The following is a 115,343-nucleotide window of genomic DNA, read 5'->3' on the forward strand; positions in this document are numbered from 1 at the left end:
CGACGTTTTCTATCTGCACAGCCGCTTGCTGGAGCGCGCCGCTAAAATCAACGCTTCGGACGAGATTGCGCGCAACATGAACGACCTACCCGAAAGCTTGAAGCCGCTGGTGAAGGGTGGTGGGTCGCTGACGGCTCTGCCGCTCATTGAAACGCAAGCTGGTGACGTGTCGGCTTATATCCCGACCAACGTAATTTCGATTACGGACGGCCAGATATTCCTCGAAACCAACCTCTTCAACTCCGGCGTACGTCCCGCTATCAACGTGGGTATCTCGGTGAGCCGCGTAGGTGGCAACGCCCAGATTAAGTCGATGAAGAAGGTGTCGGGTACGCTGAAGCTTGACCAGGCGCAATTCCGCGAGCTAGAAGCTTTTGCTAAGTTTGGCTCGGACCTTGACGCTTCGACCAAGCTCACCATCGAGCGTGGCCGTCGTAACCTAGAAATTCTGAAGCAGCCCCAGTTCTCGCCGGTAAAGGTGGAGGACCAAGTAGCCATCATTTATGCTGCTACCAACGGTCTGCTAGACACGGTGCCCGTTAACCGCGTGCGCGAGTTCGAGAAAGAATTTACGCAAGTGCTCAACGCTCGCCATCCCGACGCGCTGAAAGCGCTGAAAGCTGGTAAGCTCGACGACGCAGTAACCGGCGCCCTGCGCCAGACTGCTAAGGACGTAGCCGCGGGTTTTGCCGCTTAGATTGTTGAATTGTCAGGATTGCTGGATGGTTGAATTGGGGTACGCTACCCCATTCAATCGTCCAGCAATCTAACAATCCAGCAGTTCCAACAATCTGACAATTTAACAAATGGCCTCTTTAAAAGAAGTTCGCTCGCGCATCCAGTCGGTTTCGAGCACGCAGCAGATTACCAAAGCCATGAAAATGGTGGCGGCGGCCAAGCTGCGTCGGGCTCAGGATAACATCATCCGGATGCGCCCCTATGCCCAGCGCCTCACCAGCATCTTGGCTAACCTGACGCGCACGACCACCGACGAGATGGTGAGCGAGTACGGCGAGGTGCGCGACGTGCGCCGGGTGCTGATTATCGCCATTACCTCAGACCGGGGCTTGGCTGGCGCTTTCAATGCCAATATATTTAAGGGGGTAAACGCGCTGATTGCTGCGCGCTATGCTAGCCTGCCGGTTGGTAATATTTCGGTGATGGCCATCGGCAAGAAGGCGCACGACTACTATGGCCGTCGCAATATGCTGGTGGGTAACTACACCCACGTATTCACCAAGCTCTCGTTTGATACGGTGCGCGTTGCCGCCGAAGAAGCTATGCGGGGCTTCGCGGAAGGTACCTACGATGAGGTAGTGATGGTATACAATGAGTTTAAGAATGTGGCTACGCAAGTAGTGCAGGCTGAGCAATTGTTGCCCTTAGTACCTACTGAAGTACCCGCCGGGACACCTAGTGCCAATGAGCCCGCCAATAGCGTCGACTACATCTTTGAGCCGAGCAAAGAGGAGATAATCAAAACCCTCATTCCGCAGAGCCTGAAAATTCAGCTGTACAAAGCTGTATTGGAAAGCAATGCCTCGGAGCACGGTGCGCGCATGACAGCAATGGACAAGGCTACTGATAACGCCGGTGAATTGCTGAAATCCCTGAAGTTGACGTATAACCGCACGCGTCAAGCAGCTATTACTACTGAGATTCTTGAAATCGTGGGTGGGGCCGAGGCCCTGGCCGCTGGTCGATAGACATTCTAAGTTTCATCAAAAAGGCGCCTTAGCTTCCGAGCTAGGGCGCCTTTTTTGATGGGGCTGGATAAGGGACGATAACAAAGCCGAAGGCGTCACTATTATTCTAGAAGCACAAAAGACGAGTGCCAAGCCAACCTTTGTGTAACTATTCTGGGCCGCATTGTGAGCTAGCCTAGGGCTGGAATTTCAGTATCTTATGGTATAAGCAGCGTCTGGTGCCTCTAAAGCTACCTGTTGACCTAAGTACCTACCTAGGACATGTGCTACCGGTATATGTAACCTTTTCAGGGATAGGTACCGTATGGGAGAACAGTGCTTGCTAAATAATATAGGTGTAAAACTGTATAGATGAGGTTTGGCTCTTGGTAGGTCGCGATGCTGCCATTACTTTTGTCCAACCTGCTCTTCTTACTATGAAATCTAAACTTTCCCAACGCCCTGCTATTCTAACTAATACCCTGGCCGCACGCCGGCGCGAAGTAGAAAACGCTTTGCTGGTACAGGCGCTGTGCGGACGTAAACCCAGCCCAGCAGTGCAAGCTCAGCTACGGCGCTATGAAGCGGGTGAATTGCCCCGTGAGCTAGCCTTCGCTGGCCTGTATGCAGGCCACCAGCAGGCTCTCGGCCAATAGGTCAGATGCAGGATTAACCCGAGCCTATCGGGATGGGTAGCGCGCTTTACGCTGTGCAAAGCGGTACTTTTGCAGGTAATGCGCTATTTTATTCACTTTGCCTACGATGGCACGGCTTATTGCGGCTGGCAGGTGCAGCCGGGCGTGCCCACGGTACAAGCTGCGCTCGACAAAGCGCTGAGCCAGGTGCTGCGCCAGCCTATACACACCATTGGGAGCGGGCGCACCGACACTGGGGTGCATGCAAGCCACCAGGTAGCCCATTTTGAGGCTAGCTTGCCCGAAGGAATGACCTTCGATTTATTGCGCTATCGCCTCAACCGAGCCTTGCCGCCCGATGTGCAGGCTTTTGAGGTGCATGAGGTAGGGCCACAAGACCACGCGAGGTTTTCGGCAGAAGCGCGAACTTACGAGTATTTTGTAAGCCTGCGTCCTAACCCGTTTCGGCGTGACCAGGCATTGTACCTAGACCGGGCACCTGATATCACGGCCATGAACGAAGCTGCTAGCTACTTAGTGGGGCAATTCGATTTCACCGCTTTCTCTAAGGTGAAGGGCGGCGAAAACCACTACATCTGCTACCTCTACGAGGCTGGCTGGCACACTGACCCGCACCATGCCGATGGGTTAGTCTTCCGCATTCGTGCCAACCGTTTTGTGCGGGGTATGGTGCGGCTGGTAGTAGGGACGCTGCTCGATGTGGGACGCGGCAAGTTAACCCCCGCTGAGTTTCAGCAGGTGCTGCATCGGCAGCAACGGATTGCGGCTAGTGGCGCCGCGCCTGCTAAAGGTCTATATTTAAGCAAGGTAGAGTACGCAACTGGTATTGTACCTAGCTATGTTGCCTAAGTAATTATCTCGGTTTTAGTATAAAAAAGCTTATTAGTTCCACTCACTTTAGCTTGATCAGTATATAACGGTTCAAGGAAGAGGGCATTGTTGTCAGCCACCTAGGGAAGTTTGCGGCGGCCAAACGAACCGTGCCGACCTTTGTTAGTAGAGCTACTGACTATGGACCCAACTTCTGCTACCAAGACCGGCCAGGTATTCGACTGGCAGGTGCTGCGCCGCCTGCTCACTTATGTGCAGCCCTACCGGGGGGTATTTATCGGCCTTATTTTTCTGACCGTGGCCGCCGCGGTGCTCGGCACCGTGCGCCCGGCGCTGATTCAGCGCATGGTCGATGTAGACATCAGCAACAACGACTGGGCGGGCCTCAACCGCTCGACGCTGTGGCTGCTGGCGCTGCTAGTGGTAAATACCCTGGTGAGCTACCTACAGACCTACTATGGCGGCTGGCTAGGCCAATACATTGTGCGGGACATCCGCACCGACCTCTACCGGCACCTGCTTAGCCTTAAGCTTAGTTTCTTCGACCGCACGCCCATTGGCGTGCTCGTGACGCGCAACATCTCCGATGTCGAAACGCTGGCCGACGTGTTTAGCGAGGGCTTGGCCGCGATGGTGGGCGACCTGCTCCAAATCGTGTTCCTGATGATTTTCATGTTCTGGACCAACTGGCAGCTAGCGCTCATCAGCCTCTCCGTTATTCCGCCGCTGCTCTTCAGCACCTACGTGTTTAAGGAAAAGGTGAAGGGTAGCTTTCAGGAAGTGCGTAACGCCGTGGCCAAGCTCAATAGTTTTGTGCAGGAGCACCTGACGGGCATGAATGTGGTGCAGATTTTTAATAACGAAGACCGCGAGTTTCGGAAGTTCGAGGCCATCAACCAAGAACACACCAAGGCTAACATCAAGTCGGTGCTGTACTACAGCATCTATTTTCCGGTGGCCGAGGTCCTAGGTGCCATTGGGGTGGGCCTGCTGGTGTGGTACGCTGCCCAGGGGCAGATTGAGGGCACTATCTCGAAGGGCGCCCTCATTGCCTTCATCATGTACAACTCGCTATTCTTCCGGCCCATCCGGCAGATTGCTGACCGGTTCAACACGCTGCAGCTGGGTTTGGTGAGTACTGAGCGTTTGCTCAAATTACTTGATAACAAGGACCTAGTAGCTACCTCGGGCACCGCGCCCGTGCCGCAGCTGCGGGGTGATGTGCAATTTGACCACGTGTGGTTTGCCTACAACCAGCAAGACGGTGAAGCTGCTGAGCCCGAATGGGTGCTCAAAGACATCAGCTTTCATGTGCAGCCAGGCCAGACTATTGCCTTTGTGGGAGCCACGGGCGCGGGCAAAACCAGTATCATCAACCTGCTATCGCGCTTTTATGATATCCAGCGGGGCCATATCCGCGTCGATGGTCAAGACCTACGCGAGTATGACCTCAGCCAACTGCGCCGCCAGATTGGGGTGGTGCTACAGGATGTTTTTCTCTTCGCCGGCTCTATCCGCGATAATATTACCCTAGGCAACCGCACTATCAGCGACGCCCAGATAATGGAGGCCGCTGCCCTAGTGGGCGCCCAGCGCTTTATTGAGCGCTTGCCGGGCGGCCTCGACTATCCCGTGATGGAGCGCGGCGCCACGCTCTCGGTAGGGCAGCGCCAGCTCATCAGCTTTGTGCGGGCGCTGGTGTACGAGCCCCGCGTTATTGTGCTTGACGAGGCTACCTCGTCGGTCGATTCGGAAACGGAAGAGCTCATTCAGGAGGCCATTGACAAGCTCATGGAAGGCCGCACGGCGTTGGTTATCGCCCACCGACTCAGCACCATTCAAAAGGCCGACCGCATTATTGTGCTCGACCGCGGTGAGATTAAAGAAACGGGTACCCACGACGAGCTGCTGCGCCAAAACGGCTATTATGCCCAGCTCTACCGCATGCAGTATGCTAGCCACGAGCAGGTTGCCAGCCAGCAGGCATCGATTATCAATGGCCAGGCAAATGGCGACGCGTAGAAGCGGGGCAGCCGGCTATTGATAACTTTTATGTTAATTGATTAATTAAAAATGCGTTACCTGTTTCCCCTCGTCCTAATCGTCACGGCGGTCGCCATTAGCTTCTATGCTTACCTAGGGGGGCTACGCAAGCCCACGGTCGCCCTCGAAACCACCAGTGCGCCTACGTTGCTGGCGGGGCAGGTATATGCGGGCAAGGTGCAGGGGCAGCGCTTTGGCGAGCTATTTAGGGAGGCCAAAACCATGCAGGAAAGCGGGCGCCTAGGGCAGGCCTTGGCGCTAGCCAATGTGTATAATAATAACCCCGAGGCGGCCCACGACACCATCCGGGCGTTCATTGGGCTGGCCGTGGGCGATACGGCTCGCCCGCTGCCCGCTGGCTGGCGCTACCGCGTGGTACCGGCGGGCCAGCGCATTATGCGGGCGCAAATTAAGGGGGTTAGCTTTTTGCTGGCGCCAGACAAGCTGTATCCCGCGGCTACCGAGGCTATCAAGGCTCAGAAGCTGACGCAGCGCGGCGATTTTTACTTAGAGCGCTTCGGTGCCGACGAAATTTCGGAAATGTGGATAGGCGTCAAATAGGCTGGGCTGCTCGAGCGTGAGTGTGCCAGAGCGTGAGGGCGATACTGGTGAGAGAAAGCATGGAAGAAGCTGCGCCGTATACTTCCTAAAATAAGGGTATTGCTTTACTTATTAGCTAGTTAGCCAACCTTTGCAGGACTGAGCAAGTACAAAACGGAGGCATTGCGTGCTGCTTTGGGGCTTACCTCAAAGCAGCACGCAATGCCTCCGTACTGCTCTAACTATAAAAGAACATTCGCATGCTAGCAATGGAATATCGCGGCCCCAAACGCATCCGGGCCACTCAAAAACCGATGCCCGAAATCCTGCATCCTGAGGATGCGATTGTACGGGTAACGCGTTCGTGCATATGCGGCTCCGACCTGCACTTATATAATGGTAATGTGCCCGATACGCGCGTAGGCCAGACCTTCGGACACGAGTTTACGGGCGTGGTCGAAGAAATTGGCTCTGAGGTAACCAAGCTCAAAGTGGGGGATAATGTGTTGGTGCCGTTTAACATTGCGTGCGGTAAGTGCATTTTCTGCAAGCAAGGCTTATTTGGCAATTGCCACGAAGGCAGCCCCCAGGCTACGGCAGCGGGCGGCTTCTTTGGCTACTCGCACATTACGGGTGGCTACGATGGTGGGCAGGCCGAGTATGTACGCGTGCCCTACGCCAACGTGAGCCCTACCGTCATTCCGCCCGGTATGGACATTGAAGATGCCGTGCTACTAACCGACGTAGTGCCTACGGGCTACCAAGCTGCCGAAATGGGCGGTATCCAGACCGGCGACACCGTCGTGGTATTTGGCGCCGGTCCCGTAGGCATTATGGCCGCGCGTTGCGCCTGGCTATTTGGCGCCGGCCGCGTCATCATCATTGATAAAGAGGATTACCGCCTAGAGTTTGCCCGCAACTATTCGAAGTGCGAGGCATACAATTTCCAGGAAATTGGCGACCCAGTGGTATTCATTAAAAAGCAAACCGACTGGATAGGCGCTGATGTTTGCATCGACGCCGTAGGGGCTGAGGCTGCGGGTAACGCACTGCAAACCATCACTGGCCGCAAAACGCTGCTGCAAGCTGGCTCGGCCACGGCCGTGCACTGGGCTATTAATTCGGTGCGTAAGGGCGGCGTAGTGTCCATTGTGGGCGTGTATGGCCCCACCGATAACCTCGTGCCCATTGGCAACGTGCTGAACAAAGGCATTACCATCCGAGCTAACCAAACGGCCGTGAAGCGCCATCTGCCGCGCCTCATCGAGCACGTGCAGAATGGTGTGCTTAATCCCAAAGGCCTCATCACCCACCGCTTGGCACTGGAAGACGTGGCCGATGGCTACCGCATGTTCTCAGCCAAGCTCGACAACTGCATCAAAACTGTCTTGATTCCTTCCACTGCCGGAATGTAACGCATTGCTATCATGGAACCTATCACTCACAATCCGTCGCAGCTGCCTGGCTGGAACATCGACAACGACCCCGACAACGACCCCACGTACCCGATGCGCACGCGCACCCCGGACGACCACAAGGGATATAGCTGGGAGCGTCCCACGCAGCAGCCCATCAATATTGAGGTACTGCACTCCATCGAGCGCCCTAATATTACGGCCGTATTTGGTACCTCAGTGCCTCCTAGCGGCCTGAGTGGCGTCATTAGGCGTTTCGCCTTCAAGTACAGCGAAAACAGCTACTTGCACTGGCTCCCCTTGCTAGTAGCCGACCGCGTGAATGTAGTAGAGGGCATTATAGATGATTTAGCACACGGTCATGTACCCAATATTTTTGCTGAGAAAGGCTATAAGACCGAATGGAAGCATGACCGCACTGGCCTGATAATCAAGCTGGCTACTGCCGCAGCCCTCGTTGGTGGGGCAGTGGTGTTGCTTTCTAGCAAAGGCAACAAGAAAGATAAGATTCGCTCGGCTAGCCGGTAATTAGCCCACGCACAAAAAGACCTAGGGCCGTTGAGTAGCTACTCAACGGCCCTAGGTCTTTTTGTGCGTAAATAGTAGGTTAAGCTATTTGCCAAAGTAGTAAGCGGCCCCAAGCTGGATATTCTGCAGGCTGAAGCCGAAATCGAAGCTGTGCGTATTATTGAAATTGCTGCTGTAAGATAAGCCACGTAACGAAGCTTCGAGCCCAAAGCGAGGGATAGGAAAGAAAGCCAGCCCAGGGGTAATGCTTGCGTAGCCCAGGTTAGTGCCACCGCTATAATGAGTATACCCTAAGCTGCCTTGCCCATACAGCGCAAACTTGTCGCTACCCCCCACAAACCGGTAGTACCGGGCGAAAGGCCCTACCGAATAAGAGCTCTGGCTAGAGTAATTAGCGTTGCCACCCACTATCTGTAGGTTGCCATTAAGGCCGAGTGCTAGGTTATCAGCCACGAAGTAGCCAATCGTTGGGGTAAAGTTGAAGAGGTCTTGGCTTGCCTCTCCGATATACTTGTCTGAGTGGTAGCCAATGCTGCCCGAAAGCAGCCCACGACCTTTCGTAAGCGGTGTGGTTTGGGCGTGGGCAATACTGCTGGTTAGACCTAGGCAGGCCAAGGCAAAAAGCTTGTTCATGAAAAGGAAAGGAAGTTTCTCCCAATAGCGGGCGCGCTTTCCTGCGAAATTTCATGCCAATAAATAATGAAATGGAACTTTTTTACCACTCACTATTTGAAGCTCAACCATGAGCTAAGGGCAAGCTGATGACCACAAACAAGAAAGCCGCTTGTCACAAAGACAAGCGGCTTTTTACAAAATCAGTCGGGGTGGCAGGATTCGAACCTACGGCCTCGTCGTCCCGAACGACGCGCGCTACCGGGCTGCGCTACACCCCGAAAACTAGCAGCATCGATGGGGCGACGCCGCGTCGGGAGTTCCAATTCTTTCACAAGATTGCCTAAAAAAGCCCCCGACCCGAAGGTCGGGGGCTTTTTCGTGGGGCAACTTGTCCCTTGGTCGGAGTGGCAGGATTCGAACCTACGACCTCCAGCACCCCATGCTGGCGCGATACCAGGCTACGCTACACCCCGAGGGAATTGGAGGCACAAAGGTAGGAGAAAAATTGAGATTTACACAAGTCAAGCAAGATTTTTTTCAATTAATAACAACCTAGGTAGGGCAACTGGCAAGATTTTCGCGTGCTAAACCGGTCAATCTCAATCCGAAAAAAAGCTACCGGTCGTACCTTTAGCCCACTGAAAAAACCTTTATCCCTGAGTGTCATGAAAGTATTTCTTACCTGCGCCGGGGCGCTGCTGCTGGCGTCGCTCGCGGGCCATGCCCAAACCACGCCGGCCCCAGCTACCACGCCGGCGCCAGCTACGGCGGCCACCGACCCCGCTGCCCCCACCACGCCAACGCCCATCGCGCTGGCCCCCGTGACACCGGCCGCTGACCCTAACGCACTAAAAATCAAAACCGAAATTAACCCCATCGCGCACAAGCTGACCGTGCGTTGCGATGCCGCTGGACCTACCCGCGTTGAAATCAATGATAAGGAAGGCCGCCCGGTGCTGACCAAAACGATGATGGCTGGCACTACGCCAGTGGTGCTCAACACGGCCAAGCTGCCCGCTGGCCCCTACGTAGTACGCTGCACAGCCGGCGAAAAAACCGGTATGCGCCGCGTAATGCTGGGCGAGTAAAGGCAACCGCTCCCAAAAAATAGGCGGGCGAGCAAGAAGGATGCATTTTCTTCTTGCTCGCCCGCCTATTTTTTGTCACCTACTTGCTTAGTCGCTTACTGCTTCGGTCTGCAACTGGCGCTCGTAGAGTGCCCGGTAGAGGCCATCGGTTTCGGCCATGAGAGCGGCGTGGGTACCGTGCTGCACAATTTGGCCATCGTCGAGCACCAGGATTTCATCGGCCAGCTTCACCGATGATACGCGGTGCGAGATGATGAGGCTGGTGCGGTTCTTCATCACGCGCTGGAGGCTGTCTAGGATGGCGTTCTCGGTCTTGGTATCAACGGCCGAGAGCGAGTCGTCTAGAATCAAAATCTTAGGCTCTTTTACCAGCGCGCGGGCCATGCTCACGCGCTGCTTCTGGCCACCCGAGAGCGTGATGCCGCGCTCACCCACTTTAGTGTCAAAGCCTTCGGGGAAGCGGATGATGTTTTCGTACACATCGGCATCGCGGGCGGCCTGGGCCATGCGCTCCTCGTGGGGCTCATTCAGGCCGAAATTGATGTTGTTGCGAATGCTATCCGAAAACAGAAACACGTCCTGCGGCACATAGCCAATCTGCTCGCGCAACGACGTGAGCGAATAGTCGCGTACGTCCACGTCATCGACCTTGATATCGCCACTCGTTACGTCGTAGAGGCGGCAGAGCAGGGCGGCTACCGTGCTTTTGCCCGAGCCCGTATTGCCAATGATGGCCAGCGTGTGGCCGGGCTGAATGCGGAAGCTCACGTCGCGCAAGGCCTTAATGCCAGTGTCGGGGTAGGTGAAGCTTACGTGGTCGAACACAATAGCGCCCTTGATGTCCTGGCTCACGTCGCGGCGCGATACGATATCGGTTTTCTCGTCCAAAAACTCGTTGATGCGGGCTTGTGAGGCCTCCGCCCGCTGCACTAGCGACGAAGTCCACCCTAGGGCCGTTACGGGCCAGGTTAGCAAGTTTACGTAGATGATGAACTCGGCAATGGTGCCCGTGGTGATGGTGCCATTGATGACTTCCTGGCCGCCAATCCAGACCGTGACGACCGTACTGATGCCCACCAAAAACATGATGAGGGGAAAAAATAACGAATTGACAAAGTTGAGGCTGAGCGACTTGTCTTTATACTCGTTGGTAGCCAGCGTAAACTGCTCTAGCGAGTCTTGCTGCCGCACGAAGGATTTGAGTACTCGAATACCTGAAAAAGCCTCCTGCGTGAAGGTGGTCATGCTGGCCAGTGCCTTTTGAATATCATCCGACTTCTTCTCAATCAAGTTATTGATGTAGAAGATAGTAACTGATAAAATCGGCAGCGGCAGAATAGTCAGCAGCGTAAGCCGCACGTTGACCATGAGCATGAGCGGCACCACCAGAATAAAAAGCACCACTAGCTGCAAAAAATACATGATACCCGGCCCTAGGTACATGCGCACGCGGCCCACATCTTCGGAGATGCGCGACATAAGGTCGCCGGTGCTGTGGCGGCGGTAAAAGCTGAGCGGCAGCGACTGGTAATGCTGAAATATCTGGTTTTTCTGGTCGTTCTCAATCAGGCGCGACATCACGATGAGCGTCTGGCGCATAAAGAACAGAAAGATGCCTCGCAGCAGGGCCAGGCCGATAATCAACATGCCGTAAAACAGCACGTTGCGCCCAAATAGCTGGTACACGCCGGCTTGTGCCTGGGTACCCGCGAAGAGGTGATAGAGGTCAATGCCTTCGTTTACCAAATCGAAGGAGTAGCGTACCAGCTGCGCCGGAAAAATAGTCAGCAAGGTGCTAAGTATCACAAAGAGTACGCCACCTAGGAAGTGCCACTTGTAGCGAAGGATGTGGACGTTGACGGCGGCGAGCGAGCGGGTTGGCATAGCAGCGGGGTAGGAGCGGGAAGCGGGACCAGAACCAGAAAAAAACGGGTACTTTTGCAGTCCCAAACGGCCGGCTGGCCGGCCTGGGAAGCCGGCCGCGTAGCCACTTAACAAAGTTACGGCTTACTCTTCCCGGCGACTGCCGTGCGGAATAAGCAAAACCGGCCGAATTAATTGTGCCCCATTAACTGTTAGCGGTCAGTTCCTTTCTTACCGCCTCGCCGCTCGCTGCGGCGCCATCCTAACCGATACGTATTCGAAATGCTAAACCGCCGCTTACTCAGAATCAAGGTCATGCAGGCCCTCTACGCCTACCAGCAGGCAGTAGCCGCCGACTTGCAACTGGCCCAAGACCGCATCGCGGCGGCGTTTGAGCCTGACCTCACCGCCGACGTAGCCCCCGACCGCCGCCTGCTCGAAGGCCAGCGCAAGCTGGGCGAGGCGCAACTACGCGAGTGGCACCGCACCGGTGAGCTGCCCGAAACCGGCTCCGATGATAAAGAAGTAGCTGCCGCCCTCAACGCGGCCATCGACTATTACCAGAAGCTGGTGCAAAAGGAAAGCTCGTTCTACGGCGGGCAGCTGCTGCACGGCGCCGAAAGCATTCACGACCAGTACCTGCACCTGCTGAACTTGCCGCAGGCGCTGCTTGAGATTATCACCGAAGACAACGAGCGTGAGGCACGCCGCTTCACCGGCCCTAGGTTCGAGGCTGAGGCTACGGCGCGGCTGTTCGGCAACGCGGCCTTTGCCAAGCTTAAGGAAAACGAGCAGCTGCTGCAAACCACCATCAAGCGCAAGTTGCAGTGGACCGATTCGGAAGAAATCGAGGCTCTGCGCGAGGCGTGGCAGAAGGAGATAAAGCCCGACGAAGCCGTGCAGGCCTACCTAGGGGGCAAAAACACCGGCTTAGCCGAAACGGACTACGAAACCGATATGGAGCTGGTGCGCCACCTCTACAAGGATTTCGTATTCAAAGGTGAAGCGCTGCCACGCTGGCTTGAAGCAAACGACCTGAACTGGGAGGAAAACCGCCCCATCGTGCGCAACCTAGTGCTGAAGACCCTGAAGATGCTGCCCTACCAGGCCGACGAAAAGCAGGAGCTGATGAACTTGAGCGCCAACTGGCAGGACGACCGCGACTTTGCCGAGACCCTCTACAACCAAACGCTGCAAGACGATGCCAAGTCCGAAAAGCTCATCGCCGAGTCGGTGCAGAACTGGGACGTGGAGCGTGTGGCCCTGCTCGATAAGATTATCTTGAAGATGGCGCTCTGCGAAATGCAGCTCTTCCGGGGCATTCCGGTGAAGGTGACCATCAACGAATACATCGAAATCAGTAAGCTCTACAGTACCCCGAAGAGCAAGCAGTTCGTAAACGGTATTCTGGATAAGTTGGCGCAGGACCTGGCCGCGAGCGGCGAGATTCGCAAATCGGGCCGTGGTCTGCTAGACAACCAGTAAGTAGTGCCTAGTTGTTAGTGCTTAGTGCATATGTTCTACCAACTAAGCACTAACAACTAAGCACCGCCTTTCCTTCTTCCCACCATCCTTTCCCACCTGGTTAAACAAGTAGCGGCTAAAGACTCTAGGTCCTTATCCATTAGCAATTAACCACTAACCATTAAAAACAATCATGGCTAGTAAAACCACCACCGGCCTGCTTTGCTTCACGGGCGGCGCCCTTGCCGGGGCCGCCATTGGCTTGCTGTATGCGCCCGAAACCGGCCGCGAAACCCGCTCGTTTCTCAGCTACCAACTCGAGAAATACCGCTCGGTGCTGGCTGACCTCACCGAGAGCCTCGTGACCAGCCGCGACAATACGCCGTCCTTGGCCAAGAGCGAAGGGCAGCGCGTGATTCAGGATGCCAAGACCAAAGCTGAGCAACTGCTCGGCGATGTAGACCAGCTCATTAGCCAGATTAATTCGCGCCGCGCCACCAACTAAGTGTTGGGTGAGGTAGGGGACTTGGCAATTCAGGGGCGTAGTTTGTACTGGCGTATCTGGCTGGCTAAGCCCTTGCTTTGCCCCTTACTTGTGCCACCCACTTACCCTACCTCACCACCACTTTTATGCATCTCGTAACGCTTATTCCCGGCGACGGCATTGGGCCCGAAATCACCCAATCTGTTGTCGATATCTTTGCCGCCGCCAAAGTTCCTGTGCAGTGGGAAACCCACAATGCCGGTGAAACGGCCCTGGCCGAGAGCGGCAGCTTGCTGCCCCAGCCGCTGTACGACTCGCTGGAGCGCACCAAAGTAGGCCTCAAAGGTCCCGTTACGACGCCCGTAGGCAAGGGCTTTAAGAGCGTGAACATCACGTTGCGCCAGAAGTACGACCTGTACCAGAACGTGCGCCCGGCCAAAACTACGCCCGGCATCAACACCCGCTTCGAGGGCATCGACCTGGTGCTATTCCGCGAGAACACCGAAGGGCTGTACGCTGGCCTCGAAGTGTACGACGAGCGCCTAGGTATTGCCGACTCCATCAGCCGCGTGACGGTGGAGGGCTGCCGCAAAATCTGCCAGGCTGCCTTCGCCTACGCCTCCAAGCACGGCCGCAAGCACGTGACGATGGCCCACAAGGGCAACATCCTCAAGAACGCTGGCAAGCTGATGCTGGAAGCCGCTCGCGAGGCTGCTGCCCAGTACCCCGAGGTAACGTTCTACGACGACCGCATCATTGATAACATGTGCATGCAGTTGGTAGGAAAGCCCGAGCAGTTCGACGTGATTGTGACCACCAACCTGTTTGGCGACATCCTGTCGGACCTCTGCGCCGGCCTGGTGGGCGGCCTAGGAGTAGTGAGCGGCGCTAACATCGGCGACAACATGGCCATCTTCGAAGCCGTGCACGGCTCGGCCCCCGACATTGCGGGCCAGGGCAAAGCCAACCCCACCGCCCTGCTACGCTCGGCCCTTATGATGCTGGAGCACCTAGGCGAGAAAGAGCACGCCGTTCGCATCGAAAAGGCCCTCAACGAGACCTTCCTGCACAAAGAGCAGTGCACCGGCGACTTAGGCGGCAAAGCCTCGACCAAAGAATTTACGCAGTTTATTATTGACAAGCTGTAGGTCAATAGTCAGCAATTAATAATGAGCAATGAGCAGACTGAATAATCGGTCTGCTCATTGCTCATTATTAATTGCTGACGGACCTAGGTGTACTTTTACCTTATGAAAAAAGTTAGTGTACTGCTAGCGCTCAGCCTGCTGGCGGCCAGCTGCAACCGCGACAAGGCTGCTGATGCCGGCACGCAGGGCATGAATGCCACCGCCGCCGCGGCCGACGACAACTCGAAGGCCAACCCGACCATCGACAACCCGAACGTAGCCAGCGATACCGAGGCCCCGAACCCCGACGCCCCAGTGATGACCTTTGCCGAGTCGCAGTTTGACTTTGGCGACATCAAGCCGGATAGCAAGGTGCAGCACACCTTCACCTTCACCAACACGGGTAAGACGCCGCTGCTCATTGCCGATGCTACTGCCTCATGCGGCTGCACCACCCCCAACTGGACCAAGGAGCCCGTGGCGCCCGGCGCCAAAGGCACGCTCGACGTGCAGTTTGATAGCCGCGGCAAGCAAGGCCTTATCAGCAAGCAGGTGAGCGTGCGGGCTAATACCCAGCCCAGCACCACCGTTATTTACATCAAAGGCAACGTACTCACCAAGTAGTGCGTGGGCAGTGAAGCGAGCGGGCAAAAAGCAGTCGCGTAGTGGCTGTAAGTTTGCCCGCTTACTTCTTCTTTCCTTTCTCAACCCATGACCTTCCTTACCCTCCTCCTCCAAACTGCGCCCGGCGGCGGCATCATGCAGCTGATATTTCCGGTGGCTATTGGCCTGGTGCTGTACTTCTTCATGATTCGGCCGCAGCAGCGCAAAACGGCTGATGCCAAGTCCTTCCGCGAGTCGCTGGTGAAGGGCACCCGCGTGGTAACTATTGGTGGCTTGCACGGCCTGCTGGTGGAAGTAGGCCCCGAAACTGTGCTGCTCGAAGTAGAGCGCGGCCAGCGCTTGCGCTTCGACCGCTCGGCCATTGCCCGCCTGGCCGGCAGCACCACCGCTACCGAAACCGTAGCAACAACCGCCTAGCATGGCAGCCCTGGCGCCCCGCCTCCTCGCGCGCCTGCTGCGCCCGTTGGCTGGGCACCAGTCCAGCTTCTACCAGGCCGTGCTGGCGTGCTTTGTCATCGCCAGCACGCTCTGGATGCTGCGGGCGCTCAACGGCAGCCATGTGGCGGCTCTCGATTACCCCGTGGTTTGGCGTTACAATGCCCAGCGCTACCACCCGGCCCGGGCCCTGCCTACCACTGTGCGGGTAGAGGTGCGCGGCAACGGGTGGCGCCTGCTCAGCCGAGCCCTGCATTTTCATGTGCCACCTGCTGAGGTGCGCCTGCGCCTGGCGGGTACCCCGCCGCCACGTTCGCCCCTACGCCCGCCGCTGCGCCGGGCCCTAGGTACGGTGCGGCTAGTGTCGCTGCCCACCGACTCGGCCACGTTTTACCTGGTGCCGGGCGCCGACTCTACTAGAATAAAGTAGCTTGCTGTTCGCCGGCAATGGCCGCCGCAATTTTTAACTCACAGCTTTTAACTCAACAGTAGGAATGCGGCGCATTGGCATCACGGGTGGTATCGGCTCGGGCAAAAGCATCGTGGCGCGCTTATTTGCCGCCCTAGGGGTGCCCGTGTACGACTCCGACAGCCGAGCCAAGGGCATCATGGCTACCGACCTAGGGCTGCGCGAGCAACTGCTCGCGGCCTTTGGCGCTGAAACCTACACCCCCGAGGGCCTGCTCAACCGCACGCACCTGGCGCAGCGGGTGTTTGGCGATGCCGCGCAGGTGGCGTTGCTCAACTCGCTGGTGCACCCGCGGGTAGGCGCCGATTTTGAGGCGTGGGTAGCGACGCAGGCGGCGGCTGGCCAGCCCTACATTCTGAAGGAAGCCGCGTTGCTCTACGAATCGGGTGCCTACCGGCAGCTCGACCGCATTATTACCGTGTTTGCGCCGCCGGCCGTGCGCCACGCTCGCGTGCTGCACCGCGATGCCCACCGCTCCGCTGCCGATGTAGAGGCCATTATGCGCCAGCAGCTTAGCGATGAGGAAAAGCTAGCGCGGGCCGATTATGTAGTATACAACGATGATTCGCAGCTAGTGCTGCCCCAGGTGTTGGCCCTAGACGAGACGTTTAGACAAGGTTAGGCTGAAACGACAAGAGCTAGGCATATGCCTAGCTCTTGTCGTTTCAGCCCGATAATTGCCTCACCGAATAATGGGGTAGCGCTCGAAGGGGCGGTCTACGAACAGCTTGCGGTAGGTGGCATGGGTCTTGATGATTTTGGACCCGATGCTACGCGTGACTACGAGCATCCTAGGGTTAAAATCGCCAATCCAGTTCATCTCGATGTCGGTGTAGCCAGCGCGCAGAAATGCGTTCTGGGTCGACATAATGAGTGCATTTTCAACCCCTTTGCCTTGGTGCTCAGGCACTACGCCGTAGATGATACCTAGGATTTTCTTATCTGAGCGCTGCGCGTAGCGCCACTGCTCCCACACAAAGCGCAGCTTACCCACGAGGTCGAGCCGCTTGCCTACGTGCTTGAAAATCTGATTCAGCTCGGGGATATTAATGAAAAACGCCACCGGTTCGTCTTGGTAGTAGGCGAAGGCCAGTACGCGCTCGTCGAGCACGGGCTTCATTTCCTGCACAATGGTGCGGGCCTGGTCAAGGGTCATGGGCTGCACGCCCGCGTGCTTGCCCCAAGCCAGGTTGTAGACGTGGTGGAAGTCTTGGGCCAGCTTCTCGGGCTCAGCCTTGCGGGCGTGGGTAAAGAGGTAGCCCGCCGCCGTGAGCTCGGTCAGCTTCTTATTAAAGCTAGGGTGCAGCACCTGCGCTACCGGGCGATAGCAGGTGTACTGCTTGAAATAGAGCTGAAAGCCGTAGCCTTCGAGCAGGCGCTGGTAGTAAGCGGGGTGCCAGAACATGCCATAGTTGGGCTCGTGCTCGAAGCCATCGATGAGCACACCCCAAAACCGGTCGCGGTCGCCAAAGTTGATAGGCCCATCCACGGCCAGCATGCCGCGGGCTTGCAGCCACTGGCACGCCACGTCGAAAAGCTGGTTGGCCGCCGCCTGGTCGTCGATGCACTCAAAAAAGCCCATGCCGCCGGCGGGCAGGGTGGGGTCGGTAGCCGTGGCCGTGAGCGGATTGACGAATGCCGCGATGCGCCCAACCACTAAGCCACTGGCGTCGGTGAGCAGCCAGCGGCAGGCCGTGCCGCCCGCCCCAAACAGCTTGTTTTTGGCCGGGTCAAACACGGCCTCCAGCTCGTTGTCGAGTGGGTTGATAAAGGCGGGCGCGGCCTGGTGCAGGCGGCGCGGCAGGTCGCAAAATTGCTGCTGCTGAGCGGCGGAGAGAACTTCGAGAAGAGGCATTTCCACAAAGATAAGTTGGTCCCGGCGGGGCGGGCCGGCCCTAGGTCCTGCCTAGGGCGCTAAGCTCGGCCACGGCCAACTATTGCTAATCTGCTGATCACTAGCGACTTTACTCTTCGTCTCCTGGGGGCAGCTGGCGCTGGAAGTGCTGCTGCAAAATGGCATCTACCTTGGCTCGGGTGAGGGGCTTGCTCACCCAGTCGGCTACGGGCAGCTTGGCCATGCGGGCCTGGTCGCGCGCGTGCACCGAGGTCGTGAGTACGATGACGACGGGCGGCGGACTAGGTGGCTGCACGTAGGCTTCCAAAAACTCGATGCCGTCCATCACGGGCATGTGCACATCGAGCAGTACCAGGGCCGGGCACTGGTCGTTGGGCGGTAAGTTTTCGGCCAGTAGGGCCAGGGCGTCGGCGCCGTTTTCGGCCACCAGGCAGTGGTCGGTCACGCCCAAGCTCAGCAGTAGTTGCTCATGTAGGAAGTTTGTCGTCGGGTCGTCGTCAACCAACAAAACGCTTGATAGCTTTTGCATAGTTTTACGGGGCGAAGAGCTAGAGTGGTCTTAGGTGGGAAAGGTAACTGTGAATGTAGAGCCTATCTCGGGTTCGCTCTGCACCGTGATGCTGCCGCCGGCGTTTTCTATCATGCGCTTAACCATGTAGAGGCCCACACCTGAGCCAGCTACGTGGTCGTGCAGGCGCCGAAACATCGCGAAAAGCTTGCTCTGCTGGTCGGGCGTGAGGCCCAGGCCGTTGTCCTTTACTTCGAGCACCGCGGCCGGGCCCTGGCGGTAGCAGCGCAGCTGCACCACGGGCGGCCGGGCCGGGTGGCGGTACTTAAGCGCGTTGCTAAGCAAATTATACACGATGCTGCGCAAATGCTGCGGCGCAAACGACACCGTGATGCAGCCATCTAGGTTCACCACTAGCTCGGCATGTACTTCTTCGAGCAGTGGGGCTAGGTCGAGGCGCACTGCCTCGACTACGGCAGGTAGGTCTACCTCTTCGGCGGGCTGGGTGTAGGCGTGCTGCAGCTTGGCTAGGTCGGTGAGCTGCGCAATGGTGAGCTGGAAGCGCTCGATGGCGCCCTGCATCATGGTCAGCACGCGAGGCACCAGGCCCGCCTGCCGGGCCTCGGGGGGGAGCTGCTTGCGCAGCAGCAGCAGTAGGCCCTCTATGTTGGCAATAGGCGCCTTAAGGTCGTGCGAGGCTGTGTAAATGAAGTTGTCTAGGTCGGTATTCGTGCGAGTAAGCTGCTCATTGGCAATGAGTAAGCTGTGGGCCAGGGCCTGGGCTTGCTGCGCGCTCGCTAACACGGCTTGCCGGGCGCTCACCTGCTCGGTCACATCGTAGGCAAAAACTGAGATGCCGCGCGGCTGGCCTTCTTCTAGGTAGGCCTGGTAGGTGAAATTGAAATATACCCTCTTACGCGAGTGGCCATCGGGCTCGATGATGCTGAACGGCAGTTCGGTGCCGTGGTAGGGCTCGCCAGTGCTGTACACGCGGTCGAGCAGGGCCGGTATGCCTTGGGTTACTAGCTCGGGCAGGGCCTCGGCCAGGGGGCGGTGGTGCAAGTGCCGCCCGGCAAAGAGCCGCTGAAACGAGTGGTTGACGTACTCGAAGCGGTGCTCGGGTCCCCACATTAGGGCCACCAGGGCCGAGGTTTGCTCGAACACCTGGTAGAAGGTTTCGTGCTCCTGGGCCCGGCGCTGGATGGTGGCCAGTATTTCGGCCTGCAGCTTTTCGGCGCGCCGGTCGGCCAGTATCTGCTCCGTGATGTTAAGCATAAACATCAGCACGCCATCGATGCGGCCCCGCTCGTCGTAGCGCGCTTGCTGCACATAGTGCAGGTAAAAATCTTCTAGCGGACCGCCCTCCTGGCGTGCCAGTGGCACGCGCAGGCCTATCTCCTCGTGGGGTTCGCCGGTTTGGTACACCCGCTGCAAGGTTTGCCAAATGAGGCTGTCGGCTAGCTCGGGCAGGGCCTCTAGCAGGGGGCGACCCAGCATTTTGCGGCCGGGCAGCAGCCGCTGGTAGTCGGTGTTTACGAGCTCATAGACCATGTTGGGCCCGTCGAGCACGCATATAGCGGCCGGCACCTGCTGAAAGAAGTTGGCCAGCCGCCGGCGCTGGCGCTCGGCCTCATCGCGCGCTGTGCGCGCCGCTTGCACGCCTTCTAGCACCCGGGTTTCTAGGTCGCGGTTCAGCTGCCACAGCTGCCCTTGCGCCCTTTCCAGCTCGGTGTTGTTGGCGTGTAGCTCCTCATTAGTAACCAAAAGCTTATTATTCAGCGTGCTGAGCTCCGCATTCAATTCCTGCACTTGGTGGCGGTCGCGGAGCTGCGCGCTAATGTCAAGGGCCACCACGGCAATGCCCGTAACCTGGCCTTTGGGCTCGCGCAGGGGGTAGTACCCAAAGCTCCAGTAGCCTTTGTCGGCCTGCGTGGCCTTGAGCGGACCTAGGCGCTCGTGGGTGGTGCGTGCCTTGCCGGTGGCCAGCACGTCGGTAAGCAGCGCCTTGGTGCGCGGCTCATCGGTTTCGGGTAGCGCCTCAAATAAAGGCAGCTCTAGTACTTGCTCGGCCGAGCGGTCCCAGAGGGCGCACATGGCCGGGTTGGCCAGCTCGATGAGGTGCTGCGGCCCCCGCAGCACGGCCATCGCCACCGGGGCCTGCTCAAACAGCCGCTGCCACTCGGCCCGCTGCTGCTCGCGCTGCTGGCGGGCCAGCACCTGTCGGGTCACGTCGTGAGCCGAGATAGAGATGTAGCTGGGCTGCCCGCTGGTCTGGTAGGCCTGGTATCTGAAATTAAAATAGCCCCACGGCACGGGCTGGCCGGCGGTGGGCGGCAGGTCCAGGCGCACATCGGGCCCGACAAAGGAGCCGCCCGTGCGCCCTAGGTGCTGCAGCAGCACCGCCAGGTCGGGTTGTGGTACCTGGGGCAGCGCCTCGGCTACCGTGCTGCCCACGAGCGGGCGCCCCGGAAAAAGCTTCTCAAAGGCCTGGTTGGTGTAGCTGAGGCGGTACTCGGGGCCCTGCAGCACGCACACGGCCGTAACGGTTTGCTCTAATATCTGCTGAGCCAGGGCGGGGGGCAGCGCCGCAGGGCCAGCGGCCGGCGCTGCCTCTGCCATGAGGCTGGCTACCAGCAGGTCGCCCTCGCGCTGGGCCACCACGCGCAGCCGCCCTCCGGGGGGGGGCGGGTCGTAGTTATAGTGCCCGGCCTGGCCCGACTCGAAGGCTGCCCGGTAAAACGCGACGAGCGCGGTAGCCTGCGGGGCCAGCGTAAGCAGGGTATCGGTAGCGGCGGGGTACTCGGGTAGGCCTAGCAAGCGCTGCGCGGCCGGGTTAAGGCGCACGTAGGCCAGGTCGGCCACCTCGGCCGGCCGCTCGGGGGCGTACAGGGGCCGTAGGTGCACGATGCCGGTCGGCGAAGCATCCAACAGCGTTTGCAAGAGCGCGTTGGGAGCAGGCCGCTCGGTCACTGGCTGAGTAGGGGCATGCATGGAGTATTCTTCCTGAACACTCTACATACTGCGATAAGGCAGAGAAAGTTGGCTTATTTATCTCAGCTGCTGCCGGCTACTGGTAGGCCGGGCCCCACTCTTGGCCCTAGGGCTATTTCACCGACACTTCAAGCGGCGAAGCGAGGCGCTGGGCAAAGGCCGCCAAGTAAGCGTCCCAGTCGGCGGCCGAGGCAAACTGCCCACTCTTCTGCCACCCAAAGCCGGCGTAAAACACCACATTGGGCTTGGCCACCATGTACAGCTGGCTTTGGTCTTTGGCGGCGCTGCGGTGGTCTTGGTAATCGAGCAGGTACTTAGGGGCTACCACTACGCCGGTGCCCAGGTATGAATCGTCGATTTTTTCCCAGTAGCGGCACCAGCCGGCTGGCCGGTCGGCTTTCACCTCGCCTTTGGCCTCGTGCAGCGTCAGGCCGATAGTGCAGTTGGACAGGGGCTTGTCGGCGCTCAGCTGCTCTTCGTAGCGCGTTAGGTTCGAGCCCAGGTCGAGGCTAATGATTTTCTTCTCCGTCACCTGGCGCCCGTTGGCGTCCCAGGGTGCGTAGGTAAGCTCAAATACCGTGCGGATGGGCCCGGTCGCCAGTACCTTATAAGAAGCGAAGTTCTTGGAAACGTAGAGCTTGTTGCCGTCGAGCACACCGGTACCGCCCACGCCGCGGCTGGTGCCCACGTGGTAGGGGTCGTAGCCCTCGCCAATGTCGGTGTGGTAGGCAAAGGGCTTTTCGTGCACGTGCCGCCCATACCATTTGTCGATGATGGGGTAGGATACCCGCTTCAGCCAGCAGTCCATGCCGCTGCTGAGCGTGCCGTTGGGGTCTTTCTTGTCGAAAAGCTGCTCGGCATTGGGGCCGTAAGTGCGGAAGGCTACGCGCTCATTTTCCCAGGCAAAGTCGTCGGTACGCTCGGGTACGAAGCGCGCAAACGTGGTAGGCCCGCCCGCTGGCACTGGGACCGGCGCGCCGGCCGCCAGCACAAACTGCCGGGTGCCATTGGCCGGCAGCGCTGCCTGAAATAGCAGCTCGTCGGGCTGCCCATCGGCGTTGCTGTCCAGCAGCTGGCTCGTGAGCACGGCCTTGGTTTGGGCGTCTTTCACCACCACGCCGCGCAGGCTGGCCGCCGGACCTAGGGCCCGTAATTGGCTAAGGGGAACGCTCACCGTTTCGGCCGGCCGGGCCACATTGAGGCGGTTGCGCACCGTCACGACTGGGGCGGCGGGGGCGGGTTTGTGGGCAGTCAGGCCACCTACCAGGGGCAAGGCAGCGGCGAGAAGCAGTGTTTTCTTCATAAGTAGGTTAGGCAAAGGCACCGCTACCTAGGTAGCTGGGCCAGCTCTTTTTTGGTGATGCGCAGCACAGTGCCATGGCGGGTGCCCGCCGGAAACTGCACCCGGTCCGACTCGTCGGTCCAGTGTGTGAGGTCGGTCGAGGAAACCATGCCGTATTTGTGCTCGGTGTATTTGTCGAAGTACACCAGCCACTTATCGCCCAATTGAATGGCCGTCGGCCCCTCGGCCCAGTACTTACCCGTGATGGGCGCCGAGGGTGGCCCGTAGGGCCCCGCCGCCTGGTCGGCAAAGGCTACGCGCAGGTTTTTCTGCACCGGCTCCTTGGTTTCGTCTTTCAAAAACATGACGAAGCGCTTGCCGTCGGGCTGTATGGTGGCGTCGATGGCGTTGAAGCCCTGGTCGTAGAGCACCTCGGCGGGCGTGTAGGTCTTAAAGTCCTTGGTCGTGACGTAGTAGATGCGGTGGTTATTACCGCCTTCCAGTGTCGTTTCGCCCGCCGCAAAGCGGCCCGGAATGGTAGTGGCCCAGTAAATGAGGTACTGACCGTTTGGGGCGTCGTAGGTGATTTCAGGGGCCCAGCAGTTCTTGGCGGTGGGCTCATGGGCCATTACAGGTATTTCCTGCTGCGGGCTCCAGTGCACGAGGTCCTTCGACGACGCGTAGCCAATGCTGCGGTCGTGCCAGCTTGTGGTCCAGACCATGTGAAACTGCCCATCCTTACCCCGAATGATGCAGGGGTCGCGCATGAGCTTGTCGGCGCTCACGGTAGGCGCCAGCAAGGACTTGCCCTGGTTGAGGGCCGTCCACTGCAAGCCGTCGGGGCTAGTGGCCAGGTGCAGCCCATCCTCACCATTGCCCTTGAAATAAGCAAAGAGTAGCACCTCGTCCTTCTTCAGCGGCTTTTGCGCGTGGCTGGCGAGGGTAGTGAGGGCTAAAGCGCTGGCGTAGAGTAGGCGGTTGAATAGCATATTGATTTTGATTATCAAAATTTTGTCATTGCGAGTGCAGCGAAGCAATCGCACCTGAGTAGTGCTCGAACGGCTCGTCTTGGTGCGATTGCTTCGCTGCGCTCGCAATGACAAACGTTCTTACAGCGCGTGGTCCAGCTTTACATCCTGGCCCGACCAGATTTTGCGGGCGGTCCAGTCCTGCGCGGGGCTGCTCCAAAAGGCATGCGTGGGGGCCAGCCCTAGGGGCAGGAAAGCTGTGGTGCAGAGGTAGAGGCTGCCCGTCGAGATGTACCCCTCGCCAATGCCCGGCTGGTGGCCGCACAGTCCGATTTGAAGCCAGCCCTGCGCGTCGAAGGTGCCCTTGGGCTCCATGGTGCGCCGGATAACGGCTGTGAGGGCGCTGCGCACTTGGCCGGGCCCTAGGTCCTCGGGTAGCAGCCCTTGCAAGCTGCACTGCGCCAAGTGCTGAAAGGCGCCGCACCGATACGCCAGCGAGCGCCCAAACGCCGCAAACGAGCCATCGGGCCCGATAAGGCGCTCCTGCACCGCGGCGTAGCGCCGGGCGCGGGTGCGTAAGGTTTCGAGCAGGTCGGGGCGCTCTTTGCCGGCGGTTACCAGTGTGCCCACCACGTCGAGCAGCATGGGCTGAATGACGTAGCTGTTGTAGTAGTCCCAATGATAATCGGGCCCATCGCCATAGGTGCCATCGCCTTTGTACCAGGTTTGGTGCTCCTTGATGGCGTAGTCCATCCGCATAAGGTCGCCGCTACCCGTAAACTTGAGCAGCGCCGCTTCAATAATGCCGCTGAACAGCAGCCAGTTGCTGTACACCGGCTTGATGACGCGGGAGCTTTGCAGCGCCTGTACCACTTGCGCCTGGGTGGTAGCGGGCAGCTTGCCCCACAGCTGAGTAGGCGCCCGCAGCAGCGCGTGGGCCAAAAAGGCGGCATCTACCACCGGCTGCCCACCCCGGGTAAAATTCAGAAAATCGGGCGATTGAGGATTTACGCCTTGAGCAATAGCCTGGCGGGCTAGCTCGGCATAACGGGTTTGGCGGGCCTGCTCGGTGGGCGGGACATCGGGCAGCTCGAGCCACGGCGCCAGGCCGGCGAGGGCGCGGCCCAGGGCCTCCAGGTGCGTTACCTGGCGGCGGCCCTCTTGCTGGCCAGATGCCGCCTCTACGGGCATAGCAGCTTTGAGCCGGCCCTGGGCCGCGGCGGCCAGCAGCGGGTCTACGATGCGCAACAGCGTAGCCAGCCAATAGTCGCGGTCGGTGCCGCGCGCGGTGGCCGGCGCGGCTCCTAGGTCGTGCCCAGCGGCAGGCAGAGCGGCCAGCGCGGCCAAGCCCGACAGACCAGCCGCGGCTTGGCCCACAAACGAACGTCTTTTCATACTACTTACTTAAGCTTCATTACCTCGGAGCCGGCCAGTAGAAAGGCACCGGTGCCGTACACTTCCCAGCTATCGGCCGAAAAATCGCGCCTAGGGTCGGCCCCAATGGGCTGCACCCAGCCCACCCGGCCTTCTGGCGATACCACTTTAGTAAGGGCTGCCCAAGCCTTCTGCACCGGACCTAGGAAGGTGGCGCGGTCCAGAATGCCTTGGTTGATGCCCCAAGCCATAGCGTAACAGTCGAAGCCCGAACCCGAAGTTTCGCCGCCGGGGTAGGCAGCGGGGTCGAGCAGGCTCGAGCGCCACAGGCCATCGGCTTGCTGCAGCTGCACCAGCCGGGCGCTCATTTCCTTAAACAGGCTGAGGTAGAACGGCCGGCTGGGGTGGTTGGCGGGCAGCTCTTGCAGCAGCTGCACCAAGCCACCCATCACCCAGCCATTACCCCGGCTCCAGAAAATGCGCTGGCCGTTGCTTTCCTTTTTGCCCTGGCCTGCGGCGTCGAGTAGGTACGAGGCATCGCGCGCAAACAAATGCTCCTCGTGGTTGAAAAGCCGCTTATACGTTTGCTGATATAGCGTGTCGTTGAAGGCCAGGTATTGGGGCTGATTGTCGATAACGGCCACCTTGGCCAGCACCGGCGGGCCCATAAAGAGAGCATCGCACCACCACCACGTGATGCCGTGGTTCTGTACTTCCGGGCCAGGCGTGGTCCGCACTTTCTCCAACACGGCTAGGGTCGGCGCCAGCATGCGCCGGTCTTTCTTGAGCCGGTACAGGTTGAGGTAGGTCTGGCAGATGGCAATGTCGTCGGCGTGGTCGTAGCGCGGGCCAGGCTGCCAGCGCGTGCGCTCACCCAGGGCCATGAGCGAGTCTAGCAGCAGCTTCGACTTGGTGGCTTGGTAGGCCGCAAACACACCCGAGTAAAAAGCGCCGTTAGTCCAGTCGGTGGGTGCGTGCTTGGGGTGCGCCAGCTGCCACTGTGCTGCTTTCAGCAGTTGGGCTTTTATGTACTTGGGCTTGAACAGTGCCGCGTCGGGCGCAGCAGTTTGGGCGTGGGCCGGGCGGCCTAGGCCGGCTGCTAAGAGCAGGCCGCCGAGCAGCCAGGTAGTCCGAATAGAACGGCGCATAGTAAAGCTGGGTGGGAGAGAGCCAGGTTTTGTAGCCAGCGGGCGATGCCCTAGGTAGCCACAAAACCCCACTGCAATACTAGCCCCCAGTGCGCGAGCGGGCCGGGTCATTCTCGGAGATTAGGGGGGCTGTTTTCGGGAGCCCGCAGCTCTGCTACAAGAAAGAACCTAGGTAAGCGGTTGGTGCTTAGTCCGGCGAGTCAGCTACTCCGCATCGGCCGCGGCGGCCGTGCGGCTCGTGCGGTGCTGCTTGGCGTAATCGGAGGGCGTGAGGCCGTAAATTTTCTGGAAGGCCTTGCGGAAATACTTGGCATCTTCTATTCCAACCTCAAAGGCTATTTCGGACACGCGCATGGTGGTTTGAGCCAGCAGCTGAGCGGCGCGCTTGAGGCGCACGTCGCGGATAAACTCCACCGCCGTTTGACCCGTGATGCTCTTGATGCGGCGGTAAAACACCGACTGGCTCATGGCCATTTCGCGGGCCAGCACCTGCACGCTAAACTCGGCGTCGCCTAGGTGCCGCTCCACGGCGCTCATAGCTTGCTCCAAGAACTCGCGGTCGGCGTCGGCTACCACTATTTCGGTAGGTTGCAGCAGGATGTGGCGCTGGTAAAATTCGTGCAGCTTGCGCCGATTGCGCAGCAGAGCGTCGGCCTTGGCGTGCAGCAGAGTGGGGTTGAAGGGCTTGCTTACGTAGTCGTCGGCGCCCATGCCTAGGCCCTCTAGCTCGTGGGTTTCGGCCGTGCGCGCCGTGAGCAGCAGCACCGGAATGTGGCTGGTTTTGGGGTGCTGCTTGAGGCGCTGGCACAGCTCCAAGCCATCGGAGCGCGGCATCATCACATCCGAAATAATGAGGTCGGGCAGTTGGGCCAGCGCCGTAGTCCAGCCCGCCAAGCCATCCTCGGCGGTCAGCACCGCATAGTCGGCCTCAAAAAGCTGCGTGAGGTACTGGCGCACCTCGTCGTTGTCCTCCACTACCAGCAGGCGCGGCGGGCCGGTGGGCGCAGCGGTCGGCGGCAAGGCCGGAAGCTCCTCTTCAAGAGGTAGCTCGCTTTGGCTGGCGGCCGGGCTGGTGCTGGGTTCCTCGGCCCGAATGTCTTCGGGCCGCAGGTGCTGCTGGCCAAAGGGTAGGCGCAGCTCGAAAGTGGTGCCGGCCCCCTGCACGCTAGCTACCGTGAGCTGCCCACCGTGGCGCTGGGCAAACTGCCGGGCCAGCGACAACCCAATACCAGTGCCGCCCATGCGCAGCGTGTCAGTATGTGAAGCCTGGTAGTAAGGGTCAAAAATGCGGTCCAGCTCGTGCGGACTGATGCCTACGCCAGTGTCTGAAACGGTTATCTTTAAATAATTACCCGTTAGCTGCTCGCCGGTGTACACGGCCGGGCTGCCTGCACTGCCCACCACGGTGGCGGCTAGCTCTACGCCCCCCTGGTCGCAGGTATACTTAAAGGCATTGGCCAGCAGGTTGGTAAGCACAATTTCCAGCTTGCCGCGGTCGAAGTACAGCCGCACGGGCTCGGCCGGCACGTCGAGCTGGTACTTGACGCCCCGCTCCTGCGCTTTCAGCTGAAAGCTGCCGTATTGCTCACCTAGGAAGGCCACGGCGTCGTCGTAGCGGGCGCACAGCGGCACATTGCCCGATTCGACCTTGCGGAAGTCGAGCAGCTGATTTACCAGCTCTAGCAGCTTGCGGGCCTGTCGGTGCATTAGCTCCACTTTGCCTGCTAGGTTGGCCACCGGGCCGGGGCTGCGCATGATTTCCTCCATCGGCCCCAGGATGAGGGTGAGCGGCGTGCGTAGCTCGTGGCTGACATTGGTAAAAAAGCCCAGCTTGAGATTAGTCAGTTCCTTCTCCTTCTCGGTTTGAAACTGCTCTAGTACCAGCTTGTTTTTCAGTCCTTGCTGCGACATCTCAAAGCGCCGGTACAGCACAATGCCACCCCCTAGGGCTAGGGCATAGAGCAAGTAAGCCCAGCCTGTTTTGTACCAGGGCGCCAGCACCTCAAACTGCATGGTGGCGGGGCGGGCGCTCCAGCCGCCCTCGCCATTGCTGGCTTTCACGCGCAGGGTGTAGTGGCCGGGCGGCAGGTTGGCAAAGCTGGCAGTGCGCTGGCCGGGCGCCGGGTACACCCAGTGCTGGTTGTAGCCATCGAGCTGGTAAGCGTAGCGATTTTTCTGCGGGTTGGCATAGTTAAGGCCCACAAACTCGACCGAAAAGTCGTTTTCGCTGGGCTTTATCGTTACGGTTTGGGGCACTGACAGCGGCTGGGCCAGCAGCACGCGGCCGCCAAACGGCTGCCCCACGGCCACCGGCTGATTAGCAATGCGCAAGCCTGTGAGCTGCACCACTGGCGCGTAGGGATTGGGCTGAATGGCCGACGGCTGGAAGTAGCTGATGCCATTGATGCCGCCGAAGTACAGCGTACCGTCGGCGCCGCGGGCGGCAGCCCCTATCTTAAAAGCATTGCTTTGCAGGCCATCGGCCACATCGTAGCGCACGTACTGGCGGGTGCGCGGCGTGAAGCGGTAGAGGCCCGTGCCGCCCACCCAAAGGTTGCCCGCGTCGTCGGTGAGCAGGCTTTCCACGTCGCTTTCGGGCAGCCAGCGCTGGTAGCTGCGCACGGTGTCGTGGCCCTGGGCATCGGTGGCCAGTTGGTGCAGCCCGCCCCCGATGGTGCCAATCCAGAGCGTGCCTTGGCGGTCAAGTACCAGCGGCCACACGTAGTTGACGCGCAAGCCGCCCGCCGCGCCGGGTACGTAGCTGAACTGCCGCAGCAGGCGCACCGAGTCGGGCGTGACTTGTAGCTTAAGCAAGCCTGCATCAGTGGTGCTAGCCCAAAGCACGTTGCGGCGCGGGTCGAGCAGTAGGAAGGTGAAATTGCTGCTCGGCAGCCCGCCCGCGCCGGCCTGGTAGCGGCCCAGCAACTGCCCCTCGGGGCTAAAGCGCAGCAGGCCCTGGTTGAAGGTAGCTACCCATAGCGTGCCGTAGCCGTCTTCCACAATGCGCTCGATGCTGGCGGTACGCAGGCGCTGCCCGCCTGGTAGCTCGTCGATGGTAGTAAGCTCCTCTTGGCCCTGCCGGCGGATGAGGCGCACCAGCCCGCGGCCCCGGGTGCCAAACCACAGCGCGCCCGTGCGCGCCTGGCAAATGGCCGACACGTCGATGCCGCGCGTCACACCGGCCTCGTTCTGGTTTAGGTAGTTGCGGTAGGTTTGCCGGCCTAGGTCGTAGGCGGCCACGCCATTGCGCGAGCCCAGCCACAGCGTATTGGTGGCTTCTTCTTTATAAACGGCATTGATGTAGTTGTTGGGCAGCGTAGCCTGGCCCATCAGTTGGCGCCGCAGCCGGCCAAAGGGTTTCTGGCGCAGGTCTACCCGGTTGAGGCCGCCCGCCGAGGCGCACAGCCACATCACCTGGGTGCGGTCTTCAAAAATCTGGTGCACCCGCTCGGAGTTGATGCTCTGCGCCTCGCCATCGGTGGGCAGCAGCAGGGTGGGCGCGCCGGGGCGTAGCGGCGGCGCAGTGCCGGTCACGGTGCCCGCCTCCCACACATAGAGCCCGTAGTTGGTGCCCACCCACAGCCGCCCAAACGAGTCAAGCTGCAGCGACTGCAGGGTGGGGTAGCTAAGCGGCTGTGGGTGCGCCGTGAGTTGGCGCGCGGCTCGCCGGTTGGCCGCGCTCACCCACAGCACCTGCTGGTTGGTGCCTATCCAGAGGTCGCCGCGGCGGTCGAGGTGCAGCGCCCGTATTAGTCCGGTCACGGGGGTGGGCTCGGCTACTAGGGGGGCAGCATCGGTGTGCACCAGGCACAGCCCCTGGTTATAGGTGCCCACCCACAGGTTGCCCTCGGCGTCGGCGGCCAGGCTGCTCACCGAGTAGGGCGTGGTGGGCTGGCCGGCCGCGGGCTGCACCTGGCGCAAGCTCGCTAGCTGGCCCTGGGGAGTGAATGTTAGTTTGAGCAACCCATCGCGCAGGGTGCCAATCCACAAGTGGCCCTGCGAGTCGGAGGCCAGCGCGGTGATGCTGCTGGTAGCCAGCTGCTGCAAAATGGGCTGGCCCGTCGGCGCAATAGCCAGGCTGGCCAAGGACATGAGCCGGTCGGTGGCTGCGTCGTAGAAGTTGAGCCCGGCCCGCTCGGTGCCCACCCACAGGCGCCCGTTGGGGGCGGTGTGCAGCACCGCAATGCGGTTGCCCGAAATGCCCTTGCGAGTAATCGGCAGCGTGTACTGCTTGAGCACGTAGCCGTCGTAGCGGTCGAGGCCGCGGTTAGTACCTACCCAGATAAAGCCCGCCTTGTCTTGCGCCACGGCCATGGCATCGCTGTGCGAAAGCCCTTGGTCAACGGTGAGGTGCTCAAAGCGAAACTCGCGTGGGGCCGTGTCCTGCGCCCAGGCGGGGCGGGCCAGCAGCCCCAGCAGCGCAGCCAGGCAAAAAAGCAACCTAGGAGGAATAACGAACATCGGCAAGGGCGGGGAAGACAGAGGGCGAGCAGCGCCGCTACCAGCTGAATAAGTGCGTGCTAGCCTAAGCTGGGGCCACGCGCCAATGGCGGCTCTGCAAGGTAGCAAACTGGCCTTGGTTGGCGAAATGCGGCTGGCGCCTACCTAGGGCCGCAAACCAGCTATTTTCCCCCGGCTGTTCGGCGAAAATGGCCCCCTAGGTGGGGTAGGGGCGCCGCTACTTTTGTGGTCCTAGGTCGCCATTTCCACAGCGGGCGGCCAGTGCTCAGCTTCCCACCCAGCCATGAAAAAGCATACCTTGCTTGCGGCGCTACTGGCCCTGGCCAGCACGGCCCAGGCCCAGCGCACGGCCTTCGCCCCCGGCCAGCCGTGGCCCGACAACAAAGGCACCCACCTCAACGCCCACGGCGCCGGCGCGCTCTACGATAAGGGCCGCTACTACCTGTTTGGCGAGCACAAAATAGCTGGCCCCAAGGGCAACAGTGCCCAGGTGGGCGTGCATTGCTACTCCTCCAAAGACCTGTATAACTGGCAGGATGAAGGCATTGCCTTTGCGGTAGCGCCCGAAGGCTCGGGTTCGGAAGTTGAGAAAGGTTGCGTGCTAGAGCGCCCCAAGGTGGTCTTCAACAAGAAGACCGGCCAGTACGTGATGTGGTTTCACCTTGAGCTGAAGGGCAAAGGGTACGAAGCGGCCCGCACCGCGGTGGCCGTGAGCAACAAAGCCACCGGGCCGTATAAGTACGTGCGCTCGTACCGGCCCGGTGCCGGCCAGTGGCCCCTAGGGTTCAAAGACGAGTGGAAGCAGCCCGTCCCCAACGAGGTCAGCCTGAAATGGTGGACGCCCGAGTGGCGCACTGCCGTAACCCAGGGCTTGTTTGTGCGGCGCGACTTTACGCCCGGCCAAATGGCCCGCGACATGACCATCTTCGTCGATGACGACGGCAAGGCCTACAACATCCACTCATCTGAGGAGAATTTGACCCTGCACGTGGCCGAGCTTACCGACGACTACCAGGGCTTTACGGGCAAGTGGAACACCATTGCGCCGGCCGGGCACAACGAGGCGCCCGCCATCTGCAAGCGTGGCGGCAAGTATTACCTCCTCACGTCGGGCTGCACGGGCTGGGCCCCCAATGCGGCGCGCTCGTTCGTGGCCTCGTCCATCTGGGGGCCGTGGCAGCAGCTCGATAACCCCGCTACCGGTCCCGACGCCGACTCTACTTATCATTCGCAGAGCACCTACCTGCTGCCGGTGGCGGGTAAGAAAGACGCCTTCATTTTTATGGCTGACCGCTGGACCCCCAAGAACCCCATCGACGGCGGCTACATCTGGCTGCCCCTCCGCTTCGAAGGCGACCAGCCCCGCCTGCGCTGGGCCGACCGCTGGGCTCTTTCCGCATTTGACCAGCCGCAGCCCAAAGCCGTGGTTGCTCCCTAGGTACCTGCATTGCTTACGAATGCATCCGCCTGGGCGATAAAGGCCCGGAAATAGTAGTGGGCACTACAGGAGCAGCGTTGCGAAAAGCTAGCAGGTTGAATTAGGCCCTGCTCTTTCCTGAAAATACCCCTCTTCGGCGCTGTTTGCTCCCGATACTTTTGGGCAATCCAAAGGCCACACTAGCCGCTGGTTAAGCGCCACTGTGCGTGCTACTTTCCTCCGCCTTGCGACCCACCTAGGTAGGTGCGGCGCTTGCTTTTGCACTGCGATTATTTTTCTCCCACCCTGGCCGCTTCCGCGACCATTTAATTAACTCTATGCAGGCAAAGTCTATACTCCTGTGCGGAGCCTTGCTGCCCCTGGCGGTGGCAGCGGCCCCGGTTCCCCACGTAGCTCGCCCCGATGAGGCGCTGCGCACGCTACCCCGGCCCGCGGCCGACATTACGATTAGCGGCACGGTGCTCGATGAGAAGGGCGACGGCATGCCCGGCGCCACGGTTGTGCTCAAGGGCACTACCCTAGGTACGAATACCGACGCCGACGGCAAGTTCACGCTGCGCATCCCTGACGGCACGGCCACGCCCACGCTCGTTATTTCGTCGGTAGGTTACGTCAAGCAAGAGCTGGCAGTGGGCAGCCGCACTACCTTCGAAGTGAAGCTGGTGGCCAATGCCCAAGACCTAAATGAAATAGTGGTGGTAGGCTACGGCACCCAGAAGCGCTCCGACGTGACGGGCTCCGTGGTGTCGGTGCCGCAGGACCGGCTTGAGAAAATCCCGGTGTCGAACGTGGCGCAGGCGCTGGCCGGCGCGGTGGCGGGCGTCAACATCACCACAAGCTCGGCGGTGCCCGGGGCGCAGCCCAATATCAACATCCGGGGCGTGCGCTCGATTACGGCCAGCACCAACCCCTACATCATTGTGGATGGGCTGCCGCTGCCGGTGTCGACTAACCTCAACGACATTAACCCCAACGACATTGCTTCAATTGAGATTCTGAAGGATGCCAGCTCGACGGCCATCTACGGCACGCGCGGCTCCAACGGGGTTATTCTTATTACTACCAAGCGCGGCAAGACGGGCAAGCCCGAAATCCGCTACAACGGCTACGCTGGCCCCGAATACCTAGTAAACCGGCTGCGCCCGCTCAGCCCCGAGGCCTACGCCCAGAAGTACCAGGACTTTGCGGCCCAGCGGGGCTTCACGCCCACCCAGCCGCTGCCCAATACGGCGGAGGTCGTGAACCTACAGGCCGGCCGCACGGTAGACTGGATGAAGGAAATTCGCCAGCAGGGCGTCATTCAGGACCATAACGTGTCCATTTCGGGTGGTACCGACAATGTGAAATACTTCGTGTCGGGCGAGTATTTCAACCAGAAGGGTACACTCAAAGGCTTTCAGTTTCAGCGCGTGAGCCTGCGCTCGAACATCGACGCCACGCTTACGCCCTGGCTGCGCATTGGTACCTCGTCGTTTTTCTCGACCAACAATGACAGTGGCGGGCGAGCCGACCTGACGCTGGCCCAGGTGGCTAGCCCCTACGGCAACGTGTACAATACCGACGGCACTTACACGGTGTATCCGCAGCTGCCCGAGTTGCTCATCAAAAACCCGCTGGCCTCGCTGACGACTACCCGCGAGAGCCGCGTGAACCAGCTTATCGGCACGGGCTATGCCGAGGTAGATTTACCCGTTAAGGGCCTGAAGTACCGCTTCAACGCCACCTTCGGCTACCGGCCCTACCGCTATGCCTACTACGAAGGCCGCGCTTTCGGCAACCTCAACGGCTATGCCCAGCTAGTGAACGACGAGCGCTACAACTACACGCTCGAAAACATTGCTACCTATGCCCGTGACTTTGGCAAGCACCACGTTGACCTAACGGGCCTCTACAGCGCCCAACAGAACACCTACTTCACCACCACCGAGAACGGTAGTGGCTTCATCAACGATAACATCGGCTTCAACGGCATCGGCTCGGGCTCACTACCGCCTACCATTAGTTCGTCTGCCGACCGCCGGGCGCTAGTGTCGCAGATGGCGCGCATCAACTACAACTACGACAGCCGCTACCTGCTGACGCTGACCGCCCGCCGCGACGGCTCGACGGTGTTCGGGGCTAATACCAGCAAATACGCGGTTTTCCCCTCGCTGGCCTTGGGCTGGAACGTGGCCAACGAGGCCTTCCTGAAAGATAATAGCGCGGTTACGGCCCTGAAGCTGCGCTTCAGCTACGGCACCACTGGCAACGAGGGTATCAACCCGTATCAGACTATCACGGGCCTCAGCCAGGTGCAGTACGCCTACAATGGTGTCACGACAGTGGGTCTGCAGGCAGGCATTCTGGGCAACGCCGACCTGAAGTGGGAGCAAACTACCAGCTCCAACTACGCGGTGGACTTTGGCTTCCTGCAAAACCGCATTACGGGCACCGTGGAGTACTACGATGCCAAAACCACCGACCTGCTGCTGAACCGCCAGATTCCGATTATCTCGGGCTACGGCTCGATTCTGGACAACGTGGGCTCGGTGCGCAACCAGGGCCTGGAGGGCACCCTGACCACGGTGAACGTGCAGCACTCAAACTTCACCTGGGAAACGACGCTTAATGCCTCGGCTGTGCGCAACCGGGTGCTGCAGATTTATGGCACCGGCGGCGACGACATTGGCAACCGCCTCTTCATTGGCCGGCCGCTGTTTGGCATCTACGACTACGTGAAAACGGGCGTGTGGCAGCAGGGCGAGGACGTGAGCAAAGCCGACGCCAGCGCCAAGCCCGGCGACCTGAAGTTTGCGGACCTCAACGGTGACAACAAGATTGACAGCAACGACCGGACCTACCTAGGCTCCAGCATCCCGAGCTGGCAGGGTGGTATCACCAACACATTCTCCTACAAAGGCATCAGCCTGCGCGTGTTCTTCCAGACGGTGCAGGGCGTGCTGCGCAACAACGGCAACCTCAACTTTGTCGACCTAGGGGGCCGCGTGAACCTGCCGCAGGAAATTGGCTACTGGACGCCGCAAAACGCCAGCCAGGACCGCCCCGGCCTCAACTTCACCAACTCTCGCGGCTACGGCTACGCCAGCAACGGCAGCTTTACCCGACTCAAGGACGTGACGCTGACTTATAGCTTCCCGGCCACAATGGTGGAAAAATGGCACCTAGGTAACCTCAGCGTGTACCTGAGCGGGCGCAACCTCTACACCTGGTCGCCCTGGGTGGGCTGGGACCCCGAGCAGAGCTATACCGTGGGCAACGGCACCGGCAACGGCGGCACCAACTTCCCCAACGTGCGCACCATCGTAGCTGGCCTCAACGTGAGCCTGCGCTAGCTATTTCTTCCCACCCGATTTTAGCAATTCGATATATGAAACGCCTTGCCTTAGCTTTTGTAGGCCTGCTGGGTACAGCCCAGCTGTTCAGCTCCTGCAAAAAGGACTATTTGAATGAAAATCCCCCCTCGCTCTACACCCCCCAAACTGTTCTTGTCGATTCCCTAGGGTTCGAGGCCGCTATGGCCGGCTTGCAGTCGGTAGTGCGCGAGCAGTACACCCGCGCCAACGAGCAGGGGCTGCTGGGTGCCATGCAGGAAGGCACCGACGTGGCCATTCCGGGCCAGGTGCAGGGCGTGGAGGTTCCCTATTACAACTATACGCTGCTGAACTCGCAAGACCAGTTTGCGGCGGTGATGTGGAGCTGGGCCTACCGCACCATCAACAATGCCAACCAGATAATTGCGGCAGCAGCCACGGCGCCCAATACGGTGCGCCAAGGCTACAAGAACCGCATCTCGGCCGAGGCGCGCTTCTACCGGGCCTACGCCTACGACTTCCTGGCCACGCTCTGGGGTGATGTGCCCCTGATTGACACGCCCGTAACCTCGCCGCGCACTGACTTTACGCGCACCCCGCTGGCTACGGTCAACGACTTTATTGTCAAAGACCTGACGACGGCCATCCCCAGTATGTTCACGGCCAGTAAGGCCACTTCGGGGCGCATTACGCAGGGCGCTGCCCAGCAGCTCCTAGGTCAGGTGTACCTGCGCATGGGCAAGAACGACTTGGCCCAAAGCACCCTGCAAAGCTTGATTAATGGCGGCCAGTACAAGCTGATTTCGGCCCGCTACGGGGTGAACGCCAGCGCCCCCGGCGACTACTTCTCCGATATGTTTATCGTGGGCAACCAGCGCCGGGGCCAGGGCAATACCGAGCTTATCTGGGGTATCGAGCAGCAGCTGAATATTCCGGGCGCCACCACCGATGCGCAGCATCGCCGCATGTGGGTGCCGGGCTACTACAACATCAAGGGCATGGTGATTGCCGACTCGCTAGGCGGCCGCGGCATCGGGCGCATGCGCCTCAGCAACTGGGTCGACTACCAGCTGTATCCGGCTAACCCCGCCGCCGATATGCGCAACTCGAAATACAACCTGCGCCGCCGCTTCTACTACAACGACCCCTCGCAAACGGCCCTCTACGGCAAGCGCGTGACCGGCCTCAAGGGCACCGACACCATCTTCTATATCACGCCCTACACCACCAAGTGGAACCAGTATAACCCGGCCGACCCCTTCGGTTACGGCACCATCAAAGACATTCCCATGATGCGCCTGGGCGAGACCTACCTGCTGCTGGCTGAGGCTCAGTTTAACCAAGGCAACACGGCCGGGGCCGCCGCCAGCATCAACGTGCTGCGCACCCGCGCCAAAGCCGCCCAGGTAAGCGCCAGCGACATTACGCTCAACTTTATCCTCGATGAGCGCGTGCGCGAGCTGATAGGGGAGGAGCAGCGCCGCCTCACGCTGGTGCGCACCGGCACGCTCGTCGAGCGCACCCTGCGCCTCAACGGCGCTTCGGTAACTGGTCTGACCAAGGAGAAAGCGCTGCTGCCCATTCCGCAAACGAGCATCGACCTGAACACCAACGGGACGTTGACGCAAAACCCCGGATACTAGCTGGTGGGCTAGTTGCCGGTCGAGCCGGGGCTGCCTTGTGGAGAGGGCGGGCTCCGGCTCATTTTGTATTTGGGCCACTACTTTCATCCCACCCATGAAAATACTATTGCTAGTTGCCGGGGCGCTGGCCGCCGTGCCGGCTGGCCGGGCCCTAGGTCAGGCCGCCCCCTATTTCGACACGCACGTGTCGCCGCCCGCCACCAAGCTGCCGCCTTTCGAGGTCAAAAACCCCGACAAGCAGCTGAGCCCCTACACCGGCCTCACGCGCCGGCACTGGCAAGATGCCGCTCGCTACCTACTAAGCGGGGCCTTCAGCTACGTGCGGACCCTGGATGACCCCATGCAGTTTGTGAAGCAGCCGGGCAAGAGCTACCCCCGCTCGGCCAGCCAGGTGCCCACCGAAAAGCTGGAGGGCCTATGCCGCACGCTGTTTATGGCCGCGCCGCTGCTTAAGGAAGACCCTAACCTGACGCTGAACGGCGTGAAAGTGGGCGACTACTACCGCCACCAGCTGGCGCTGCTCGTAGACCCGGCCAGCCCCAGCTACATTGCGCCCCGCGCCGCCAACGGCGGCCCCAGCCAAAACCTGGTAGAGTTTGGTGGGCTGAGCGTGGCCTTGTTTGCTGCCCCCGAAATACTCTGGGACCCGCTACCGGCTGCCACCAAAAAGGCCTTGGCCGCCACCATGCTCAGCTATGGCGACGGGCCTACCGTGCCCCAAAACTGGCGCTACTTCAACATCTTCATTCTCAGCTTCTACAAAAGCCGGGGCTACCAGGTGAATGAAAAGCTGCTGGAAGAGTACCTTCAAAAGCAGCTGACCCACTACAAGGGCGAGGGCTGGTACAACGACGACCCCAGCTTCGACTACTACAGCATGTGGGCCTTCCAGATGTATGGCCGGCTCTGGAGCGAGTATTACGGGCGCCAGCAGTACCCGCAGGTGGCCGCGCAGCTAACCGAGAACTTCGCGCCGCTCAAGAACACTTACCCCTATCAGTTTGGGCGCGATGGAAGCATGGTAATGTGGGGCCGCAGCATCACGTACCGCTTTGCGGCGGTGGTGCCGTTTCCGCTCATGGGTTTGCAGCCCGAGGCAGGCACCAACTTCGGCTGGATGCGGCGCATTGCCTCCGGGGCTATGCTCCAGTTCTTGCAACACCCCGATTTCTTGCAGGACAACATTCCGACCCTAGGGTACTATGGAGCCTTCGAGCCGGCCGTGCAGCCCTATAGCTGCCGGGGCAGCGTGTTCTGGATGGCCAAGGCTTTTCTGGGCCTGCTAGTGCCGGCCGATAGTCCGTTCTGGACCGCCACCGAAAACGAAGGACCGTGGAGCAGTGAGTTCAAGCCCGGCACGGTGACCAACAAGTTTGAGGCGGGGCCTAACATCCTTGTGACCGATTACCCCGACCTAGGCGCGGCCGAAATTCGCACCGTGCCGCACCAGCCGGCCAGCGACCCCTACCGCGGCGACGAAAACTACAACCGCCTGAGCTATAACAGCGCCTTCCCGTGGCAGGCCGATGGCCCCCGCGGCGAGGTAGCCATGAACTACGTCTTCAAAAACAAGCAGGACAAGTGGGAGCCGCTGCGCCTGTACACCTTCCGACGGTACGCCGACGGCGTGTATTACCGCGACGCCGAGCTCGAAACCAACAAGAATATCAAGCTGCACCTGGCCGAAATGCCCCTGCCCAACGGCATCCTGCGGGTAGACCAGAACGCTAGCACCGAGGCCACTGCCCTGCGCCTAGGGCACTACGCCCTGCCTACCCTCACGGGCGCCATCCGGCGCACCACGCGCAAGGTGAAAGGCCATGAGGTACAAATCATTGATAATGGCACCTACCAGCTGGCCCTAGTGCCCCTAGGTGGCTGGGACCAGGTAGAAGCCATGGAGGCTACCGGCCTGCACCCCGCCGCCCGCACCAGCACCGTGCTCAATGCCCTAGGTAGCACTGCGCCCGCCGCCCGGCCCAAGCTCTACGCTACGCTGCTGCTCTGGAAAAAATCGGGTACTACCTTCGCCGATGCCGAGCTGCTGCCCGTGCGGCAGGTGCGGCCCGCCGCGGGCGGCACTGGGGCCACTGTGACAATGGCCGATGGTAGCCGCAAAGAATTGAAATACACCGAATAAGTAAAGTACATGCGCATCACCTCTTTGCTGACGACTGCCCTGCTGGTGGGCGGAGCCACCCTTACCAGCCATGCTCAGAAGACCCTAGGTGCCGACACGCTGCACGCGCTGCCGCCCGCCCTGCCCGGTCCCAATGCCGACCCGCACATCGCGGCCTTTGGCGACACCTACTACCTGTACCCCACCACCGACGGCATCGAGGGCTGGGGCGCTAAGTCGTTCAGTGCCTGGTCATCGAAGGACCTGAAAACGTGGAAGAAGGAGGGCGTCATTCTGGATTTGCCGCGTGACCTCACCTGGGCCAACCGCAATGCCTGGGCCCCGGCCATGGCCACCAAAAACGGCAAGTACTACTTCTACTACACGGCGGCCCAGTGCGTGGGCGTGGCCGTGGCCGATAGCCCCACCGGCCCCTTCAAAGACCCCATCGGCAAGCCGCTGGTGGCCAAAGATGTGTACCGCGGCCAGGCCATCGACCCCATGGTATTCGTCGATGACGATGGCAGCGCCTACCTCTACTGGGGCCAGGGCCAGTGCCACGTGGTGAAGCTGAACGCCGACATGACCAGCTACGACCCCGCCACAGTGGTCGAGTTTAAACCCGAGGGTTACAACGAAGGCCCGTTTGTGCTCAAGCGCCAGGGCAAATATTACCTCATGTGGAGCGAGTACGACACCCGCGACCCGCGCTACTCGGTGGCCTACGCCACCTCTAGCTCGCCCATGGGGCCGTGGGTGAAGGCCAGCGGCCCGCCCGTGCTGCACGGCCGCGGCCCGGTGAAGGGCGCCGGCCACCACTCGGTGGTGCAGGTGCCGGGCACCGACCAGTGGTTTATTGCTTACCACCGCTTTATTATTCCGGGCGGCGATGGCTTCAATCGCGAAACCTGCGTGTCGGCCATGCGCTTCGATGCGACCGGTAATATATTGCCAGTCAATGTATTTGAGCCAGTGAAGGCTGCTAAAATTCGCAAGGCAGCGGCTAAGCGGCGGCCCTAGGTGCCGAAGTAAAGACGTGGCGGGCCGCTGGGCCGCGCATCCCAACGCGGCCTGCCACGTCTTTGCCTTGTGCTGCTGACTAGTAACCTTGCCATTGCAATGATTACCACCCACAAGCTGACAAAAAATGCCCCAAAAAAGAACAATTTGTTCTTTTTTGTCTGCAATGCACAAACGATTGTGTAAATTGCTGCCCTCATAGGATTGCGTTAGTTGCTAGCGTAGTCTTCTGTAAGCTCTTTCTTCTATTTCCCACCCCACTCGTTCTATGCGTTACGCTTCTTTCACTCAGCAAGTAAAGCGCTTAGCTGCTGCGTCTTTCTGCCTAGGTGCTGCGGGGGCAGCTCAGGCCCAGGCCGTAGCCGACTATCCTATTCGGCCGGTATTATTCACGCAAGTAAAGCTGACCGACAACTTCTGGCTGCCGCGCCTCAAGACTAATACCGACGTTACCATTCCAGCGTCATTTCAGCGCTGCGAGGCTACCAACCGGGTCAAGAACTTTGAGATGGCGGCGGCTAAGTCGGGCAAGTTTGCCACGACGTATCCCTTCGACGACACCGATATCTACAAGACCATCGAGGGGGCGTCCTACTCGCTGAGTCTTTACCCCGACGAGCACTTGAAGGAGTACGTCGATGCGCTCATCAAAAAGGTGGCCGCCGCGCAGGAGCCTGACGGCTACCTCTACACGGCCCGCACCATCGACCCCGCCCACCCGCACAGCTGGGCCGGCAAAGAGCGCTGGGAAAAAGAGCGCGAGCTGAGCCACGAGCTCTACAACTCGGGCCACCTCTACGAGGCCGCCGTGGCGCACTACCAAGCCACCGGCCAGAAAAACTTGCTCAACATCGCCCTCAAAAATGCCGACCTCGTGTGCTCGGTATTTGGTCCCGGCCGCCGTGCCGTAGCGCCCGGCCACGAGATTGTGGAGATGGGGCTAGTAAAGCTCTACCGCGTAACCGGCCAGGCGAAGTACTTGAATACGGCTAAGTTCTTCCTCGACCAGCGTGGCAAGTACCAGGGCTACGACCCCAAAAGCCAGGACGAGTGGAAAAACGGCCAGTATTGGCAAGATGACAAGCCCGTAATCGCCCAGACCGAGGCCGTGGGCCACGCCGTGCGCGCCGAGTACCTGTACTCGGCCATGGCCGACGTAGCCGCCCTCACCGGCGACAAGCCGCTGCTGGCGGCCGTGGATACCATCTGGAACAACATGGTGGCCAAGAAGATGTATGTGCAGGGCGGCACCGGCTCGGTGGGCGGCGGCGAGCGCTTCGGCGCCAACTACGAGCTGCCCAACGCCACGGCCTACAACGAAACCTGCGCCTCGGTAGCCGACGTGTACTGGAACCAGCGCATGTTTCAACTGCACGGCGACGCCAAGTACGCCGACATCATGGAAAAGGTGCTGTATAACGGCCTGATTTCGGGGGTGGGGCTGGACGGTAAATCGTTCTTTTATAGCAATGCCATGCAAGTAAAAGGCGGCCTAGGGTCGAAAGACACCGAGGCGGCGCGCTCGGGCTGGTTCGATTGCTCGTGCTGCCCCACCAACCTGGCCCGGCTCTTTCCAAGCCTGCCCGGCTACGTGTACGGCCAGCACGACAAAGACCTGTACGTGAACCTCTTCGTTAGCAGCACTGCCAACCTCACGGTGAACAAGAAGCCGGTGCAGCTGACCCAGCAAAACAACTACCCCTGGGACGGCGGCCTCAAATTCGTAGTAAACCCAGCTGCCAGCACCGACTTCAACCTGCTAGTGCGTGTGCCCGGCTGGGCGCGGGGCGAGGCCATGCCCTCCGACCTCTACACCTTTGCCACGCCCGCTAAGAGCGACGTCGTCATTAAGATAAACGGCAAGCCCGCCGCCTACACCCTGCGCAACGGCTACGCCGTGCTACCGCGCAAGTGGCGCAAAGGCGACGTGGTCGAAATGACCCTGCCCATGGACGTGCGCCGCGTGGTGGCCAACCCCCACGTGAAAGAAGACCTAGGGAAAGTGGCCTTGCAGCGCGGCCCAGTCATCTACTGTGCCGAGTGGGCCGACAATAAGGGCAAAGCCAGCAACCTCGTGGTGCCGCCCACGGCCACCTTCACCGCCGCCTACCGCCCCGAGCTGCTCAATGGCGTGACGACCCTCACCGCCACGGTGCCCGCCGTGCAGGTAGATGCTGCCGCCAGCACTATCCAAACCGTGCCGCAGACCCTCACGGCCATTCCGTACTACGCCTGGGCCAACCGCGGCAAGGGCGAAATGACGGTGTGGTTTCCGGCCCAGGTGCTGGACGTGGACCTCGTGACGCGCCCCACTGCGCTGCCCGGCAGCAGCAAATAATGCCTACCTGCCCGCCGTGCCTGGCCTAGCCTAGCGCAGCGGGCAGTATTGCTTACTATACTTATTCCCACCCGTTTTGACGCATCTACCCCGTCTCTTGCCACTGGCCGCCCTAGGGCTGCTGCTTGCGCCTGCCGCTGCTCACGCCCAACAGTACCAACCCACTGCTACCGGCCTGCGGGTCAGCACCGATTCGCTCACGGTGGAGGTGCAGTTTTACTCTCCCGAGATAGTGCGCGTGCTCAAGCAGCCCAAGAACGTGGAGGCAGCGAAAAAGAGCTTGGTAGTGACGCAAGCGCCCGCGCCGGGCAAGCTGAAATACAGCCAGAAAAATGGCCAGGTGACCATCAGCAGCCCCACTACCCAGGTAGTGGTGAATGAGAAAACCGGGCAGGTAAGCTTTCGCACGGCGAAGGGCCAGCCGCTGCTGAGCGAGCAGGCCCTAGGGTCGCGCTTCACTCCTAAGAAGGACCTAGGTGCTGCCACCTACCGCGTACGGCAGGTGTTTCAGCTGGCGCCGGGCGAGGCCGTGTACGGCCTGGGCCAGCACCAGGATGGCCACCTCAACTACCGCGGCCAGAAAGTGCTGATGAAGCAGAAAAGCCTGGACATCGCGTTGCCCGTGCTGCACTCGGGCAAGGGCTACGGCGTACTCTGGGACAATTACTCGACCACTAATTTCAGCGACGCGGCCGCCGGCACGGTCTTCGATTCGGAGATTGGCGACTGTGTCGATTACTACCTGCTCAACGGCCAGGGCACTGCCGATGGCGTGGTGGCCCGCTACCGTCAGCTGACGGGGCAGGCGCCCATGTTTCCGCGCTGGACCCTAGGCTTTTGGCAAAGTAAGGAGCGCTACAAAAGCCAGGATGAAACCGTGGGCGTGGTCGAAAAATACCGCGCCCTAGGCGTGCCCCTCGATGGCATTGTGCAGGACTGGCAGTACTGGGGCGAGGACAACGACCTCTGGAACGACATGGCCTTCAACAACCCCAAGTTTCCTAACCCGCAGGCCATGGTAGACCGCGTGCACGCGCTGCACGCCCACCAGATGATTTCCGTTTGGCCCTCGTTTGGCAAGAAAAGCAAGCCTTACCAGGAGCTGGCCAGCAAGGACATGCTCTTTGACTTCATCACGTGGCCGCGCACGCCGCACGTGAAGGTGTACGATGCTTTCGACTCCGCCGCCCGCGACATTTACTGGAAGTACCTCAACCAGGGCATCTTCAAGCTCGGCATGGATGCTTGGTGGATGGACGCCACCGAGCCCGACCAGCTCCAGCCCTTTGACACCGACGATGACAATGAAACGGCCCTAGGTAGCTTCCGCCGCGTGCGCAATGCCTACCCGCTCGTGGCCACCAGCGGCGTCTATGAGCATCAGCGCCAGGCTACTAGCGATAAGCGCGTGTTCATCCTCACGCGCTCGGCCTTTGCCGGGCAGCAGCGCTACGGCACCATGGTGTGGTCGAGCGACGTAGACTCGCGCTGGGACGTGCTAGCCAAGCAAATCCCGGCTGCCCTCAACCTCAGCCTGACGGGCTTCCCGTACTGGAACAGCGACATCGGCGGCTTTTTCCCCAGTGGGCAGTACCCCAAGGGCGTGAAAGACCCGGCTTTTCAGGAGTTGTACACGCGCTGGCAGCAGTTCGCGGCCCTCACGCCCATGATGCGCAGCCACGGCGAGTACACGCCCCGCGAAATCTACCAGTTCGGCGAGCGCGGCACTTGGGCGTTCGACTCGCAAGCCAAGTTTATCGACCTGCGCTACCGCCTGCAACCCTACCTCTACTCGCTGATGTGGCAGGTGACTAGCCGCGCTGGCACGCCCATGCGCGCCCTGGCGATGGATTTTGCCAACGACCCGAAGGTGACTGATATGGGCAGCGAATACATGTTCGGCCCCGCCTTTTTGGTGCGCCCCGTCACGGAGGCACAGTACGTGAACCGGCCCGATAGAAACGTGCCCGTACCGCCCGACTTCTCGAAAACGAAAGGGGTGGAGGTGTATCTGCCGGCCGGCGCCAGTTGGTTCGATTTCTGGACCGGCAAGCGCCAGACGGGCGGCAGCACCGTGCAGCGCGAAACGCCCATTGATATCATGCCGCTTTACGTGCGCGCCGGCTCGGTGCTGCCCCTAGGGCCGCGCCAGCAGTACACCGGCGAGAAGGCGGATGCCCCGCTTGAAATCCGCGTGTACCCCGGTGCCAACGGCGAGTTCACGCTCTATGAGGATGAGAATGACAACTATAACTACGAAAAGGGCGCCTTTGCCACGATAAAAATGCGCTGGGACGACAAAGCCCGGCAGCTCACCTTCGAGAATCGCGCGGGCAGCTTTCCGGGCATGCAGCAGGCGCGCACCTTCCGCGTGGTGCTGGTTGATGAGCAGCACGGCACCGGCATAGGCGCCGATGATGCGCCTGCTAAGGACGTGAAATATGCTGGCCAGAAAACGACGGTGAAGCTTTAAAATTAAAATCGACTGTCATTGCGAGCGCAGCGAAGCAATCTCATCCAGACGAGCCATGCAGGTGCGATTGCTTCGCTGCGCTCGCAATGACAGTCGATTTTTACTTATCTAAACTGCTTATGGGCCAGCCAAGCTTTACATATTCCTCTTTATCCACTTGATGAAACGTCCCCTTCGCCTACTATTCCTGCTCCTTAGCGCCCTAGGTGCCGTGGCCGCGCCAGCGGCCGCCAAGCCTCTGAAAGCCGACCCAACCAGCGCTTACCTCTTCGCATATTTCACCGGCAACGACATTAAGGAAGAAGCTATCCGCTTCGCGCTCAGCACCGATGGCTACCACTACCGCGCCCTCAATGGCAATCAGCCGGTGGTTAGCTCGGCTACCATCAGCGAGACGGGCGGCGTGCGCGACCCACACATTTTGCGCGGGGCCGATGGCAAGACCTTCTACATGGTGGCCACCGACATGGTGTCGGCCAAGGGTTGGAGCTCGAACCGCGGCATGGTGCTGCTAAAGTCGAAGGACCTGGTGAACTGGACGCACAGCGCCATCAATTTTCAGAAGCGCTACACTGGCCAGGAAAACCTGAAGCGCGTGTGGGCGCCGCAAACTATCTACGACCCGCAGGCCAAGAAGTACCTGGTGTACTTCTCATTGCAGCACGGCTCGGAGCCCGATAAAATCTACTACGCCTACGCTAATAAGGATTTCACCGACCTAGAAGGCGAGCCCAAGCAGCTGTTTTTCTCGCCCACCAACGGCTCGTGCATCGACGGCGACATCGTGGCCAAAGACGGCCTTTACTACCTGTTTTTTAAGACCGAGGGCAACGGCAACGGCATCAAAATCGCTGTGTCGGACAAGCTCACCAGCGGTTACGTGCTGCGCGACAACTACGTCCAGCAAACCAAGGACCCAGTAGAGGGCGCCGGCACCTTCAAGCTCAACAACTCGAACGACTACATCCTGATGTACGACCTCTACACCAAGGGCAAGTACCAGTTTACCCGCACCAGCGACCTCAAGCGCTTTGAGGTGGTAGACAAGGACATCAGCATGGATTTTCACCCGCGGCACGGCACCGTGCTGCCCATTACGGCCGCCGAGGCGGCGCGCCTTACCAAGCGCTGGGCCAGCGGCGGCAACCTAGGGCTTGCTCCGACCAAGAAGGCTGACGTACTGGCGCTCATCACCAAAGTAAACGACCACTGGCAGGCCACCCATACGCCCCAGGTGCGCTCGTTTTGGGATGAGGCCGCCTACCAGACCGGTAACATGGCCGCCTTTGGCGTGACCAAAAACAAGAAGTACCACCAGTATGCCGAGGACTGGGCCGTGCACAACAAGTGGCAGGGCGCCACCTCGACCGACCGCGACGACTGGAAATACACCTACGGCGAAACGCCTGACCACGTGTTGTTTGGCGATTGGCAGATTTGCTTCCAGACCTATGCCGACCTCTACAAGCTCAAGCGCGAGCCCATCCGCATTGCCCGCGCCCGCGAGGTGATGGAGTACGAAATGAGCACCACGCGCAGCGACTACTGGTGGTGGGCCGACGGCCTCTACATGGTAATGCCCGTGATGACCAAGCTCTACAACATCACTCAAAACCCGCAGTATCTCGACAAGCTGCACCAGTACTTCGGCTACGCCAACAGCATCATGTACGACGCCGAAACCGGCCTCTACTACCGCGACGCCAAATACGTGTACCCCCAGCACAAATCGGCCAACGGCCAGAAGGACTTTTGGGCGCGCGGCGACGGTTGGGTTTTCGCCGGCCTGGCTAAAGTGCTGGCCGACCTGCCCGCCACCGACCCGCACCGCGCCGAGTACCTCACCAAGTACCTAGGGCTGGCCGCCGCCCTCAAAAAAGCCCAGCAGCCCGAGGGCTACTGGACGCGCAGCCTGCTTGACCCCGCCCACGCCCCTGGTCCCGAAACCAGCGGCACCGCCTTCAATACCTACGCCTACTTGTGGGGCATCAACCACGGCGTGCTCGACCGTAACGAGTACCTGCCCACTGCCCAGCGCGGCTGGCAGTACCTCACTACCACCGCCGTGCAGCCCGATGGCACCGTGGGCTACGTGCAGCCCATCGGCGAGAAAGCTATTCCGGGCCAGGTGGTGGACAAGAACTCGACGGCCAACTTCGGAGTCGGCGCGTTCCTGCTGGCTGCCAGTGAAATGTATCACTTCACCGCTAAAAAATAACGCGTTGATTACTCTTCTTCCCTCCCTGCGGTCGCTGCTGTGCGCGGCCGTACTGGCCGCGCCGCTGCTAGCGGCGGGCCAGGCCAAACCCATTGCCAAGGCCATCAGCCCCGACTTGTTCGGCATCTTCTTCGAGGATATCAACTACGCCGCCGACGGCGGGCTGTACGGCGAGCTGGTGCAAAACCGCTCGTTTGAGTACTCGCCCAGCGACCATGGCGGCTGGCACTCGCTCACCAGCTGGGACTACCTGCACGATGGCTACGCCATGGGCAGCGTGTCGGTAGAAAGTGCTGCCCCGCTGCATGCCAACAACCCGCATTACGTGCAGCTGCGCATCGAAAATCCCTTTCAGAATGGCCTAGGGCTGAAAAACAACGGCTTTGATGGCATTGCGCTGAAAGCGGGCGAGAAGTACGACTTCTCGCTGTGGGCGCGGGTGAAGTCGGGCGCGGCCGTGCCCCTGCTGGTGCAGCTGCGCGATAAAAAAGACAAGGTGCTGGCCGAAACTACGCTGTCGGCCCAGTCCGCCGGCTGGCAGCAGTACCGCGCCACCTTCACGGCCCCGGCCGCCGAGCCCGAAGCTAGCCTCGTAGTGCTGGCCACCGGCAAGGGCGTGGTAGACCTGGATATGGTGTCGCTGTTTCCGCAAAAGACTTTCTACAACCGCCCCAACGGGCTGCGGCCCGACCTGGCCCAAGTAATCGCCGACCTCAAGCCCAAGTTCGTGCGCTTTCCGGGTGGCTGCCTGGCCCACGGCGATGGGCTGGATAACATGTATGACTGGAAAAAAACTGTAGGGCCAGTGGAGCAGCGCGTGGCTCAGCGCAACATCTGGAACTATCACCAAACGGCCGGCCTAGGGTACTTCGAGTACTTCCAGTTTTGCGAAGACATCGGGGCCAAAGCACTGCCCGTGGTGCCGGCCGGTGTAAGCTGCCAGAACTCGGGCGGCTCGTGGCGCATCGGCGGGGTAGGGCAGCAGTGCATTCCGCTGGCCGATATGGCCGCCTACACCCAAGACGTGCTCGACCTGATAGAATATGCCAATGGCCCGGCCACCTCGACCTGGGGCGCCAAGCGCGCCGCGGCTGGCCACCCCGCGCCCTTCAACCTAGAGTATGTCGGCATCGGCAACGAAGACAAAATCACGGAGGGCTTTGAGGAGCGGTTCAAGATGATTTACACCGCCGTGCACGCCAAGTACCCTAAGATGCAGGTGATTGGCACCGTAGGGCCCTCGCCTAAAGGCGAGGACTACGACAAGGGTTGGGCACTGGCCGGCCAGCTCAACGTGCCGCTCGTGGACGAGCACTACTACGAAAAGCCCAAGTGGTTTTTGACCAATAACCGGCGCTACGATACTTACGACCGCAAAAAGCCCAAGGTGTACTTAGGCGAGTACGCCTCGTGGGGTAACACTCTCTTCAACGCCGTGGCCGAGGCCGCCTACATGACCTCCTTGGAGCGCAACGGCGACGTGGTGCGCCTGGCCAGCTACGCGCCCCTGCTGGCCAAGGAAGGCCACACGCAGTGGAACCCCGACCTCATCTATTTCAACAATAGCACGGTAGTACCCACCGTGAACTACTACGTGCAGCAGCTCTTTGGCCAGAACCAGGGCACCGACTACGTAGCTGGCGTAGTAGCGCCGCCCGCCGGCGCTGTGGCCGACACCACCGTGGCCGCCTCCTGCGTGCGCGACGCCAAAACCGGCGACGTAATTCTGAAGCTGGTGAACGCCAGCGCCACCGCCCAGCCATTCCAAGTCGATTTGTCGGGCTTGAAGGGGCTGAATATGGCCGCTACGCGTACCGTGTTCACCGGCGATAAGGACGCGAAAAATACCTTCGCCAGCCCCAACACAGTGATGCCAAAAACTGCCGCCTACAAAGCAAAGTTGCGCTTCTCCTACGAGGCGCAACCATACTCGCTAACGGTAATCAGGCTGCGCGGCAAGCGCTGAGTATAAAGTCAATGCAAAGGTCACCTGTCATTGCGAGTGCAGCGAAGCAATCGCACCTGAGCGGAACCCGAACGGCTCGTCCTGAGCGATTGCTTCGCTGCGCTCGCAATGACAAGCGGCTTTTGTCAGAGGCTTAATTAACTAATCAAAACATTCTTCCATTTCCACAACCACCCCCACCTATGCCCACTTCTTCCTTTCGTCGCCTCACCCTCGCGGCGCTTGGCCTAGCTGCGCCACTAGCCGCTGCCCAGGCCCAAACTGTGCAAATGACCGTGCAGCCCGGCGACCCCAAGCTCATTGTGAGCAAGCACATTCAGGGGCAGTTTGCCGAGCACCTAGGGCGCTGCATCTACGACGGCTTCTGGGTTGAGCCCGGTATGAACGTGCCCAAGCAGGGCCGCATCCGCATGGATATTGTGGACGCACTTAAGAAAATTCACGTGCCCAACCTGCGCTGGCCCGGCGGCTGCTTTGCCGACACTTACCACTGGCACGATGGGGTGGGGCCCACCGCTCAGCGCCCCAAGATGCTGAACTTGTGGTGGGGCAATACGCTAGAGGACAATAGCTTCGGTACGCACGAATTCTTAGAGCTGTGCGGCTTGCTCGGCACCGAGCCCTACCTGGCCGCCAACGTGGGCAGCGGCACCGTGCAAGAAATGAGCAACTGGATGGAGTACCTCAACTCGAACGAGGACACCCCCATGGTGCAGGAGCGTAAGAAAAACGGTCACGCCGAGCCTTATCAGGTATCGTGGTGGGGCATCGGCAACGAAAGCTGGGGCTGCGGCGGCAACATGACGGCCCAGTACTACACCGACGTGTACAAGCGCTACGCCACCTTCGCCCACGACTACCCTGGCACCCGCCTCAAGAAAATCGTGAGCGGCGCCAACGGCGACGACGCCAACTGGACCGAGACCTGCATGAAAAACATCCCGCTCAACCAGATGTGGGGCCTCACGCTGCACCAGTACACGCTGCCCACCGGCAGCTGGAGCGGCAGCAAGGGCAAAGCCACCGGTTTTGGCGAGCAGGAGTATTTCAACACTATGCGCAACGGCCTGCGCATGGACGCCATAGTGGCCAAGCACGCCGCCATCATGGACAAGTATGACAAGAACAAGCGCGTGGCGCTGCTCGTGGATGAGTGGGGCATCTGGACCGACGTAGAGCCCGGCACTAACCCCGGCCACCTCTACCAGCAAAACACCCTGCGCGACGCCCTGCTGGCCGGCACTACCCTCAACATCTTCAACAACCACTGCGACCGCGTGAAGGGTGCTAACCTCGCACAGGCCGTGAACGTGCTGCAAGCCTTGGTGCTGACCGACAAGGAGAAGATGCTGCTCACGCCTACCTACCACGTCTTCGACCTCTACCAAGTGCACCAGGATGCGCAGTACTTACCCCTGCAATTCACTAGCCCCGACTATACTCTAGGTGGCGAAAAAATCCCGGCTCTGAATGCCTCGGCTTCGAAAGACAAAAACGGCGCGGTGCACATTTCGCTGGTCAACCTCGACCCCAAAAACGCGCTCACTCTCGAAACCGCTCTGCCCGGCGTGAGCTTCAAAACCGTGACCGGCCGCATGCTGACCTCGGCTAGCGTGAGCGACTATAACACCTTCGACAAGCCCAACAACATCAAGCTAGCCGACTTCAAAGGCGCCAAGAAGAAGGGCGACAAGCTAGCCGTGACCCTGCCGCCCAAGTCGGTAGTAGTGGTAGAACTGAAGTAAGCAATGGCTGGTCTGCTCGCCCTAGGGTGAGTAGACCAGCCATTGCTACGTTAAGCGAGCGCGTAGTGGTAGTGGCGTCTCTGCAACGCTAGACAGTGGAAGTGGCTCAGTAGATGGCAATGATGGTCGGTGTTGCGCCGCAGAGCGTGCACGGCCAAGTATGAACCAGTAAAAAGCAATCGCTTATGCCGAGTCCTAGGAAGTTATTTTGGGTTATGTGGCTGGTGCTCGTGGTGGGCCAAGCCAGCTCGCTGGCCGCGCAAGGCCTCGACAAAGCTGTGCTGCTGCAAGGCGTGGGCAAGCTGCCCACACCCGTCGAGCCAGATTTTATGGCAACCACGATTACCCTCAACGAGCAGCCCGAGATTATTCTCACAGTCGAAGCTAACCCGGATGACCTCAACCAGTCGCTTCAGCTCATTGCCTTGGCTAGCGGCCGGCTAGGGCAGGGTAAGCTACTGGCGTTTAGCACGCCCGCGTATTTTCATCAGCCACTGGTGCAGCAGGCCGAGGTGCGGCAGCTGTTGCTAAATTGCTTGAGCTGGGGCAGCAGTGCCCGCCACAAGCGCGTGCAGGTATGGGGCGGTGATGCCGCTCTCACCACTTTTATGACCCAGCAGGGGCGGGCCAAACTGGTGGGTACGGCCGGTGCGCTCGACCCTTCGGCCGATGTGCTGCTGCTAAGCCAAGAGGTAACTGATACGGCCACGGTGCGCCGCATTGAGGGATTTGTACGCCGAGGCGGCACGTTGCTCTACGCTTACCCGCTGCCTAATGGGCCGCATACGCCCGCCCAAAAGCAGTCTGAAGCGCGATTTAATCAACTGCTGCGCAAAGCTGGGCTGATGCAAAGTGATTACTTCACCATGCGTTATGCTAAGCCCACCCACCTGCTTGCCGGCCCCGTGCCACCGTATTTGGGTATTCGTAACATGCTGGCAAGTGTGGAGGAAAAGGTTTACCAGATGCCACTCGCCCCAATGAAGGGGGGCTATATCTTCAACTATACCCTAGAGCAAGTCTTAGCACTGAATCCGGCTGACGCGCCCATTCAGCGGCGAATCAGGCAAGTAGCGCACTACCGACCCGATTCGCTGTTGGTGCCCACGCCTGAAAAACCAGTGAAAGTGGGCGGCAACTATTCAGTCTACATGCTCCAGCACCTATTGCGGGAAAACCAACTGCGCGAGCACCCTGACCCGGCCTACGTGGCGCCCGCCGCGGCCACGTTTCCGGGGCCCGTGCCGGCCGCAGCGCCTCGCCTTACTACTGAGTTAGTGCTGCCTGTGCGCGTGGGCACCAATGGGGTGGTGGAGCCGAGGCCAGGCTACCGCTTGGCGCATGGCACGGGCCTGTACGTGGCGCCCGGCGAAAAGGTAGTTATTTACTTGGCCGCCAAGGACGCGAGGCACCAGCTGGCGGCTCAGATTGGTGTGCATAGCGTCGATTTAACAAACAACCAGCGCTTTACCCGCGAGCCCTTTGACCTGACGCGCCGCTTCGAGCTGAAACCGGGACGCACCGAAATCTACTCGCCTTACGGCGGCGCGCTGCTAGTAAATATCCCCGATACGTCTTCGCTGAAGGAGTTGCGCATTAAGGTGGAAGGAGCCGTGCGGGCCCCGCGCTTCGAGCTTGGTAAAACCAGCCTTGCCGAGTGGCAAAAGACCATCCGGCAGTACCCCGCGCCCTGGGCCGAGTTGGTGAGCAACAACATCAGCCTGACGGTGCCCTCGGCGCGCATCCGTGCCCTCGACGACCCGGCCAAGGTATTAACGTTCTGGGATGCTGTGCTGGCTACTAATGCCAAGTTGGCCGCCCTCCCCGCGCCCCGCGGCCATCCCGAGCGCCTCGTTGTAGACCAGCAGTTGCCGGACGGGGCCTATATGGCTACAGGTATTGACCGCATTTTTGTGCCCGACGACGAGAGCTGTGCGCACATGCTGGACGCGGATTTTATGTGGAAAAATGGCTCGTGGGGCCACTTCCACGAGATAGGGCACCGGCACCAGTTTTTGGGCATTGACTTTGACGGACTGAGCGAGGTCAGCGTCAACCTGTACACGAGGTATGTGTTTGATAAGCTGCTGCACAAGGGACTGTATACGAACAACCACGAGCGGCTACGCAGCAAGCAGCAAGTAGCTGAGGAAGTAAAGAGATACCTAGACAGCTCACCTTCCTTCGAGAAGTGGAAGGCCGACCCCATACTAGCCCTGGCTATGTACGTGCAGCTGATAGACGCCTTTGGCTGGGAACCCATCGAGCAGGTGTATCGGCAGTACCGGCAGTTGCCGCGCAGCCAGTACCCGGCCACCGAGGCCGCCAAGCGCGACTACTGGTTTTCGGCCATCAGCACGGCCACGCGGCGCAACCTAGGTCCCTTCTTTGCCCAGTGGCGGGTGCCGGTGGGGGAGGAAGCCGCCCAACGGGTAGCCAACTATCCCACCTGGCTGCCTACCGAGATGCAGAAAAAATAGGAAACGGCGGCCCTAGGTGGGTTTAGTGGATGAATAGTTTGCTAAGCGCCTAGCACAACAGGCCGCGGCGCAAGCCGCGAAACAGTAGCTGGTTGCGGGCCGGTATGCCCAAAGCTGGTATGGTGGCTTGTCAAATATGGCCCCCTCATTCAGCGAAAACCGACCCGCCCACCCCCGCGAATGGGCGGTAGTATTGTAGCTGCTAGCTCATAGCCCGTCCGCGAGCAATGACGCTACGGCACGTCTGCCTTTTCCCACCTTCACTATGTCCGATTTCCGTTTGCCGCTTGCGGCGCTGCTACTCACCAGCGGCCTAGCTGCCGCCCAGGCCCCCGACCCCGCCGAGTGGCAAAACCCGCAGCTAACCCAGCAGGGCCAGGAGGCACCCCGCGCCAGCTTCCAGCTTTACGACCAGCCGGCCGATGTGGCTGCCGACGACTACGCCCGCTCGCCCTGGTACCAAAGCCTGAACGGCACCTGGAAATTTAGCTACGTGGCCCGGCCCGCCGAGCGGCCCATAGACTTCTTCCAGCCCGGCTTCAACGATGCCAGTTGGAAGACCATCCAGGTGCCAAGCAACTGGGAAATTCAGGGGTTCGGGATTCCGATTTATACTAACATTACCTACCCCTTCCCGCGCAACCAGCCCTTCATCGACCCGAGCAACAACCCGGTGGGCACCTACCGGCGCAGCTTCTCGGTGCCGGCCGGCTGGCAGGGTAAAGAGGTGGTGCTACACTTTGGGGCCATTTCGGGCTGCGCGTTTGTGTATGTGAATGGGCAGCGCGTGGGCATCAGCAAGGCAGCCAAGTCGCCGGCCGAGTTCGACATTACCAAGTATCTTAAGCCCGGCGACAACCAACTGGCGGTGCAGGTGATGCGCTGGCACGATGGCTCGTACCTCGAAGACCAGGACTTCTGGCGCCTCTCGGGCCTTGACCGCGACGTGTACCTCACGGCGCTACCTAGGCACACGATTTGGGATTTCTTTGCCCACGCCGACCTCGACCCGAGCTATAAAAATGGTCAGTTTTCGGCTGACGTAACACTGCGCAGCTTCGGTAGCGCGCCCGCCGCTCGCCTCACAGCCGAGGTGCTTGACCCTAGCGGCAAGGTGGTGCTGCGCCAGCAGCAGGCCGTGGCCGCGCCCACTAGCGCCGCTACGCAGGAGGTGAAGTTGAGCGGCTCTATCAAAAACGTGCGCCCCTGGAGCGCCGAGGTGCCCACGCTCTACCAATTGCGCCTGACCTTGGCCGATGGTCAGGGCAAAACGCTTGCTGTGACGGGCAGCAAAATCGGCTTCCGCAAGGTCGAAATCAAGAAGGCCCAGCTGATGGTGAATGGCGTGCCCGTAGAAGTGCACGGTGTGAACCGCCACGAGCTAGAGCCCACCACCGGCCGCGTGGTTACGGAGGCTGGCATGCGTCGCGACCTAGAACTGATGAAGCAGCACAACATCAACGCCATCCGTAGCTGCCACTACCCCGATGATGAGCGCTGGCTGCGCCTGTGCGACGAGTTGGGCTTCTACCTCGTGGACGAGGCCAACATCGAAACCCACGGCTACGGCGCCGAATTTCAGGGCTGGCTTGACAAGAGCAAGCACCCCGCCTACCTGCCCGAGTGGAAGGCCGCCCACCGCGACCGCATCAGCCGGCTGGTCGAGCGCGACAAGAACCACGCTTCGGTTATCATCTGGAGTATGGGCAACGAGTGCGGCAACGGCCCGGTGTTCCACGAAGCTTACACCTGGCTCAAGCAGCGCGACCCCAGTCGGCCCGTGTCGTTTGAGCAAGCCGGCGAAGATGTCGATACCGACATCGTGGCGCCCATGTACCCCCGCATGAGCCACATGCGCAAGTACGCTGAGGCCACCGACAAAACCCGCCCCTTCATCATGTGCGAGTATTCGCACGCCATGGGCAACAGCAGCGGCAACTTTCAGGAGTACTGGGACCTGATACGCGCCCACCCACACATGCAGGGTGGCTTTATCTGGGACTGGGTTGACCAGGGCCTGGCCACCAAAACCCCCGATGGGCGCCCCTTCTTCGCCTACGGCGGCGACCTAGGCGGCTACCACCTCCAAAACGACGAGAACTTCTGCGCCAACGGCCTCGTGGCCGCCGACCGCACGCCGCACCCCGGCCTGCTCGAAGTCAAGAAGGTGTACCAGGATATCCGCTTCACGGCTGCTCAGCCCGCCAGCGGGCGCGTGACGGTTCTCAATGGGTTTTCCTTTAAAAACCTCGACGACTACACCTTCCGCTGGGAGCTACTGCGCAACGGCGCGGTGGCCAAAACTGGCACCTTCGCGGTGGGCAAGCTCGGCCCGCGCCAACAGAAGGAAGTGAAGCTGGCCCTGCCCGCGCTGAAGCAAGAAGCAGGTACCGAATACGTGCTCAATGTATTTGCCACCACCAAAGCCGCCGCGCCGCTACTGCCGGCCGGCCACGAGGTGGCTCGCGAGCAGTTTGTGCTCACGCCGGCCACGGCCTATTTTGCAGCGGCCCCGGCGCCGGCGGGCACCCTCGACATAAAGCGCGACGGCGATAAGCTGACCTTCACGGTGGGCGATGTGCGCGGCGAGTTTAACACCCGCAGCGGCCGCCTCACCGACTACCGCCTGAAAAACCAGTGGGTAATGAACAACTACCCCGAGCCCTACTTCTGGCGCGCCCCCACCGACAATGACTTTGGCAGCGGCATGCCCGAGCGCCTAGGGGTGTGGCGCGGCGCCCACGCCAACCGCCCCGTGCAGCGCGTGACGGTGGGCGAGCAGTCGGCCGCCGGCCTGCCCATCACGGTCGAGTACCGGCTGGCCGACCTAGGCGTGCCCTACACCGTGGCCTACCTCGTGCAGCCCGATGGCGCGGTGCGCGTCACGGCCAGCCTCGATATGCAGGATAAGACCCTGCCCGAGCTACCGCGCTTCGGTATGCGCCTGGAGGTACCTAGGCGCTTTGACCAACTGCGCTACTACGGCCGCGGCCCCCACGAAAACTACAGCGACCGTAACTCGGCGGCTCTGCTCGGTACTTATCAAGATTCAGTGCGGCGCTCATTCCCCGGCACCTACATCCGGCCCCAGGAGTACGGCTACCACACCGATACGCGCTGGCTCACCCTCACCGATGCCGCCGGCCAGGGCCTGCGCGTGGAGGGCGCCGGCCAGCCCATCTGCTTTAGCGCCTTGCCCTTCCGCACCGAGGACCTAGACCCCGGCCTCAGCAAAAAGCAGCAGCACCCCACCGACCTCAAGGCGCACGGCCAAACCTGGCTGCACCTCGACCTAGCCCAGCGTGGCGTGGGCGGCGACGACAGCTGGGGCGCCCTGCCCCACGACCCCTACCGCCTACTGGCCAAGCAGTACAGCTACAGCTACACCCTGCGCCTGGTCGATGACAAAAAGCCGCAGCCTTAGGTAGCGTTTAAAAACGCTTGTCATGCTAAGCGCAGCCGAAGCATCTCTACCGCCTCGTTGGACAGCCCGGATGAAGCGATAGAGATGCTTCGGCTGCGCTCAGCATGACAGACGATTTTTGCGTAAGCTTCTGAATAACAAACTAGCGTCTGCTTATCATGGGGACTTCTTTTATTGCCAGCATATTACTGGCTACTGGCTGCCTTGCTGGGCAACCTAGCAAGGCTCAGCGAGCGCCCATTGCGCCTCTTGCACCGGTGACTCCAGTAGTAGCTCCGCCTAGGTCAGGCTTAGAAGTTGAGTCTCAACAGAAGCAGCCGGCTACTTCGGCGCCTACGGCCACCACGCCGCCCCAGCGCCGGCCCACTAATTCAGAGCCAGTAATCATTCTGAACGGACGCTACCTCATGGGAATGAATGCCCTAGGTGCTATGAATCCGCAGCAAATAGATAGAATTGAAGTTTATAGAATAGACAGTGGCCCCGTGAAATGGCGCACTCTAGCTGAGCCCGGTATTATGAGCATAACGATGAAAGCCAAGCCCAGGCTTAAGTTGAAAGCGAGGTCACTGGTGGCCATCAAGCGTGGGCTGGGGCTGCATGGCCCAGTCAGGTTTGAGTTTAATGGCGCTCCTATCCAAGATGAATCGCTGCAAATAGCTACTAGTGAAATCGCGAGCCTTGATGTAACTCAGGCTACCCCAGGCACCGCCGATAAGACTGTCGTGAATATCCGCTCGGTGCCCTACAAGCCGGCGCCGCATCACTACCCACCCGGCACCATCATGATTCGCGGCCTAGCACAGCAGTAATTCTTAGCCTTAATAATGCCTACAAAGCTCCTTTCGCAGTTTTTGCTGCTCACACTGCTCATTACCACCCTAAGTGCCCGCGCCCAAACGCCCGTGGGCCTGGGCTGGGCCAAAAACAACGTGAACGGCGCGATTTTTCGCAAAAACTCGGTGGTGAGCCAGGGCCAAAATCAGTATGTGGCCTACTACGACTCGGCGGGCTACGTGACCCTAGGTAAGCGCCGCCTGCCCAATGGCCCGTGGCAGGTACAGCGCACGCCCTACCAGGGCAATGTGAAGGACGCGCACAACGTCATCAGTCTCATGGCCGACGGCGCGGGCTACCTGCACCTGAGCTTCGACCACCACAACAACCCGCTGCACTACTGCCGCGGCACTGCGCCTGGCTCGCTGACGATGGGCACCTTAGAGCCCATGACCGGCCAGCAAGAGCAGAAGGTGAGCTACCCCGAGTTTCACCGCTACCCCTCGGGCGACCTGCTCTTTATGTACCGCGACGGCGGCTCGGGCAACGGCAACTTGGTGCTGAACCGCTACGACGTTAAGACAAGAAAATGGACGCGCCTGCACGATGTGCTCATCGATGGTGAGGGCCAGCGTAATGCCTACTGGCAGGCCTGCATCGACCCTAAGGGCACCATCCACGTGTCGTGGGTGTGGCGCGAAAGCCCCAACGTGGCCTCTAACCACGACATGGCCTACGCCCGCTCCGTAGATGGCGGCCGTACCTGGCAGAAGAGTACAGGCGAAGCCTACGCGTTGCCCATCACGGCGGGCACGGCCGAGTACGCCGCCCGCATTCCGCAAAACTCGGAGCTCATCAATCAAACCACTATTACGACCGATGCGGCGGGCGCGCCCTACATCGCTAGCTACTGGCGGCCGCAGGGCACACAGGTGCCGCAGTATCAGCTTATCTATCTCAAAGACAAACAGTGGCGGACTGCTCAAATCAGCCAGCGCACTACGCCCTTTAGCCTGAGCGGCGTGGGCACGAAGAAGATTCCGATTTCGCGCCCGCAGTTGCTGGTGGCTACCCAAAAGGGCCGTACGGCCGCCTACCTGCTCTTCCGTGACGCCGAGCGCCAGGACCGGGCCTCGGTGCTGCAATGCGCCGACCTAGACAAGGGTACTTGGACCGCCGCCGACCTCACCTCTACCACCGTCGGCAACTGGGAGCCCAGCTACGACACCGAGCGCTGGAAAAAGGAGCACGTCCTGAGTCTCTTCGTGCAGCGCACCGGCCAGGGCGATGGCGAAACGCTCGAAAACTTGCCCGCCCAGCCTGTATATGTGCTGGAGTGGCAGCCGGGCCAGCCCGTGCAGCCCGCCGCCCTAGGTGCCCTTGCAGCGCCCGCGGGCGCGCAAGGCCAGCCTGCGCCGCCTTCGTACCAGGGCTGGAAACTGGTGTGGGCCGACGAGTTCAATAAAAAGGGTCGCCCCAACCCGCAGAACTGGCAGTTTGAAACCGGCTTCCAGCGCAACCACGAGCTGCAGTGGTACCAGCCCGAGAACGCGCGCTGCGAAAAGGGCTTGCTTATCATCGAGGCCAAAAAGGAAAACCGGCCCAACCCCACGTACCAGGCCGGTAGCACCGACTGGCGCACCAGCCGCCCCACCATCGAGTACACCGCCGCCAGCCTCAATACTAGCGGCCGGCACCAGTGGCAATACGGCCGCTTCGAGATGCGTGCCCGTATTGACGCTCGCCCTGGCCTATGGCCCGCCTTCTGGACCCTAGGGGTAGAAAAACCCTGGCCCAGCAACGGCGAAATCGACATCATGGAGTATTACAAGGGCAAGATTTTGGCCAACGTAGCCAGCGGCACCGACAAGCCCTATACCGCCAAGTGGCACTCTGAAACCAAGCCCGTGGCCAGCTTCGCCGACCCCGACTGGGCCAAGCAGTTTCACGTGTGGCGCATGGACTGGGATGCCACCGCCATTCGCCTCTACGTCGATGACCTGCTGCTGAATGAAACGCCTCTCACCCAAACCGTAAACCAGGACGGTACGGGCTTCAACCCCATGATGCAGCCTCATTACTTGCTGCTCAACCTGGCCCTAGGTGGCGACAACGGGGGCCCACTCGCCGATACACCGCTGCCCAGCCGCTATGAAATCGACTACGTGCGCGTGTACCAGCAGTAGGCTTGCGGCCGCCAGGCCGGCGTAACTTGGCTGGCCCGCCGCCATGCAGCTATGTGGTTGGCTTTGCGTCTTCTGGTTATGCCTACTCGTCGTCATTTTCTCACTGGTTCGCTCACCGGCCTGGCTTTGCTCGCTATGCGCCAGCCACTTGCCGCGGCCGCGGCCCGCACCTACACCAACCCCGTGCTGGCCGGCAACTTCCCGGACCCCTTCGTCTTAAAGCACGGCAAGCGCTACTACGCCTTCGGCACCACCGGGCGCGGGCGCACCAAGGATGGCCGGGTTTTCACGCTGTTGCAGTCAGAGAATCTAGTCGATTGGCGGCCCCTAGGTGGGGCGCTTTTGCCGCCAGCCGGCAGCGAGGAATTTGATTTTTGGGCGCCCGAAGTGGTAGAGCACAACGGTACTTTCTACATGTATTACTCGCGCGGCGGCGGCGCCATTGGGGCCACCGTAGGCCACCGGCTGCACGTGGCTACCAGTGCTAAGCCCGAAGGTCCCTACACCGAGGTGGCCGCCCTGCCGGTGCCCGACAGCCAGTTTACCATCGATGCCCACGCTTTCAAAGACACGGATGGGCAATGGTACCTGTTCTACGCCCGCGACTTTACTGACACCAACGACGGCTACTACCCCGGCACCGGCCTCGTAGTAGACCGCCTCACCAGCATGACCCAGCTGGCCAACGCGCCTCGCACCGTGCTGCGCGCCCGCCACAGCTGGACGCTTTTCGAGGCCAACCGCCTGATGCCGCTCTACGATAACCGCACCTTTGCGCAGTGGCACACGCTGGAAGGTCCCTTTGTGCGCCGCCACGAGGGCAAGTACTACTGCTTCTTTAGCGGCGCCAATTTCCTCACCGACCGCTACGGGGTTGATTACTGCGTGGCCGACCACGTAATGGGGCCCTACGTCGACTCGGGCTCCGATGCGGGGGCGCGGGTGCTGCACTCGGTGCCCGGCCACGTGCGTGGCCCCGGCCACCACAGCCACACCATGAGCCCCGATGGCCGCACCGAGTACCTCGTGTACCATGCCTGGAACGCCGCCATGACGGAGCGCGAGCTCTGCATCGACCCCCTGGCCTGGACCGCTGACGGCCCTAGGTGCCTCGGGCCCACTTATACCCCGCAGCCCCGGCCTCGGTAGGGTGGGGGTTTCACTCAGGTCTGTAGCTTCTTGTACGTTAGTGCCAATCTCTATCGACGGAGCAACGCGTTGCAACTGTTCCACAATTTCGGACTGGTTCTAATTGCTATTGGGGCAACAGCTAGCGTACGTCATACTGAACTGCCTTGGCTTAGACACTCGCCCGCACTTTGTGCTTGGCTCTCTGGCTGCTATGAACCTTCATTCGTCCTGGAAAGACCCACGCTATTTAGCAGCAGGCAACCGCCGCCAGCGTCGCGCTTACGCGGTGCTGCAAGAGCTAGGTATTCTAACTACCCTAGGGCCCTTCGACCCTGTGGTGGCGGGCACCATCCCGCTGGCTATCGACCTGCCTAGTAGCGACATCGATATTATTTGCGAAGTGCCTTTGGGGAATAGCGTAGCCTTCGAGCAATTGCTACGCACCCACTACGGGCACCTGCCGGCCTTTCGAGCAGGCCAGGTAGCGAGCGCGACGGGGCCAGCGTTGGTGAGTAGTTTTCGCTACCTGGAAATCGAAATAGAAGTGTTTGGCCAAGCCCTGCCCACCGAGCAACAATATGCGTTTCGGCACTTAATAATAGAATACGCGGTGCTGTGCGCCGGAGGGCCGGCCTGGCGCACGGCGGTGCGCCGCCTCAAGGCGCAGGGCCTGAAAACAGAGCCTGCCTTTGCCGCGCTGCTACAACTGCCGGGCAACCCCTACGAAGCGCTGCTGACGCTTGAAAACTTAACGCCGGCCGAGCTGGCCGCCCGATTAGCCCAGGTTACGCTGCCCGCTAACAGTCGCTGAAACCAGGACCTAGGGCCCGCAAAAGCTTAACATAGCAAGCGCAACATTTGGACAGTATTGAGCCGTACTATTGTGTTTCCAATGCACTACACGAAGTGGTGCTTGGTAAACTATTTAGAAAGAGCGGGTTGGCCGACAACTATTGACGGGCTTACCCTAATTAATAGTACTGCTGGCCACTCCCAAATTCTCACCCACGATTATGAGCAAAGCTAAGAAAGCCCTAACTAGCAACCTGGCCGCGGCCGTGGTGCCCCACCTAGGGATGGAAGCCAGCACAAACGAGCCTCCTAAAGCCGTCAACAAAACCCTACGCAAGCTTGCTAAGCAACTGCTGAAGCAGCAAGCCAAAACTGAAAAAATGCCCGCTGCACCCGTGGCCCCCAAAGCCAAGCGCGTGCGCCAGGCCCTGGCTAGCGAGCTAACCGGCGCTCTGCAGCCCTACCTAAGCCCCGAAGGCGAAGAAGCTACCCCTCCTTCTAAAGCGGTTACCAAGCTCATTCAGCGCCTGTCGAAGAAGTTGGTGAAGCAGCGCAGCAAACAAGCCAAGCAGTCAGCCAAAGCGACTAAAACGGCCAAGGGTAAAGAAGCGCCCGCCGCTGCCGCCGAAGGCAGTGCGGCCTCGGCCCCGCGTCCTGGTCGGCCGCAGCCTCCGCGCCCGGCCTCGGTGGCGTCGGCGCCCCGCCCGGTAGCTCCCAAGCGGCGCCCTGCCCCAGCCAAGCCCGCTCCAGCGGAAGCCGCGGCCTCCACGCCTCAGGAATAGGCATTTCGGCCTAAGGACCTTCCATCTTAGCAAACTGCCCGCCCCGCTGCCAACCTAGGCAGGGGGGCGGGCAGTTTTTTAAGCCAAGCGCGGCGGTGTGTGGCTAGCATTCTGGCGTTACTTTATTTCATAATAACAACATCACACTGCCGCAACAGGCTGCCGATAGCTTTGACGCTTCAACCTCTTTGTGGCGTCTATGCAGTTAAACTTTTCCGCACTTCTTCCGGCTACTTTGTTGCTAGGCTTGGCGGCCGGGGCGGCCCGCGCCCAAACTACGCCCACCATTGCCCGGCCCAGCGCCACGCTCACCGTGACCGAGGGCGCGGGCTCGGTTAGTATTCCACTCAGCATCAGCAATCCGGGTGCTGAAGCCAGCACTGTGCAGGTGGTAGTGCAGGCCCTAGGTATGGCCACGGCAGGGCAAGACTACACCTACGCCACCACTCAAACCGTGACGTTTCCGGCTGGGGCCACGGGCACCCAAACGCTTACTATCCCTATCCTCGACGACGCGATGGCCGAGGAAACCGAGTACTTCGTGGTGCGCCTGCAAAACCCGACCAACGCCACCGTGTCGGCTACGGCCAATGACATTCTGGTTTATATAAAGGACAACGACACTCCGGCGCCGACGCGGGCCAATAACTTGTCGCTGAGTTTGGTGCAGAGCTATCAAACGGCCACGCCTTTTAGCGGCAATAACCAAATTAACTCAGCCGAAATAGCGGCCTTCGACCCTACGACCAAGCGCCTGTACGTGGCCAACTCTATTGGCGGCAAGCTAGAGATTTTGAATCTAGCCAACCCGGCCGCCATTGCGGCCTTGGCTTCTATCGATATCAAAAGCTACGGCGGCCTCAACTCGGTGGCGGTGCGCAACGGCGTGGTGGCCTGCGCCCTCGAAAACAGTAGCCCGCAGCAAGACGGTAGCGTGGTGTTCTTCGACCAAAACGGCGTGTTTCAGAAGCAAGTGACCGTGGGCGCCATGCCCGACATGATAACCTTCTCGCCCGATGGTCGCTACGTGCTCACGGCCAACGAGGGCGAGCCCAACGCCGCCTACACCACCGACCCCGAGGGCAGCGTGTCGGTGATTGATGTATTGGGCGGCCTCGCGGGCCTCACGCAGGCCAACGTGACCACGGCTACCTTCACGGCTTATAACAGCCAGGCTGCCGCGCTGCGGGCGCAGGGCATCCGCATCTACGGTGGGCTGGCTGCCTCGCCCAGCACGGTGGCCCAGGACCTAGAGCCCGAGTACATTGCGGTGAGCGCCAATTCGCAAACGGCCTATATCAGCTTGCAGGAAAACAACGCCATTGCGGTGCTTGATTTGGCTACTAAGCAGATAACGGCCCTGCGACCGGTAGGCTACAGCGACCACCGCCAGCCTGGCCGCAGCATCGATGCCTCCGACCGCACCACCGAGGTGCTGCTGGCCAACTGGTCTATCAAAGGCATGCGCCAGCCCGATGCCATCAACCTGTTTGAGGTCAACGGCACCTCGTATCTGCTCACGGCCAATGAGGGCGACTCCCGCGATTACTCTGGTTTTAGTGAGGTGGTGCGCGTAGGTGCCAATGGCTACGTGCTCGACGCCACGGCCTTCCCCAATGCCAGCCTGCTCAAAAACGAGGCTGTGCTAGGCCGACTCAACGTGACTAACAAGCTTGGTGACACCGACGGCGACGGCGACTTCGACGAGATTTATGCCTTTGGGGGCCGCTCGTTCAGCATCTACAACGCCGCCACGGGCGCCGAGGTGCACGACAGCGGCAGCCTGCTCGAGCGCGTGACCGCCGCCGATGCTACCTACGGCGCCATCTTCAACGCCAGCAATAGCTTCGGCGAAGCGCCCACCCGCAAAAATCGCTCGGACGACAAAGGCCCCGAGCCCGAGGGCGTGACCACCGGTCGCATCGGCAACAACTTGTACGCCTTCGTGTCGCTGGAGCGCGTAGGCGGCGTTATGGTGTTCAATATCAACGACCCCGCCGCCCCGGTGCTCGAAGCATATGCCAACAACCGCAACCTCACGGGCGCCACTACCACCGGCGACCTAGGGCCCGAGGGCATCGTCTTTATCTCGGCCGCCGACAGCCCCAGCGGGCAGCCGCTGCTGCTGCTGGCCAATGAGGTGAGCAGCACCATTGCCGTGTACAGCATCCAGGCCAGCACGCCCACTGCCGCCCGGCCGGGGCAGGCCACCGAGCCACTGGCCGCTTACCCCAACCCCAGCCAGGGCACGCCCGTGCGCCTGAGCCGGGCCGTGTCGGGCACCCTGCATGACTTGGCCGGCCGGCCTGTGCGCCAGCTGCGCACCACCGACCGCCTAGAAACCAACGGCCTCGCCGCCGGCGTGTACCTGTTGCGCGCCGACGATGGCGCCGCCACCAAGCTGATAGTAAACTAGGTGCCGTGGCGCACACACCCTAGGTTTGCGCCCCGATTTTTTCTGCGAATGTTCTCTCCTTACCTCCTGGCCGCTGGCCTGCTCCTAGGTAGCTCTGCGGCTGCCCAAATTCGCCCCACGCCCAAGCTGCTGGTTGGCATCATGGTCGACCAAATGCGGCCCGACTACCTCACCCGCTTCAGCCCCGAGTTTGGACCCGATGGCTTCAACCGGCTGCTGCGTGAGGGCTTTCAGTGCCGCAATACGCACTACAACTATATCCCCACCGTGACCGGGCCCGGCCACTCTAGCGTGTACACCGGCACCACGCCGCGCTACCACGGCATCGTGGGCAACTCGTGGTACGACCGCCGCCTGCGCCACGACGTGTACTGCACCGACGATACCACCGCGCAGCTTGTAGGTACTACCACCAAGGGCATGGGTGTATCGGCCCGCAATCAGCTCAGCACCACCCTAGGCGACGAGCTTAAGATGACCTACGGCGGCCGCAGCAAGGTGCTGGCCTTGTCGCTTAAAGACCGAGCCTCGGCCCTGCCCGCCGGCCACATGGCCGACGGCGCCTTCTGGCTCGACGTGAATACCGGCGACTTCATTTCGAGCACTTTTTACATGACCAAGCTGCCGGCTTGGGTCACCGAGTTTAATGCCCAGAAAAAGGCCGACGCCTACCGCCAGCAAACCTGGTCGCCGCTGAAACCCGCCTCGGCCTACCTCAACAGCTTGCCCGACTCGAACCGCTACGAACGCATTTTTAAGGGCAAAACGGCCGCCACTTTCCCCTACGACCTATCCAAGCTGGCGCCCCAAAACCCGCCCGCCTACGAGAACATGTACACCTCGCCTTTCGGCGATAACCTGCTGACGGACCTTGCCCTGGCCGCGCTCAAAAACACCGACCTAGGGCGCGACAACGTGCCCGATTTGCTGGCTATCAGCTACTCTAGCCCCGATGCGGTAGGCCACACCTTCGGGCCGCTTTCGAAGGAAGAAAACGACCTCTACCTGCGCCTCGACCTCGAAATAGCCCGCCTACTGAAAGCCCTCGACCAGACCGTAGGCAAGGGCAACTACACCATCTTCTTGACTGCTGACCACGGCGCCAGCGAGGTGACGCGCTACCTCGCCGACCACCAGCTGCCCGTGGGTACCTTCGACAGGCGCGGCGCTTACCAGGCGGCCAATGCCTACCTAGTCAGCCAGTTTGGCCCCGGCCAGTGGCTCGAAAAGGAGATTAATAATTCTTACTACATCAGCCGCGCATTGCTGGCCCAGCACAAGGTAGAGCTGCCGCACGCCCAGCAGGTGCTAGCCGAGTTTATGCGTAGCCAGCCCGGTATCGCGCAGGTAAATACGACTACGCAGCTACTAAATGGCGGCTACACTACCGGCCTCGAAGCCCGGCTGGTAGCCAGCCTCTATTACCCGCGCTACGGCGATGTGCGCTACGAGCTGTTGCCCGGCTGGACCGGCGACATCGGCGTGGGCACCAGCCACGGCACCGGCTACGCCTACGATAGCCACGTGCCACTGCTGTGGTGGGGCATGGGCATCCCAGTTGGCGTTAGTTACGAGCCCCACACCATCACCGACATCGCGCCCACGGCGGCCATGATTCTCAATAGTAAGCTGCCTAGCGCCTGCACCGGCCAGCCCATCGTGGAGGTGCTAGGTGCCAGCCCGAAGCCTAGCGGCAAGGCCCGCCGCAAATAGGCCCCTAGGTCGAATAAAGCGACCGCGCTTTGTGCAGCCCCAGCTTTCACCCGAAGGCTGGGGTTTTCTGGTATAGAAGCGCCGAAAGGTCAGGCGTAATGAACGGATTTAGATTAAATACGCTGTTTATCAAATTATTATGTATGTAGTATAAAAATATATTGTGCACAATTGAACATTGTAAAACCAGTCGTGTTAGTTTTGCAGCACGGCGGAAGAAATTCCTGACTCTTACTCACTGCTTGCGACTATAGATGGGCTAAAAATCCTCTGATTGACTTCTGCCCTAGTAGCTTTTGCTAAGCTTAAAATTGCGCTGCTTCTTTCTAAGTCACTTTCATAAAATAACCCCATGAAAATCAACAAGGTATTTACCGCGCAGGCTAAGGCCATCGGTGGCCGCGACGGCCATGTTACTTCTGACAACCAAGTGCTTGACCTCAACTTGAGCACGCCCAAGGAAATGGGCGGCCCCGGCAAAGCCGGCGCTACTAACCCAGAGCAGCTGTTCGCCGCTGGCTACGCCGCTTGCTTTGAGGGCGCGCTGGGTGTGGCCGCTCGCCAAGCCAAGGTGAAGCTCGAAAATGTATCGGTAGAAGCCTTCATCGGCTTTGGCCAGGCTGAAGACGGCGGCTACGGCATCTCGGCCGACCTGCACGTGAACCTGCCCGGCTTCGAGCAGGCCCAGGCTGAGTCGCTGGTAGCAGCTGCCCACGGCATCTGCCCCTACTCGCGCGCCACTAAAGGCAACATTGAGGTGAGCCTTACCACGACCACCAACGCCGCCTAGGTCGCGTAGTGCGTCGTAAGGCGTTACTAAAGAAGGGTCAGGCCGCACGGCCTGACCCTTCTTTGTGTTGGTGGCCTTCAGTGTGCTAGCCAGTTTGCGTGGTTGGAAAGGAATAAGGCGGTGTGCAACTAAATGAAGCGCAGGTGGCTCATCTACTTGCATCTCTACCTTTTCCTCATGCAACGATTCCTGTTTTTACTAGGCAGTGGTCTCTTACTCAGTCCACTGGCCCACGCCCAGTTTGGCCTGCGGGCGGGCGGCACCCTCACGCACTTCACCACCAAAGATTCCGACCCTTCTATCGGCCAGACAGTAGCAGCTACCACCGACAGCAAGCTGGGCTATCAAGCTGGGGCCTACTACCAAGTTAAGCTAGGTAAGTATTTTGCGGTGGTGCCGGAAGTCCAGTTTAGCCACGAAAATTCGGGTCTGCACGCCTTTCGCTCCAACGTTGCCGATGCCGGGTATCGGGGCGATTACGCGCTTAGCCTGAATTACATTAATATGCCACTTTTGATGCGCGTCAAACTTGGGCCAGTGTATGTGGAAGCTGGCCCGCAAATCAGCCTACTGGTGAGCGGCAGCGAAAAGGGCACCGATATATATAACGGTTGGTCTGGATTAGTTTATCAGGAAGTTGACCAGAACATTACGAATCGTTACCGGCGCTTCGATGTAGGGCCGTGCGTGGGGGTGGGCGTAGACCTGCCCGCGGGCTTTGGCGTGAGCGTGCGTGGCTTTCAAGGGCTAGTGTCTAGTACTCGCACTCCAGATAAAAACCTTGCTGTCTTTTACACCAATTATCCAGGTCGTATGCTACACCAGACGCTACAGGCGTCGCTCACCTACCAACTGGCCGCTCGCTAGCCGAGCAGGGGCGGGCCACTCATCAGCTTACAGTTGGGTTGCTTAGTGCCAACTCCAAACCTAAGCGTAAGTAAGCTGAAAGCTACTCGTTTAAAAAGTAGCTCGTACTATAAAGTACGAGCTACAGCTAGGTGCGCCTAGTCGTCGTCATCGTCGTGCTTGGGGGCGGCGCGCAGGAAGGCTCCGCGCCTAGGTGCCGGCACTACGGCGTCTTCGCCCTTAATGGCTTTCCAAACTACTTCGGTCAGGTCGAGGTCGGGGGTGGCGTCCTCTTTGGCGAGGTTGAAGTGCGATGAGCGCTCGGCGCTGCGGTTCCAGGCTGTGTTGCGAGTGTCGAGGCCCACTTGGGCGGCTTTGGCCTGATAGGGCGTGAGGGTAGGCGTGGCCTGAAAGCAGCCGAATAGCGGCTTGGCCGCCGCATCGTACTGGCTCATGGGCGGCAAACCCAGCACCAGCTCGAGGGTGCGCAGCACGCCGGCCGTGGTGTAGAGCGTGTGGTTGACGGAGCCGCGCCGGGTATAGGGGCTGATAACGAAGGCCGGCGAGCGGTGGGCGTCCACGTGGTCGGGGCCGTTTTGGGCGTCGTCTTCGACCACGAAAATTACTGACTCCTTCCAGATGGCACTGTGCGAAATATGCTCTACCAGCTGACCTAGGGCCAGGTCATTGTCGGCTACGGCGGCGGTGGGAGAGATTTTGCCCAACTTCTGGCCGCTGGTGTGGTCGTTGCTGATGCGGATGGTGCTGAGCTGCGGCACTGCCCCGCGGGTCAGCAGCGAGTCGAAGTCTTGGGCCCAAATGCGGATGCGGTCCACGTCTTTGGTGTCCATGTCAAAGCCCGGCGACCTAGGGCACACGTGCCCGCGCAAAGACTTGAGGTCGGTTTTGCCGTCGGCGGCAAACTCGCCGTAGGTGCGGTAGCGCAGGCCGGCGCGCTGGCAGTAGTCCCACAAAAAGCCATCGCGCGGGTAGGCCACTAGGCGGCTGCCCTCGTAGTCGTAGGTGCCGCCGCGCCCGCCGTAGCTGATGGGCCAGGTTTTCTCCACGTAGTCGGTAGCGTAGGCGGCGGTGCTCCAGTTGTGGCCGTCGGCGCTCACCTCGGCATTCACATAAAAGTTATCGAGCAGCACAAACTCGCTGGCCAGCGCGTGGTGGTTGGGCGTCACTTTGCGCGGAAAAATGCAGAGCACCGAGTCGCCGTTGCCCTCGGGCATGTCGCCAAGTATCTGGTCGTAAGTGCGGTTTTCCTTGATGACGTAGAAAACGTACTTGATGGGCGAGACCTCGCCCTTGCGGCGCGGAATGGGGTTGCTGGCCTCCCCTAGGGCCTCTTTCTCCGAGGTTTTGGTGAAAGGCGTGTTGGCATACACCTGCCGCGAGTAGGCGGCTAGCTGGGCCACGCTGGGCGCGGTAATAAACGAGAGCGTACCCTTAAACAGCCCACCGATGTACTCCACCGGCCCGTCGGCCAGCGTATTGCCGGTGTGGTGGCCGCTGTGGTCGTTTTTGGCCAACGGCTGCGGCCCGCGCGGGTTGGGCAAGGAGGAGAAGCCCTTGCCGTTAGCCACCAGGATTTTCTTACCTAGGGTGCGCACGCAGGTCGGGTACCAGCCCGTCGGGATAAAGCCCTTGGCAGCGCTCTTGCCCGGCACGGCCACGTCGAACACGGCCAGGCAATTGTTGTCGGCGTTGGCGATGTACAGGGTTTTCTCGTCGGAGCTCAGGGCCAAGCCGTTGGTGGTCGAGCCGGTGAGCTTGGTAGGGTAGAGGGCGGTTGAGATGGTTTCGAGCACGCGCCAGCTCTTCGTGTCCACCACCGATACTGAGTTGTCGTTGGCATTGGCCACGAACACGTAGCGCCCATTGCGGGTCTGAATCAGCTCGTTGGGGTGGCTCTCGGTGGCCAGGCGCCGGGTGATGCGGCTACTAGCAATGTCATAGGCTAGCAGTTCCTGCCCGCCCCACAGCGTGATGTAAAGCGTGCGGCCATCGGGCGCGAGCAGGCAGCCGTAGGCCTCGTGCCCTAGGTCGAGCCGGCTCAGGGTGCGCTTGGTTTTGAGGTCGAGCACGTACAGCGCGTTGTCCTCCTTGGTCACGGTGTAGAGGCGTTGCTGGGCCGCATCCACAGCCAACCCTACGGGGCTGATTTTGGTGGGCCAGGGCTTACCTAGACGCAGCGTGTCGGGCTGGCCGAACTTCTGCTTTGCCACCGGATAAGCTAGAATAATATTGTCGTTGCCGCCCCCCACGTAGAGGCGGTCGGCGGCCGGGCTCCAGGCCAGCCCGTACCACGACTTGGCAATGGCCTTTTCATCGAGCAGCTTTTCGGTAGTGGGGTCGATGAGTTGCACCTTTTGGGTACTCTGGCCGTTGTTGGTGACGGCCAGCAGCCGGCCGCCAGGGGCAAGCTGCATATTGAGCGGCAGGTCGCCTAAGGGCAGCGAGGTGCCGGCCGGCGTCAGGCTCCAGCCATTGGGCAGTAGGATGGAGGAGGCTTTGGGGTCGTTGGTCGGCCGCTGGGCCGCCGCCGAGCCAGCGACCAGTAGCCCAAGGGCAACTGTCACGCGGGCAACGAGATACTTCATAGGAGAAGGCTGAAAATAACTCAGGACTTGCGCACTATGCACAAGCCCTGAGTTGCACTTATCCACAAATATCTGGCACTCTCAGCGCACCCCTAGGTTAAGGTTTTGCTACCAACACTAGCGCTACGCCTTCGCGCCAGTGGCCGCTTTAAACTTCGCAACAGCCTGCCGGGTGAAATCGGACAGCACCAGCCGCCCGCTAATGGCGGCGCGCGCGCTCAGCAGGCGGTCCCAGTGCTCGGTGCCTTCCCAAATCACCTGCTTCATGGCGGCCAAGGCCTCCGGGCTGTAGCCTGCCAGCTTCTCGGCAAACGCCTGCACGGCCGCGTCTAGGTCCGCCGTAGTTTCGAGCACTTCGGCATACAGCCCGCGCGCCTGTGCCCAAGCCGCCGGGCGAAACTCACCAGCATCCAACGCCAACTGCGCAAAGGCCGCCCGGCCGATTTTCAGCTCTACTACCGGCCCCACCACAAACGGCCCGATGCCTATTACCAACTCGCTGAGCTTCACAGCTGCTTGCGTCGTGGCAAAGCAATAATCAGTAGCCGCCGCCACGCCCACGCCGCCGCCAATAGCTTTGCCCTGCACCCGGCCCACAATGACCTTGGGGCAGGTGCGGCAAGCGTTTATCACCTGCGCAAAGCCTGAGAAAAACTGCTGGCCCTGCGCCTCATCTGCGATAGCCACCAGCTCATCAAAGCTAGCGCCGGCGCAAAACGTGCGCTCGCCCTCGCTCTTGAGAACGATGACTTTGGTAGTGTCGGCTTGGCCCACGGCCGTGATAGTGGCGGCTAGCTCACGCAGGAGTTGGCCGGGCAGCGAGTTGTGCGCGGGGTGAAAAAAGGAGATGGTAGCAATGCCTAGGGCATCGGTAGTGGCCGAAACGTGGCCAGCAGTGAGGGTGTCCGTCATAACAATTTAGATAATCTTAATGCTACTCATACATCCGTGCCCCACGCAAGATATTCGCGAAGTTTTGCCAACTAGGCACATTTGCATCGACTACTTGATTGGTGTTGAGATAGAAACCGTCTATATCCAAAGCGTAAGATTCTATTGCTTCCAGAAAAGCAGGCAACGAATTATTGCTCCATAGTTCAGGGGTAGAGTCAAGCTCTTGGCGTAAAAGGCTCAGGAAATGCGCGAACGACGCTCGGCTGTCGACAGCCATCGTTTCTAAGTCTAGATTCATTAGCTTATTCCTGCTTTTTCTTCTTCACCATCGTCAAAATCGTGGCTACGGCCACGGTGTCGCCGGTTTGGTCGGTCACTTCCACCAGCCAGCGAACGATGCCTTTGGCCACGTCTTCCGCGTCACGCTTTTCCTGGCCGATTTTCTCCTTCACGGTCAACGTCACGCCGATGGTGGTGCCGGGGTACACAGGCTTGGTGAAGCGGCACTCATCGAGGCCATAGTTGAGCAATACCGGTCCTTTGCGCGGGTCTACGAACATGCCAGCCGCCTTGCTCAAAATATAGTAACCGTGGGCCACGCGGCCCGTGAATAGCGTGCCTTCCAGCGAGGTAGCGTCGACGTGAGCGTAGAAATTATCGCCTGACACCTGGGCAAAATTCGTGATGTCGGCCTCCGTGACGGTGTGCTTGTGCGTGGTGTACGTCTGCCCAATTTCCAGCTCCTCAAAATAGTGCTGAAATGGGTGCTTGTCCTTCTCCATCTGCTTGGCCTTGGGCTGATACACTTCTGTAATGGCCGTAATCATGCTCGGCGAGCCTTGTAGAGCCACGCGCTGCATAAAGTGCTCGACCCCGCGGATGCCACCCATCTCTTGCCCACCGCCGGCGCGGCCGGGGCCGCCGTGCACCAGCTGCGGCATGGGCGAGCCGTGGCCGGTGCTTTCTTTAGCCATATCATTGTTAATGACTAGGATACGACCGTGGTGCGTGGCTGCGCCCAGCACAAACTCTTGCGCCGTGCGCGGGTCGTTGGTGGCCAGCGAACACACCAGCGAGCCCTTGCCGAGGTTAGCCAGCTGCACGGCCTCGCCTAGGTCGTGGTAGGGCATCAAGGTCACGACCGGGCCGAAGGCTTCCAGCTCGTGCGAGTCGAGGTACTTGAACGGCTGGTCGTTGCGCAGCACGATGGGCGAAATGAAGGCGCCTTTGGCCGCGTCGGCCCCGCGCTCCTTACCTAGGATTTCTACGCGGTCGAGGTCACCGTATACGATGGGCGTGTTTTTCGCCAACTGCCGCACTTGCTCGCGCAGGCGCTCTGCTTGAGCCCGGCCAGCTAGGGCTCCCATGCGCACGCCCTCGGCTTGTGGGTGGCCAATGGTGGTTTGGGCCAACGCCTTACCTAGGGCAATTTGGACGTCTTCGAGCAGATTGTCGGGCACGATGGCGCGGCGGATGGCGGTGCATTTCTGCCCGCACTTCGCCGTCATCTCCTTGCGCACTTCCTTGATAAACAGGTCAAACTCCGGCGTGCCGGGCACAGCATCCGGCCCAAGCACAGCAGCGTTGAGCGAGTCGGCTTCTAGCGTAAACGGCACCGCCTCGCTGATGATGCGCGGGTGCGCCCGCAGCTTGGCGCCGGTCGCGGCGGAGCCGGTGAAGGTCACCACATCCTGGTACGTGACGTGGTCGAGGATGCCCTGGCCCGAGCCCACCACCAGCTGCAACGCGCCCTCAGGCAGAATGCCGCTGGCGATAATCTCGCGCACCACGGCCTCAGTGAGGTAGGCGCTGGGTACGGCGGGCTTCACCACGGCGGGCATGCCGGCCAGTAGGTTCACCGCGATTTTCTCCAACATGCCCCAAATGGGGAAGTTGTAGGCGTTGATGTGCACGGCCACGCCTTCCTTAGGCACCAGCAGATGCTGTGCCATAAAGGTGCCGCCCTTGCTGAGGCTCACCGGCTCGCCCTCCACGTAAAACGGCTTGTCGGGAAACTTGCGCCGCAGCGAGGCATTGGCAAATAAATTACCGATACCACCTTCAATATCAATCCACGAGTCAGCCCGCGTGGCGCCCGAGCGGTAGCTCAACTCGTAAAAAAGCTCCTTCTTTTCCTGCAAGTGGAAGGCCAGCGCCTTGAGCATGCGCCCGCGCTCGTGGAAGGTCAGGCGGCGCAGCGCAGGGTTGCCCACGCGGCGGCCGTAAGCCAGGATTTCGGCAAAGTCGAAGCCTTCGGTGTTGGCCAGGGCGATGACCTCGCCAGTGCTAGCATCGAGTAGCTCGTGTGGGTCGGCGGCGCCGGCGGCCCAGCGGCCTAGGGTATAGTTTTCGAGGGTGGGAGTCATGGGGGAAGAGTAATAAATTGATGTTGTCATGCAGCGCGTAGTGAAGTATCTCACTCGCTTCATTGCTAGCGTGAGGATTTACTGCTGCACGCGAGATGCTTCGCTATGCGCTGCATGACAGACGTTAGCAAGCGGGTTCAACCAAAATCTCGTTGCTAGTGCGATAGGCCGTGCCCTTAAACAAGGCCAGCACTACCCCTTTCTGGTTAACAACGCGCACCTGGTACACGCCGACTTTGTGCTTGAGGCTTTCCTCGCGGGCTTCCACCGTGAGCACGTCGCCGAGCTTGCCAGCTTCGAGGTAATCGACGGTCACGGTGAGGCCCACGCTCTGGCGACCGTGGCTGTTGCAGGCGAAGGCAAATGCCGTATCGGCCGCCGAAAACGTGGCGCCGCCGTGCAGCGAGCCGAAGCCATTGAGCATATCGGGCCGCACCACGAAGTGCAGACGGCAGTAGCCTGGGCCAACTTCCTCGACCTCCAACCCTAGTAATTGGCTGAAGGTGTCTTGCCGCAGCATCAGCTCTTTCACGGCTTCGGCCGGATGATTATTGGCGGATGGCAGCGGGTTCATTCGACAGGAAAAATTGGTGATTGCGCCCCAAGCGGCGGAGCAGCGCGCTAGCGCGATAGCGGTCGTCGTGGTACTCGGCGTAGAGCTCGTCGAGGGTGGCGAGTACTTGTAGTGGGCCTAGCTCGTCGGCCCAGGCCAGTAGACCCTTGGGGTAATTGACGCCGGTGGTCATGGCCAGCTCTAGGTCGGGGGCGGAGGCCACGCGCAGGTACAGTGCGTCGGCGGCTTCATTAATGAGCATGGCCAGTACTCGGTGCAAGATGGTGTGACCCAAGCTCTCGTCTTTATTAGGCGCTGGTGGCACCGCGCCCGGCGCGTAGTCGTAGAAGCCGCGCCCGGTCTTGCGCCCTAGGTAGCCAGCCTCGAAAAGCCGCTTTTGGGTGAAGGAGGGCCGGTAGCGGGGGTCGTAGAAGAAGGCCGTAAACACCGATTCGGTGACCCGGTAGTTCACATCGTGGCCAATGAAGTCCATCAGCGCGAATGGCCCCATGCGGAAGCCACCTAGGTCAGTCAGGGCCCAGTCGATGGTAGCAATGTCGGCGATGCCTTCCTCCAAAATGCGGATGGCCTCGCCGTAAAACGGCCGCGCCACACGGTTCACAATGAAGCCAGGCGTGTCTTGGGCCAGCACCGGGCGCTTGCCCCAGCTGGCTACTAACGCCGTTACCTCCTCGGCCAGCCCGGCGCGGGTTTGCACCGCCGGGACGACTTCAACCAACTGCATCAGCGGGGCCGGGTTGAAGAAGTGGATGCCCACGAACCGCTCGGGCCGCTGGCAGGCCGCTGCAATTGCCGTGATGGAGAGCGAGGACGTATTGCTCGCCAGCCAGCATTCGGCCGACACAATGGCTTCTACCCCCCTAAAAACCTGCTGCTTCACGCCTAGGTCCTCCACGATGGCCTCGATAACTAGGCCGCAATCGGCAAAGTCGGCCATCGTTTCGGTGGGGTGCAGGCGGGCTACGGCCGCTTCGACGGCTTCAGTGGTCAGCTTGCCTTTCTCGGCCAGCCGGCGCAGGCTGGCGGCAATGTTGGAAATAGCTTTTTCGAGAGCTGCCGCATCCTGGTCGAGTAGGCGCACAGGGTGGCCGGCGGTGGCTACCACTTGCGCGATGCCCGCGCCCATTGCGCCACTGCCGATGATGCCGATGGTTATCTGTTGCATGGTTGAATTCAGTGTAGCTTGGACTTTATAGTCCGAGCGCGAGCGTAGCTCGCATTCCCGTTAGGGCAGATTTTCCTGACGTTCTCAGGCGCGGATGCGAGCTGCGCTCGCGTTCGGACTACAAAGTCCGAACTACATCCCGGTGAAGGTGGGTTGGCGCTTTTCCATGAACGCCGCCACGCCCTCGCGGTAGTCGGCGGTGTGGCCGGCGCGCAGCTGGTAGTCGCCCTCGGCGCGTAGCTGCTGGGCCACGTCATTGCCGAAGGTGCTGTTTAGCAAGTGCTTGGTGTAGGCCAGGCCTTTAGTGGGCATGGCGGCCAGCTTGCGCGCCAGCGCGGCTACTTCCTGGTCGAAGGTTTCGTCGGGGAAGCTCTTGTAAATCATGCCCATTTGTACGGCGTCGGCAGCGCTCACTTTGTCGCCGAGCAGCATGAGGGCGCTGGCGCGCTGCATGCCCACAAGGCGGGGTAGGAAGTACGTGCCGCCGCTATCGGGCACTAGGCCTATCTTGCTGAACGCCTGAATAAATGAAGCCGATTCTTTGGCCACTACAATGTCGCAAGCCAGGGCTAGGTTGGCCCCGGCACCGGCAGCTACGCCATTCACGGCGGCTATCACGGGCTTGTCGAGTTCGCGGATGAGCAGCACGATGGGGTTGTACAGCTTCTCCACGATTTCGGCCACGTCGGGGGCGTTGGGGCCGGTTATTTCGGCTAGGTCTTGCCCGGCGCAAAAGGCTTTGCCCGTGCCCGTTAGCACCACGGCCCGCACGCTGGTATCGGCCTGGCACTCGCGCAAGTGCTGCTGGAGGCCTAGGGCCACTTCGCGGTTGACGCTATTGAAAACGGCGGGCCGGTTGAAGGTCAGCGTAGCGACGCCGTCGGCGAGGGAGAAGAGCAGGGGCTGGGAATCGGACATGAAGAAGAATAGTGGGGAGCCGCTGGGCTAGTGGCACTTGAAGTAATCGAAGGGCTCGTGGCAGTCGTTGCACTGGTAAGACGCCTTGCAGGCCGTAGAACCGAACTGACTGACCAAGCGCGTGTTATCGGACTTGCAATTGGGGCAGCGCACGGCCGTGTCCTGCCCAAAAAGATTAAGCATATGCCCCGTCGCCGTGCCATCTACGGGCGGCGCGATACCGTAGGCTTCCAGCTTTTCGCGGCCGGAGGGGGTCATCCAGTCGGTGGTCCAGGCTGGGCTGAGCTGGTTGTGAATCGTGACTTGCGTGATGCCTTCAGCCAGCAGCCGCAGGCGGATGTCGGTGGCGATGGTGTTCATAGCCGGGCAACCCGAGTAGGTGGGCGTGATGTGCACCGTCACTTGCTCGCCAGCCACTTGCACGCCGCGCACGATGCCTAGGTCCAGAATGCTGAGCACTGGTACTTCGGGGTCGAGCACCTCGTCGAGCAGCTCCCAGATGCGGGCTTTGGTGAGGGCGGTGGCTACCATGTGAGGCCGGGGTAGGCGCGCTGCACGTATTGCAGCTCGGTGAGAATGTACCCGAGGTGCTCGCTGTGCCGCCCTTCCTTGCCGCCCGCCAGCCCAAAGGTGGTCGCCGGGGGGGTAGGCAGGGTGGCTTCTTCCAGCACGCGGGCCACGTGGGCTACCATGGCGGGTTGCAACGCAGCGTAATCGGGGATAATGCCGGCTTCTTGCAAGGCCTTTTCGGTGGCGGTGGGCGTGGTCAGCTCGGCGGCGTAGCGCCACAAGCTGGCGATAGCTTTTTCAACGCGCTGCCGGCTTTCGAGCGTGCCGTCACCGAGGCGGATTATCCATTCCGAGCTCCACTTGAGGTGGTAGGCGGCTTCCTTCACGGCTTTTTCGGCAATGCCGGCTAGGCGCTCGTCGGGGCTGCTTTTGAGCTGTTGTAAAAAGGGATAGTGGAAGTTATCGAATAAAAATTGCCGCACGATGGTGTGCGCAAAGTCGCCGTTGGGCTGCTCGACTAGCAGCGGGTGGCGGTACTCCACGGCCGAGCGCAGGTAGGCTAGGTCGTCTTCGGTGCGGCCTTTGCCTTCGAGCTCGGCGGCGTATTGGTAGAGGCTGCGGGTTTCGCCCAGCAGGTCGAGGGCGATGTTGGCCATCGCAAGGTCCTGCTCCAGGATGGGGCCGTGGCCGCACCACTCGCTCAGGCGGTGGCCTAGGATGAGGCTGGTATCAGCCAGTTGCACTACGTAGGTAAACAGCAGCTGCCGCACCTCCGCGGAGTAGGTAGCCAGGGCAGTAGATTCGGAAGGGGCAGCTTGCATAGGTGGCAGCATTACATGTGTTTAATGGAATCCGGCACGTCGTAGAATGTGGGGTGCCGGTACACTTTATCGGCCGCCGGGTCGAAGAAGGCTTCGGCATCGTCGGGGTTGGAGGCGTGGATGTGCGTGGACTCGACCACCCAAATGCTCACACCTTCGAGGCGGCGCGTGTACACGTCACGCGCGTTTTGGATGGCCATGGTGGCATCGGCGGCGTGCAGGCTACCGACGTGCTTGTGGTCGAGGCCCTGCTTGTTGCGGATAAAGACCTCCCAAAGAGGCCATTCGGCTTGGTTCATATAGGTAGTTTGTATAACTTCTTTTGCCTTAACAACCTTGAGACCCCACCCCCGGCCCCCTGGCCCCTACCCCCTCCGGGAGAGGGGAGCCTGACGACTGAATACCATCTAACAACGTCTACTTGCGGTCGGCTCCCCTCTCCCGGAGGGGGTAGGGGCCAGGGGGGCGGGGGTGGGGTTACGCGTTAAGCCCCTACCCCCTCGCGCGCCTTGCGCTTCGCGGCGTGCGCTAAGGCTGCCTCACGCACCCAGGCGCCCTCTTCGTGCGCCTGCACGCGGGCTTGCAGGCGGTCGGCGTTGCAAAGGCCGTTACCTTTCACCACTTGCCAAAACTCCTCCCAGTTCACCTCACCGAAGTCATAAGCTTTGCGCTCCTCGTTCCACTTGAGAGCTGGGTCGGGCACGGTAAGACCTAGAAACTCAGCCTGAGGCACCATCATGTCCACGAATTTCTGGCGCAGCTCGTCGTTGGTAAATCGCTTGATGCGCCACTTCATCGACTGCTCGGTGTTGGGCGACTCCGAGTCTTTGGGGCCGAACATCATCAGCGTGGGCCACCACCAGCGGTTGAGGGCTTCCTGGGCCATTTCCTTCTGGGCGGGCGCGCCTTCGCAAAGCGTCTGCATCACCTCGAAGCCCTGGCGCTGGTGGAAGCTTTCTTCCTTACACACTCGCACCATGGCCCGTGCATACGGCCCGTAGCTGGTGCGGCACAGCGGCACCTGGTTGAGAATGGCCGCGCCATCGACCAGCCACCCCACGCAGCCCATATCGGCCCAGCTCAGGGTGGGGTAGTTGAAGATGCTGCTGTACTTGGCCTTACCCGAGTGCAGGTCGGCGAGCATCTGGTCGCGGCTGGCACCTAGGGTTTCTGCGGCGCTGTAGAGGTAGAGGCCGTGGCCGGCTTCGTCCTGCACCTTCGAGAGCAGAATGGACTTGCGCTTGAGCGACGGGGCACGGGTTATCCAGTTTCCTTCGGGAAGCATCCCCACCAGCTCGGAGTGCGCATGCTGCGAAATTTGCCGAATCAGAGTTTTGCGGTAGGCCTCGGGCATCCAGTCCTTGGGCTCGATGCGCACGTCGGCGTCGATGCGGGCCTGGAACTGTTCTTCCTGCGTGAGGGCGGGCTTCTCTAACGTTTCCATACTGCTTAAGAATGAGTTAATTAAATTATTATTGGTCAAAATCTACCGTTACTTGCTCCGTCACGGGCCTGGCCTGGCAGGTGAGCACGTAGCCCTTGGCCACCTCCGCTTCGGAAAGCGAGTAGTTCACATCCATTTCTACGCGTCCTTCGATGACGCGGGCAAGGCAGGTGCTGCACATGCCGTTTTTGCAAGAATATGGGGCATCAATGCCGCTTTCCAGCGCTGCATCGAGGATGGTATTGCCGTAGTACGACATTTCCAGCAGCCGAACGCCGCCATCCAGCTTCAGCGTTACTAAGCTCTTTTTATCGTCTTCGCCTACGGGTGGCAGCTTGGCTTTGGCCGCGCCGGGTTTGCCTGCATTGGCTGAGCCAAATAGCTCGAAGTGAATCTTCTCGGGTGCTACGCCTGCACTGGTCAGCGCGGTGCGCACGCCGTTTACCATGTCTTCGGGGCCACACAAGAAGCACTCGTCAATTTGGCTGGCGGGCACCACTTTTTCAAGAAACTGCCGGGCCTTCTGCTCATCGATGCGGCCGAATAGCAGGTCGGCATCGCCCTGCTCGCGGCTTAGGATGTGGTACACGCTCAGGCGGTGCAAGAACTTGTTTTTGAGCGCCTCTAGAGCTTCTTTGAAGATAATGGAGTTGCGGCCGCGGTTGCCATATACTAGCGTCACGCGGCTATTCGGCTCGGTCAGCAGCACCGTTTTCACGATGCTAAAAATGGGCGTGATGCCGCTACCCGCCGCAAACGCCACGTAATGCTTGGCTTGCGTGGGGTGCAACGCGGTGTGGAAGTGCCCGGCGGGGGGCATCACGTCGAGTTCTTCGCCCGCACTCAGGCCATCCACGGCAAGCGACGAAAAGCGACCTTCCGGCACTTTCTTGATGGCTACCTGCCACTCATTATCGAGCGGACTGCTGCAAATGGAGTACGAGCGGCGCAACTCCTCGCCGTTGTGGATGCGCCGAAACGTGAGGTACTGCCCCTGCGTGAAGCGGAACGCCTCGCGCAGGTCGGTGGGCACGTCGAGCGTCACGCGCACGCAATCGGGCGTTTCGCGGGCAATATGCTTGATTTTGAGTTTGTGAAAGCGGCTCATGCGGTAGGTTTTTTCAGCCCGTCGAGGAGCATAGTAAGGAGGTCGGCCTCTAGGTCGGCGGCTGATAAGTTGCGCCCCGGCCGGTACCACAACTCGACCCAGCGCACCGCCGAGAGCAGCGTAAACAAGGCCACCGATACATTCACGGCCTGCAATTCGCCCGCCGCAATGCCCTGTTCAATCAAGGCCGCGAAGCCTTTCTCATAACGCTTGCGGGCCTGCTTAAATTCGGTCAGGCGCGGCTCGGTCAGGGCCTTCCATTCGTTGTTGGCCACCGATACGGCGGCGCCGTCCTTGGTCATCAGGCGCACGTGCCGCCGCAGCAGCTCGGTTATCTTTTCGAGGTAAGTCGCCTCCATCTGCTCTACCTCGGTGAGTTGCGCGATGTAGGTGTCCGACACCTGGAAGCAAATGATTTCCAGAATCTCGTCCTTCGACTTGATGTGGTTGTACATGCTGGCCGCGTCGAGGCCCACCCGCGCCCCTAGGTCACGCATCGACGAGCTGCCGAAGCCGCGCTCCTTAAAGAGTCGGGCGGCTTCATCCAGGATGAGCTGGCGCTGCTGGGGCCGGCGCTTTTTCACTAGCCGCACCGTGCCCGTGGCGGGCGGCGTGGCCGTCGAGGCGGGGTTAGGGGCGGTTTTAGGAGGCATTCTCTGATTGCTGTATTTGTTGTTTTGGGGTAAGGCACACTAGGCGAGCGCTCGCAAGTCGCGCACGCGGTTGAGCTTGCCGCCCTCGCTGCGCGGCAGCGTGCCGAAGCCAAGCAGCGTTACCTTCATGCTCAGCCCAATGTTGTCCTTAATCTTTTTAGCAAACGAGCCTTGCAGCGCCCGTAGGCAGTCGTGCTGCTCAATAGCGTCGGCAGTTACGGTTTCCAAACCTAGGTCGCGCATCAGGTCTTCGGCGATTTCTACGCTTACTTCTACCTCATCCATGCTGCCGCGGCGCGAGGCTACTACTTGGTAATACGGGCTCACCTGGGGTAGGCCGCTGAGGATATCCTCGACCTGGGTGTGGAAGAAATTGACCCCGCGAATAATGAGCATGTCATCAGCCCGGCCACGGATGGGGCCCATCTTCACGTGCGTCCGGCTTTCGGAGTGGTCGTAGGTAAGGTTCGTGATGTCGTTGGTCCAATACCGCAGAATGGGCATGGCCTTCTTGGTCAAGGTTGTGAATACCAGCACGCCCAGCTCACCTTCGGCCACCGGCTCGCCGGTGTGCTTGTCCACTATTTCGGGATAGAAATGGTCTTCCCAGACGTAGCTGCCAGTGCCGCGCTCGTTCACGTCTTCCTGCGATACGCCAGGGCCCATGATTTCGCTGAGGCCATAGATATTGGTGGCCTTCACGCGCAAACCGGCCTCCACCTGCTGGCGGATGGTATCGGTCCAGGGCTCGGCGCCCAGCACGGCATATTGTAGGTTGATGGCCTCGGGGCTAATGCCACGCCGCTTGATTTCTTCGGCTAGCACCTGCGCATATGAGGGAGTAGCGCAGATGATTTCGGGCCGAAAATCTTGGAGCAATTGCAACTGACGGTCGGTGCTACCTCCCGATACTGGGATGACCGTTAGCCCCAGCTTCTCGGCGCCGTAGTGAACACCTAGGCCGCCCGTGAAGAGGCCGTAGCCATAGGCATTTTGGAGCTTCATGCCGGGCCGGCAGCCAGCAGCGGCCAGCGAGCGCGCCACTACTTCGGCGAAAATCTCTAGGTCGTGGGCCGTGTAGCCGACTACCGTGGCCTTGCCCGTGGTACCGCTGGAGCAGTGCAGCCGCGCTACTTCATTTTCGGGCACTGCGAAGAGGCCGAAGGGATAGTTATCTCGGAAATCTGTCTTCTTAGTAAAGCCTAGCTTGCCTAGGTCCTTCAACCCGCGAAAGGTGCTTGGGTGCACGCCCAGTGCGTCAAACTTCTGCCGATAAAATGGCACCCGGTCGTACACATACGCCACCTGTTCCTTGAGCCGGGCGTTTTGCAGGGCGCGCAACTTAGGCAGCGGCAGGCGCTCGATGGCAGGGTTGAACAGCATGGGAAGCGCTGCTAGTGGGTGGGAGAGGGGTAGGGAAGGAGCAGACTGTGGGAGCAGTATACTCTTTGCAGTTACAAATAAACACAAACAAATGTTTGTTTAGGCTGACAGTGCTGCTTTGCTGCTGTTACCTCGGTGGTAAAAGGTCCGTAGTCCAAACTTGCTACTAGAGTGGTAGCAGAATGCACAGGCCTATCACGCTGCTATTGGTTACATTGCCCCAATGCTAGTACTGATGCAATAAGTTATTTTTTGCTATACAACTCATAATCATAGCTTATTACGGTGTTCATTGCTTTTGCTTAGCCTGGAGGAAACAAAAAATTAATTGTAATTCTGCTTTTCGTTCTTTTACCTTTGGCCCATTCACTCCTTCTTCAGAAGGAACGTTTTTATACCGAGGCGCGGAGAGACAGACTCGATGAACCGCCGGCAACCCCCAGCCACCCGCTGGAACGGTGCCAACTGAAGGCCAACGCAAGGTGCCTGGCTATTATAAAAACAAACATCGTGTTCCACTTCCGCTGCCTCCTCGCCTCCTCCGCCATCGGTACTGCTGCGCAGTGCTGTTGTTGCCGAGCATTGGCCGCAGCCATGGACACGAAATAGCGTCGGAATACCGCAGCATGGGCTTTTCTGCCAGGCAGGGTTAATTACTTGCTAGGCACAGCTTTGGCTGCCATTATGGCTGGCGCGGGTAATTCTCTCTTGTGGGTTTACAGCATATAGGGCTAGATGCTGCTTGCTACCTTCTTGGGCAGTAGCGTTTAGCGAGGTCTCGCCAGTGACCTAGGGCGCACTTACGCGCTAACCAAAGCGGCTGTGTTTTACCTGCAAAATAGGATTGCCGCCGACCTAGGTGGTCGGCAGCCCAGCGGCGCTCCTCATCAGGATTTCGTGGCATAAGCCTTTCATTAATCGCGCTACTATTGGTTTGCAAAAACCTTTTAGTGGTTGCTGTAGCCTAGCGGTAGGCTACTTGCTGCCCCCGACGGCTCTGCGCCTAGCCCCGTCGCTTATTCTGCTGCCGCAGCCAGCGCTCCCCCGTTTTTGCTATCAGGCTTCCTGACTTTTTATGAAATTTCCATTACCCATGCTCCTGCTTGCGCTGGGGCTGCCGACTGCGACGCAAGCAGCCCATGGGGCAACTGTGCTGCCGCTGCTGTTGGCCGACGAGCCGTTTAGCGGCAAAGTGCTCGATGAAAACGGGGCTGGCCTGCCCGGCGTAACGGTGCGCCTGAAAGGCAGTGCTGCTGGTACCGCCACCGACGACCAGGGTAACTTCTCGCTGGCTGGCGTGCCCGAAGACGCGATACTGCTCATCTCCTATGTGGGCTATAAAACGCAGGAAGTCAAGGCCCGGCGCGCGGGTGGCCTAACGGTGCGGCTGGTGCCCACGCAAGGCCAACTCAACGAAGTAGTGGTAGTGGGCTACGGCACCCAGCAGCGCAAAAACCTAATTGGCGCCATTGCCAAGGTTGACCCGAGCGATACCAAGACCCTGCCCGTAGGCAGCTTCGACGCGCAATTGCAAGGCAAGGTGCCGGGCGTGCAGATATCGTCAAATTCTGGCGTGCCCGGCCAGGCGGTGAACGTGCGGGTGCGCGGCGCCACCACTATCAACGGCTCGAATACCCCACTCTACGTGGTAGATGGCGTGTTCATTAATAATAACAGCCTGCAAACCATCAGCACTGGGGGCAAAGCGACGTCGCCCATTGCCGACCTCAATCCATCTGATATTGAAAGCATTGAAGTGCTTAAAGATGCTGATGCGACGGCGCTGTACGGCGCCCGTGGAGCTAATGGCGTTATCCTAGTGACGACCAAGCGCGGCAACTTCAACCAAAAGCCGAAGGTAAGCGTGGACGTGTCGCAGGGCTGGGCCAAGGCAGCCAAATTGTGGGACTTGGCCACTGGCCCCGAGCACGCCACCCTAGTAAACGAGTACTGGCTGAATACCAATGGCAATGCGGCCACTCGGCCCTACCGCCCGATGTCAGAAGGCGGACGCGGGCTACCCGAGGAGCAGCCAACTTTCGACCGCCTAGGGCAAGTGTTCCGCACGGCGCGCTTGCAGAACTATGATGTGTCGGTAGCGGGTGGCAATGCGGCGAGCCGCTACTACCTAGGCGGCGGCTACACCAAGCAGGAATCCATCTTGCGACCTATTGATTTTCAGCGCGCCAACTTCAAGCTGAACCTCGACCAGAAATTGTCGGACAAGGTGCAAATCGGGGTGAGTAACACCTTTACACGCACCTACCGCAACGAGGGTCGCGCTGGCGACGGCCCGGCCGGCGGCCTCTTACAGGCTGCCTTGCACACCCCCACGCTGCTCTCGCCCTACGACGAAAGCGGGCGGCTGGTGAGTCGCGCCAGCTTCGATAATGTGCAGCTCCTCATTGATAACTATGATGTTAACTCGACTAGTCTGCGCTACATTGGCAACCTGTATGGCGATGTGCAGCTTTTGCCAAACCTGAAGTTTCGGACCAGCCTAGGGGTAGATTTTAACAGCTACGACGAGAAAGAGTACTGGAATACGCTGCTCATTGCGGGGGCGGGCGTGGGTGGGCTGGCCACGTCGAGCAATGCGCAGTACACCTCCCTGCTCAATGAGAATACGCTGACTTACCGGCAGCAGTGGGGCAAGCACCGCGTGGGCGTGGTGGTGGGCCAAGGCTTGCAGGCCGATACCTACCACCGCACGTTTGCGCAGGGCACAGGCTTCCCCAACAACTCCTTCCGGGAGATTTCGGCGGCCTCGGTCACGAGTAGCACCGAGAACTGGACGGGCTACCGACTGGCCTCGTTCTTCGGGCGCGTTGACTACAATTTTGACGACCGCTACTTGTTGAATGTCAGCTTTCGAGCTGATGGCTCCTCGCGCTTTGGGGCGGCCAATCAGTGGGGGTATTTTCCGAGCGTGGGAGCCGCCTGGCGGGTGAAGCAGGAGAAGTTTCTGCAAGATGCGCGTTGGCTGAGCGACCTGAAGCTGCGCGCTAGCTACGGCCTGACGGGCAACCAGAACGGCATCGGCAACTTTGCGGCGCGTGGGCTGTGGAGCGGTGGCGCCAACTACCTAGGCGTCGCGGGCATCGCGCCCCAACAGCTGGGCAATGAAAACCTAAAATGGGAGCAAACCAGCCAAGCCAACGTGGGTCTCGACCTGGGCTTTCTCGACAACCGCATTACGCTGGAATTCAACGCCTACTACAAGTACACGAAGAACGGGCTGATTCAGCTGACCGAGCCGGCCACTACAGGCTTCAGCTCCTATTGGAGCAACGCGGTTGAAATCAGTAACAAAGGGCTGGAATTTGCCCTGAACACCGTGAACCTGCGTAGCGCGGGCGGGCTGAACTGGACGACCAGCTTCAACATTGCCAGCAACGTCAACAACATCGAGAAGCTGGCCACACCCATTCAATTTGGCAGCCGCAACCTGATTTTGCAGCAGCAGGGCACGCCGCTCTACTCGTTCTGGGTCTACAAACAGCTCTACGTGGACCCGCAGACCGGCAATGCGGTGTACGACGACGTGAACAAGGACGGCAAAATCACGGCCGCCGACCGGCAGATTGTGGGTAGCATCTGGCCCAAATTCTTCGGCGGCCTGACCAATACACTTACCTACAAAGGCTTTGATGCCAGCGTGCTAGTCTCGTTTCAGTCTGGCAACAAGGTGTACAACCACAACCGCTTCTTCGGCGAGGGCGGCGGGGCCCGCGACGAGGCCCGGGTGATTTTCGCCAGCAACCTAGCCCGCTGGCAAAAGCCCGGCGACGTGACCGACGTGCCCAAAGCCGACGGCATCAACGTGAACAATTACCTCGACGGCGGTAGCCGCTGGCTTGAAGACGGCTCGTTCATCCGGCTGCGCAACGTGAGTCTCGGCTACACGCTGCCCGAAAGCGTGACCCGGCACCTGCTCGGCGGCACGGTGCGCCTCTACGCGCAGGGCACTAACCTGGTATTGCTCACCAAATACACTGGCCTCGACCCCGAATCGGCATCGAGCAGCGACGCCAACCAGCAGGGCATCGACCTAGGTACGCCGCCCCAGCCACGCAGCTGGCAAGTGGGCGTGAACGCAACTTTTTAACGGTCAATTTTATATGTCAGCTACTACTTTTCGCCAGCGGGCAGCCATTCGGCGCCAGGCAGCGCAGCTGCGCCCGGCCGTGCAGCTTTCGGTTTTCTCCATTGCTTATCTGAAAAGTATCGCACCCTTTCTAGGCATGGCGCTGGTGCTGGCCCTGGGGGCGTGCAGCAGCTATCTCGATGTGCAGCCCCGCGAATCTATTGCCGACAACGCCACCATCGTGGACCAGCAGTCGTCCTTGACGGCGCTCAATGGGGTGTATAGCGCCCTAGGCAGCAGCGGCTACTACGGCACTAGCTTCCAGTCTATTGGCTACCTAGGTGGGGGCGACATTCAGTGGACCGGCACGCAGTCGCAGGTGCAGGAGTTTGTGAGCCACAACGTGCGCTCCGACAACTCGACCGTCAGCACGGTGTGGTCGAGCATCTATCTGACCATCAACCGCGCCAATCACGTGCTGGCTACTGTGCCTACCGTGACGGACCCGCTGCTGACCAGCGCCCTACGCAATCAGTACCTAGGCGAGGCGTATTTCATTCGGGGGCTGGCGTATTTCGATTTGGCCCGCACGTTTGGCGGGGTGCCGCTCATCTTGCAGCCTACCCGCACGGCTACTGACAACCAAGGTATTGCACGCGCCAGCCAGGCCGATACCTACGCCCAGGCCCTGCGCGACCTCGACGCGGCCGAGCCGCTGCTGCCCAACCCCACTACCCTAGGTGCCAACGACCGCTACCGCGCCACCCGCAAGGCGGCCTGGGCGCTCAAGGCTCGGCTGCACCTGTACCAGGGCAACTGGGCGCTGGCCGAGGACTACGCCACCCGCGTTATCAACGACCAAGCTAACTACCAGCTGGTTGCTCCGTTCAACGCTTGGTTTGCTAACAACGCCCGAGGCACGCGCGAGTCGATTTTTGAGATTTTCTACAACGGTACCACCGAGGTCAACGGCCACCGTGGCAACTGGCAGCCCACCGCCAATGGCGGCACCCGGCAGTGGGCCCCCAATGCCGGCCTGGTAGCGCTACTTACTGCCGCGCCTAACAACACGCCGAACGGCCGCAGCACCTTGATTGCCAACCTAGGCACCACTTGGTACGGTAACCTCTACTACCGTAACCCCGGCTCGGACCCCAGCTATGTGCTGCGCCTAGCAGAGCAGTACCTCATTCGGGCTGAGGCCCGCGCCCGCCAAAACAAGCTGGCAGATGCGCTAGCCGACCTCAACGCCGTGCGCACGCGCGCCGGGCTGGCTGCTAGCTCGGCTACTACCCAGGCCGCTGTGTTGCAAGCTATTGAAGAAGAGCGCCGGCTCGAATTTGCCCTGGAGCCGCACCGCTGGTTTGACCTGGCGCGCACCGGGCGGGCCACCGCCGTTTTCGCCGACCCGCTGAGTAGCGGGGCGCCGCTGCCAGCGTTCCGGCTGCTGTTGCCGCTGCCTATCAGCCAGCTGCAAGTAGATGCGGCTTTGGCGCAAAACACTGGCTACTAACCGTTCTAATAAGCTTTCTGCTATGCCTCAGCAAGTTGATAACCAGGTAGCGGCCACAGTGCGGGCGCAACGCGACGAATCGGGGTTTCCCTCGGCCTTTCATTTTGCGCCGCTGAGCAGTTTGCCCGGCGGGAATGCGGACCCTAGGGTGGCTCCCGCACCTGCGGCAGCCCTAGGTCCTGCGCCAGAAAGCAGCGCGTGGTCGTCAGCCGAGAAGGTGATGTTTCGCTTCGCGTTTCTGTACTACTTCCTGCAAGTAGTGCCGCTAGATTGGAAGTTTTACCACGGCTTGGTGCAGCACTGGGCGGGGTTGTCGCTCGGCGACTTGTTTCGGCTGACGCACTACACGCCGCGCTTTTTCGCTGGCCCCGACACCTTCGCTAATTGGGGCGTAGTAGCGGCCATTGCGGCAGTAGGCGCCCTAGGGTGGAGCGCGCTAGACCGCAACCGTGCCGAGTACAACACCTTATATTACTGGCTACGCGTGCTGGTACGCTACCGGCTGGCAGCCGCTCTGCTGGGCTACGGCTTCCTCAAGCTCTTTCCGATGCAAGCCCCGATGCCTTCGCTGAGCCACCTCAATACGCACTATGGCGACCTAAGCGATTGGAAAGTCTTTGCCCTCAGCCTAGGTATCGTACCCTCGTACCAATCATTCCTAGGGCTAGTCGAAATCTTAGGGGCTGTGCTGCTGCTGAGCCGCCGCACGGCCAGCACGGGAGCCTTTTTGCTGCTCACATTCTTGGGCAACGTGTTTCTCTCGAACCTGGCTTACGAGGGCGGCGAGTACGTGTACAGCTTCTACCTCATAGTGCTCGGCCTGCTGATACTCTGGTACGATTTGGCGCGCCTCAACCGGCTGCTCACCTTAGAGCTGCCCACCCGGCCCAACCACTTTCGCCTAGTACTGCCCGCTGGCTTGCCGCGCGAAACCAAGCGCGTAGCCAAAGCCGCTTTTATCCTGCTGTTTGTGGGGCTGTATGGGGTAAAAGCCTACGCCGCCTACCAGCGCGGCACCTACCACTATCCCACGGCGCCGGGCCTAGCGGGAGCCGCCGGGCTCTACAACGTGCGCGAGTTTCGGCTGGCGGGGCAGGTACACCCGTACTCGGCCACCGACCCCGACCGCTGGCAAGATGTCGTGTTTGAGAAATGGGCCACGCTCAGCGTGCGCTCTAACCAGCCAGTAGCCCTCGACCCTAGCAATGAGGAGGTAATTCCTTCCCAGGACATCGAGCGCAACTTCGAGTTTGCGGGCGCGGCGGGCCGCCACTACTACGGCTACACCCTTGGCCCCGATGGCCAGACCCTGACGCTGCGCAATCGCAACCCCAAGGAAGGTGGCCAGCCGCTGACGCTGCACCTAGCCCGCCCCGACGCTAACACCATCACCCTAGCTGGGCGCGATGAGCAGGGCCGTGACCTCTACGTGGTGCTCGAAAAGCGCAAAAAGAAGTACCTGCTGGAAGAAGCCAGCAAGACCGGCCGACGCGGCGGGCTAAGGTTATAAGTCTTGGCTAACGTGTGCGCCTAATCAGTCGAATTATAATCAATTAGCCCTATGACAACCATCACGCTTGAGACGCCTGTAGTCACCGCGCCGCCCGCCACTGCCGCTCGCCGGCCCTGGCAACCTTGGCAGCGCGTGCTGTTTCGCATTGCCTTTCCGTTTTTCGTGCTGTTGTCGCTGCCTAGCGACGGGGGGTGGTACAAAAACCTCGTCACTATCGACTGGCTGCACGGGCACTACCGCGATGTGTACGACATTGCCCGCTTCTCCCCGTCGTTCTTCCTGAGTGGGGTCGGGGAGGGGGGCACGCCTGTGCTGCTGGGCTACGGCAACTGGTTTATCGCCCTAGGTATCTCCTTCGTCATCGGCTTGGTCTGGACCCTGCTCGACCGCCAGCGCGAGGAGTACGAGGTGCTCTACTACTGGCTGCGCGTCGTGGTGCGGTTTCGGGCGGGCATCGGCATCATCGGGTTTGGCTTCACCAAGCTTTTCCCGACCCAAATGCCATACCCCTCCATTGGCTTGCTCAACAGCGACTTTGGCGACATGACGGCCCAAAAAATATTCTGGCTGCAAATCGGCATTGTGCCGTGGTACCAGGTGTTTGCAGGCGTGGTCGAGACGCTGGCCGGCGTGCTGCTGTTCTTTCGGCGCACCACCTTCCTAGGGGCCGCGCTGCTGCTCGGAGCGCTGGGCGATATTGTATTCGTCAACTTCGCTTACGATGGTGGGGTGCACGTGTACAGCTCGTACTTCGTGCTGCTGGCAGCTTTCCTGATGGTGCAGGACGTTCCTAACCTCTACAACCTGCTTATTCGGGAGCGCTACACAGTGCCGCAGCACTACTACCCGCGCTTTCGGGCGGCGTGGCAGCGCTGGGGCCGCCTAGGGCTGAAGGTGGCCACTATCGGTATTTTCCTGGTGTACTTGACTTACCTCGAATACCTGAACTTCCGCTTCGACCCCTATAAACAGCCCGCGCAAAAGGGCGTGGCCGCGTTGCGCGGGCTCTACAACGTCACCGAGTTTCGCCGCAATGGCCAGGTCATTCCTTACTCGCCGCTCGACAGCGTGCGCTGGCAGCAGGCTACGTTTGAGAAGTGGAGCAGCTTTACCTACAAGGTCAACCGGCCGCTCAAGCTGGACTTGTCAAATGGCGGCGGCTCGCCCATGCGCGACATCAACCGCACCTTCGAAACCACGGGCCTGGCCGGCGGGCAGCGCGTGTTTTACTACGATGCCGACACCACCGGGCACACGCTGTATTTGCAAAGTAAAATCCGCACTGGCACCGACCGCAAAGGCCGGAACAACCGCCCACCCGCAGCCGCCAGGGCCGGCGCCCCACAGGGCAGCAGCAGCGCGGCCAGCCACGCCAATGGCTACGGCGGCGATGCCGGTGGCAGCTACCTAGGGGGCCAGGTAGCCGCGCAGCAGGCCAAGTACCAGGCATCTCTAGCCAAGTGGATTCCGGCCCCGGCGCTGGCCCGCATCGGCGACGAGACCAAGAAAATAAATCCCCTGGCCTACAGCACCCGCCGCGACCGCGGCATTAAAGCTGAGCAGCGCCCCGAGCAGCGCGACCACCTGATATTAGCGTACCGTACCACCGATGGCGGCCGCCACGTCGTACTGCGTGGCACTGACGAACATAAGGACTCGCTGTACGTGGTGCTTGACCGGGTAGACCGTCGCTACACCTTGTCCGAGTCCACGCTTTCGGCCGGTCAATACTAAGCCCCCTGTTTTTCTGGCTGGCAGTTATTGTCAGCCCCTTGCGCATGAGTGATTCCACGTATGATGCCGTCGTAGTTGGCTCGGGCCCCAATGGGCTAGCGGCCGCCATTACCTTGCAGCAGGCCGGCTTGTCGGTGCTGCTGCTCGAAGGCAAAAAGGAGCTTGGCGGCGGCCTGCGTACTGCCGAGCTCACGCTGCCCGGCTTTCGCCACGACATCTGCTCGGCCATTCACCCGCTGGCGGCGGCCTCGCCATTTTTTCAGACCCTGCCGCTGGCGCAGTATGGCTTAGAGTACCTCACGCCGCCCGTGGCCGCAGCCCACCCCCTCGACGATGGCACGGCGGCTGCCGTAGTAAACTCGCTAGCCGATACCGCCCAGGGCCTAGGGCCCGATGCCAAAGCCTACCAAAGCTTGCTCGCACCGCTAGTAGCTAGCTGGCCCGGCCTCGCCAATGATGTGTTGGCGCCGCTGCACTTTCCCAAGCACCCGCTCGATATGGCGCAGTTTGGCTTGTCGGCGCTGCTGCCGGCCACGGTGCTCACCCGGCGCTTTCAGGGCGAAAAAGCCAAGGCTCTATTTGCTGGCATGGCGGCCCACGCCATTCAGCCGCTGAGCAACCTGACCACTTCGGCCATCGGGCTGGTGCTGCTCATTGCGGCGCACCGCGGCGGCTGGCCTCTACCTAGGGGCGGCTCGCAGGCCATCGCCGACGCGCTGGTGGCGCACTTTCGGGCGCTGGGCGGGCATGTCGAAACGGGTACCTATGTGTGCTCGCTAGCCCAACTGCCTCCTGCCAAAGCCGTGCTTTTCGATGTGACGCCCGCGCAGCTTTTGCAGATTGCGGGGCATAGCCTGTCGAGCATCTACCAATGGCAGTTGAGGCGCTACCGCTACGGCATGGGCGTGTTCAAGGTCGATTGGGCACTGGCCGAGCCTATTCCCTTTACAGCACCTGAGTGCGCCCAGGCCGGCACCGTGCACCTAGGCGGCACTCTGGCCGAAATCGCCGCTGGTGAACAAGCCACTGCCCAAGGCCAACACCCCGAGCGCCCGTTTGTGCTGCTAGCCCAGCAAAGCCTGTTCGATGCTACCCGCGCCCCGGCCGGCCAGCACACCGCTTGGGCCTACTGCCACGTGCCCAACGGCTCGCGGGTGGATAGCACCGCGGCTATCGAGCGTCAGGTTGAGCGCTTCGCGCCGGGCTTTCGCGAGCGCATTCTCGCCCGTCACACCTTCGACACGGCCCAGATGGAAAGCTATAATCCCAATTACGTGGGGGGCGACATCAATGGCGGGTTGTTAGATATCAGCCAGTTGTACACGCGGCCGGCCCTGCGGGCTTCGCCCTATCGCACCTCGCAGGCCGGGCTGTACTTGTGCTCGTCGGCCACGCCGCCCGGCGGTGGGGTACACGGCATGTGTGGCTATCACGCCGCCAAGCGCGCCCTACGCGACGTGTTCCACCTGCCCGCCTCGCCTTTATACCAAGCCTAAATTTTCCTCATTTCTGCTTATGTCAACTGTTTCTCCTGTACTGGTCAAGCGCGCATTTACCCTCCACGAAGACTGGGTAGTCGTGGTGCTGGGGGCGCTGCTCATCGCCTTGTCACTGCTTGGTGTGCCGTTCGTGGCGCCCGTATTCAATTGGGCCAATGCAGCCGAGCTAACTGGTAAGGTTTTTAGCGCAAGTAACCTGCAGCTTATCCTGACTCAATTCGTATACCTGGCGGCGGTAGCAGGCATTGGGGCTTGGCTCACGGGCAAGTCGGTACGCAATTTTACCCTAGGCTTTCCGCTCGTGTATGGGCTCACATTGGTAGCGCTGGTGGTGGCGGGCAGCGCGCAGGCGCGGGGCTTCGGGCTAGAGGCGGTGATTTTTAGCCTGCTTATCGGCTTGCTGGTCAGCAATGTGTTTGGGCTGCCCGACTGGCTGCGGGCCACACTCACCACCGAGCTGTTTGTGAAAATCGGACTGGTGCTGCTGGGTACCAGCGTCATTTTTACCGATATCCTCAAGGCGGGTTCCCTAGGTCTGGTGCAGGCACTGGTAGTAGTGCTGTCAGTGTGGTACTTCGCGTTCTGGCTGTGCCGCAAGTTAAAGGTCGACGACGAGCTGACGATGATGATAGCCAGCGGCGTATCCATCTGCGGCGTGTCGGCAGCCATTGCCACGTCGGGCGCCATCAAGGGCGACCCTAAAAAGCTGTCTTACGTCATTTCGCTGGTGCTCATCACGGCCATTCCCATGATGATTGTGATGCCCTACGCCGCCCGCTGGCTGGGCCTCTCGCAAGAAGTAACCGGTGCCTGGCTCGGCGGCAGCATCGACACCACGGGCGCGGTAGTAGCCTCGGGCACGCTGGTGGGTGAAACCGCTTTGAAAATCAGCACCATCGTCAAGTTTTCGCAAAACGTACTCCTAGGGGTGGCCGCCTTCGCTATCTCGCTCTATTGGACCTACACCAACCATCCCGCTGCCCAAGACGCCGAGCAAAAGCCCACGCTGACCATCATTTGGGAGCGTTTTCCGAAGTTCGTGCTCGGCTTTGTGGCGGCCTCCCTGCTGTTTTCATTCGTGCTCACGCCCACCACGACTGAGGCCGTGAAAGGTGGCTTAAAAAGCGCCCAGGGACTGTGGTTTGCGCTAGCTTTCACTAGCATCGGGCTCGAAACCAATTTCAGTGACTTGTTCAAGCAAGAGAATAAGCGGCCACTTTACGCTTTCCTAGCAGCCCAGACTTTTAATATTTTCGTCACTCTAGGTATTGCCTCGCTGCTCTTTCGCTAAGCTTACCGGTCGGCCATCCTCCCCTAGGGGAGTGGCCGACCACCCCAGCCGGAGGTCTTGTCTCACCGCATTCGGCGATTTAGCAAGGTATTAAAAGCAAAACACCCACTCGGATTAAAATCTGAGTGGGTGTTTTTGGTGTGGGAGATACTGGGTTCGAACCAGTGACCCTCTGCTTGTAAGGCAGATGCTCTGAACCAGCTGAGCTAATCTCCCTTTTCCCCGAGTGGCTGTGGCCGTTTGGGAGTACAAAGATGGGATGATTTTTTGGAATGGCAAAACTCGCCGCTAAAAAAAACGCCTAAAAAGAGGGCCAGTAGGTTCCTGAAAGGCATAAGCTTTTCAGGCTCAAGGACAAAAATTTTCAGCTAGAAATGAGTTTTAGCGGCTCTTTGTAACGCAAACTAGGCACCGCCGTTAGGTAAGGGCCGAATGCCTCAGTGCGAAGGCTGTTTTTTCACACACTTTTCTTCTTTCCCATGGAAACCCAATTGCTCCAGAACTATTCGGAAGCCGAAAAAACGGCTTACCTCAGTGCCATTGCGGCCCTTGCCACCGCCGACCGCCAGGCTTCGGCCCCTGAAGCAGAGTTTTTGCAGCGCCTCACGCAGCAGGCTGGTCTGTCGCAAGGCGCGGCTCAGCAAGTGCTGCAGGCCGCTCAAAGCTCGAGCAACCAGACCATCCAGCAAAACCTCGATGCCCTTAAAGGCAGCGACCTTCGCTTTTCGCTCATCACCGACCTTATCAGCTTTGCCCGCGCCGATGGCGCCTATTCTAACGAGGAAGAGGCCATGGTAAGCAAAATGGCCAGCTACCTAGGTGTGAATGCCGAGCAAAAGGCTACGCTCGAAAACGTAGTAGACCAGGCTGCCAATGTGCCGCACAGTGCCGAAGACCCCAATAAACAAGGCTTCTTGAGCGGCATAGGCGATAAGCTCAGCAACGTAGGTATTCCGAAGGGTGCGCTGATGGCCGGCCTGCTTGGTGTAGTAGCCCCGATGGTTATTTCGAAGGTGATGGGCGGCGGCCATAACCAGGGCCAGCCCAGCGGCAACATGGGCGGCATGCTCGGCGGCCTGTTGGGCGGCGGTCAAGGCGGCGGCAGCTCTATGGGCGGCTTGCTAGGTGGCCTGCTAGGCGGTGGCCTGCTCAGCGGGGTGCTCGGTGGTAACAACAACACCTCGGCCTATCCGCAGCAGGGCTCTATGGGCAGCGGGGGCTTGGGCTCCATTATGTCAGTGCTAGGCGGCCTAGGTGGCCAGCCCAACTCGCAGCCGCGCAGCGCAGGCGGTGGGGGCATCATGGGCAGCGGCATGGGCAGCCTGCTCGGCGGCCTGTTTGGTGGCCGCTAACAGCGGCGACAACTTCGCTTAACTAAAGGCGGGGCGGCTTTTCACTGGAAAAGCCGCCCCGCCTTTTTGCTAGGGTAGGAGCCCGCTGCCTGCCTAGGTGCTTTTGGTAGTAGTGGTGCTGGTGCTGGCAAATATGCCGCCTTCCTTCTCCACTACTTCTACTATGCGGTAGTTAAGGTCCTCTTTAGTATTGAGGTACTCGTCGTAGTTAGTGGTTTCTACAAAGTACTGCACCGTAACCTCCTTGCCGCTAGGGGTAAGGGCATTGAATTTCATTTGCACATCGGGCAAAATCAGGGGATGCTGCTGGATAGCGGCTACGGCCCCTTCAATGATGGCGTGCAACTGCGTGCTGGTCGTTTTTTGGTCGAAGACAAGTGTAAAGCCGACCCGGCGCGAGGTGCGCAGGCTAAGGTTGTCCAGGGGCTTGTCTATCATGCTCTTGTTGGGGACGGTCAGAAAGCTTTTTTCGGCTGTGCGCAGGCGAGTGCTGCGAAAGCCAATTTTCTCGACCGTGCCGCTCACGTCGCCCGCCGACACCAAGTCGCCCACCCCAAACGGCTGGTCGAGGAAGATGGTGAACGAAGCCAGCAGGTTCTCAATGCTTTCCTTAGCCGCAAAAGCTACGGCCAGCCCCCCAATACCCAGTGTACCTACAAAGCCCACCACATTCACCCCAAATACGCGGCCCAGTATGACCATGAGCCCAATGAGCAGCACAAAAACCTTGAGCAAGTCCTTGGCAAACGGTAAAAACTGATTATCAAGCCGGTGGGCGCCAGGTGTAGCCGTAAGCTCGGCGCGTCGCTGCAGCATCAGTAGGGCAAAATCGACCACCCGCAGCACTACCCACACAATGGTCACAATAATTCCTAGGTGAAATAAGTTAAGGAGGGCAACCTTAGGCCAGGGCTCCACGCCCTTCACGGCTGTAGGAGGCAGTGGGTAGCGCAAAACGCTAAAGGATAGATAGACTGTGCAGAGGAAAAGTAACGTGCTAAGTGGTTGGATAAATAAGTCGTGTAGCTCTTGTTCGGTAATGCCAGCCGTGTAGCGTTTGGTTAGCCGAAATAAAGTGCTACTGAGCAGCCGCGTTAGTAACCGGTTGAGGCCTGCTCCTAGGCCAAAAATTAAGAGGGCAAAAACATAATCTACTAACTCATTACCCAGCACCTCGCGGTGCAAGAAAGGCGGTATTTCCATCTACTGCGTGGTTCAAGTGAAGAGAAGCAATAAGGTCGGTACGCGCCTGGCGCCTTGCTAGTTGGCTTTTGCTAGGCCCGCGCCCAGTGGGCCACCTAGGGCCGCCGGGCACCGCGCTGGCTACCAGGCGGCTGCCACACAAGCAGTTGCTAGCCGCGGCCAAGGCGCAGTATTATTGCTAGAAAAAATTGCTAATTGTATTATTTAAAAACCTCTCGGTATTAAAATTGTTAAGTCTACATTACTGCAATATAGCGGATTGATTAACAAGGTATAAATGAAAGCATTAAGTATTTAAGAACTAATTTTCTTACCCAAGCGTAGTACAGATACGCAATTTTCCCCATCTCTATATCCTTCAATGAAACCACTGCATTCGCGTGTCGAAACGCAACAACTGGACCGCGCTGCTGCTATGCTGAAAGTTCTGTCTCACCCCAAGCGTCTGGCGATTGTCGACCTCCTGGGTAAGCTTAAGGGCAGCAAAGACCAGCAAATGTCCGTTACCGAAATCTATCAAGCGTTGGACCTACCCCAGGCCATCGCCTCGCAGCACCTCATCACCCTCAAGGACCGTGGTGTGCTGAAATCGAATAAAATAGGTACCAAAATCTATTACGCGTTGGCGGTACCTCAGTTGATGAAAGTGATTGATACCTTGGAGGATTACTCCGGGCGCATCTAGTGCCACCTATCCGGTGAGTAGTTTGCTCACTATCTGCTATGAAAACGCTTCTGGTTAAGTAACCACACCAGAAACCTGAAAAAAAGGGCCGCTTGTACAAGCGGCCCTTTTCATTTTTAGAGGCTAGTGTACCGTGCGAAGCGCCTAGGCCGGCACCGACTGGCCCTCCAGGTCAAAAATGCTGGTGAGCAGCGGTAGCAGCTGCTCGGCTTCGTCGCGGCGGCAAGCAGCTTTTAGCTGCAGCACGTGCTGCTTCAGTACCTTTTGCATAAAGGCGCGCGTGGCCTCATCAAGCAGTTTGACTTCGGCAGGCGTAGCTTTTTTCTGAAAGCGGTCGAGCTCTTGCTGGCGTAATTGCTCCAGGCCGGCCTTCATGCGCTGGATGAGGGGCGATACCAGCATCTCGCGGCTCCAGTCGGCAAATTCAACTAGGCTGCTTTCGATGAGGCTGCGCACCTGCGGCACGGCGGCCAAGCGCTGCTCCAGCGCGGCCGAAGCTTTGCTCTCAATAGCATCGACATTGTATACGAGCACCCCAGGCACCTGCTCAACATCGGCGGCTACCGAGCGCGGCACCGATAAGTCGATGAAGAACTTATAGCTCAGCACATCTAGGTGCGCTACCAGCTCGCGGGTGAAGAAGGGGTCGGCGCGGTTGATAGACGAAATAATAACGTCGGCCTCACGCAACGCAGTAGTCAGTTCTTCGAAGTCTACAACCTGCAAGCGGCCGGGCGCAAACTCGGCGGCGAGCTCTTCGGCGCGGGCACGGGTGCGGTTGCACAGCGTCACGCTGGCAAAAGCCTTGCTGTCAGCCAAGTGGCGGCACACGTCCGAGCCTATCTCGCCTAGGCCCACTACCAGTACCCTAGGGGCGGCTACGTCGGCCGTGAGCTCTTCTACCAGCTCCAGGGCGGCGTAGCTCATGCTAGCGGCCCCGTCGCGGAAGCTGGTTTCTTGCTGCACCCGCTTGTTAGTGAAGAAGATAGTGTGCAGCAGGCGGTGCAGGAAGGGGCCAGCTACGTCAGCGTCGGCGGCCCACTGGTAGGCCAGCTTTACCTGGTTGATAATCTGTAAATCGCCCACTACCTGCGCATCGAGCCCGATTGCCACCTCAAAAAGGTGGCGAGTGGCCATTTCAGCCTCATTGTAGCGGTCGAAATAGGGCGCGAAGTTGCCAATATCGGCCCGGTGCTTTAGCTGGCCGAGAGCCTCAATAATGGCGGCCGATTGGTCGTCGTCGTGAGCATAGTAGACCTCGGTGCGGTTGCAGGTGCTGAGAACCAGCAAGTCGCTGAGGTGCAAGTCGGTGTGTAGCTGCTGCAAGAAGCGGCGACACGCGGGCTCGTCCAGGGCCAACAGCTCGCGGATGGCGAGCGGTGCTTTCTTAAAAGATAGACTAACCGCTTTAAAAGAATGAGACATAGCACGGGACGGCCCAAGGCCGGCCTGCAAAATTACGGTATAAATAATAGCTTTAGAAACAGTAATACGAACTGCCTGGTTCGAGCAGATTGAGGTAAAAGCCCAGATAACAGCGTAATTACCTTAACTTGGAATAGTTCTAAATAGTGGAGGAGGTGCGCAGCCGTCTAAACTTTGTCCTACCCCGACCTTTGTGGCTGTATGCTGATTCCTCTTTACGACCAGAAATCCCGAATTAAGCTGATAGTGCTTGTGCTGGCACTGCTCATTGGAGCAGCTACGATGCTGTACACAAATGCGTTGGTGCAAAAGCTGTCGGAGCAGGAGCAGCATCAGATAGACCTCTATGCCAAAACACTGCGCTACATGATTAGCACAGAGGAAACATATAGCCTACCTTTTTTACAGGACCAAATAATTGACGCCAACACAACCATCCCCGTAATCCTGACCGACGGAGAAAATATTATCGATACGCGCAATCTAGGGCTGGGAAAAAATATTACGATGCCCGATTCGCTGCGGCAGATAAAGCAGATATTGCTCGCAATGCAACAGCGGCATCCGCCCATTCGCATAGATCTGACAGGTAATACCCGTAATTATATTTTCTACCAAGATTCGGCCTCGCTTCGTCAGTTGCGTACCTATCCTAGGGTGCAGCTAGCGGTCATTGCCTCGCTGGCTATGCTGGCCTACCTCAGCTTTAGCTACTCGCGTCGGGCCGAGCAAAACCGCGTGTGGGTAGGCCTAGCTAAAGAAACCGCGCACCAGTTGGGTACGCCGCTAAGCAGCCTGGTAGGGTGGCAGAGCTACCTGCGCGAGTCGGAGCGCTTCCGCGACGAGCCCATAGTGGAAGAGCTGGGCAAGGACATCAAGCGCTTGGAAATCATTACGGAGCGCTTCAGTAATATCGGCTCGGTGCCGGTGCTCAAGGCCGAAAACCTATACCTGACCACGCGCAACGCCATTGCTTACCTAGAGTCCCGAGTGTCGCGCAAGGTGAAATTTAGCATCGAAACCGACCTGCCGCTCGATACGCCGGCCTGCCTCAACGTGCCGCTGTTCGACTGGGTGGTCGAGAATATCTGCAAGAATGCGGTAGACGCTATGGATGGCCGAGGTAGCATTACGCTGCGCCTGCGCCGCGTGCGCCCCCGCCGCCGCTGGTGGACGCGGCGCCCGTCGCCCCCACAGGTCGCCATCGACATCACCGATACTGGCAAAGGCATTCCTAAAAACAAGTTGGAAAGCGTGTTCTTGCCCGGCTACACCACCAAAAAGCGCGGTTGGGGATTAGGCTTGGCGCTAGCCCGCCGCATCATCGAGAATTACCACCAGGGGCGCCTTTTCGTGAAGTGGAGCGAGGTGGGCAAGGGAACAACCTTTCGGCTGGTGCTTAATCAATAATAAAATCAAGGTAATGCTAGCAATACCTACTCGGTATTACTAGCATTACCCTGATTTTATTACTACCTACAGCTACTCCCCGATAACGAGTTGCTCGGGCAGGTGTAGTAGGTAGTCGCCGTAGCCGCTCTTGCGTAGCGGTTCGGCAATTTTGCGTAGTTGGTCGGCATCAATAAAGCCTTGGCGGTAAGCGGCTTCTTCGATAGAGCCAACTTTCAGGCCTTGGCGTTGCTCTAGCACGCGCACAAACTCGCCGGCCTGCATCAGGCTCTCGAAGGTACCAGTGTCGAGCCACGCCGTGCCCCGGCCCAGAATGCCTACTTTGAGCTTGCCCCGGCGTAGGTACTCACGGTTTACGTCCGTGATTTCGTACTCGCCGCGCGGGCTAGGCTCTAGGTTCTTGGCGATTTCTACCACATCGTTGTCGTAGAAATACAAGCCTGGCACGGCGTAGTTGCTCTTGGGGTGGGCCGGCTTCTCCTCAATACTGAGTGCCACCTTGTCATCATCAAACTCCACCACGCCGTAGCGCTCTGGGTCATGCACGTGGTAGGCATACACGACGCCGCCGTCGGGGTCGTTGTTAGCTTTCAGCAACGCCTCTAGGCCTTCCCCATGGAAGATGTTATCGCCCAGCACCAGCGCCACCTTATCATCGCCGATAAAGTCAGCGCCCAGCACAAAGGCCTGCGCCAGGCCGTTGGGCAATTCCTGCACCACGTACTGGAAGTTGCACCCTAGGCTCTGGCCGTCGCCCAGCAGCTTCTTAAACTGCGCCTGGTCGTGAGGCGTGGTGATGATAAGGATATCCCGAATGCCCGCCATCATGAGCAGCGATAGCGGGTAGTACACCATCGGCTTGTCGTAAACCGGCATGAGCTGCTTAGACACGGCCAGCGTGAGGGGGTGCAAGCGGGTGCCGGAGCCGCCGGCGAGGATGATGCCTTTCATTTGAGTAAAGTAGTCGAGTAAGTTTAAATAATCTCTTTGCTTGAATAAATAGATTCGTAGCGCCCTAAGTCTTAGTTGCGCTCTTTGATAAATTCCTGATTGGCCCCAAACCAGCTTAGGGTCTGCTTCAAGCCTTCGCGGATGCGCACCTGCGGGGCATACCCTAGGCGGGTTTCGGCCTTGCTGATGTCGGCCAGCGAGTCGCGAATGTCACCAGCGCGGTTGGGCCCAAACTTGGGCTCCAGCGTCGAGCCAGCTTCTTCTCGCAATATGTCGTACATCTGCACCAGCGAAGTGCGGTCGCCCACAGCGATGTTATACACTTGATTTACTGCCTCGGGGTTGTCCGTAAGGGCTGCCCTAATATTGGCTTGCACGCAGTTCTCCACGAAGGTGAAATCGCGGGTTTGTCCGCCGTCACCGTTGAGCGTGGGCGGGTTCTCCTGCAAGATGGCGTCGATAAACAGTGGAATTACCGCCGCATAAGCTCCACCTGGGTCCTGGCGCGGGCCAAAGATGTTGAAATAGCGCAGGCCAATAATCTCCATGCCGTAGGTGCGGGCAAAGACATCAGCATACAGCTCATTGGCGTACTTCGTAACGGCGTAGGGCGAAAGCGGCTTGCCAATGCGGTCTTCTACTTTAGGTAAACCAGGGTGGTCGCCATAGGTCGAACTGCTAGCCGCGTACACGAAGCGCTTGATACCCGCTTCCTTGGCCGCGTACAGCATTTTTACGAAGCCACCCACATTTACCTCGTCCGTCGTCACAGGGTCATTAATGGAGCGTGGCACCGACCCTAGGGCCGCCTGGTGTAGCACTACATCGATGCCCTCGCAGGCGCGAGCACAGGCGTCGCGGTCGCGAATGTCACCTTCCTGCACCTCTAGGGCGGGGTTGTCCCCGAATAGGCGTAGGTTTTTGCGGAAACCGTTGGAGAAATTGTCCAGCACCCGCACCTTCTTGGCGCCGTACTTGAGCAAGTACTCAACTAGGTTAGACCCAATAAAGCCCGCGCCACCCGTTACGAGAAATGACGTATCGCCGAGCGGTTGGTTATGGAAAGGAAAATCGTACACGTTGTTGAAATTAAGCGCGCTAGCGGTCAGCGTATTGCTTCTGGTTGTAGTCCTGGTAGGCGCCGCTGGTCACGTGGTCAAGCCACTCCTGGTTGGCCAGGTACCAATCCACGGTCTGGCTCAGGCCCTGCTCGAAGGTGACGCTGGGCTTCCAACCGAGCTCGTTCATGATTTTAGACGAGTCGATGGCGTAGCGCATGTCGTGGCCGGCGCGGTCGGTTACAAACTTGATAAGCTTGCGCGAAGTGCCGGCTTCCTGGCCCGTTTTCTCATCTACCACATCGCACAGCAGCTGAATGAGCTTCAGGTTTTGCCACTCGTTTACGCCGCCGATGTTGTAGGTATCGCCCAGCTTGCCTTGGTGGAAAACCGCGTCGATGGCCGTAGCGTGGTCTTTTACAAATAGCCAGTCGCGCACGTTCTCGCCCTTACCATACACGGGCACCGGCTGGCCGGTGCGCAGGCGGTGGATGGCCAGCGGAATAAGCTTCTCGGGGAAGTGGTTGGGGCCGTAGTTGTTCGAGCAGTTGCTCAGCTTCACGGGCAGGCCGTAGGTGTGGTGCCAGGCGCGCACAAAGTGGTCGCTCGAGGCCTTAGAAGCCGAATAAGGCGAGCGCGGGTCATAGCTGGTTTCCTCCGTAAACATCTCGGGGCCAAAATCCAGCGAGCCATACACCTCATCGGTGCTTACGTGGTAAAACGTGTGCCCGTCGTAGCCACCGGGCTGCCACAGATTTTTGGCCGCACTCAGCAGGTACACGGTACCTAGGACGTTGGTGCGTACAAAGGCCAGCGGGTCGGTGATACTGCGGTCAACGTGGCTTTCGGCCGCGAGGTGAATCACGGCGTCAGGCTCCTCCTTGGCAAACAGCTCATTCACGAAGGCCTGGTCGGCAATATCGCCTTTGATGAAGCGGTAGTTGGGGGCGTTCTCAATATCGCGCAGATTCTCCAGGTTGCCAGCGTAGGTGAGGGCATCCAGGTTGAGAATTTGGTACTCGGGATACTTTGTGACGAACAGCCGCACTACGTGCGAGCCAATGAAACCAGCCCCGCCGGTAATAAGAATCTTTTTCATATTAAAAAACGGCTGTCATGCAGAGCGTAGCGAAGCATCTCGCATGGCCCACTAACTTCTACTAGTTGGATATTACTGCGCCACACGAGATGCTTCGCTGCGCTCTGCATGGCATTAAATAGCTTAAGCGAGCGTTTGCTGCCATTTCCAGGCGCTGGCCAGGGCATCAAAGAGCGACGTTTCGGTTTTGAACCCTAAGACCTCAGCGGCCTTGGTAGCATCAGCATAGATGGCGGGCACGTCGCCGGCGCGGCGCGGACCAATGGCGTAGTTGAGCTTCTGGCCGCTGGCTTTTTCGAAGGTTTGCACCACTTCGAGTACCGTGTTGCCATGACCAGTACCTACGTTAAAGGTTTCGACCACCTCGCTGGCCTTATGGTCGAGCAGACGCTGTACGGCCACTACGTGCGCCTTGGCTAGGTCTACGACATAGATATAGTCGCGTACGTTGGTGCCATCGGGCGTGTCGTAGTCGTTGCCGAAGATGGTCAGCTTCTCGCGCAGGCCGGCAGCCGTTTGCGTAATGAAGGGCACTAAGTTGTTGGGCACTCCTAGGGGCAACTCGCCAATCCTGGCCGAGGGGTGTGCGCCGATAGGGTTGAAGTAGCGTAGTAGAATGGTACGCAGCTTGTTGTCCGCAGCCCCTGCTACGTCGTGCACAATGTCTTCGCACATTTGCTTGGTGCGGCCGTATGGCGAGGAAGCGGGCTTGGTGGGCGTCGCCTCGGTCACAGGCAACTGGTCGGGTACCCCATACACGGTGCACGATGACGAGAACACCAGGTTCTCAACGCCAAACTCATTCATTACTTCTATCAGCGTCAGCAGTGAGCCCACGTTGTTTTGGAAGTAGGCCAGCGGCTTCTGCAACGATTCGCCTACTGCTTTAAATGCAGCAAAATGAATCACACCCTGCACGTTGCCTTCTTTCTTAAATACCTCACGCAGGGCGTCAGCATTGCCGCAGTCGACGTGGTAGCACGGCACCTCTCGGCCCAGAATATCGCGTAGCCCGGCCAGTACCGATTCTTTCGAATTGCTGAAGTCGTCGACAATGATGGGCTCATAGCCCGCCTGCGCCAGCTCTACCACGGCGTGGGAGCCAATGTAGCCGGCCCCGCCGGTAACCAGAATCTTGGTCATAATGGTTAATTGTTAGTTGTTAATGGTTAATGGTTAATGTATATAGGCTGATGCTCGGAGGCATTAACCATTAACAGCTAACCATTAACCATTAAATTATAAGCTCCAGTAGTGCAGCTCGTGCATGGGCTGGGCGCGGTACAAGCCTTTGATATCGACCAGCACGGCATTATCGGCCGTGATGGACTGAAAGTAAGCCTCGTTTTTCTCTAGGTAGGGCTTGTGGCTCACGGCCACGATAACAGCGTCGTAGTCAGTGCGCACCTTATCAGGAGCCGTGAGGCGGAAGCCGTACTCATGGTGTAGCTCGTCGGAGCTGGCGTGCGGGTCCACGATGTCCACATTAACCGAGAAGTTTTTAAGCTCCTGAATAACGTCGGCCACCTTCGAGTTGCGAATGTCTTCCACATTTTCTTTGAACGTGGCGCCCATTACCAGCACGCGGCTTTTGGCCACGTCCTTGCCGCGCTTAATCATCATCTGCACCGTTTTGCGGGCGATGTAGGCACCCATATTGTCGTTGGTAGTGCGCCCGCTCAGAATGACTTTGGCATCGTAGCCCAGCTCTTTAGCCTTGTAGGTCAAGTAGTAGGGGTCCACGCCGATGCAGTGGCCGCCCACTAGGCCGGGGCTGAACTTGAGGAAGTTCCACTTGGTGCCGGCCGCTTCGAGCACCTCGTAGGTATTGATGCTCATGCGGTCAAAAATCATCGAGAGCTCGTTCATCAGCGCGATGTTCACATCGCGCTGGGTATTCTCGATAATCTTAGCGGCCTCGGCCACCCGGATGCTGCTAGCGCGGTGCACGCCAGCATCTACCACCAGCTCGTAAACCTTAGCAATAATGTCTAGGCTTTCAGCATCGCCGCCACTCACCACCTTCACGATGCGGCGCAGCGTGTGCTCCTTATCGCCGGGGTTGATGCGCTCGGGCGAGTAGCCCACTTTGAAGTCGCCATTGGCAAAGCTCAGGCCCGATAGCCGCTCCATTACCGGAATGCAGTCTTCCTCGGTGCAGCCTGGGTACACGGTGCTCTCAAACACCACGTAGTCACCTTTCTTTAACACCTTGCCTACCGAGGTGGAGGCACCTAGGAGCGGCTTGAGGTCGGGCTGGGCGTGCTCGTCGATGGGCGTGGGCACGGCCACGATGAAGAAGCGGGCCTCGCGCAGCACATCGAGCGAGTCGGTGAACGCGATGTCGCAGCCTTCAAAAGCTGCACTATCCAGCTCGCCGCTCGGGTCTTGGTGGTTGCGCATCATCTCCACGCGGCCAGCATTGATGTCGAAGCCAATAACCGAGAGTTGCTTGGCAAATTCGAGCGCGATAGGCAGGCCCACGTAGCCGAGGCCGATAACAGCCAACTTGGCTTCTTTGCGGAGGAGTTCGTCGTACACGTCTATTGAGTTAGAAGTTATAAATGTTGAGTTAAGGATTGGTGCTATGCATGATAAAACTTTCATCCATAGGTATCACCACTGTTTGGTCGGTGCTCAGCTGGTACTGCTCACCGCTTTCGGGGCAGGTAGCAAGACCGGCTGCATCAAACGCCAGGCGGTGTCCATAGGTGCTTACCCAGCCGTGCTGTCTGGCGGGCGTGCCATATACTAGGGCAAAGGCAGGTACATCCTGCGTGACCACGCTGCCCGCTCCTACAAAGGCGTAGCGCCCAAGGTGCACGCCGCACACTAGTGTGGCATTAGCCCCAATACTGACTCCGCGCTCGAGGTAGGTGGGTAAGTAGTAGTCTGCACCACGCCGCGGCACGGCGCTACGCGGGTTCTTGACATTGGTGAACACTACCGACGGACCTATGAATACGTCGTCTTCGCACACCACGCCGCTGTAGAGGCTCACATTGTTTTGCACCTTCACGTTGCGGCCCAGGGTCACGCCATCGGCCACAAACACGTTTTGGCCCAACGAGCAGTTTTCGCCCAACACGGCGTCCGCCGCCAGGTGGCAAAAGTGCCAGATGCGGCTGCCCGCCCCTACGCGGCAGCCGGCATCGAGCACGGCGCTGGAATGGGCATAGAACTCGGCAGCAGATTCGGCCACGGGGCAAAAACGAGGGTTGGCACTCGCAAAGGTAACAGCCCGAAGGGGGTTGCGAAGCAAGACCATACCTAAGACGCTCCACGGTATATTTCATGCTTGGGGCGGCCCCTAGAGTAGGGGTGGGGCGGTCACGGGCTGGGTAGCACCGACTCCTATCTTTGCCGGTACTAAAAACTTACTCCGTATCGCTATATGAAAAATACTACCCTGCTACTTGGCTTAGCGCTGCTGGGGGCATGCTCCTCCAATAATAAGGAGGTCAAAACTACGGATGGAGCTACGGTTGTGACCTTTAACGATTTTGAAGCGGGCGGCGGATGGCTTCCAGACCCCACTCTGTTAGCCAAAGGGCAGGCGCACTCGGGGCAGTACGCAATGATAGTAAACAAAGACCACGAGTTTAGTCTCACCTTTAATAGCACGCTAGGTAGGCTCAGTCCGCGCAAGTTTAAAAAGCTGCGCCTGGAGGCGTGGGCGTACATGCCCGATGCAAACGCTACGGGCAACCTAGGGATTCAGCTAATGGATGCCAGCGACCAGAAGCAGCTATACGGCGATGGCATCAGCTTTCGCACAACTATCAAGGAATATGGCGAGTGGGTGCCGATTAGTAAGGAGTTCGTGTTGCCTGACACCATTACGGCCAACCAGCACCTGCGCATGTTTTTGTGGCGTGCCGACGCCCAAAGCGACGTGCTAGTTGATGATGTAAAACTGAGTATTGTTGAGTAGTCGTTTTGACAATCGGTAGCGGAGCTGCCTACGTAGGCAACCGTCTGAGCAAGCCTGTGCGCTAAGTCGCCCGAGCTATCTTCATCTTTCTTGCTTCCTCGATGAACAAGCGGTTTCTCACCGGCGTGTTGCTGGTTTTCGTGCTGACCGATTTGGTTTTTACCTACTGGCAAAACTATCTATTGCCCCTCGATGGCGACATGGTAGCCGTCACCTTTCCGTCCCCGTTTTACAGCCAGGTGCTAAAAGACCCCTTTGGCTGGGAAGTACTTACCAAAAACGCCATCTACGCGGCACCTAATCGCTTTTTCGCCCACGCGTCGGTGTATTACTATTGGCGGCACGTGCCACTGCTTCTGCATGCCGTGCTTGACCCTATTAGCAGCCTCTACGCTGCCAGCGCGCTATTCACAGTGGCTATGCAGGCGGCTTTTCTGGGCTTGCTGGCGCAGTATATTCGTCGGGCGAGCGGCGAGCCGCGGGGCTGGCTGGGGCTGGCCGCAGCAGCGGCACTACTGGTGCCGCTGTTTCAGCGGCACGGCTACTACCAGCAGTTGGGGGTGCATGACTTATCTATCACCTACACCTTCTTTTATGCAATGCCGCTGGTGCTGGTGCTGGTGTTGCTGTGGCCATTTTTTCGAGCCGCATGCCAGCGGCAACCGCTACGGCTGTCGTGGGCATCGCAGTTTGCCCTAGTAGGACTCATGGTGGTTATTGGATTTCATGGCGTCATTGCTACGGCTGCCCTAGCCGTAGTGCTGGGCTGCATCGGTTTGTATTGGGGCTGGTGCAAAATGAGAGCTTGGCGTTATCCCCAGCAGGCCCAGGTAGCTAACCAATGGTTGTCAGGCCAGGCTATTGGGTTGCTGGCAATGCTGGCACTTATTTGCTTGTACTCTATATACATCGGGCGCAATAATATAGAGAACTCGCACGACCACACCCTAGGTGAGCTGTTTCGATTATTGCCCACCGGCGTATACCAATATTTCATCGCGCAGCCAGCGCTGCCGCTATTAACCGGGCTGCTGCTGCTGAATGCGCAGTTGTTGCGCCGGCTGCCCGAGGGCACGCCTGGCCGGCAGCGTGTGCTGCAGCTACTACGCTGGGTGAGCGTGTACACCATTCTTTATTTGCTGCTCCTGCCCTTCGGGGGGTACCGGTCCTATCGCCCGTATTTGCTGCGCAATGACTCTATTTCGCCCATTTTGATAGGATTGTTCTTTGCCTATGGGGTATCAAGCTACTTGCTGCTATTTCGGCTGCGTGGGCGCAAGCATACGCTGTACCTAGTAGTCATTTGCCTATTCAGTGCGCTGCTGACGGGCGCCGATGCCCGGCTCAAGCTAGTAGATAACAACAACGACTGCCAGCGCTGGGCCCTCGACCAACTGGCGCGTGCCACTGAGCCTGTAGCCCAGTTATCAACCTACTGCAATGTGCTGACGTGGCTGCCATTTTATGAGTATCACCAGTCTGAGATACACGCACAAATGCTGAAATATTGGGGCGTAACACCCAAAGAACAGCTGTTTTATCAGAAGGCGGATAAGTAAGCAATGCGGCGGCGCATAAAGCTGTGCTGGCACTTCTAGAGTATAGCTAATGCGCTTCTGTTAGGCAAGCATAGCGGCACGGGCCAGTCGCGATAGTCTTTACTTGGTAGAGTTATTTATAGCTTAATGCCAAATATTCCAGGTGAAAATGTCAAACTGGCACCAACACTAGTAGCATGACCAGGTAGATTATACTTGTTAGAGTCGTATGCTAAGTCAGCGTCCTGCTCAATGGCATAGTCGCTGGTGGCCTCGCGGGTACCAATATGAAGCGTAGCACCTTTGCCTTAACTAACGGTGTGGAGCAGCAGGCACAGTTCAGGGTAACGTAAGAAGAAGGTATTAGGGAAAGGCGGCTGGAGTGGCGGAGGAAACGGTTATTCTTGCGGAGCGGAATGGCGAAGCAAGCCTTCCTTTACGTGCTGCAAACGTATGTAGCCGCTTGTGGCGCCGCCAGAAATAGGTGACTTAGTTTTTCTGCAAAGCATAGTTACCCACTTTCTCGCGGCCTCCTCCTCACTTTCTATTCGTAATTCTATATTCTATGGTTTCGCGTCCCTTCAACTTTCAAAAGTGGGTTGCCGAGCACCGGCACTTACTGAAGCCGCCGGTGGGCAACCAGCAGGTTTTTAAAGACAATAAAGACTTTATCGTGATGGTGGTGGGCGGCCCTAACGCCCGCAAAGACTACCACGTGGATGAAGGCGAGGAGTTGTTTTGGCAACTTGAGGGCGAGATGACAGTCAAAATCATCGAGGATGGCAAGCCTGTGGATATTGTCATCGGGCCCGGCGATATGTTTTTACTGCCGCCCGGCGTACCGCACTCGCCCCGCCGCCCGGCCGGCACCGTGGGCCTAGTGCTGGAGCGCTACCGCACGGCCGGTGAGCTCGACGGCTTTCAGTGGTACTGCGAAAACTGCGGCAATAAGCTCTACGAGGAGTACGCCGAGATTACCGACATTGTGGCCCAGCTGCCGCCCATCATGGACCGCTTTTGGGCCAATGACGACCTGCGCACCTGCAAGGTGTGTGGCACCTATATGGAAGCGCCCGCCAAGCCAGTACCTGAACCAGCCTAATGCTAGGCTTTTTCGCTTGCCAATCAATGCCTTGTAAACGGCCAAGTGCTCTTGTGGCTGGATTCTGGGAGCTGTTGCCTAGTAGTGGCACGCTCGCTGGGCAAGTCGCCTTGCGCCACAAGCTGCCCCTGCGGGCGGGCCGCTTTAGAAAATAAGCCGGCCAGAACACTACCTAGGCGCCGCGGGGAGCGGGCGGGCTTGGGGGCAAGCGCGAGCGCTTGCTGAGCGCTGCTGACGGGGCCTAGTACCACGGCCGGGCTGCCCTCGAGGGTGTATACGGGGTGGTGGCCAGTGGTGGCATCTTGGCGATACTCTACCACGCTAGCGTAATAGGTGCGCTGCGGGTCGAGGGGGGGCAGCCAGGTGCTGGTGCCCCGCTCGATAGCCACTACACGCGTGCCATCGGCCAGGGTACTGGCTACGTGGTAGGCGGTGCCATCGGTGGGGAAGGCCGTGCTGGGGCCATCGGCTTTGAGCAGCACCAGCCGGTGGGTGCCCGACCCCGGCGCCCAGGTGAGCTGGGTGGGGCTAGCCGACCGCTGGCCGACTTGCACGGCGCGGGCGGCTAGCGCGGGCGCAAATAGGTCGTGCGTGGGCCAGCTTTTTACGGCTGCCCGCCACTTGCCGCCCAGCGCAGTCAGCTCTTGCCAGAACTGGCTTGAGTTGTTGTTGATATTAAGCAAAATGGCCCAGGTATAGCCCTCCGCGGTGCGCATCATGAGGCTGGCTGTGCCGTCGAGGCAACCGGTGTGCCACTGGGTGCCGCCGTTCACCATCCAGCCCTTGGCGTAGTAGCTATTCGCGGCCGAAGGCTGCGCCATGCTGCGCAAGCTGGCTGCCGACAGAAGGCCGGGCCGCGAGCCGGAGCCGCTGGTAGCCAGCAGCAGCCGCACCAGGTCGCGGGCCGAAAATAGCCAGCCACCGTGCGCATTCATAGCCTCCAGCTGGTAGCCGCCATAGGCGGCGGGCACCTGCTGCGCGGGGTCGTAGCACGAGGGCAGGCAGTAGGCGCTTTGGTAAGCGCTTTCGCGTTCGTGGCGGGCGGCAAGCAGGTTACGGCCTAGGTGGGCTTCGAGTACACCGCTGGGCTGCAGCACGTGCTGGCGCACCCAGGCTTCGTAGGGCTGGTGCGTCACGGCCTCCAGCACTTTGCCCAGTACGAGGTAGCCGGTATTAGAGTAGGCAAAGCGCGTTCCGGGCTCAAAGTTGAGGCCCTGGCGCAGCATGTAGCGAATGAGGGTCGAATCACCCACGGGGTTGGCGACGCCCATCACAGTAGCTACGTGCGTCGGAAACTCGACGGGGTCGCAAGTGCCGTAGCCATCGCAGCCAACGCTGCGGTCCCAGCCGGCCGTGTGCTCCAGCAGCTGTTGCACCGTGATGCGGTAGAGGCGCTCATCCCGGATTTCCTGGGTGTATGCGGGGGGGGCTAGGTAGCCCTGCGGGCCAAATACGGGGTGCGAGAGGTCGATTTTACCTTCCTCTACCAGCTTCATGATGGCCAGCGCCGTGACAGTTTTGGAGAGGCTGGCCACCCGCAGCAGGTGGTAGGGCTGCATGGGCAAGGTGCGCGCCACATCGGCATAGCCAAACCCGCGTTCATACACCAGCCTGCCATCCTTAGCCAGCGCCACGGAGGCCCCAAGCACTTTCCAGCGCTGCATAAATTGCTGCATGGTGGCATCGCAAGGAGCCAAGGCAGGTACTGCTACGCCGGTCTGGGCAAAGCTGCGCAGGCCTAGCAATACCAGCAAGAAGGTAAAAAGTAGTTTCAACTGAAAATCTGCTAGACCAATTCCTGATTTAGTTACAGTAACTGCACAGTTTGGCATTGGCAAATTTATTGTATTTAATCGGGTGTTGAAATGCAGGTTTAATGAATATTATTTAATTTTTCTAAGAAATATAAGTGGGTGCTATATATGATAAATTTTAATGTGCTGCTCATTTATCATGTCAACAGGGTTTTGCTTGTTCTAGTCATTCTATTCGAGATAACCGAGTAATGTACTTTGGGCAACTGTAAGAGTATGCCGATTTTAACATTAATTGTATTATCTAGCTATTTTTGTTCAGGTAGTACTCATCCGGTAGCTCAAGCACAGCAGGCTTCAGCAGCACATCGTGCGCTTACCTTGCCGGCCCTAGGTTACTGCTGCTAGCTATTTGTCGAGCAAGCGGGTTGACGCTAATTTTTAAAGCAATGAGCAGCTGGACGTTTCGTAGAAAAATTAGTCAGGTGTTATGGTGCGTGGGTGGGCTGCTTGGGCAGCCAGCCGCGGCGCAGGTGGCAGGCAAGGCTGAAACCACTTCGTTTCAAATAGACCAGCCGTGGAGCGCTGCCGTGGATGTGCGGTCCGATATTGTGATGCTCTATGGTATTGGCGACGACTTCCAGACCCGGGCGGCTTCGTGGCTAGGCAAGGGCTACAATGTGCAGTTTATGACGGGCATTGCCTGGGGCAATTACCAGCCCTACTTCGAGGGGAAGTTTGATGGCCGGCCGCACCCGGAAGATATTCAGCTAGAGCGCAATGGCACTCGCATTATGCACGGCCCCACGGTGCCCTATGTGGTGCCCTCGCAGCACTACCTCGACTACATGAAAACCCAGGTCAAGCGGGCCATTGACTTTGGGGTGACGGCCATCTACCTGGAAGAGCCCGAGTTTTGGGCACGTGGCGGCTACAGCGAAACGTTTAAGAAGGAGTGGCAGGACTACTACCACTTTCCCTGGATGCCGCAGCATGAGTCGCCGGAGGCCACGTACCTGTCCTCAAAGCTCAAGTACCAGCTGTACTTCAGAGCTTTAAAAGAACTATTTTCATATATTAAGACGTGCAGCGAAAGCAAGGGCCAGCGGGTAAAGTGCTTTGTACCCACGCACTCGCTACTCAATTACTCGGCTTGGGAAATCGTAAGCCCCGAAGCCAGCCTAGCCGCGCTGCCAGGCATGGATGGGTACATTGCTCAGGTCTGGACCGGCACCGCCCGGGTGCCCAACTACTTCAACGGCGTGAAGAAGGAGCGGGTGTTTGAAAACGCCTTCTTAGAGTACAGCTCGGTGCTGTCAATGACGGCGCCCACCAAGAAGACGGTCTACTTCCTGACCGACCCCATAGAAGATGGCGTGCGGAGCTGGGATGATTACAAGAAGAACTACGAGGCCACCTTCACGGCCGAGCTCATGTTTCCGACCGTCAACCACTTTGAGGTGATGCCGTGGCCCAATCGCATCTACCTAGGTAAGTTTCCGGTCGAGGGTAAGGCAGAGCCGCAGCCCATTGCGCCGGCCTACGCCACCCAGATGCAGGTGATGATTAACGCCCTGAACACCATGCCGAAGGCCGCCAGCCAGGTCAGCGGCAGCAAGGGTGTGGCAGTGTTGCTCGGCAATTCGATGATGTTTCAGCGCTTCCCGACCCACCAGGGGTACGAGGACCCGCAGCTTTCCAATTTCTATGGCCTAGCGCTACCGCTCTTCAAGCGGGGCGTGCCCGTAGACCTAGTGCACATGGAGAACCTAGGGTACCCCGAGGCCCTGGCGCAAACCAAAGTGTTGCTCGTGTCCTACGCTAACATGAAGCCGACCTCTGCGCTGGTGCACGAAAAGCTGGCGGCCTGGGTAAAAGCTGGCGGCGTGCTAGTGTATTATGGCAAGGATGCGGACCCGTTTCAGCAGGTGAAAGAGTGGTGGAACACTGGCGGCCTGCACTACGCTACGCCGCTGGCGCATTTGCTTCAACTGATGCAGCTGCCCGCTAGCCAGCAGGATGCGGCCTACGCTTACGGCAAAGGCAAGGTGTACATCACCAAAACCGACCCTAAGGAACTGGTTTTGCAGCCGCAGGCCGACCAGCCATTCATCAAGCAGGTTCAGCAGGCGTATGAGCGAGATGCCCGCGCAGGCAAGCTGCTATTTAAGAACTCATACCGACTCGACCGCGGCCCTTACACCCTGGCCGCGGTGCTAGACGAGAACGAGGACCAGCAGCCACTAGTCATTCAAGGACCTCTGCTGGACCTGTACGACCCCGAGCTGCCCGTGCTACAGTCTAAGTCGGTGGCGCCCAATAAGCAGGCATTCTTATACCGGCTGCCCGCGCCCACCGAGCGCAAGCTGCCCAAGGTGCTAGCCGCCGCTTGCCGAGTCTACGATTTCAACGCGCAGCCTACCAGCGTGTCGTTTGCTACCAAAAGTCCCGCTAACACCAACAACGTAATGCGCCTCTTGCTACCCAGCAAGCCAGGTAAAGTAGCCGTAACGCGCAGCGGCACAGCTGAGCCTGCCACGCACGCCTGGGATGCACAAACTAATACGCTACTTCTGAAATTCCGCAATTATTCCGAGGGCGTGGACGTGAAAATCAATTTGTGATTGTATCGCTGAGTCAGCGGGCATTGCACGGCTAGGTTAGCCCGCTAACCACCCTAGGTCACTATGCAGTCATAAACCTACCGTAATGCAGTGCCGTGCAGCCAAAATGGGTGGCCCGGTATCTTTGCCCACCGGTTCTTACGGTTTACTGCATGAAAAAAATACTGTTGTTGTCGATGCTCGCGCTGCCGGCGCTGGCCCAGAAGAAGGGCGCGGCCCTCGAGCGCCCCAAGCTGGTAGTGGGAATTGTGGTTGACCAGATGCGCTACGACTACCTCTACCGCTACTGGAATAAGTTTGGTAAGGATGGCTTCAAACGCCTCCTAGGTGAGGGCTTTAGCTACGAGAGCTGCCACTACAACTACGTGCCCACCTACACCGGGCCGGGCCACGCTAGCGTGTACACGGGCACCACGCCCGCCAACCACGGCATCGTGGGCAACAACTGGTACGAGCGCGAAGTCGGCAAGGGCACCTATGTCACCGACGATAAGACGGTGCAGGCTGTGGGCGGTTCGGCCGCCGCGGGCCAGATGTCGCCCGCGCACATGCTTACCACCACCATTACCGACGAGCTGCGCCTGGCCACCAACTTCCAGAGTAAGGTAATCGGGCTGAGCATGAAAGACCGGGGCAGCATCTTGCCCGCCGGCCACGCCGCCAACGCCGCCTACTGGTACGATGGTGCCAACGGCGCCTTCATGAGCAGTACCTTCTATACTAAGGAGCTGCCGGCCTGGGTGCAGAAGTTTAACGCCGCGGGCCACGCTGCCGAGTACCTCAGCAAGCCCTGGACCACACTGCTGCCCATTGCCGAGTATACTGAAAGCACGGCCGACGACGTGGCCTGGGAATCGGCCTACAAGGGCGAGGCCAAGCCCGTATTTCCGCACGACCTGCCAGTGCTGAGCGGCGCCACGCCTACAACAGTGGCTGCCACCATGAGCGCGGCTGGCGAAAAGCCCGCCAAGGCCACTTCCCAAAACCTCGACCTCGTTCGCTCCACGCCGTTCGGCAACTCGCTCACGGCCGACTTTGCCCTCGAAGCCTTGCGCGCCGAGCAAATG

The 115,343-nt window shown here is 59.6% G+C and carries 84 protein-coding genes, 3 tRNA genes, 1 pseudogene and 1 riboswitch (2 of these 89 cut by a window edge); of the genes and pseudogenes, 52 read left to right on the forward strand and 36 right to left on the reverse strand.

Annotated features, from left to right (window positions below):
- The 8 genes from atpA to JAO77_RS12320 all read left to right on the forward strand — a co-directional run.
- Positions 1–697 carry the 3' portion of a F0F1 ATP synthase subunit alpha gene (atpA, locus tag JAO77_RS12285; protein ID WP_198990668.1) on the forward strand. Its footprint begins 884 nt before the window's first position, so only the last 697 of its 1,581 coding nucleotides appear in the window; its start codon lies beyond the left edge, outside the window; the stop codon is at positions 695–697.
- 109 nt (positions 698–806) lie between these two features.
- On the forward strand, positions 807–1,706 hold the full coding sequence (gene atpG / locus JAO77_RS12290; RefSeq protein ID WP_198990669.1) for an ATP synthase F1 subunit gamma: 900 nt from the start codon (positions 807–809) through the stop codon (positions 1,704–1,706).
- 416 nt (positions 1,707–2,122) lie between these two features.
- On the forward strand, positions 2,123–2,341 hold the full coding sequence (locus JAO77_RS12295) for an antitoxin VbhA family protein (RefSeq protein ID WP_198990670.1): 219 nt from the start codon (positions 2,123–2,125) through the stop codon (positions 2,339–2,341).
- A 78-nt stretch (positions 2,342–2,419) separates the two neighbouring features.
- Positions 2,420–3,190, forward strand: a complete 771-nt coding sequence (gene truA, locus JAO77_RS12300) for a tRNA pseudouridine(38-40) synthase TruA (protein WP_198990671.1) — start codon at positions 2,420–2,422, stop codon at positions 3,188–3,190.
- Positions 3,191–3,352: 162 nt separating this feature from the next.
- Positions 3,353–5,194, forward strand: coding sequence for an ABC transporter ATP-binding protein (locus JAO77_RS12305; RefSeq protein ID WP_198990672.1), 1,842 nt, complete (start codon positions 3,353–3,355; stop codon positions 5,192–5,194).
- Positions 5,195–5,245: 51 nt separating this feature from the next.
- Positions 5,246–5,776 carry a hypothetical protein gene (locus JAO77_RS12310; protein WP_198990673.1) on the forward strand — a complete coding sequence of 177 codons (531 nt, stop codon included), beginning with the start codon at positions 5,246–5,248 and terminating at the stop codon, positions 5,774–5,776.
- 239 nt (positions 5,777–6,015) lie between these two features.
- A complete protein-coding gene (locus tag JAO77_RS12315) occupies positions 6,016–7,170 on the forward strand; it encodes a zinc-dependent alcohol dehydrogenase (RefSeq protein ID WP_198990674.1) in 1,155 nt (384 codons plus the stop codon).
- A 12-nt stretch (positions 7,171–7,182) separates the two neighbouring features.
- Positions 7,183–7,698 (forward strand): hypothetical protein, encoded by a 516-nt coding sequence (locus tag JAO77_RS12320; protein WP_198990675.1) that lies wholly within the window; start codon positions 7,183–7,185, stop codon positions 7,696–7,698.
- Between the two features lie 84 nt (positions 7,699–7,782).
- On the opposite strand, the gene JAO77_RS12325 is transcribed toward JAO77_RS12320, so the two are convergent.
- The 3 genes from JAO77_RS12325 to JAO77_RS12335 form a co-directional block, all read right to left on the reverse strand.
- On the reverse strand, positions 7,783–8,331 hold the full coding sequence (locus JAO77_RS12325) for a hypothetical protein (protein ID WP_198990676.1): 549 nt from the start codon (positions 8,329–8,331) through the stop codon (positions 7,783–7,785).
- Positions 8,332–8,517: 186 nt separating this feature from the next.
- Positions 8,518–8,591, reverse strand: a tRNA-Pro gene (locus tag JAO77_RS12330).
- A 118-nt stretch (positions 8,592–8,709) separates the two neighbouring features.
- Positions 8,710–8,786: transfer RNA gene (locus JAO77_RS12335), tRNA-Pro, on the reverse strand.
- Between the two features lie 192 nt (positions 8,787–8,978).
- Between JAO77_RS12335 and JAO77_RS12340 the strand changes: the two genes are divergently transcribed.
- Positions 8,979–9,401, forward strand: a complete 423-nt coding sequence (locus JAO77_RS12340; RefSeq protein ID WP_198990677.1) for a T9SS type A sorting domain-containing protein — start codon at positions 8,979–8,981, stop codon at positions 9,399–9,401.
- Between the two features lie 87 nt (positions 9,402–9,488).
- Here JAO77_RS12340 and JAO77_RS12345 read toward each other — a convergent pair whose 3' ends face one another.
- Positions 9,489–11,285: an ABC transporter ATP-binding protein gene (locus JAO77_RS12345; RefSeq protein ID WP_198990678.1), complete on the reverse strand. Its 1,797-nt coding sequence runs from the start codon at positions 11,283–11,285 to the stop codon at positions 9,489–9,491.
- A 261-nt stretch (positions 11,286–11,546) separates the two neighbouring features.
- Here JAO77_RS12345 and nusB point away from each other — a divergent pair, with 261 nt between their 5' ends.
- The 7 genes from nusB (at position 11,547) to coaE (ending at position 16,489) form a co-directional block, all read left to right on the forward strand.
- Positions 11,547–12,749, forward strand: a complete 1,203-nt coding sequence (nusB, locus tag JAO77_RS12350) for a transcription antitermination factor NusB (RefSeq protein ID WP_198990679.1) — start codon at positions 11,547–11,549, stop codon at positions 12,747–12,749.
- Between the two features lie 172 nt (positions 12,750–12,921).
- Positions 12,922–13,233, forward strand: coding sequence for a YtxH domain-containing protein (locus JAO77_RS12355; RefSeq protein ID WP_198990680.1), 312 nt, complete (start codon positions 12,922–12,924; stop codon positions 13,231–13,233).
- A gap of 125 nt (positions 13,234–13,358) precedes the next feature.
- Positions 13,359–14,360 carry an isocitrate/isopropylmalate dehydrogenase family protein gene (locus JAO77_RS12360; protein ID WP_198990681.1) on the forward strand — a complete coding sequence of 334 codons (1,002 nt, stop codon included), beginning with the start codon at positions 13,359–13,361 and terminating at the stop codon, positions 14,358–14,360.
- Between the two features lie 102 nt (positions 14,361–14,462).
- The gene (locus JAO77_RS12365; RefSeq protein ID WP_198990682.1) at positions 14,463–14,963 is read left to right on the forward strand and encodes a DUF1573 domain-containing protein; all 501 of its coding nucleotides are present in this window, start codon (positions 14,463–14,465) and stop codon (positions 14,961–14,963) included.
- An 87-nt stretch (positions 14,964–15,050) separates the two neighbouring features.
- Complete coding sequence (gene yajC / locus JAO77_RS12370; protein ID WP_198990683.1) at positions 15,051–15,380, forward strand: preprotein translocase subunit YajC; 330 nt, start codon at positions 15,051–15,053, stop codon at positions 15,378–15,380.
- Between the two features lies 1 nt (position 15,381).
- The gene (locus tag JAO77_RS12375; protein WP_198990684.1) at positions 15,382–15,828 is read left to right on the forward strand and encodes a hypothetical protein; all 447 of its coding nucleotides are present in this window, start codon (positions 15,382–15,384) and stop codon (positions 15,826–15,828) included.
- 64 nt (positions 15,829–15,892) lie between these two features.
- Positions 15,893–16,489: a dephospho-CoA kinase gene (gene coaE, locus JAO77_RS12380; RefSeq protein WP_198990685.1), complete on the forward strand. Its 597-nt coding sequence runs from the start codon at positions 15,893–15,895 to the stop codon at positions 16,487–16,489.
- A 60-nt stretch (positions 16,490–16,549) separates the two neighbouring features.
- On the opposite strand, the gene JAO77_RS12385 is transcribed toward coaE, so the two are convergent.
- The 8 genes from JAO77_RS12385 to JAO77_RS12420 form a co-directional block, all read right to left on the reverse strand.
- A complete protein-coding gene (locus JAO77_RS12385) occupies positions 16,550–17,722 on the reverse strand; it encodes a hypothetical protein (RefSeq protein WP_198990686.1) in 1,173 nt (390 codons plus the stop codon).
- Between the two features lie 109 nt (positions 17,723–17,831).
- Positions 17,832–18,251 (reverse strand): response regulator, encoded by a 420-nt coding sequence (locus JAO77_RS12390; protein ID WP_198990687.1) that lies wholly within the window; start codon positions 18,249–18,251, stop codon positions 17,832–17,834.
- A gap of 30 nt (positions 18,252–18,281) precedes the next feature.
- Complete coding sequence (locus JAO77_RS12395; protein ID WP_198990688.1) at positions 18,282–21,221, reverse strand: PAS domain-containing protein; 2,940 nt, start codon at positions 21,219–21,221, stop codon at positions 18,282–18,284.
- 112 nt (positions 21,222–21,333) lie between these two features.
- Complete coding sequence (locus JAO77_RS12400; RefSeq protein ID WP_198990689.1) at positions 21,334–22,524, reverse strand: BT3233 family polysaccharide utilization protein; 1,191 nt, start codon at positions 22,522–22,524, stop codon at positions 21,334–21,336.
- A 23-nt stretch (positions 22,525–22,547) separates the two neighbouring features.
- Positions 22,548–23,492, reverse strand: a complete 945-nt coding sequence (locus JAO77_RS12405; protein ID WP_198990690.1) for a glycoside hydrolase family 43 protein — start codon at positions 23,490–23,492, stop codon at positions 22,548–22,550.
- Positions 23,493–23,612: 120 nt separating this feature from the next.
- Entirely contained in the window at positions 23,613–24,866 is a 1,254-nt protein-coding gene (locus tag JAO77_RS12410; protein WP_198990691.1) for a DUF2264 domain-containing protein, read from the reverse strand.
- A gap of 5 nt (positions 24,867–24,871) precedes the next feature.
- The gene (locus tag JAO77_RS12415) at positions 24,872–25,993 is read right to left on the reverse strand and encodes a glycoside hydrolase family 88/105 protein (protein WP_198990692.1); all 1,122 of its coding nucleotides are present in this window, start codon (positions 25,991–25,993) and stop codon (positions 24,872–24,874) included.
- A 204-nt stretch (positions 25,994–26,197) separates the two neighbouring features.
- Complete coding sequence (locus tag JAO77_RS12420) at positions 26,198–30,454, reverse strand: hybrid sensor histidine kinase/response regulator transcription factor (RefSeq protein WP_198990693.1); 4,257 nt, start codon at positions 30,452–30,454, stop codon at positions 26,198–26,200.
- A 283-nt stretch (positions 30,455–30,737) separates the two neighbouring features.
- Between JAO77_RS12420 and JAO77_RS12425 the strand changes: the two genes are divergently transcribed.
- The 22 genes and pseudogenes from JAO77_RS12425 (at position 30,738) to JAO77_RS12525 (ending at position 68,083) form a co-directional block, all read left to right on the forward strand.
- Entirely contained in the window at positions 30,738–31,892 is a 1,155-nt protein-coding gene (locus tag JAO77_RS12425; protein WP_198990694.1) for a glycoside hydrolase family 43 protein, read from the forward strand.
- A 317-nt stretch (positions 31,893–32,209) separates the two neighbouring features.
- A complete protein-coding gene (locus JAO77_RS12430; RefSeq protein ID WP_198990695.1) occupies positions 32,210–35,224 on the forward strand; it encodes a SusC/RagA family TonB-linked outer membrane protein in 3,015 nt (1,004 codons plus the stop codon).
- A 35-nt stretch (positions 35,225–35,259) separates the two neighbouring features.
- Complete coding sequence (locus tag JAO77_RS12435; protein ID WP_198990696.1) at positions 35,260–36,846, forward strand: RagB/SusD family nutrient uptake outer membrane protein; 1,587 nt, start codon at positions 35,260–35,262, stop codon at positions 36,844–36,846.
- Between the two features lie 94 nt (positions 36,847–36,940).
- Positions 36,941–38,986, forward strand: coding sequence for a DUF2264 domain-containing protein (locus JAO77_RS12440; protein ID WP_198990697.1), 2,046 nt, complete (start codon positions 36,941–36,943; stop codon positions 38,984–38,986).
- 9 nt (positions 38,987–38,995) lie between these two features.
- Positions 38,996–39,985, forward strand: coding sequence for a family 43 glycosylhydrolase (locus JAO77_RS12445; RefSeq protein ID WP_198990698.1), 990 nt, complete (start codon positions 38,996–38,998; stop codon positions 39,983–39,985).
- A 268-nt stretch (positions 39,986–40,253) separates the two neighbouring features.
- Entirely contained in the window at positions 40,254–42,323 is a 2,070-nt protein-coding gene (locus JAO77_RS12450; protein WP_198990699.1) for a glycoside hydrolase family 127 protein, read from the forward strand.
- Between the two features lie 76 nt (positions 42,324–42,399).
- A complete protein-coding gene (locus JAO77_RS12455; protein ID WP_198990700.1) occupies positions 42,400–44,796 on the forward strand; it encodes a glycoside hydrolase family 31 protein in 2,397 nt (798 codons plus the stop codon).
- 160 nt (positions 44,797–44,956) lie between these two features.
- Positions 44,957–47,014 (forward strand): glycoside hydrolase family 88 protein, encoded by a 2,058-nt coding sequence (locus JAO77_RS24145; protein ID WP_235998398.1) that lies wholly within the window; start codon positions 44,957–44,959, stop codon positions 47,012–47,014.
- A 4-nt stretch (positions 47,015–47,018) separates the two neighbouring features.
- Positions 47,019–48,980, forward strand: a complete 1,962-nt coding sequence (locus tag JAO77_RS12465; protein WP_198990701.1) for an alpha-L-arabinofuranosidase family protein — start codon at positions 47,019–47,021, stop codon at positions 48,978–48,980.
- Positions 48,981–49,162: 182 nt separating this feature from the next.
- Positions 49,163–50,725: an alpha-N-arabinofuranosidase gene (locus JAO77_RS12470; RefSeq protein WP_198990702.1), complete on the forward strand. Its 1,563-nt coding sequence runs from the start codon at positions 49,163–49,165 to the stop codon at positions 50,723–50,725.
- A 215-nt stretch (positions 50,726–50,940) separates the two neighbouring features.
- On the forward strand, positions 50,941–53,205 hold the full coding sequence (locus JAO77_RS12475; protein WP_198990703.1) for a M60 family metallopeptidase: 2,265 nt from the start codon (positions 50,941–50,943) through the stop codon (positions 53,203–53,205).
- Between the two features lie 265 nt (positions 53,206–53,470).
- The gene (gene lacZ / locus JAO77_RS12480; protein WP_198990704.1) at positions 53,471–56,629 is read left to right on the forward strand and encodes a beta-galactosidase, LacZ type; all 3,159 of its coding nucleotides are present in this window, start codon (positions 53,471–53,473) and stop codon (positions 56,627–56,629) included.
- Positions 56,630–56,787: 158 nt separating this feature from the next.
- Positions 56,788–57,441, forward strand: a complete 654-nt coding sequence (locus JAO77_RS12485) for a hypothetical protein (protein WP_198990705.1) — start codon at positions 56,788–56,790, stop codon at positions 57,439–57,441.
- A 15-nt stretch (positions 57,442–57,456) separates the two neighbouring features.
- A pseudogene (locus JAO77_RS24150) lies at positions 57,457–58,389 on the forward strand (BNR repeat-containing protein); the annotation flags it as partial.
- A gap of 345 nt (positions 58,390–58,734) precedes the next feature.
- A complete protein-coding gene (locus JAO77_RS24155; RefSeq protein WP_370550217.1) occupies positions 58,735–59,592 on the forward strand; it encodes a glycoside hydrolase family 16 protein in 858 nt (285 codons plus the stop codon).
- A gap of 78 nt (positions 59,593–59,670) precedes the next feature.
- On the forward strand, positions 59,671–60,741 hold the full coding sequence (locus JAO77_RS12495) for a glycoside hydrolase family 43 protein (protein ID WP_198990707.1): 1,071 nt from the start codon (positions 59,671–59,673) through the stop codon (positions 60,739–60,741).
- 193 nt (positions 60,742–60,934) lie between these two features.
- Positions 60,935–61,534, forward strand: coding sequence for a DUF4269 domain-containing protein (locus JAO77_RS12500; RefSeq protein WP_198990708.1), 600 nt, complete (start codon positions 60,935–60,937; stop codon positions 61,532–61,534).
- Between the two features lie 202 nt (positions 61,535–61,736).
- Positions 61,737–62,297: a hypothetical protein gene (locus JAO77_RS12505; RefSeq protein ID WP_198990709.1), complete on the forward strand. Its 561-nt coding sequence runs from the start codon at positions 61,737–61,739 to the stop codon at positions 62,295–62,297.
- A gap of 199 nt (positions 62,298–62,496) precedes the next feature.
- Positions 62,497–64,713 (forward strand): choice-of-anchor I family protein, encoded by a 2,217-nt coding sequence (locus tag JAO77_RS12510; RefSeq protein ID WP_198990710.1) that lies wholly within the window; start codon positions 62,497–62,499, stop codon positions 64,711–64,713.
- A gap of 48 nt (positions 64,714–64,761) precedes the next feature.
- On the forward strand, positions 64,762–66,426 hold the full coding sequence (locus JAO77_RS12515) for an alkaline phosphatase family protein (RefSeq protein ID WP_198990711.1): 1,665 nt from the start codon (positions 64,762–64,764) through the stop codon (positions 66,424–66,426).
- 352 nt (positions 66,427–66,778) lie between these two features.
- Entirely contained in the window at positions 66,779–67,216 is a 438-nt protein-coding gene (locus JAO77_RS12520) for an organic hydroperoxide resistance protein (RefSeq protein WP_198990712.1), read from the forward strand.
- Between the two features lie 177 nt (positions 67,217–67,393).
- On the forward strand, positions 67,394–68,083 hold the full coding sequence (locus tag JAO77_RS12525; RefSeq protein WP_198990713.1) for a porin family protein: 690 nt from the start codon (positions 67,394–67,396) through the stop codon (positions 68,081–68,083).
- 137 nt (positions 68,084–68,220) lie between these two features.
- Here JAO77_RS12525 and JAO77_RS12530 read toward each other — a convergent pair whose 3' ends face one another.
- The 14 genes from JAO77_RS12530 to JAO77_RS12595 form a co-directional block, all read right to left on the reverse strand.
- Complete coding sequence (locus JAO77_RS12530) at positions 68,221–70,668, reverse strand: bifunctional YncE family protein/alkaline phosphatase family protein (RefSeq protein ID WP_198990714.1); 2,448 nt, start codon at positions 70,666–70,668, stop codon at positions 68,221–68,223.
- A 123-nt stretch (positions 70,669–70,791) separates the two neighbouring features.
- Positions 70,792–71,580, reverse strand: a complete 789-nt coding sequence (locus JAO77_RS12535; RefSeq protein ID WP_213019384.1) for an enoyl-CoA hydratase/isomerase family protein — start codon at positions 71,578–71,580, stop codon at positions 70,792–70,794.
- Between the two features lie 22 nt (positions 71,581–71,602).
- Positions 71,603–71,860, reverse strand: coding sequence for a DUF7660 family protein (locus tag JAO77_RS12540; protein ID WP_198990715.1), 258 nt, complete (start codon positions 71,858–71,860; stop codon positions 71,603–71,605).
- A gap of 4 nt (positions 71,861–71,864) precedes the next feature.
- The gene (gene paaZ / locus JAO77_RS12545) at positions 71,865–73,928 is read right to left on the reverse strand and encodes a phenylacetic acid degradation bifunctional protein PaaZ (protein WP_198990716.1); all 2,064 of its coding nucleotides are present in this window, start codon (positions 73,926–73,928) and stop codon (positions 71,865–71,867) included.
- A 124-nt stretch (positions 73,929–74,052) separates the two neighbouring features.
- Positions 74,053–74,502 carry a hydroxyphenylacetyl-CoA thioesterase PaaI gene (gene paaI / locus JAO77_RS12550; RefSeq protein ID WP_198990717.1) on the reverse strand — a complete coding sequence of 150 codons (450 nt, stop codon included), beginning with the start codon at positions 74,500–74,502 and terminating at the stop codon, positions 74,053–74,055.
- Complete coding sequence (locus tag JAO77_RS12555; RefSeq protein ID WP_198990718.1) at positions 74,477–75,667, reverse strand: 3-hydroxyacyl-CoA dehydrogenase NAD-binding domain-containing protein; 1,191 nt, start codon at positions 75,665–75,667, stop codon at positions 74,477–74,479. Before JAO77_RS12555 ends, paaI begins: the two co-directional genes overlap by 26 nt.
- A 132-nt stretch (positions 75,668–75,799) precedes the next feature.
- Positions 75,800–76,585: an enoyl-CoA hydratase-related protein gene (locus JAO77_RS12560; RefSeq protein WP_198990719.1), complete on the reverse strand. Its 786-nt coding sequence runs from the start codon at positions 76,583–76,585 to the stop codon at positions 75,800–75,802.
- A 27-nt stretch (positions 76,586–76,612) separates the two neighbouring features.
- Positions 76,613–77,116 carry a 1,2-phenylacetyl-CoA epoxidase subunit PaaD gene (paaD, locus tag JAO77_RS12565; RefSeq protein ID WP_198990720.1) on the reverse strand — a complete coding sequence of 168 codons (504 nt, stop codon included), beginning with the start codon at positions 77,114–77,116 and terminating at the stop codon, positions 76,613–76,615.
- A complete protein-coding gene (gene paaC / locus JAO77_RS12570; RefSeq protein WP_198990721.1) occupies positions 77,110–77,916 on the reverse strand; it encodes a 1,2-phenylacetyl-CoA epoxidase subunit PaaC in 807 nt (268 codons plus the stop codon). The genes paaD and paaC overlap by 7 nt, the downstream gene beginning before the upstream one ends.
- A gap of 11 nt (positions 77,917–77,927) precedes the next feature.
- Positions 77,928–78,215 (reverse strand): 1,2-phenylacetyl-CoA epoxidase subunit PaaB, encoded by a 288-nt coding sequence (gene paaB, locus JAO77_RS12575; RefSeq protein ID WP_198990722.1) that lies wholly within the window; start codon positions 78,213–78,215, stop codon positions 77,928–77,930.
- 185 nt (positions 78,216–78,400) lie between these two features.
- Entirely contained in the window at positions 78,401–79,360 is a 960-nt protein-coding gene (paaA, locus tag JAO77_RS12580) for a 1,2-phenylacetyl-CoA epoxidase subunit PaaA (RefSeq protein ID WP_198990723.1), read from the reverse strand.
- A 28-nt stretch (positions 79,361–79,388) separates the two neighbouring features.
- On the reverse strand, positions 79,389–80,468 hold the full coding sequence (gene paaE, locus JAO77_RS12585; protein ID WP_198990724.1) for a 1,2-phenylacetyl-CoA epoxidase subunit PaaE: 1,080 nt from the start codon (positions 80,466–80,468) through the stop codon (positions 79,389–79,391).
- Positions 80,465–81,121 (reverse strand): TetR/AcrR family transcriptional regulator, encoded by a 657-nt coding sequence (locus JAO77_RS12590; protein ID WP_198990725.1) that lies wholly within the window; start codon positions 81,119–81,121, stop codon positions 80,465–80,467. The genes paaE and JAO77_RS12590 overlap by 4 nt, the downstream gene beginning before the upstream one ends.
- Before the next feature lie 39 nt (positions 81,122–81,160).
- Positions 81,161–82,504: an AMP-binding protein gene (locus JAO77_RS12595; protein ID WP_198990726.1), complete on the reverse strand. Its 1,344-nt coding sequence runs from the start codon at positions 82,502–82,504 to the stop codon at positions 81,161–81,163.
- A 389-nt stretch (positions 82,505–82,893) separates the two neighbouring features.
- Positions 82,894–83,006, forward strand: a riboswitch (SAM riboswitch).
- Between the two features lie 573 nt (positions 83,007–83,579).
- Between JAO77_RS12595 and JAO77_RS12600 the strand changes: the two genes are divergently transcribed.
- From JAO77_RS12600 to JAO77_RS12625, 6 genes are read left to right on the forward strand one after another with little or no spacing between them, the layout of a single operon-like run.
- A complete protein-coding gene (locus JAO77_RS12600) occupies positions 83,580–86,612 on the forward strand; it encodes a SusC/RagA family TonB-linked outer membrane protein (protein WP_235998399.1) in 3,033 nt (1,010 codons plus the stop codon).
- 13 nt (positions 86,613–86,625) lie between these two features.
- A complete protein-coding gene (locus JAO77_RS12605; RefSeq protein ID WP_502213810.1) occupies positions 86,626–88,104 on the forward strand; it encodes a RagB/SusD family nutrient uptake outer membrane protein in 1,479 nt (492 codons plus the stop codon).
- A gap of 22 nt (positions 88,105–88,126) precedes the next feature.
- Positions 88,127–89,614, forward strand: coding sequence for a DoxX family protein (locus JAO77_RS12610; protein ID WP_235998400.1), 1,488 nt, complete (start codon positions 88,127–88,129; stop codon positions 89,612–89,614).
- Between the two features lie 51 nt (positions 89,615–89,665).
- Entirely contained in the window at positions 89,666–91,351 is a 1,686-nt protein-coding gene (locus tag JAO77_RS12615; protein ID WP_235998401.1) for a hypothetical protein, read from the forward strand.
- Positions 91,352–91,395: 44 nt separating this feature from the next.
- Positions 91,396–92,847: a phytoene desaturase family protein gene (locus JAO77_RS12620; protein WP_198990727.1), complete on the forward strand. Its 1,452-nt coding sequence runs from the start codon at positions 91,396–91,398 to the stop codon at positions 92,845–92,847.
- 19 nt (positions 92,848–92,866) lie between these two features.
- Positions 92,867–94,141 carry a YeiH family protein gene (locus JAO77_RS12625; RefSeq protein WP_198990728.1) on the forward strand — a complete coding sequence of 425 codons (1,275 nt, stop codon included), beginning with the start codon at positions 92,867–92,869 and terminating at the stop codon, positions 94,139–94,141.
- A 141-nt stretch (positions 94,142–94,282) separates the two neighbouring features.
- On the opposite strand, the gene JAO77_RS12630 is transcribed toward JAO77_RS12625, so the two are convergent.
- Positions 94,283–94,357, reverse strand: a tRNA-Val gene (locus tag JAO77_RS12630).
- A 263-nt stretch (positions 94,358–94,620) separates the two neighbouring features.
- On the opposite strand from JAO77_RS12630, the gene JAO77_RS12635 reads away from it, so the two are divergent.
- Entirely contained in the window at positions 94,621–95,493 is an 873-nt protein-coding gene (locus JAO77_RS12635) for a TerB family tellurite resistance protein (RefSeq protein ID WP_198990729.1), read from the forward strand.
- Positions 95,494–95,586: 93 nt separating this feature from the next.
- Here the strand turns inward: JAO77_RS12635 and JAO77_RS12640 are convergent, their stop codons facing one another.
- A complete protein-coding gene (locus JAO77_RS12640; protein WP_198990730.1) occupies positions 95,587–96,696 on the reverse strand; it encodes a mechanosensitive ion channel family protein in 1,110 nt (369 codons plus the stop codon).
- Between the two features lie 361 nt (positions 96,697–97,057).
- Between JAO77_RS12640 and JAO77_RS12645 the strand changes: the two genes are divergently transcribed.
- A complete protein-coding gene (locus JAO77_RS12645) occupies positions 97,058–97,381 on the forward strand; it encodes an ArsR/SmtB family transcription factor (protein WP_198990731.1) in 324 nt (107 codons plus the stop codon).
- A 144-nt stretch (positions 97,382–97,525) separates the two neighbouring features.
- Here the strand turns inward: JAO77_RS12645 and hemA are convergent, their stop codons facing one another.
- Positions 97,526–98,806 (reverse strand): glutamyl-tRNA reductase, encoded by a 1,281-nt coding sequence (gene hemA / locus JAO77_RS12650; RefSeq protein WP_198990732.1) that lies wholly within the window; start codon positions 98,804–98,806, stop codon positions 97,526–97,528.
- Positions 98,807–99,007: 201 nt separating this feature from the next.
- Between hemA and JAO77_RS12655 the strand changes: the two genes are divergently transcribed.
- On the forward strand, positions 99,008–100,216 hold the full coding sequence (locus JAO77_RS12655; RefSeq protein WP_198990733.1) for an ATP-binding protein: 1,209 nt from the start codon (positions 99,008–99,010) through the stop codon (positions 100,214–100,216).
- A 72-nt stretch (positions 100,217–100,288) separates the two neighbouring features.
- Here the strand turns inward: JAO77_RS12655 and rfbA are convergent, their stop codons facing one another.
- The 6 genes from rfbA to JAO77_RS12685 all read right to left on the reverse strand — a co-directional run bounded on the left by rfbA (position 100,289) and on the right by JAO77_RS12685 (position 106,526).
- On the reverse strand, positions 100,289–101,167 hold the full coding sequence (rfbA, locus tag JAO77_RS12660) for a glucose-1-phosphate thymidylyltransferase RfbA (RefSeq protein WP_198990734.1): 879 nt from the start codon (positions 101,165–101,167) through the stop codon (positions 100,289–100,291).
- A 71-nt stretch (positions 101,168–101,238) separates the two neighbouring features.
- Positions 101,239–102,246, reverse strand: coding sequence for an SDR family oxidoreductase (locus JAO77_RS12665; protein WP_198990735.1), 1,008 nt, complete (start codon positions 102,244–102,246; stop codon positions 101,239–101,241).
- 19 nt (positions 102,247–102,265) lie between these two features.
- Positions 102,266–103,324 carry a dTDP-glucose 4,6-dehydratase gene (gene rfbB, locus JAO77_RS12670; RefSeq protein ID WP_198990736.1) on the reverse strand — a complete coding sequence of 353 codons (1,059 nt, stop codon included), beginning with the start codon at positions 103,322–103,324 and terminating at the stop codon, positions 102,266–102,268.
- Between the two features lie 123 nt (positions 103,325–103,447).
- Complete coding sequence (galE, locus tag JAO77_RS12675) at positions 103,448–104,467, reverse strand: UDP-glucose 4-epimerase GalE (RefSeq protein ID WP_198990737.1); 1,020 nt, start codon at positions 104,465–104,467, stop codon at positions 103,448–103,450.
- Between the two features lie 96 nt (positions 104,468–104,563).
- On the reverse strand, positions 104,564–105,865 hold the full coding sequence (locus tag JAO77_RS12680; RefSeq protein WP_370550192.1) for a nucleotide sugar dehydrogenase: 1,302 nt from the start codon (positions 105,863–105,865) through the stop codon (positions 104,564–104,566).
- A 31-nt stretch (positions 105,866–105,896) separates the two neighbouring features.
- Entirely contained in the window at positions 105,897–106,526 is a 630-nt protein-coding gene (locus JAO77_RS12685; protein WP_370550193.1) for an acyltransferase, read from the reverse strand.
- A 192-nt stretch (positions 106,527–106,718) separates the two neighbouring features.
- Between JAO77_RS12685 and JAO77_RS12690 the strand changes: the two genes are divergently transcribed.
- From JAO77_RS12690 to JAO77_RS12700, 3 genes are all read left to right on the forward strand, one after another.
- Positions 106,719–107,258, forward strand: coding sequence for a hypothetical protein (locus JAO77_RS12690; protein WP_198990740.1), 540 nt, complete (start codon positions 106,719–106,721; stop codon positions 107,256–107,258).
- Between the two features lie 101 nt (positions 107,259–107,359).
- Positions 107,360–108,817 carry a hypothetical protein gene (locus JAO77_RS12695; protein WP_198990741.1) on the forward strand — a complete coding sequence of 486 codons (1,458 nt, stop codon included), beginning with the start codon at positions 107,360–107,362 and terminating at the stop codon, positions 108,815–108,817.
- A 544-nt stretch (positions 108,818–109,361) separates the two neighbouring features.
- Positions 109,362–109,898 (forward strand): 3-hydroxyanthranilate 3,4-dioxygenase, encoded by a 537-nt coding sequence (locus tag JAO77_RS12700; protein WP_198990742.1) that lies wholly within the window; start codon positions 109,362–109,364, stop codon positions 109,896–109,898.
- 23 nt (positions 109,899–109,921) lie between these two features.
- On the opposite strand, the gene JAO77_RS12705 is transcribed toward JAO77_RS12700, so the two are convergent.
- Complete coding sequence (locus JAO77_RS12705) at positions 109,922–111,652, reverse strand: serine hydrolase domain-containing protein (protein WP_213019385.1); 1,731 nt, start codon at positions 111,650–111,652, stop codon at positions 109,922–109,924.
- A 497-nt stretch (positions 111,653–112,149) separates the two neighbouring features.
- On the opposite strand from JAO77_RS12705, the gene JAO77_RS12710 reads away from it, so the two are divergent.
- Both JAO77_RS12710 and pafA read left to right on the forward strand, forming a co-directional pair.
- Positions 112,150–114,276, forward strand: a complete 2,127-nt coding sequence (locus tag JAO77_RS12710; RefSeq protein WP_198990744.1) for a type 1 glutamine amidotransferase family protein — start codon at positions 112,150–112,152, stop codon at positions 114,274–114,276.
- Between the two features lie 152 nt (positions 114,277–114,428).
- Positions 114,429–115,343, forward strand: the 5' portion of a protein-coding gene (gene pafA / locus JAO77_RS12715) for an alkaline phosphatase PafA (protein WP_198990745.1). Its footprint extends 786 nt past the window's final position; only the first 915 of its 1,701 coding nucleotides appear in the window; the start codon lies at positions 114,429–114,431; the stop codon falls past the right edge of the window.

The sequence above is a fragment of the Hymenobacter sp. BT559 genome, assembly GCF_016427535.1.
GTDB lineage: Bacteria > Bacteroidota > Bacteroidia > Cytophagales > Hymenobacteraceae > Hymenobacter.

Bases quoted from the DNA above. Each gene is read 5' to 3' on its own strand.
- JAO77_RS12310 (WP_198990673.1), top strand. From the start codon at position 5,246: ATGCGTTACCTGTTTCCCCTCGTCCTAATCGTCACGGCGGTCGCCATT.
- JAO77_RS12615 (WP_235998401.1), top strand. From the start codon at position 89,666: ATGACAACCATCACGCTTGAGACGCCTGTAGTCACCGCGCCGCCCGCC.
- JAO77_RS12450 (WP_198990699.1), top strand. From the start codon at position 40,254: ATGCGTTACGCTTCTTTCACTCAGCAAGTAAAGCGCTTAGCTGCTGCG.
- JAO77_RS12640 (WP_198990730.1), bottom strand. From the start codon at position 96,696: ATGGAAATACCGCCTTTCTTGCACCGCGAGGTGCTGGGTAATGAGTTA.
- JAO77_RS12445 (WP_198990698.1), top strand. From the start codon at position 38,996: ATGCGCATCACCTCTTTGCTGACGACTGCCCTGCTGGTGGGCGGAGCC.
- paaB (WP_198990722.1), bottom strand. From the start codon at position 78,215: ATGAACCAAGCCGAATGGCCTCTTTGGGAGGTCTTTATCCGCAACAAG.
- JAO77_RS24145 (WP_235998398.1), top strand. From the start codon at position 44,957: ATGAAACGTCCCCTTCGCCTACTATTCCTGCTCCTTAGCGCCCTAGGT.
- JAO77_RS12590 (WP_198990725.1), bottom strand. From the start codon at position 81,121: ATGCCTCCTAAAACCGCCCCTAACCCCGCCTCGACGGCCACGCCGCCC.
- paaA (WP_198990723.1), bottom strand. From the start codon at position 79,360: ATGGAAACGTTAGAGAAGCCCGCCCTCACGCAGGAAGAACAGTTCCAG.
- JAO77_RS12595 (WP_198990726.1), bottom strand. From the start codon at position 82,504: ATGCTGTTCAACCCTGCCATCGAGCGCCTGCCGCTGCCTAAGTTGCGC.
- truA (WP_198990671.1), top strand. From the start codon at position 2,420: ATGCGCTATTTTATTCACTTTGCCTACGATGGCACGGCTTATTGCGGC.
- JAO77_RS12495 (WP_198990707.1), top strand. From the start codon at position 59,671: ATGCCTACTCGTCGTCATTTTCTCACTGGTTCGCTCACCGGCCTGGCT.
- JAO77_RS12315 (WP_198990674.1), top strand. From the start codon at position 6,016: ATGCTAGCAATGGAATATCGCGGCCCCAAACGCATCCGGGCCACTCAA.
- galE (WP_198990737.1), bottom strand. From the start codon at position 104,467: ATGACCAAGATTCTGGTTACCGGCGGGGCCGGCTACATTGGCTCCCAC.
- rfbA (WP_198990734.1), bottom strand. From the start codon at position 101,167: ATGAAAGGCATCATCCTCGCCGGCGGCTCCGGCACCCGCTTGCACCCC.
- JAO77_RS12470 (WP_198990702.1), top strand. From the start codon at position 49,163: ATGCCCACTTCTTCCTTTCGTCGCCTCACCCTCGCGGCGCTTGGCCTA.
- JAO77_RS12405 (WP_198990690.1), bottom strand. From the start codon at position 23,492: ATGCTATTCAACCGCCTACTCTACGCCAGCGCTTTAGCCCTCACTACC.
- JAO77_RS12305 (WP_198990672.1), top strand. From the start codon at position 3,353: ATGGACCCAACTTCTGCTACCAAGACCGGCCAGGTATTCGACTGGCAG.
- JAO77_RS12420 (WP_198990693.1), bottom strand. From the start codon at position 30,454: ATGTTCGTTATTCCTCCTAGGTTGCTTTTTTGCCTGGCTGCGCTGCTG.
- JAO77_RS12295 (WP_198990670.1), top strand. From the start codon at position 2,123: ATGAAATCTAAACTTTCCCAACGCCCTGCTATTCTAACTAATACCCTG.
- nusB (WP_198990679.1), top strand. From the start codon at position 11,547: ATGCTAAACCGCCGCTTACTCAGAATCAAGGTCATGCAGGCCCTCTAC.
- JAO77_RS12645 (WP_198990731.1), top strand. From the start codon at position 97,058: ATGAAACCACTGCATTCGCGTGTCGAAACGCAACAACTGGACCGCGCT.
- JAO77_RS12475 (WP_198990703.1), top strand. From the start codon at position 50,941: ATGTGGCTGGTGCTCGTGGTGGGCCAAGCCAGCTCGCTGGCCGCGCAA.
- hemA (WP_198990732.1), bottom strand. From the start codon at position 98,806: ATGTCTCATTCTTTTAAAGCGGTTAGTCTATCTTTTAAGAAAGCACCG.
- JAO77_RS12360 (WP_198990681.1), top strand. From the start codon at position 13,359: ATGCATCTCGTAACGCTTATTCCCGGCGACGGCATTGGGCCCGAAATC.
- JAO77_RS12520 (WP_198990712.1), top strand. From the start codon at position 66,779: ATGAAAATCAACAAGGTATTTACCGCGCAGGCTAAGGCCATCGGTGGC.
- JAO77_RS12510 (WP_198990710.1), top strand. From the start codon at position 62,497: ATGCAGTTAAACTTTTCCGCACTTCTTCCGGCTACTTTGTTGCTAGGC.
- yajC (WP_198990683.1), top strand. From the start codon at position 15,051: ATGACCTTCCTTACCCTCCTCCTCCAAACTGCGCCCGGCGGCGGCATC.
- JAO77_RS12620 (WP_198990727.1), top strand. From the start codon at position 91,396: ATGAGTGATTCCACGTATGATGCCGTCGTAGTTGGCTCGGGCCCCAAT.
- JAO77_RS12440 (WP_198990697.1), top strand. From the start codon at position 36,941: ATGAAAATACTATTGCTAGTTGCCGGGGCGCTGGCCGCCGTGCCGGCT.
- JAO77_RS12385 (WP_198990686.1), bottom strand. From the start codon at position 17,722: ATGCCTCTTCTCGAAGTTCTCTCCGCCGCTCAGCAGCAGCAATTTTGC.
- JAO77_RS12325 (WP_198990676.1), bottom strand. From the start codon at position 8,331: ATGAACAAGCTTTTTGCCTTGGCCTGCCTAGGTCTAACCAGCAGTATT.
- JAO77_RS12655 (WP_198990733.1), top strand. From the start codon at position 99,008: ATGCTGATTCCTCTTTACGACCAGAAATCCCGAATTAAGCTGATAGTG.
- JAO77_RS12690 (WP_198990740.1), top strand. From the start codon at position 106,719: ATGAAAAATACTACCCTGCTACTTGGCTTAGCGCTGCTGGGGGCATGC.
- JAO77_RS12525 (WP_198990713.1), top strand. From the start codon at position 67,394: ATGCAACGATTCCTGTTTTTACTAGGCAGTGGTCTCTTACTCAGTCCA.
- rfbB (WP_198990736.1), bottom strand. From the start codon at position 103,324: ATGAAAAAGATTCTTATTACCGGCGGGGCTGGTTTCATTGGCTCGCAC.
- JAO77_RS12410 (WP_198990691.1), bottom strand. From the start codon at position 24,866: ATGAAAAGACGTTCGTTTGTGGGCCAAGCCGCGGCTGGTCTGTCGGGC.
- JAO77_RS12540 (WP_198990715.1), bottom strand. From the start codon at position 71,860: ATGAATCTAGACTTAGAAACGATGGCTGTCGACAGCCGAGCGTCGTTC.
- JAO77_RS12355 (WP_198990680.1), top strand. From the start codon at position 12,922: ATGGCTAGTAAAACCACCACCGGCCTGCTTTGCTTCACGGGCGGCGCC.
- JAO77_RS12415 (WP_198990692.1), bottom strand. From the start codon at position 25,993: ATGCGCCGTTCTATTCGGACTACCTGGCTGCTCGGCGGCCTGCTCTTA.
- JAO77_RS12430 (WP_198990695.1), top strand. From the start codon at position 32,210: ATGCAGGCAAAGTCTATACTCCTGTGCGGAGCCTTGCTGCCCCTGGCG.
- atpG (WP_198990669.1), top strand. From the start codon at position 807: ATGGCCTCTTTAAAAGAAGTTCGCTCGCGCATCCAGTCGGTTTCGAGC.
- paaD (WP_198990720.1), bottom strand. From the start codon at position 77,116: ATGGTAGCCACCGCCCTCACCAAAGCCCGCATCTGGGAGCTGCTCGAC.
- JAO77_RS12605 (WP_502213810.1), top strand. From the start codon at position 86,626: ATGTCAGCTACTACTTTTCGCCAGCGGGCAGCCATTCGGCGCCAGGCA.
- paaI (WP_198990717.1), bottom strand. From the start codon at position 74,502: ATGAACCCGCTGCCATCCGCCAATAATCATCCGGCCGAAGCCGTGAAA.
- JAO77_RS12695 (WP_198990741.1), top strand. From the start codon at position 107,360: ATGAACAAGCGGTTTCTCACCGGCGTGTTGCTGGTTTTCGTGCTGACC.
- lacZ (WP_198990704.1), top strand. From the start codon at position 53,471: ATGTCCGATTTCCGTTTGCCGCTTGCGGCGCTGCTACTCACCAGCGGC.
- coaE (WP_198990685.1), top strand. From the start codon at position 15,893: ATGCGGCGCATTGGCATCACGGGTGGTATCGGCTCGGGCAAAAGCATC.
- JAO77_RS12635 (WP_198990729.1), top strand. From the start codon at position 94,621: ATGGAAACCCAATTGCTCCAGAACTATTCGGAAGCCGAAAAAACGGCT.
- JAO77_RS12700 (WP_198990742.1), top strand. From the start codon at position 109,362: ATGGTTTCGCGTCCCTTCAACTTTCAAAAGTGGGTTGCCGAGCACCGG.
- JAO77_RS12365 (WP_198990682.1), top strand. From the start codon at position 14,463: ATGAAAAAAGTTAGTGTACTGCTAGCGCTCAGCCTGCTGGCGGCCAGC.
- JAO77_RS12500 (WP_198990708.1), top strand. From the start codon at position 60,935: ATGAACCTTCATTCGTCCTGGAAAGACCCACGCTATTTAGCAGCAGGC.
- JAO77_RS12505 (WP_198990709.1), top strand. From the start codon at position 61,737: ATGAGCAAAGCTAAGAAAGCCCTAACTAGCAACCTGGCCGCGGCCGTG.
- JAO77_RS12320 (WP_198990675.1), top strand. From the start codon at position 7,183: ATGGAACCTATCACTCACAATCCGTCGCAGCTGCCTGGCTGGAACATC.
- JAO77_RS12435 (WP_198990696.1), top strand. From the start codon at position 35,260: ATGAAACGCCTTGCCTTAGCTTTTGTAGGCCTGCTGGGTACAGCCCAG.
- JAO77_RS12555 (WP_198990718.1), bottom strand. From the start codon at position 75,667: ATGCAACAGATAACCATCGGCATCATCGGCAGTGGCGCAATGGGCGCG.
- JAO77_RS12375 (WP_198990684.1), top strand. From the start codon at position 15,382: ATGGCAGCCCTGGCGCCCCGCCTCCTCGCGCGCCTGCTGCGCCCGTTG.
- paaE (WP_198990724.1), bottom strand. From the start codon at position 80,468: ATGAGCCGCTTTCACAAACTCAAAATCAAGCATATTGCCCGCGAAACG.
- JAO77_RS12395 (WP_198990688.1), bottom strand. From the start codon at position 21,221: ATGCATGCCCCTACTCAGCCAGTGACCGAGCGGCCTGCTCCCAACGCG.
- JAO77_RS12400 (WP_198990689.1), bottom strand. From the start codon at position 22,524: ATGAAGAAAACACTGCTTCTCGCCGCTGCCTTGCCCCTGGTAGGTGGC.
- paaC (WP_198990721.1), bottom strand. From the start codon at position 77,916: ATGCAAGCTGCCCCTTCCGAATCTACTGCCCTGGCTACCTACTCCGCG.
- JAO77_RS12390 (WP_198990687.1), bottom strand. From the start codon at position 18,251: ATGCAAAAGCTATCAAGCGTTTTGTTGGTTGACGACGACCCGACGACA.
- JAO77_RS12560 (WP_198990719.1), bottom strand. From the start codon at position 76,585: ATGTCCGATTCCCAGCCCCTGCTCTTCTCCCTCGCCGACGGCGTCGCT.
- JAO77_RS12600 (WP_235998399.1), top strand. From the start codon at position 83,580: ATGAAATTTCCATTACCCATGCTCCTGCTTGCGCTGGGGCTGCCGACT.
- JAO77_RS12535 (WP_213019384.1), bottom strand. From the start codon at position 71,580: ATGACGGACACCCTCACTGCTGGCCACGTTTCGGCCACTACCGATGCC.
- JAO77_RS12425 (WP_198990694.1), top strand. From the start codon at position 30,738: ATGAAAAAGCATACCTTGCTTGCGGCGCTACTGGCCCTGGCCAGCACG.
- JAO77_RS12625 (WP_198990728.1), top strand. From the start codon at position 92,867: ATGTCAACTGTTTCTCCTGTACTGGTCAAGCGCGCATTTACCCTCCAC.
- JAO77_RS12485 (WP_198990705.1), top strand. From the start codon at position 56,788: ATGGGGACTTCTTTTATTGCCAGCATATTACTGGCTACTGGCTGCCTT.
- JAO77_RS12340 (WP_198990677.1), top strand. From the start codon at position 8,979: ATGAAAGTATTTCTTACCTGCGCCGGGGCGCTGCTGCTGGCGTCGCTC.
- JAO77_RS12530 (WP_198990714.1), bottom strand. From the start codon at position 70,668: ATGAAGTATCTCGTTGCCCGCGTGACAGTTGCCCTTGGGCTACTGGTC.
- paaZ (WP_198990716.1), bottom strand. From the start codon at position 73,928: ATGACTCCCACCCTCGAAAACTATACCCTAGGCCGCTGGGCCGCCGGC.
- JAO77_RS12515 (WP_198990711.1), top strand. From the start codon at position 64,762: ATGTTCTCTCCTTACCTCCTGGCCGCTGGCCTGCTCCTAGGTAGCTCT.
- JAO77_RS12345 (WP_198990678.1), bottom strand. From the start codon at position 11,285: ATGCCAACCCGCTCGCTCGCCGCCGTCAACGTCCACATCCTTCGCTAC.
- JAO77_RS12610 (WP_235998400.1), top strand. From the start codon at position 88,127: ATGCCTCAGCAAGTTGATAACCAGGTAGCGGCCACAGTGCGGGCGCAA.